We start from the raw sequence: 115,343 nt of genomic DNA, 5'->3' as shown, positions 1-115,343 counted from the left end.
GGATGAAGATGACAGTTCAATTATAAAAGAAAGCGTAACTGAAGATGAAATAGCAGAAGTTGTGAGCAAGTGGACTTCAATTCCTGTGACAAAATTAGTGGAAACAGAACGTGACAAGATTTTGAATATGGACAAGTTGTTGCACAAGAGAGTTGTGGGACAAGATGAAGCTGTAACTGCTGTGACTGATGCAATCATCAGAGCTAGAAGTGGTTTGAAATCGCTCAACAGACCAATCGGTTCATTTATATTCCTTGGACCAACTGGTGTTGGTAAGACAGAACTTGCAAAAGCTTTGACTGAAAATATGTTTGATGATGAAAAGAATTTGATTCGTATCGATATGTCAGAATATATGGAAAAACACGCAGTAAGTAGACTTGTCGGAGCTCCTCCAGGATATGTTGGATATGATGAAGGTGGTCAACTAACTGAAGCTGTCAGAAGAAAACCATACTCAGTGATTTTGTTCGACGAAATCGAAAAAGCACATCCAGATGTGTTCAACATTTTGTTGCAAGTTTTGGATGACGGACGTTTGACTGACAACAAAGGTAGAACTGTCGATTTCAAAAACACGATCATCATAATGACAAGTAACATTGGATCAATGGATTTGATTGAAGGAATTGACGACAGCGGAAATATTTCTGATGAAAGCAGAAATTCTGTGATGGACGAATTGAAAGCACGATTCAAACCAGAATTTTTGAACAGAATTGACGATATCGTAATGTTCAAACCATTGACAAAAGATGACATCTACAAGATTATCGAAAAACAAGTTTCATTGTTACAAAAACAATTGGAAGACAGACAAATCACCATCGAAATCGACGAATCTGCAGAAGATTTGATTATCGACAAAGCATACGATGTATTGTACGGTGCAAGACCGGTTAAGAGATTTATCGAATCCAACGTTGAAACAAAACTTGGACGTGAATTGATAAAAGGCACTGTAACTGACAAAGACACTGTCGTTATTACAAATGTAGATGGCGAATTGGGAATTAGAAAGAAATAGATTTTAGAGAATAGGTAAGAACACAGGTCTTGCCTATTTTTTTATTGTGGAAAAGAATAAAAATCTCTGCACAAGCATACGGAAATAAAAGTCGTAACACGCATCGTCTGACTTACGAAAATTGGCAAATTCTAATCTCGAAATTCTAAAATCTCAAACTCGTGCTAAGCACTCAGACAATGAGATTTTTAACGAATTTCTTCGATTGAATTTGATACAATTTTCTCCAGATGACTCGCTTAGTTACGAGCTTTTATTATAGTGCTACAACGATTCTTAGCAAATGCAGTAATCTGATTTTGTATATCCACAGGGATAAAAAGAGTAATATAAAAAATATCATTTAAAAATAGGCAAGTTTTATAACGGGGGAGAAGGAGATGAAATAAATTCTGTGTCGCGTAAAAAGTGGATTACCGATTTTGCTAAGAATATCATCTGGAGAAAATAACTAAAAATCCAAGCGAAGTGACCCGTAGAAAATCTCACTCGTGCCAGCCGGAGGCGCACTTGAGATTTTAGGATCACGAGCGTGAGGATTTTTTTATTTTCGTAAGTCAGATATTCGTGCAAATCGGTTTTGCACTTTTTGTAAGCATTTACGAAGTCTCAATCTTGCGACCTACACTCCCCTTATAGCAAAAATCAACATTTCTTGTTACAATATTAATAGAGACAAATGATTTATGGCGTAAAATTATAACACGAGGAGTGACAATGAAGGTAAGAAAAGCGGTTATTCCTGCGGCGGGTTTTGGTACGAGGATGCTTCCTGCATCGAAATCTGTTCCGAAGGAGATGCTTCCAATCTACGACAAACCAACTTTGCATCATATTGTAAAGGAGGTTGTGGATTCTGGAATTACGGATATTTTGATTATTATAAGCAAGGATAAGGGATCTATCGAGGATTATTTTGATGTGAATTTCGAATTGGAATACGAATTGAATAAGAAGTCTTCGGAGATATCACGAGAAATTCACGAGCTTTCGAAGATGGCGAACATTTACACTATTAGACAGAAGAAGAAAAACGGTCTTGGCGATGCGATAAAATACGCAGAAAGTTTTGTTGGTGGTGAGCCTTTTGCGATTTTGTTGGGCGATGATATTATCTACAATACTTCTGATGAACTTCCTTGTATCAAACAAATGGCTGATATTTACGAAAAGGAAGAGGCGCCGGTTTTGGGTGTGCAAGAAGTTTCGTGGGATGATGTCGATAAGTACGGGATTGTGAATGGTGTGAAGACTTCGGATAGAATTACTGAGGTTGAGTCGTTGGTTGAAAAACCAAGTCGTGAAGAGGCCACAACTAACTTGGCAATTCTTGGAAGATACATTGTAACGCCAGATATTTTTCCGATTCTTCACGAAACAAAACCTGGCAAGAATAACGAAATTCAATTGACTGATGCTTTGAACAAGTTAGCCGAAAAACGCAAGATGATTGCGTATGATTTTATAGGCAAAAGATATGATGTCGGTAACAAGCTTGGTTTTGTGAAGGCTACGGTTGATTTTGCACTTCATGATGAGAAAATAAAGGATGAATTGTTAGAGTTTTTACGAGAAAAATAATTATTAGCTATTGGCACAAGGTGTCAGTAGCTTTTTTTTATTGGAAAATAATTTGTTGTGATAAAATAAGACAGAGGTGTGTTATGAATATTGCAATCGTTGATGACGAAGAAAATATAAGAAATTTGTATAAGAAATATTGTGAAGAATGGGCAGATATCAACAAAATTGATTTGAAGGCTGAGCTTTTTTCATCTGGTGAGAATTTTATATTCAATTACGATGAAAATGATTATATAGATATTTTATTGTTGGATGTTGAGATGAAAAAAATTAATGGCGTGGAATTATCCAAGAGAATTCGTGAGAAAAATTCCGATATTCAGATTATTTTCATCAGCGGTTATCCAGAATATATCGGATACGGATATGATGTTAATGCTTTGAATTTTTTGATTAAGCCTATAAAAAAGGAGAAACTTTTCGAACTTTTGGACAAGGCGACTAATCAAATGAACAACAAGGAAAAGTTCATTATAGTCAAGGACAACGGGATTAATACGAAGATTTCGTTGAAGGATATCTTCAGTTGTATTTCGGACAAAAATTACGTGGATATTTTCGCACAAAATAAAAGTTACAGAATTAGGATGACGTTGACACAACTATTGGATATGCTGGATGACAGATTTTTCAGGGTGAGTCGTTCGGAGATTATTAATATTGAAAAAATCGCAGAAACAAAGAAGGATTATGTTTTGTTGGAGGATGATAGCAAATTTTTGTTGTCAAATGCGAAGTTCAACGAGCTTAACAGAAAAATTATTGAGTTTTATTAGGTGAGATATGAGATTTTTGAGTAAAATTAGGATTTTGTTTTCTAAAAAAGATATTTTTGAATATCAACAGCAACTGTTGAACACTCATTATCAAGAAGTGGAGAATATGTACCGCGATATCAGAAAATTTCGCCACAATTACAGAAATCACTTGCAAACTTTGCGCTCTTTTGTTGCTGAAAATGATATGGAATCTATCAAGAACTACTTGGATAATTTGGATGAGAATTTGCATTCAATAGCACCTGTGATTAGGACTGGGAATAGGATGGCGGATGCTATCTTGAATTCCAAGATAACTATGGCGACTAATGAAAACATAAAATGCATCGCCGACTGCAAGATTTCAAATATTTTGGATATAAAAGATATCGATTTGGCGACGATTATCGGAAATTTGTTCGATAATGCGATTGAATCGGTGAGAAATTTGCCAGAAGAGGACAGATTTATCAGGATTTATATGGATATGAAGGGCAATAAATTGTACATTTCATTTACTAACAAGACAAGTAGCAAAAAACAGGAGAAGTTTGGCAGAATTTTCAAATCGACAAAGGGCGAGAACAGAGGCCTGGGACTTATCAGTATCGACGAAATCGTCGACAAATACGATGGTTACATCAACAGAAATTCAGAGGACAATGCTTTTACGACGGAGATTTTGATATAGTCATCCCTGTTTTTGATGTGCTTATCCCTAAAACGTAAATACGATAGTATTTCGTTTAATATATTATTGGGAGGTAGTTATGAAGAAAAAATATTCTACAAATGATAATATAAAATTTATGTTCAATCTTGCGTGGAACAACCAAAAAAGTTTGATTTTCATGCTGATAATTATGGCTATCACAACTGCTGGAATTGATATTTTACAGTTGTACTTTACTCCACAAATTATCAAAATGGTTGAAAACTCACAAGATTTCACAACGATTATGCTTACAGTTGTCGTGTTTGCGGTTTTGATTTTCGTATGTTCAGCGACAAAAGAGTCGTTGGATTTGAGGATCTTGCCGAAAAAAATCTACATTCGAACTTTGATGTTAAATCAATGTATCGAAAAATTCTTGTCGATGGATTATGAGATGACTTTGGACAAGAATGTGTTGGATTTATCCGAAAAGGCGAACGTAAACTTAGAAGGAAATGATAAAGCTACAGAACATATCTGGATTACGATGAAAGACGTTTTGTATTTACTAATCAGCACGAGTGTGTATTTGATTTTACTTGCAAGGCTTCCTATTTTCATAATTTTGGTGTCGATTATCGCAAGTTTGATTAGTTTTCTGTATTCAAAAAAACTTAAACAATGGAAGTACGATAACAGGAAAACTCAGGCTAAGTTTGAGAAGGAATTCAACTACATTAATTCAGTTAGTAGCCACAAACACGCAAAAGATATCAGGATGTTCGGGCTTGGAAATTGGCTGGAAGATATTTACGACAGCGTTTTTGTAATGTACGATGATTTCTTGAACAAGATGGGCAACAAAATGTTGATGGCAGATTTCTTGGATTGCGTGTTCAACCTTTTGAGAAATTCCGTTACATATTATTATTTAATAAATTTTGCAGTCAATGGCAAAATTGATGCAAGTATGTTCTTGTTGGCTTTTTCCGCACAAACAAAATTCGGCTACGATATTCAAAGATTGTTCAATTTTCTGAGTGTGCTTTTTATGGAAGCGAAGGATATCGCAACTGTAAGAGAGTTTGTAGATTTGGAAGAAAAGTTCAAAAAAGACGGAGGAATCGAATTAAATCCTGACGAGGATATTACGATAAAATTCGAAAATGTGGGATATAAATATCCTGGTAGTGATGAATTTGTATTGAAGAATGTGAACTTCCAAGTCAACCCACAAGAAAAGGTAGCTGTAGTTGGACTCAATGGATCGGGGAAAACTACGTTGATCAAACTTTTGATAGGATTTTTGGATCCAACAGAAGGTCGTGTGCTTGTCAATGGGATTGATTTGAGAGAACTCAACAGAAGAAAATATTACGAGATTTTCTCTGCGGTATTCCAAGATTATTCGATATTGCCGGAAACAATTTACATGAATGTAACTCAATCAAAATCCACAGATGATGTGGAAGGCGTGGAAGAAGTGTTGAAATTAGCAGGCCTATATGAAAAGGTTAAGGAATTTCCAAAAGGAGTATTCAACACGATTGAAAAATATATCTACCAAGATTCACCGGTTTTATCAGGAGGGGAAACACAAAAACTACTTCTTGCGAGAGCTTTGTACAGAAGTTCGAAGTTTTTGATATTAGATGAGCCAACAGCAGCGCTTGACCCATTGGCAGAGAGGGATTTGTACAACAAATACAATGAACTAACGAAAAACCATACATCGATTTTTATTTCTCATAGAATGGCTTCGACGAGATTTTGCGATTACATTTTGTTGATTGGAAATAAGGGGATTGAAGAACGTGGAACTCACGAAGAATTGATGGAAAAAGGCGGAACGTACAAGTATTTGTTCGACACTCAAGCGAAATATTACAGGGAGGACTACAATGCAAAAGAATCTTAAATTATTCAAAGATACTTGGAGTGTTTTGTGGAAAAATTACAAAAAGCTTATTATCAGCTACACTCTTAACTGTTTATTCTCTGCGATTTTTCCTTTAATTAGTATTTACGCATCTGCAAGAATGATAGATGCAATTGTCAATAAGATGCCTGTACAATTTGTAGGTAAATGGGCAGTAATTGCGTTGTTGTCAGTGTTTTTCATTCAAATAATTCTGGCTTTGACGAATAAAATCCAAAACACATACAAGGACAAGAAATACGAGATATTTTTTCATATTTTATCCGAAAAATTCAATGAATTGGATTACAAACAATCCCAAGACACAGACATTATTGGGGAAAAATCGAATATAGAACAAAACATAAACATCGGTGAATTCGGAATTATAAGAGTTCTTTACGCATACGATATGATATTGGAGTCTTTATTGGCGATGATAGGTAGTTTGGTGTTGTCGTATCAATTTTTAGCTACGAAATGGAACGCACCAGAAAGTTTTTCGTTTCTAAATAGCGTCTGGATAAATATTTTACTGATTGTAGTGGTTGTATTTTTATCATGGATTTCACAGAAATTCAACGCAAAACAGTTTGAAATTTGGAACAAAATAGCTGAACAAGGAAAATTCGGAAACAGAGTGTTCTCATTTTATTGTTGGCAAATGAAAGATAAAAGTAGAATGCTGGATACGAGAATGTATCGTCAATATAATCTCGCGAGCAGAATGCTTAATGAATGTGGGATTTTTAATCCTGGTGGATTTTTCGATAGAATTATGTCGACAGAAGGTGTCACTTACAAAATACTCAGCGAATTTTTCTCGAAATTACAAGTTTTGTTGATTTATCTTGTCGTAGTATCCAAATCATTGCTCGGAGCTATTTCAATAGGAATGCTCAGCCAATATCTTGGAAGTTTGATAAATTTTACGAGCAATTTGTCGAAATTCTTGGAAGGCGTTGCATTGTACAAGACAAACACTCCGTACGCAGAACTTATGATGGATTATTTGCACAAAAAATCGGAGTTTTACAATGGAAGTTTGACTACGGAGAAAAGATCGGACAAAAAATACGAAGTCGAATTCAAAAATGTCAGCTTCAAATATCCTGGAACTGACAATTGGGTATTGAAAAATATCAATTTGAAATTCGACCTTGGGAAAAAATTGGCGATTGTAGGGCAAAACGGTTGTGGCAAGACTACTTTTGTGAAGTTGTTGATTAGATTTTACGATGTTACTGAAGGGGAAATCTTGTTGAATGGAATTAACATCAAAAAATACAGATACGATGAATATTTGAAAATATTCTCAGTTGTATTCCAAGATTTTAATTTGTTCGCATATCCATTGGCACAAAATGTCGCTTCGGGAATGGATTACGACGAAGAAAAAGTAATTCAATCACTTAAAGATGTTGGAATGTACGATGATGTTCAAAAATGGGACAAGGGGATCCAAACTTATCTGTACAAAGATATCGACGAAAATGGAATCAGCGTTTCCAAAGGTCAAGAACAAAAAATCGCCATTGCAAGAGCGTTGTACCAAGACAGTCCGTTTTTGATTTTGGATGAACCGACTGCGAGCCTTGACCCTATAAGTGAAGCTGAAATTTACGAGAAATTGGGCGAAATAATCAAAGACAGAACGGCGATTTTTATCTCACATAGGTTGTCTAGTTGCAAATTCTCCGACAAAATTATCGTATTCGACAAGGGAGAAATTGCTGAAACAGGAGATCACGACAGTTTGATTGGTAAGAACGGAATGTACAAGAAATTGTGGGATGCACAGGCGGAGTTTTACGTATAAAAATGATATTATTTCCTCGATATGTGGTATAATTTTTGTTAAGGAGGAAGGTATGAATAAAAAGAAGTTATTGATAGCTTTTCTACTAGCATTTTCAATGACAACAGGAATTAGTTACGCCGAAGAAGAAAATATTATTTCACCAAAAGTTGAAATAAATGACGAACAATTAAATCCCGAAAATAGTTCAAAACAAGAAAATCCTACAGAAAAAGCTGACCAAACAGAAAAAAAGGACGAAGAACAACCAAATGAACAACCAAAAAAGGAAGAACACAAGGAAGTTCTTACGGACAAAAATGTAGCTGAAAGAGTCGAAGGACATGACAGATTTGAATCTGCAAATAAGATTCACGATGAGTTTTTCGACAAGGCAGAAGAAGTTGTACTTACATCCAGCGAAGTGTTTGCAGATGCTATAAGCTCTGGCAACATCACTGACGGTAAGATGCCGATTTTGTACACTGAAGGTTCAAAGCTAAACGAAAAGACTAGAGAACAACTTAAGAACAGAAACATCAAAAAAGTTCACATCATCGGTGGCGAAAAGACAATCAGCAAAGATGTTGCAGAATTTTTGAAAAAAATGGGAATCGAAGTTGAAAGAATCGACGGACATGACAGATACGCTGTCAACGCAAAATTAGCAAAGAACAAGAAAAATGCGGACACATTGGTGTTTGCAAGTGGAGAAAATTATGCAGATAGTTTGAGTTCTGTTGGACTTGCAAACAAAACAAAATCTCCAATTCTTCTAGTACAAAAAAATGTACTACCTACATCAATCAAAGAGTATTTATCATCAATCGATAAGACAAAGATTTTAAAAAGTTATATTGTAGGTGGAACTAACAGCATTAGCGATTCTGTAAAAGCAGAAATCGACAGCATTCTTAATTTGAAATCCACAAGAATTGCAGGTCATGACAGATACAAAACAAGCGTTGAAGTATCCAAAATCGCTTATCCAAACGCCAAAAAAGCTATATTTACAACAGGAGAAGTGTATGCAGATGCATTAGCAGCAGCACCAGTTAGTCAAAAAATCGACGCGCCAATTGTTTTGGTTCCAAGAAATAACATTCAATTGGAACAAGAAGCAAATTCTTCTACCAAATCACAAACACACGAAAATTATTTGAAGAATTTGAATGTAGAAGAAAAATCTTACGTATTTGGCGGCAGAAAGTCTATATCAGATGATTGCTTCACAAATATTAAAAACGCTTTATTAAAGAAAGATTTAATCAAAGTTTACAACACAGATAGAAATTTATTCAGATTAAAAGATTACGTTGTTAATAACAAAGCTATCACTTTGTTAACTGAAATGAAAGACACAGCGAAAAAAGTAATCGATGTTGCAGTTAACAAGATTTTGAAGGTTGTTAAGGTCGAAGATAAATGGGTTAATTTGTCATTCAATGGGATTAACGGCTGGATTAGACCGGAAGGATTCAAATACTACAATCCACAAGATTTCGGAATATCACACATAACAGTTCCAAATATAATGAACCAAATGAACCCAAAATCACAACGTGGAATTAAACAAAAAGCGGCTCCAATTGGTTGCGAACCAACTGCAATGTATCATGCATTACAAGCAAAAGGTTATGCGTTGGAGTACACTTACAACGAATTTTTGAATCAACTTCCTATGAACACTAACAATAATAACACTGGTTTCTCAAAGAATCCTTACGTTTGGGATGAATATTATCACACAAGAGTTATGGCGACATATATGAACCCAGAACCAATGACTAAGTTTGCGAACAGATTTGCAAATGGTAAAGCAGAAAATATTTCTGGTTCAAATATGAGAGATATTTTGGCTGAACTTCAAAATGGAAACACAATCATGTACTACGGAACGTTGAGATGGGAAAAACCAAGATGGTCAACAAATGTTTACGGAAAGAGATTTTTCGCAAACAACCACGGAATTTGTATCAATGGATACGATCAAAAAACAAACAGATTCTATTTGGCAGATCCTTGGTACTCAAACGAAATCACAAAATCATATAGCGAAGTATCGGAAAATTATTTGTCGAGAAGAATGGCAGTAGTAGTAAGATAGATGAATGGTCTCTTTTATAGGGACCATTTTTTATTTATTTTTGTATAAAATAATTATCACAAACTTCATATGTGATAATAAAACAAATAAAAAAATTATGGAATAAAAATGCTATAGGTTTGATCCAGCAGGATTCCATAAATAAAATTTTATGTAGGGAGGCTTTTAGCCTCTCTATTTTTTGCGAAAAAATAAACAAATTTTCCTTTATTCACTTAGTTTGTTATGATATAATTGTTAAGGAAATTAATTAGGGGGGTTTTATGGGAGAATATAATATATTTGATATTTTGGGGCCTGTAATGATTGGACCTTCTAGCTCTCACACTGCAGGTGCTTGTAGAATTGCAAAGACTGCTCTTATGATTGCTGGAAATGAGTTTACAAAAGTTGAGTTTGATCTTCACGGATCATTTGCGAAAACTTACAAAGGTCACGGTACAGACAGAGCTTTGTTAGCTGGTGTATTGGGAATTGAACCAGACGACATTAGACTTAGAGATTCATTTGCAATCGCTGATCAAAGAGGAATCGACTATGTTTTTAGAGAAGCTGACTTAGGGGATGTGCATCCAAATACTGCGAAGATTACATTTACATACGAAGATGGAACTACTATGTACATCGTTGGCTCATCAATCGGTGGTGGAAACATTGAAATCATCGACATCAACGGAATAGCTGTTCAATTTACAGGAAGCTATCCTACAATTTTATTGAAATACGTGGATGTAAGAGGAATTATTGCGGACATTTCTTCAGAACTTGCCAGAAATGGTTACAACATCGAAGGAATGAAGACGTTGAAACATGACGGAATCGTAACTTTGATTGTTGAATTAGATAAAAATATCGGCGAAGATTTGACAGAAAATTTATTAAAAGACGATAGATTTCTTTTCACAAAATATATTCAACGAAATTAAGGAGAGTTTATGTTTGATACATCATTAGAAATAATCAATACAGTTAAGAAGGAAAACAGATCTTTTTACGAATACGTTATAGAAATAGAAAACGAAAGAACTGGCAAATCTGAAGAATTCATCAGAAGTGAATTGTCACATATGCTAGATGTTATGGAAAAATCTGCGACAGATTTCTTGGAAACACCTTCAGTGACTAATCAAAAAATGATAGACGGATTTGCACATAAAATGCACGTTTATGCAAATGAAAATGAACCAATAGTAGGACAATTTACAGCAGAAGCAATGGCGATGGCTTTTTCAACATTGGAAATCAGTGCGGCTATGGGAAAAATCGTAGCATCACCTACTGCAGGTTCATCGGGAATTTTGCCAGCAGCTCTTATGAGTTTTAAACAAAGATACAACTGCTCACATGAAGAACTTATAGATGCAATGTTAGTAGCTATCGGTGTTGGACAATTGTTAGGAAAATACGCAACATTTTCTGGCGCTGACGGAGGCTGCCAAGCGGAAACAGGATCTGCAGCAGCAATGGCAGCAGGTGCGTTGATATTTTTAAGAGGAGGCTCTATTGAGCAAATATTCCACGGAGCATCATTTGCAATCCTACATGTATTGGGACTTGTATGCGACCCAATCGCAGGACTTGTAGAATATCCTTGCACATTCAGAAATGCAATGGGCGTTACCAACGCAATGATTAGCGCTGATATGGCATTGGCAGGAATCACAAGTATAGTTCCATTCGAAGAAGTGTGCCAAGCGATGAGAAAAGTCGGCAAAACTCTTCCACCATCATTGAGAGAAACAGGAATGGGTGGAGTTGCAGGAACAAAAACTGGTCAAGATATCAGAAGAAGATTTTTGGGATCTTGTAACATCAGTGATGACGACGAAGATTAAAACAAAAAATTATCCACAAGATTTTCAAAATCTTGTGGATTTTTTTATTGAACTATTTGTTTTTGTTTACACTTTTTGCAATCAAAATCGCCAACACGAATGATATCACGATTTCAAAAGGCATATTCGTAGCGACAATTCCTCCAAGAAAATATTGCGCTTTGACATGCATAACGCTTTCGATTTGCTTTGAATGACAAATAAACGCCATTCCTAAGACACCAACTGTGTTCATAACACTTCCGCAAATTGCAGGAATTCCGTAGCGGATCACATCGTTTTTGTCTCTTAATTTGTTGTAAATTTGATAAGTCACAACAGCTATCAAAACTCTTGGAAGCACAGAAACCAACGGATTGTAGAACATAAATGAAAGAATTGTCGGTGCAATAATATTATTTACCAATGAAAACAAACCGAACAATAATCCCACGAATAAACTAACCCAAGGTCCTGCAACCAAAGCAGCAACAATAGTTGGAATATGTAGTGTAGTCACTCTAACTGGTCCAATCGGAATCATTCCCAAAGGGGTAAGCCCAAGTACAATAGTCAAAGCGCCAAACACACCGATTTTTGTCAAATCTTTTGTAGTTAATTTCATTTTTTCCTCCTCAAATCATTTACACAATTATACCACTTATACATAAAAATAAGAAGAATAATCTATTTATAAAAAATTTCAATAAGTAATAGCTGGTCAATATTGATTTAGGAATATATAATAAAATGTAGATTTTAAATCAGGAGGTTATATGAAGAAATTTTTAGGAGTAATTCTTACTGCTAGTATGGTAATGAGCTCATTCACACCGGTACTTGCAGAAGAACAAAACAAAATCACAGTAGACAGAATAAGTGGATCTGATCGTTATGAAACATCAGCAAAAATCAGCCGCAGAACATTCCCACACAAAATCGAAAAAATCGTACTTGCTAGTGGCGAAAATTTTGCAGATAGTTTGGTTGCAGGAAGCCTTGCAAACAAGGAAAATGCACCAGTATTATTAACACAAAAAGACAACCTACCACAAGTCATCAAAGACGAAATCAACAGACTCAGTCCAAGTCAAATAATCATAGTAGGTGGAGAAAAATCTGTAAATGTAAAAGGGCTTAAAAACGTTAAAAGATTAGCAGGAAAAGACAGATACGAAACATCAGTTGAAGTGTACAAACAAATTAATCCTAATGGAAAAGTTGCACTTGCAAGTGGACTAAACTTTGCAGATGCATTGTGTGCAACACCACTTTCCACAAAAGAAAACTTGCCGATTATTTTGACAGATGGACACAATTTGCCAGAAGGAATCACAAATGACAAAGTTGCCTTAATCTACGGTGGAGAAAAATCCGTTAATATAAAAGGATTAGAAAACACAAGAAGATTAGCAGGAGTTGACCGTTATGAAACAGCGTTGATTATCGCAAAAGAATATGGAAATCTTGAAAAATTCGTGTTGGCAGATGGAAGAAACTATCCAGATGCATTGTCAGTAGCTCCATTTGCGCACAAGAATAATCAACCAATATTATTGACAAATCCTGACAAAACAGAATTTATCAAACAAATAGTTAAAGAAAACAACACAAAAGAAATCACAGTAGTAGGTGGAGAGTTATCAGTATCTTCAAAACAAATTGAGCAAATTGCAAGTGTTGGAATAACTGAAGATAAAAAACCAGACACACCTTCAGTAACACCAACACCAGATGATCTTTCAATACCAGACAAGCCGGAAGAACAACCAGAAGAAAAACCGGAAGAAAAGCCAGAAGACAGTGCTAAAGAAAAAGTTCTAAAAGAAGCCAAAGAAAAAGCAATTGAAGAATTGAAGAACAATGGAATAACATCAGAAAAATACATCGACCAAATCAACGAAGCCAAAACAGTAGAAGGCGTTAATGCACTAAAAGATGAAATCATCAAAGCACACAAGAAAGGCGAAGAAGAAAAGCCTGAATACGTAGATATTGAAGATGCGAAGTTATTGAAAGTATTAAACAAAAACTTGGATATAAACAGAGCAGATGATCAACGTATTACTAAAAAAGAAATGGAATCTTTGAAAGAAGTATCCATATTCTTAGACGAGAAGACTAACAAGCCAATATTTACAGAAGAATCCAAAGACACATTTTCAATCCTAGGAAAAGCCCAAGATTTATCCAATACAAAAGATTTCAAATTCATGGTAACAAGAGGAATGAAGAGCTTAAAAGGAATTGAATACGCCACTAATTTGGAAAAATTAAAAGTAAATGAAAACGAGATTTCTGATATTAGTCCATTAAAAGATTTGAAAAACTTGAAATATTTGGAACTTCAAAGAAATAGGATTACGGACGTATCACCATTAGCAAACCTTAAAAACTTAGAGTTCTTGAAATTATACAACAACATAATTGAAAATGTTAAACCACTTAAAGATTTGACAAATCTAACAGGATTGGATCTTCACAATAATGTTAAAGTTAGAAAAGAAGGACAAAAGAGAATAAATTATGACGGAATCACGGATATTTCTTCTCTTAAGAACTTAACTAAGTTGACATTTTTTGACGTGTCTGCAAACAAAATCGAAAATGTAGACATAATACTTGGAATGGAAAAAATAAATCAACTAGATTTTTCGGATAATAAAATCAAGGATTATTCTAAATTAGCTAACTACATTTTGCCAAGATTTATTAAACAACAAGAAGGAGACGGAAGCGTAGGATTCCATGGCCAAAATGTAACTCAAACTCAATCAGTTACAGTTGATAACAACGAAGTTTCATTTATACCAGAATATAAGGGACTAGGAAATTTATTCAATGAATTTGCTAAAGCTTTTGAAATGGAAGATGCATCTGCACTTGTAAATGTAACAACTAATGTAGAAGGAGTTTCAGCGACTTTTGATGTAAAAAAAGACAAAATAAATCTAGAAGTTACAGATGAATTCTTAAAAGCAAATGACGGGAAAATAGTAAGCGCTAATTTACAAATTGTATTTGCAGAAGCTTACGGATGGAACTTGAATGACGTAAAATTACAAGTGGAAAAACCAGCGGAAGACCCAACGCCAGAAACACCTGAAGAAGAAAAAATCGCGATGATTCAACAAGTCACAACATCGAATCTTCCAGCAAAAGATGCTATTGCTAAAATTAAGGTTGCTGGTCAAATCAACAATATTCCTAGTGACAAATTCATAGTAAAATTGGTCGATGAAGAAGGAAAAGAAACTTATCCTGTAATTGAAGTTACTGGAGAGGCATCAAAAGCTTTCAGAGTTATAAATATAAAAGTTCCAGAAAATACTACTGATAAGGGAAAAACATACGAAATTTATGTTTCATCAACAGGTAAGAAGGAAAATTTCAAGAAAGCGGAATTTACTTTAACTCAAGAAAAATCTTCGGGAACACAAGAAGTTGAAAAAACGTTCAAGATTATTTCAAGCAATAAGGACGTTGTAATAACAGTAAATGGCGAAGAAAAATCACTAGCTAAAAAAGGCGACACTGTTGTAGTAAAAGCAAAGCCTGGAAAAGAAATATCGATGTTTTATGTAAGTGGATTGAATGAAGAAGGTGACCCAATGAAAGTCAACTTCAAACAAATCGGAGATTTTTATCAATTCAAAATGCCTGCAAGCGACTGTACTTTGAATATCACAACAAAGGATAAAGAAGTTGTGGAGGAAAATATTCAAGTACTCATATTGCAAACTTCAGACAAAGCATCAAAAGATTCGTCAACTGCGACAGTTCAAGTAAGGGGTATATTGAAAGGAATTACAAATGACAAATTTGTCGTAAAACTTGTTGATAACGAAGGCAACGAAACATTCCCTAGGGTAGATGTATCAGGCGATGTAAATAAAAATATGAGAACTGTTTCATTTGAAATTCCTAAAAATACTACAACAAAAGAAAAAGAATACACAGTTTATGTGTCATCAACAGGTTCTAAAGCTGATTTTGCAACTGAAACTGTAAAAATAACACAAGAAAAATCAGATACAGAAGAACAAATTTCTGAAGGAATAATGGATTTATCACTAGAAACAACAGGAAATCTAGATGCAGCAGGTGGAAAAGTTACATTAACAGCAATGGGTAATTTTAAGAATGTTTCTGATGACAGATTCGTTGTTAAATTGGTTGACGATAAAGGAAACGAAACTATCCAACAAGCTAAAGTTAGTGGAAAAGGTGCAAAAAGAACTTTAGAATTTAAAGTTCCTAAAAATGAAGAACCAACAGAAAAAACATATAAAATTTATGCCACTTCAACTGGATCGCGCACTAAATTCTACGAAAAATCAGTAGAATTAAAACAAAATCCATCTAAAAACGCAAAAACAACTATTGAAAAAATCAACGTTCTTACACCAATACTAAAAAATGAAGGAAAATTAAGAGCAAATATAGTTGGTAAAAATATAAATCCTGATAATTTGACAGTTTCATTCTACAGACTTGTGAACGGAAAATTTGTAAAAGACACATCTATAAGACCAAGGTTTGAAAAGTCGGGCAAATTCGAGCAAATTGTTGCAGATAGCATAGCCTTAACAAAAGGCAACGAACAAGATGTATACAAAATTTTGGTGAGAGATAACGATGATTTGGAGAAATCTTATGAAGCATATTTCAGAGTAAAATATACTGAAGATATAGTGATGTATGAAGAAATTCTACCAAGTTATGTTCACGCGTCAAAAGACGGCAAGATAATCGAAGTTGGTTTTAATGAAGAAATCGAAGAAATATTTGATGGAAGCTTAAAAGCTGGAATTAGCATCGATAAAAATGCTGACGGAAATTATGAAAGATTAGGAAACCAAGATATTGTTGAGTTGTCAGATAAGAAATTCGTAATTACACTTGAAAAGGCACTAGATGTAAAAGGTCTTGGTTTTAAAAAAGCAAAAATCAATATAAATCAAGGCATATTTAAGAAAAAAGGCACTGAAAGCTTGAACAAAGATATTGACTATAGTATCAATATTGGAAAGCCAATCGTTCGTCAAGCTACAATTGAAGGTGAAAAGGTCATCACTAACAAAAACAGAACAGTCACTATCAAAGTGAATGGATTGAATTTGTCACAAGATGCAAAAGTAAAAGCTGTTATGCAAACAAAACTTGCGACAGAAGATACAGATGTTGCAGGCAAAGGAAAACAACCAGAAGTTGTCGGAACAATTTCTGGAACTGGAGATGAACAAACAATAACATTCGAGCTTCCAGAAAACAAAACAGATAGAACAGTGTCTTACGAAATCTTGTACCAACCAGAAAAGAATGGAAAATTCGAAAAATTACCTGGAAATAATCCAAGATCCAGAGCGAATTCAATTGTAATTTCATTGGTCGCAGAAGGCGGGGATGTTAATGCCGCTACGTTAGCATTTATGAAGATTCAAACTTATGGGGCAACTTCTACAGAAAAAGAAAAAGTTCCAGATATAACTTACGGTGAAACACCAACAAATCAAGAATCCAAGAAGACATTCACTCACGTTTACGGAACAAACTTAGAAGCTAAGAAAACTAGAGTTAGAATTTTCGACGATAGAGGAGTTGAATGGTACATCGTAAACCAACCTTCACTAGGAGCTGCGGCATTTAAGATGGTAGTTCCTGAACTAATCGGAATTGATGGCGATGGAAATTATCAAACAATGGAAATAATTGGACCGGGAAATTTGATTGGAGATCACACATTCACATACAAAGTTGCAGTTGATGGCAAAAACTACGATGAAAATGTAGTAGTTCGTGCAAAAATATTGGCTTCTGGAAAAACTAATAATGGAAAATATGATTTGGATAATCAAGAAACAACATTGAAACTAAACTACGTCGATGTGAATGGTAATCCAATCAAAGATTCTGTAGAAAAAAGATCGTACAGCTTCTTTGAAGAATGTGCAGCGGGAATTTATCCAGATGAAATCGAAAATTACAAACCAGTTAAAATAGTTCGTAATTCAGATAAAACAGAAATAAAATTAACTGACGGTGTGGACTATACAGATTACAGAAATCTTCAGACAATACTAGGAGTAAATAAAATTGGAGACAATCCTGAATACACTATAGTTTACGAAAAAACTAAATAAATTTCACAAAAGCTTCCTTAACCAAAGGAGGCTTTTGTTTTGTAAAAAAATTGTAAAAATCGCTTAAAATTAGTCAACGCTAAATTGATATGATATAATATTTTATATATAAACAAGAAAAACGAATGACTGATGGAGGTTATTTTGGAAGTTATACAAGTAAAAAAAAGTTTAAATTTGAAGGGCGAGGTCAAGATTGACGGCGCCAAAAACTCAGCGCTTCCTATTATAGCAGCATCTCTTTTAGGAACTGAGCCGATAATTTTAGAAGATGTTCCAAAGTTAAAGGATGTTTCAATTATATTGAAAGTTTTAGAAGAATTGGGATCAAAAGTAACTTATTTGGATAAGAATAAGGTTGAGATAGATAGTAGCAATGTGAATAATTCTGTGACTCCACATGAATTGATGAACAAGATGAGAGCATCATTTTTGGTGATGGGACCTTTGTTGACAAGACTTGGTGAAACTAAGACGTATTTGCCAGGTGGATGTGCGATTGGTTCGAGACCTGTGGATTTGCATTTAAAAGGATTTAAGGCATTGGGTGCTGAGATTGAATCGACTGACGAAAAGATAGAAGCTATTGCAAAAGATGGTTTGATTGGCGGGGAAATTTATTTGGATTTTCCGAGCGTTGGTGCGACTCAAAATATAATGATGGCAGCGACGATGGCAAAGGGAGAAACTGTTATCGAAAATGCTGCTAAGGAACCAGAAATCGTAGATTTGGCAAGTTTCTTGAACAAATTGGGAGCGAAGGTTCGTGGAGCTGGTACTTCTACAATTAGAATAGTCGGCGTTGACAAGTTATACGGTGCAAAACACACAATTATTCCAGATAGAATAGAAGCTGCGACTTTTATGGTGGCAAGTGCGATTACACGTGGAGATGTTACTGTGAAAAATTGTATTTCATCTCATATTATGCCAATTATCGCAAAACTTCGTGAAGTTGGTTGTGAAGTTATCGAAAACGAGGACGAAGATTCTATCAGAGTTATTTCCACTGGTAGATTAAAAGGAACGAAGATTAAAACTTTGCCATATCCTGGTTTTCCTACAGATGTGCAAGCGCAATTCATGGCGTTGATGACTGTATGCAAGGGTCAAAGCAGTGTTGAAGAAACTGTTTTTGAAAATAGATTTATGCATGTGGAACAACTTCAAAAAATGGGCGCTGCTATTGCGACTGAAGGAAATGAAGCGAGTATTGCAGGGGTAGATTCTCTTCAAGGAGCTACTGTGAAATCCACCGATTTAAGAGCCGGAGCGGCTTTGATTTTGGCGGGACTTGTAGCAGATGGAACTACAAATGTTACAGATATTTATCACATTGACAGAGGATACGACGATATTGTTTCCAAATTCAAAAAGTTGGGCGCAAATATCGAAAGAATTGAAATCGAAGATTAATAAATTGTATAAACAGAGGGATTGTTATTTGATTGAACAACCCTCTTTTTTGTAGGTGAGTGTATGAAATTTAGCGCGACTGTCAAAAATATAATATTCGAAAACGAGTCCAATGGTTTTAGGATTTTTTCTGTGGATAAGGACGGAGAAGAGAGAATTATCAAAGGAAATAGTTTCAAAATTATGCCGGGAGATTTCTTGGATATTGAGGCAAACAAAGTCCAAGATCCAAAATACGGAGAACAATACAACATAATTTCCGTTGAAAGATCCACTAAGCCTAGCATGTACAATATTATCAATTATCTTCAAAGCGGTTTGATTAAAGGAATTGGAGAGACAACTGCAAGAAGAATCGTCGAAGAATTTGGCGAAGATACGATGGAAATTTTGAAAAATTCTCCATCCAAATTACTCCAGGTCAAAGGAATCGGCAAGAAAAATTACAAAAAAATCAAAGAATCACTCGATGAGAAAAAAGAATACGCTGAGATTTTCTTGTATTTGCAATCATTGGGGCTAAGTCTTCATCAAGCCAATATTATTTCTGATTTTTACAAGGAAGACACGAAGAAAATTATCATGCAAAACCCATATACTTTGATTGACGATATTAGGGGAATTGGGTTCAGAACGGCAGACATTATTGCGCAGAGAATCGACATCGAACCGGATTCTCCATTTAGAATCAAAGCTGCGTTCAAATATTTTATGGAGAAGGAAGCAAATTCTAATGGAAATTGCTACGTTTTGGAAGATGATTTGATAGCTGGAGTGGAGAATCTTATCGACATTGAAATCAAAAACAGACAAGAGACGTTGGAGTCTTTGATTGTCAGTGGAATTATTGCGATTGATGACACAGACGATGAGCACAGAGTCTACCTTCCACAAATCGAAAAAGCTGAGATGAGATGCGCGATTAATATTGCGAATATTTTGAAAAGCGAAATCGAAGACGAGTTTGACGTGGAGGCTGAGCTTTCCAAGCTTGAATCTGAACACTTGGATGATTTGCAAATCGAAGCCATCAAGAAATCTATGACTGAAAAAATGCTGATAATTACAGGTGGGCCTGGTACGGGAAAAACTACGATTATCAACAATATTACGAAAATTTTCAAAAATAATGACAAGGAGATAATTCTTGCGGCGCCTACAGGACGTGCGGCTAAAAGATTGTCGGAAAGTTGCAACGAAGAAGCGAAGACAATTCACAGAATTCTGGGATACATTCCAGTTGAAAACGGAACGATTTTCGACCACGACGAGGACAATCCGATTGATTGCGATTTGATAATCATAGATGAAGCCAGTATGATGGATATTTTCATCGCGGATAGTTTGTTGAGAGCGTTGGATCCTAATACGAGGGTTGTTTTTGTTGGAGACTGTGACCAGCTTCCAAGTGTACAAGCGGGAAATGTGCTCAACGATTTGATAGAATGTGGAGAAATCACTACGATAAAGTTGACGAAGATTTTCCGTCAAGCGCAAAACTCCAACATAATTGTGAATGCGCACAGGATTAACAACGGAGAGTTTCCTATTTTGAATGAAAAGGGCAAGGATTTTTTCTTTATTGAAGAAAACGACCCAGAACGTGCCAAGCAGACGATTCTCGATTTGTGCGCACAAAGACTTCCCAATTTCTATAAAAAAGATGAGTTTGACGATATAATCGTGCTAACTCCGATGAAAAAATCAAGCTGTGGAACAAAGGAATTGAACACAGCTTTGCAAGAAGTTTTGAATCCGAAAACACCAATGACAGAAGAAATCGAGCAACGAGACAGGATTTTTAGGCTCAACGACAAAGTTATGCAAATTAAAAATGATTACACGAAAGAATTCATTGACGATGATGCGATGGGGGTTTTCAACGGAGATATTGGAAGAGTTACATACGTCGATCCGATTGATGAGACGATTGATGTGTTGTTTGACGACAAAACTGCTAGTTTCACGAAAAAAGAATGCGACGGTTTGACGTTATCTTATGCGATTACGATTCACAAATCACAAGGAAGTGAGTTTCCAATCGTTGTAATTCCAGTGACACAGGCTCCGTTTATGTTGTTGACGAGAAATTTGCTCTACACTGCAATCACACGAGCGAGAGAAATCGTAGTTTTGGTTGGAAGCTTGAAGATTTTACGCCAAATGATATCCAACAATAAAATAATGAAGAGAAATTCGGGCTTGGACAGAAGAATCAAACAATACACGGATTTTGATATCGACGATGACGAACAAGAAATGATGAGAGAGATGTTCGAAGATGAGGGATTTTAGTTTTTTATTTCAAAAACGTTGCATAATTTGTCACGAGAAAAAACAGTACAAATATTTGTTGTGCGAAGATTGCTTGGACAAGTTGGTTTTCGTGGACAGTTACAGGGATATCGACGGTACGGATTGCTATTTTCCATTACTTCACCAAGGTTTGACGAAAAAACTCATCTACGATTACAAGCTCAGCCGCAAACAAGTTGTTAGATATTTCTTGGCAGATGTGGTTACAGATAAAATCAAACAGAAAAACTTACAAGACTACACGCTTTTAAAAGTTCCTTCGACAAAATCTACGATAAACAAACGTGGTTTCGATCACATTCACGAGATTGCAAGGGAAGTGGCAAAGAATTTGGACATGGAATATTTGCCAGATGCGATTGTAAAAGTGAAGGAAACGAAAATTCAGCATAATTTATCGCAACTTCAAAGAATTGAAAATCTACAAGGTGCGTTTGAATTGAACGCTGATTTGTCGGATAAAAAAATTCTCGTTTTGGATGATATTGTGACGACGAAGAATACTTTAAGAGAAATCAAAAAAACTTTGAATGAAAATTATGAGGATTTGAAATTTGTCGCAGTGTCTAGCAGGTCTAATGAAAAATATTAAAATTGGGTATAAATAATTTAACGGAAAATTAATATATTGGGGGCAAAATATGAAATGGCAAGGTAGAGAAGGAAGTTCAAATGTAAGCAGAGGTTCATCCGGTGGAGGACCGGTTAAAATCGGCGGAGTCGGACTGCTTTTGCTTGTGATTGTGTATTCTTTGTTTGGAGGAAATCCACGCGATATTATCAATGAACAAAACAGAACACAACAAGAACAACAAGTAAATAAATCTGAAAAAGCGAGTAGCAAGGAAGTTGAAGAAGCTGAAAAGATGCTAAGCGTTGTGTTGAAAGACACAGAAGATGTGTGGCACGAAAAATTTTCTGAAATAAACAAATCATACAACGAACCAAAGCTTCATTTCTTTGAGGGAGCAGTGTCAACGGGTTGCGGAAATGCTGACAAAAACGTCGGACCGTTTTATTGTTCGTTGGATCAGACAGTCTACATGGATGTAACTTTCTACAATATGTTGACGAAAAAACTTGGAGCTGACGGTGGAGACTATGCGATGGCTTATGTATTGGCGCACGAAGTTGGCCACCACGTCCAAAAAGAACTGGGAATTTTGGATAGAGTTCACAATATTCAACGTAGATTGAACGAAAAAGACGCCAACAAATATTCTGTAGCATTGGAAATTCAGGCAGATTATTTTGCGGGAGTGTTCAGTTATTATATTAAAGAAAAAGGATATTTGGAAGAAGGAGACATTGAGGAAGCGATAAGTGCAGTCCAAAGTGTCGGCGATGATCACATTCAAAAAATGGGACAAGGATACGTCCAACCGGAAAAATTTACACACGGTTCATCTGAACTAAGAAACGAATGGTTCCAACGAGGATTTAAATACCACGATTTTGAACACGCAGATTCATTCGGTGAAATGGGACTTAGAATTCAATAAACGAAACGCCAGAATTAATTTTCTGGCGTTTTTTTAGATTCGTTGTATTCTTTTTCGTGTTTGTCGATATCATTCAAAAGCATTTTGAAAATCTGATTAAATGATTGGTTGTATTTTTGTAAAGTGGATTTTTGCAAAACTTCACGTGCTTTTTGGAATTGATGATCTTCCACATAGGCTATCGCCAAGTTAAAATAATACAAGCTTTTTGCATAATCTGTTTTTGGTTTGTCTTTTATCTTTTTGAAATTTTGAAATAATTTGTCCAAATTTCCATTTTGTTCGTAATCCAGCATGTATTTTCTGATTTCACCGGCGATTTTTCTATCCATTATCATATTGTGAAGCACTTGAATCAAGATATAACTTAGAAAAAGTGCGAACGTTGTGATTAAAGTAAATGAAATTATAATGAAAATTCTATTAATTCCTGTGAGATTTTGTGTGCAGGCAACGGCGATTGTCTCTATCACAAATGTTAGAATTGCAAGAATTATTAGTTTACTGTTAGATATTTTTATTCTCATAAAACCCTCCGTATTTAAAATATATCCTATTTTTTACTTATTTACAAGCAATATTGAAATATTGTAAGATTTCTATGATAAAAATTATCACGGAGTGATTATAATCACAGTATTTAAAATTGCCTTAACATATACTTAATATAACGTTAAAAATAAGAAAAGGAGATATGTATGAGCAATTTATTCGATAATGAACAATTCAAAAAAGCTTGGGAAGGTTTCAATGATGGAGACTGGGCAGATGAAATCAATGTGAGAGATTTTATTCAACAAAACTACACTCCATACGAAGGGGACGATTCTTTCCTAGTAGGTCCAACACAAAAAACTAAAACTTTGTGGAACGAAGTAAACGATATGATCGTTGAAGAAGTAAAATCTAAGAAAATCAAGGTAGACCTTGAAAGATTCAGCGGAATTAATAATTTCGATGCAGGATATATCGATAAGGACAATGAAGTTGTTTTTGGATTACAAACAGATGAACCTATGAAAAGAATTATGAATCCATATGGTGGTTTCAGAATGGTTGAAAATTCTTTGGAGGCTTATGATTTGGAAATGGATCCAGTTATAAAAGAAAAATTCAACGAATACAGAAAAACACACAACCAAGGAACTTTTGACGCTTACACAAAAGAAATGAGAACTTTCAGATCAGTTGGTTTGTTGACAGGACTTCCTGATGCGTACGGAAGAGGAAGAATTATCGGCGATTACAGAAGAATTGCTTTGTACGGTATCGATTATTTGAAAGCTATGAGAATCAGAGACAAGGAAAACTTGACAGGAGATGCTACTGAAGAAATCATTCGTAGACGTGAAGAATTTTCTGAACAAATCAGAGCTTTCGATGAAATAAAAGACATGGCAATGAGTTACGGATTTGATATTTCAAGACCAGCAATGAATGCGACTGAAGCTGTTCAATGGTTGTATTTTGGATATTTGGCAGCTGTAAAAGAAAACAACGGAGCTGCGATGTCAATCGGAAGAAACACAGCATTCTTAGATATTTATATCAAAAGAGATATGGACAAGGGGATTTTGGATGAAGACCACGCACAAGAATTGGTGGATCAATTAGTTATCAAACTTAGAATGGTTAGACATCTTCGTACTCCTGAATACGATGAATTATTCGCTGGAGATCCTACTTGGGTTACAGAATCAATCGGTGGAATGGGCGTTGATGGAAGAACTTTGGTTACAAAAACTTCATTCAGATTTTTGCACACTTTAATCAATATCGACACATCACCAGAACCAAACATGACAGTATTGTGGTCAGATAATTTGCCACGCGCTTTCAAGGATTTCTGTTCAATGATGAGTATCAAAACAGCTTCCATTCAATACGAAAACGACGATGTAATGCGTGATGTTTACGGAGACGACTACGCAATAGCATGTTGTGTATCTGCAATGCAAGTTGGAAAACAAATGCAATATTTCGGAGCGAGAGCAAACCTTGCAAAAGCACTTTTGTATTCAATCAACGGTGGTGTAGACGAAGTTTACAGAGACAAGAAAACAGGCGATATCGTAACTGTTATCGATGGAATTGAAAGAGACGATTCAGAAATTTTGGATTACGATAAAGTTCTTGAAAATTACAAAAAAGTAATCGATAAACTTGCGAAAGTTTATGTGAATACAATGAACACAATTCACTTCATGCACGACAAATACGCTTATGAAAAAGGACAAATGGCTCTTCACGATCCAGAAGTTCACAGATTCATAGCATTTGGTATCGCAGGAATTGCCATTGCAGCAGATTCATTGTCAGCTATAAAATATGCTAAAGTAAAACCAATCAGAGACGAAAACGGATTGGCTGTCGATTTTGAAGTTGAAGGAGATTTCCCAAGATACGGAAATGACGATGACAGAGCAGATGATTTGGCAATCGCTATAAGCAAATACTTCATAGAATCTTTGAGAAAAACAAAAGCTTACAGAAACGCAGAGCACACTTTGAGTTTGTTGACAATCACATCAAATGTAACTTACGGTAAGAAAACTGGAAGCACACCAGACGGACGTAAAAAAGGCGAACCATTTGCACCAGGAGCAAACCCAATGAATGGAGCAGACAAATCAGGAGCACTTGCTTCATTGAACTCTGTAGCAAAAATGCCTTACAAGAACGTAAATCAAGACGGCATTTCAAATACATTCTCAATCATTCCAAATGCGCTTGGCAAAAACGAAGAAGAAAGAATAACAAACTTGACAAACATCATGAATGGATATTTCAACCAAGACGCTTTCCATTTGAACGTTAACGTAATGGATCGTGAATTGTTGGAAGACGCGATGGAAAATCCAGAAAAATATCCAAACTTAACTATAAGAGTTTCGGGATATGCTGTAAGATTTAACCAATTGGACCGCGAACATCAACTAGATGTAATCAACAGAACATTCCATGAGTTTGTATAAATAAATTTTATTAAGGGCATATTTGTATGCCCTTTTTGACGATGGGAGAAAATTATGGACAATGAAATAAAAGGTTACGTGCATTCTATAGAAACTATGGGACTTGTCGATGGACCGGGAAACAGAACTATATTTTTCTTGCAAGGTTGTCCATTGAAATGCGTTTACTGTCACAATCCAGATTCTAAAAACATACATGGTGGAAAAGAATACACTGTAGATGAAATTATAAAAATAGCGAAAAGATACAAGTCGTATCACGGACAAGAAGGTGGAGTCACGATTTCTGGAGGAGAACCTCTGTTACAGGGAGAATTCTTAAAAGAATTGGTGAAAAGACTCAAACAAGAAGGCTTTAACACTTGCTTGGATACATCAGGTGTTGGCGATAAAAGATACTACTCAGAAATTCTTCCTTATATCGACACAATGCTACTTGATTTCAAAGCTTTCGACTCTAAATTGTACAAACAAATTACATTTATGGAAGACAAAAATTTCCTAGAATTTGTAAATGATTTAGAATCTAATGGATTTTGTGGAAATATTTGGGCTAGACATGTCATGGTTCCTGGATTTACTGATAACTACGAAGAAATGGATAAGTTTGTAGAATCTTTAGATAAAATAAAAAATATGGTTGAAAGAATTGAAATTTTACCATATCATTTAGGTGGAGTATACAAATACGAAAATTTGGGTAGAAAATACTTCCTTGAAAATGTCGAAGCAATGGATAAAAAAACTGCCGAAAAATTTGAAAAATACGTTAATGCACAATTTGCAAAGACTGTAAGCGACAGCAGACGTGATGAGGCTTTGAATTTTCAAGCTAAGAAAATAACAGAGGAGCAATTTGATATGGAAGATGATAAAAAATACTTGTTGGAAGCTATAAAAGATGTGGAGCTTTTCAAAGGAATTGACAATGTCGATTACGATGAAGCTATTAGAAAAATGAAATTTCTTAAACTAAAAGCAGAAGACTACATCTTTAAACCGGGAGATTCTGCCGAAAATATGTATGTAATCCACAAAGGTACGATAAAAGTTTTTCACAATACGATTGATGGAAGAGAACAAATTTTGTATTTGTATCACGAAAATGATTTTGTGGGTGGACATAATATTTTGGAAGATGTGGAATACATCTACATGGGTCAAGCGTTGACAGACTGTGAAGTTATTATGATTCCTAGGGATATTTTCAATAAATATTTGATAAATTCGCCACTTGCTCTCACTAAAATTTTGAAAAAAAGTTTCGAAAGAATTAGACTTGCAGAAGATTTGGTGCAAAGATTATCCACCAGCAATGCAACTATGAAAACTGCGGCGCTTTTATTACGATTAAAAGATACAATGGGCGTGGAAACTAAGGACGGAATAAGACTAGACCTTGCGATGAACAGAGAAGAACTTGGGAATTATTCTGGACTTACAAGAGAAACTATTACTAGAAAATTAGGCGAATTCAAAAAGCTTGGATATATCGATTTGATTGGAACCAAGGTTATTGTGATTAAAAATGTCAAAATATTAGAAGAATTGGTGTTGTAGTTTATTGTAAAAAATTTGGCGTTGTGGTATATTATTATCAGAAATTTTGAAATATATGGAGGATTTTTTATTATGGATTTACCCGGTGAGCCGAGCACGTTAATTATTTTTTCGGTAATTGCAATTGTTGCAGTAGTATACTTTATGTATATGAATGGAGTTGGATATTTTAGGAGCATGTCTGCCTTGTGGTTTTATCAAACACAAGGAATTTTGGAGGACAATATCCACGCAAGTTTGAAAAAAACTAGCGGAAAAGCTACAAAAGTATTCAAAGTCAAAAAAAGTGGATTTTATGATTTTAAGTTGGACAATGAATTGGAAAGCGGCAACGTTACAGTGAGCCTCATAGATTCATTGGGAAACACAGTGTTCGAATTGAACAAGATGAATGGATACTCGTCTGATTATTTGAACGAATCTGAGAAATACCGCTTGGTTTTTAACTACAACAAAGCATGTGGTAAGTTTGAACTTTCATGGAAATAAATGTGGGGAATGAAGTACTCCCTTGTTAATAACTAAAACGCAAAAAATTTGCTGATGACTTCTGTTTTTTACAGATATCATCAGCTTTTTTATTATATAAAGGAGAAATTTTATGTTAAAAAGTATAGCAATTATAATTATTTTGTCCTTGTTGTTAGGAAAATTTTTCAAAAAAATAAAATTGCCACCGATATTGGCATTTTTAATCGTGGGAATAACTCTTGGACCATTCGCGATGAATCTTATCGACAAAAAAATACTGGATATTTCATCTGAAATTAGAACAATCGCACTAGTAATAATCTTGACTCGTGCAGGATTGTCACTGGACATCGATGATTTGAAAAAAATCGGACGACCGGCAGTGTTAATGTGTTTCGTTCCGGCAGTTTTTGAAATGTGCGCTGTGGGAATTTTGGCACCGATATTTTTGAAGGTGGATGTGTTGGACGCATTCATAATCGGATCGATAATCGCTGCAGTGTCTCCTGCAGTTGTCGTTCCACGAATGATACGACTTATAGAAGAAGGATACGGAGATGAGCACAAAATCCCACAACTTATCTTGGCTGGAAGTAGCTGCGACGATGTTTTCTGCATCGTTGTGTTTACATCTTTGACATCTCTCGCGCAAACAGGAGACATCAATGTGTTCAAATTCATCGCCATTCCTTTTTCTATTTTGATTGGAAGTGTCGTGGGAGCTGGAATAGGATTTTTGTTGGTGAAATTTTTCAAAAGATTTCACATGCGTGACACTGTGAAAGTTTTGATTGTGTTGAGTATTTCGTTCTTGCTTTTAGAATTGGAGAAAATCACGCCAATTCCATTTTCGGGACTCATCGCAATAATGGCGATGTCTATGGTTGTGAAGAAGATTTACGAAGATTTGGCGGAAAGATTATCAGAAAAGTACAATAAATTGTGGGTTGGCGCAGAAATATTCTTGTTCGTATTAGTAGGTGCGACTGTGAATGTAAAATACGCGATAAATTCAGGGATTATGGTGGTCGTTTTGGTGATTTGTGCATTGATGATCAGAATGGTGGGCGTGTATGCATCTGTTTTGAAAACAAAACTAACTCCAAAAGAAAGATTATTCTGCATGATAGCCTACACCCCAAAGGCGACAGTTCAAGCAGCCATCGGTGCGATTCCTCTATCAATGGGATTGAAAGTGGGGGACATGGCATTGACTGTAGCTGTTATTTCTATCTTGATTACTGCACCATTTGGAGCGATAATGGTGGATAATTTGTATAAGAAATTGTTGACACGATAAAAATGTTAAGATTTGTCAAATGAGATTTATTTGCAAGGATTAGTGGTATAATTGAAATGAACAAACGGGGTGAATTATGAAAAAGAAACTTGAGATAGCGGGAGTTACGCTGTTGATTGTGGTTGGATTGTGTTTCATTTTCAAGGTTGCGAATGCGAATAAATTTGACAAGCTTAGCTTTAACGCAGATTGCATTTACGTTTACTCAATTGACGATGAAAAGGAAATTTTCTCCAAAAATCCAGACAAGAAAGTGTATCCTGCTTCTTTGACCAAGATGATGACAGTGCATACAGCTATAGGAAAAATTGAAGATTTTGATAAAAAAGCTCCGATAGATAAGAAAAGCTATCAAAAACTTGTCGCACAAAACGCTTCAATGGCAGGTTTTTATGGTAACGAGCCCACTACTTTTGAGGATTTGTTGTATGGAACGATGCTTGCCTCTGCCGGAGAATGTGCAGACAGCTTGGCGATTAATGTAAGTGGTTCCAAGGAAAAATTTGTGGATTTGATGAACGAAAACGCGAAGAGTATGGGCTTGAATAATACGAATTTCAAAAATTCTGAGGGAATGGATGAGGACGATCATTATTCAAGCGCAAAAGACATGGCGTTTTTGTTGAAAAATTCATTGAAAAATGAAAAATTTTACAAGATTTTCACGACCGATAAGTACACTTCCACGAAAACTTTGGATCATCCAAAAGGAATTGAAATCGAAAGTACAGTTCTTGGAAGACTGAAAGATTACGATCAAGATGGTTTCAAAATTATCGGTGGCAAAAGTGGTACCACTGAAAAAGCAGGGCTTTGCTGGGCGACTTTGTCTGAAAAAAATGGCAAGAAATACATCATTATTGTGATGGGTGTTGATTTTGATGATATTAAACATCCTGGAGATGGACAAATCCAAGATACGATTAAGATTTTGAAGAATTTATAAAAATTTATAAGGAGATTACAATGGCTATTTTAGAATTAACATTAGTTCCAATTGGAACACAAACTACAAGTTTATCACAATACGTTGCTAAGGCGTACGACAATGTGAGAAATAAAGAAAATATAAAAGTTGAATTGAATCCAATGGGAACTGTGATGCAAGGAGACATCGACGAATTGTTGAAAGCTGTTCGCAATATGCAAGAATCTGTGTTCAACGAAGGCGTTGACAGAGTGTATTCTGTGATTAAAATTGACGACAGAAGAGACAAGGATGCTTCGTTTGAGCAAAAACTGGATTCTGTAAATAGAAAGTTAAAATAATGAACAAAAAATCTATAAAACTGTATAATTTGATATTTCCAGTCTGGATTGTGTGGCTTTATCCAGTAACTTGGGTTGCGATTGTACCGTTGAATATTTTGGTGGATTTCTTGGTAACTTTGTTGGCTTTGAAATTAATTAAAATCGAAAACCCGATGTCTGTCATCAAAAAATCACTCGCAAAGACTGTGGCACTGGGATTTGTAGCAGATATAATCGCTACGGCTGTTTTGATGATTTTATCATTCGGGATTAATGGAAAGGGAAATAATATTGCAAAATGGTTCTACGATAATATTTCAATTCCGATATTGAACGATTATTACGAAACACCTTGGGGAATTTTAGTCATGATTTTAGCAGTAGTGTTCGCGGGATATTTGGTGTATATATTCAACCGCAAATTTTCATTCAGACACACCGATTTGTCAGAATCTCAAATCAAAAAAGTATCCATGACTTTGTCAATAATAACAGCACCGTATCTGTTTTTGATACCGACGAATGTGTTTTATAATTTGTTTAGCTGATAATTAAAAATTTCAATTAAAAAAACTGTGTGAATTTGACTTCACACAGTTTTGTTTTTATAGATTATTTTTGTGTTCCAGTTTCAACAGGAGTTGTTGCAGTTGGTTTGTCAGTAGAATTGTTTTTAACTTTTTCTACGATGATTGTACCACCGTCGATAACTTTTTCTCCATTTTCACCTACTGTATAATAAGAGTTTTCCAAATCTTTGAATACTTTTGATCCAATAGCGTTAACTCCACCAAATACTTTGATGTTTGCTAATTCTTTGTTGTCTCTTAAGTAAGAAACGATAGAACTTTCGATTGAATTCTTGGATGCAAGTAAGATTGGAGCGTCCAATTTTTGACTTACTGGTGCAGCTACTAATGCGTCTGCGAAGTTTTCTCCACTAGCTACTAATGCAGTTTGAAGTTTGTCTCCGTAAACTTCCTTAGCTACCTTCAATGAACCTTCGTATCTGTTTGATCCAGCGATTCTGTCTACAACAGCTATTTCTGATAATTCTTTTTCTAATTTAGGAGTTATAGTTTTTTCTCCACCGATGATTGTAATTCTAGTTACATTCATTGATTTTAAAACTTTCAAAGTTTCTGCTGGAATGTTGTTCTTTTGAACTAACATAACTGGAGCGTTAACTTTGTTTGCATAGCTTACTCCGTATAATGCGTCAACGTAGATTTCGCCACTTGCGATTACAACTTCTGAAGTTTGTTTTACATTGTCTTTGATTGTTTGAGCGTTTGTTTTGTATCTGTCAGCTCCGTTAATTCTAACAACTTTTGCGTTAGTAGCTGATTTTACAGAATTTACAACTGCGCTTGATACGGATTTTTCTCCACCCAAAACATAAACATTTTCAACGCCCATTGATTTTAATTGGTTTAATGTATCAGCGCTGATGTTGTTTGATTCTGAGAATAATACTGGCATAGTTCCTTTGCTTAGAACTGTTGCACTCAAAGCATCAGGGAATGCTAATTGGTTAACCAAGATAGCTGATTTTGCTGATGAGAATTGATCCTTACTAACGTTAACTGCAGTTTCAACACGGCTACTTCCAGAGTATCTTTGAACGTTTAATTTTGAAGCCATAGATACTGTAGGCAAAACCATAGATGTAGCAAGAGCTGCTACTAATAATTTCTTTTTTAAATTCATAACAAATCTCCTTTATTTATTCTATATCTCAATTATATCATACTTTTATTTTGAAAGAACGCAAGTTGAAAAATTGTAGAAATTCAAATTTGCAATTAAAAAATGCGTATATTATGCGTTATTTTTTATTGATTCTTCGATTTTTTCTGTTATTTCATCTACGTTCTCGTCGTTGTAGCCGTAAAATTTCGCATCGATTTTTTTCTTTTTGAATAATTTTTCCAATTCTTCCATGAAAACGCCCTTGTCATCTGTCATTTCTACGGAATTTACACAGTGAGCAATGTCTTTTATAGCGGAGATTTCTCCTTTGAATTCTTCTGATTTGCAAGTAAGTCCAATTCCACAACTTGGAGAGCCATCAATTCCTATAACTCCCAAAAAGTTTACGCCGTCTTTGATGTAATCGAAGATTTCGTCGACAATTGGATTTAACAATTCACGGCTTGTATTTCTGTAAAAATTATTGTCGAATTGTTCATACACGCTTCCCCAGCGATTGGGCCCGTACATTCTGTTTTCTGGACAAGGAAGTTGAAAAATTCCCACGTTCATTTTCATTAAATTTTTGATCAAACTCAAATTATCTTTTCTGCCAGCATCGTTTTTGACAACCGCAAGTTCGTTCAATAAACAATGTGACACCAAAATTATATTCTTATATTCTTGCATACGCACCTCTGTAAAATAATTATAGCATATTTTTCAGACATTACAATGTATGGTATAATTAATACATTAGTAAACAGGAGGACGTTTATGAAATTAGTAATCAAAAATTTGACTAAAAAATACGACGATAAATTGGTGCTAGACGAAGTAAATTACGAATTCAAAGAAGGAGTCATCACTTCTGTTTTGGGTAGAAATGGAGCCGGAAAGACAACTTTGTTCAACGTCTTATACGATGAGATAGATTTTGATTCGGGAGAATTCTACTTGGAAAACGAAGGTGTAACTGAGAAACTTAAAAAAGAAGATATAGGAATGCTTTTTTCTGAAAATTTCTTGCCGGAATTTCTGACAGGATATGAATACATCAAATTCTATCGTGACATAAATTCTCCAAACGATATAAAAACTGTGGAAGATTACATGGATATGATGGAATTTTCGAAAAAAGATCAAAATAGATTAATCAAAGATTATTCGCACGGAATGAAAAGCAAAATATCTTTGATAACACTTTTCATATCAAGACCGAAAGTTTTGCTATTGGACGAACCATTGACAAGCTTGGACGTTGTAATCAGCACACAAATCAAAAAATTATTGATGGAACTGAAATCACAAGGGCGAATCATTGTGTTGTCGACACACATGTTGGATTTGGCAAAACAAATGAGCGAAGAAATCGTGCTGCTTCATCACAAAAAGTTACAAAAATTGGATTTGGACAAAAACGATGAGAAATTTGACGCAGAACTTTACGACATTTTAAAGGATGATTCAGATGAGTAATTATCTTAAAACTTATTTGAAACTGATTATGAAGATGAAGCTCAATCAGACAGTGTATCAGCTTCGTAAACTCAAAATTTTCAAGAAAATCATACCTGCGGATATTTACGGAAATGACGTACTGAGCTTTGGCTATTCTGCGATTTTCTACATTTCATTTGTACTTAAAACATTATTTTACAAAATTTTGTACTGCGCAGCAGTTTACGGAATAGCAACTATAGCAGCTGCGAAGATTTTCAAAGGAACGATTCAAGAAAATATACTTATATCGCTGTTTTATTTGTCTGTTGTAATCGGAAGTATGATTTCTCAATTTATGTACGTAAGTTTCGATAATAGCGATTCGATTTGTGTCAAAGCATTGAAGCTTGACGCTAAGAAATATACGATTTTACAGGATTATTTGTCAGATATTAGCTTAGTTGTAACAGGAATAATCGTAGCGATATTTTTCGCTATCTTCGATATCAATCCAATGTATGCGCTTAATGTGTGCGCGTTTTGCCTTGGATTTAGAAAATTAATCAAATACATCAATATCTTGGTGTATTCTACAAAAAGCAAAAAACATTTAACCGAAAACTACTTCTGCATGTGTGCAATTTTGCTATTGGGAATGGGGATTTTGGTATTGCATAGCACGAAATCCAAAACCTTTGTAGAAATATTCTACTCAACTTATGCGCTAATTTTCGGGATTGTTGCATACATTATCGGAGCTGTTCTGATTTCAAAAACTGACAAAATCAGAGGCATTGCAAGAATTGAAATCACGAATAAATCCATAATCGACCGCGACAACACATTCAAAGACATCAACACAGTCGGATACCAAATCGACGACGAAAAAATAGCGCAAGAAAACGGGAAAATTTACGATAATTACAACGGAATAGAATACATCAACAAATTATTCCGCTATAGATTCAAACACAAATACAAAAAAATGATTCTAATTCGTTCGGGAATTATTTTAGCAATTGGTGTAATTGGGTTTTTCGTATTAAAAGGACTCACAATCAATCCCAAACCAAGTGATTTGAAGATATTGGTCTCAACATTTCCAATAATCTTGTTGTATTTCGGAATTCAAATAGCAGTGCCAGAATCATTTAACAGATTTATGTTTTTGAATATGGACAGATACTTGATGAAACAAATGATCTACACACACAAACAAAACATCAAGGACACACTAAATTTCAGAATAAAACAAAATTTAAAAGACAACGCACTACAATTTTCGCTATTGTTATTATTGATATTAAGCTGGATGTTTGCAGCCAAAATATTGACAACAAATTTGTTAGTGAATGCTGTAGTTGCAGTCATCATAATATACTTGTATCAATCAGTCAAACAACTCTACATGTATATGCTGCTTCAACCGTTCACAGTCGGACTCAAAAGCAAAAACATAGTCTACTCAATACTCAACACCGTTGAATCACTACTTTTCTGGGCAATAATGTTCCTTCAAATAAAACTAAAATGGAACATCGGATTAGTAGCCTTGGCAATCTGCGTGATTTATACAGTTGTAGGATATTTCTTGGTGTTGGCTAAAGGTGATAAAACATTTAACTTGAAGAAAAGTTAGAAATGAAAATACAATATTAAATTAAAAAACAAGCCGGAAGGCTTGTTTTTTTCATTTTGGTTAGATTTTATTGTGAATTAATAATTACAAATACATTTACATTTCAGTATGAGTATATTTTGATAAAAATATTCTATCATAAAATTTTTTTAAAAACCAGTTGACTTTTTAATTTTTCGGTGATAGTATTACTAATACAGGGACGATATAAAAAGGAGGCGAAACAAAATGCGATTTAAAATAAGTATTGATTTAAATACTTCAAATATCCCAATAGATAAAAACAGGATGATATTATCATTTTTAAAACATTATCTAGAACGAAGCAATAAAGAATTCTATGAAAAAATGTACAAAAAAGGAAATGTAGACAGAAAAAAATCAACTTTCTCGCTTTATTTAAAAAACGCAAAGTTTGAAAATGATTTCATCAATATTCCAGATAAAACCATAATTTTGTATTTTTCAACATCTGATATGATTTTTGGCATTGAATTTTACAATGCTATGGTTGAAGGAAAATCACATCCTTATTTGTACAAAAATATTGAATTAAGTATTAAACAAATTGAAATGATTAAGGAAAAAAATATTATAGACAATGAGGTAGTTTTTAAAACTATGTCACCTTTAGTGATTAGAGATCACGAAGACAACTCAAATACCTGGTACTATGATATTTGCGACCAAAAAGGGAAGGAAATTTTCATAAGAAATTTAAAAAATCAACTTTTAGAAGAGTTACCAGAATCTAAGTATGATGTTGATAATATTGATGTGAGAATTATTTCTAATAAGAAAACAGTAATAAAATACTATGACATTTGGATTCAATCAAATCTTTGCATATTTGATATTAAAGCAAAACCATATATTCTTAATCATTTGCATAAAAGCGGAATAGGATCTTTAAAATCAGCAGGTTTTGGGATGTTGAATTTAATGTAGGAGGTTAGTTTGGGAGAAATAATAACAATAAGATCTGATGATTGGCTAAAAAATGCTGGTATTTGTGGTTTATACAATATATTGGAAAAAGCTGGATATAAAGATCAGATAGAAGTGAGCTCGGATGAAATAAAATTTCCTGTCGAATTGCTAAAAGGATTCTCAGATATGTTTTTTAATTATTTGATAGAAACCTACAAGGATACTTTCTCATTATTCAGAATTATAAACGCAGAAAAATTATTAGACAACTGGATTGAAAATGACTACGGAAAATTTGAGAAAAAGGAACTTGATTTACTTAATTTGCACATTGAAAATTTCAAGAAGTATATAAAAAGTAATAGCTACAAAAGTGCTTATAAATTGATAGGGGGAAATGTAGATCCTGAATTATTAGAAAAAAATCTTCAAAAAATCAAACTAAAGAAAAAAGAAAAGATTTTAGATAGAATAGAAGATATAAAGAGTCAGATAGCTACAATGAAAGAAATAATTAGCTATTTTAAAAGCGATGATGCAATTAAATACATTGGAGCGAAAAATGCGATTTATAACATAATTAGAAATGCATGGGACGGAGTCAGCTTTTTAAATCGTCAATGCAAAAATCCAGAAATGTATGATGAATACCAAGATTATTTTGTTAATCCAGCAATAGAATATATAGAAGACATAGACGAAAATAAAACAAAGTATAAGTATCAATGTTTGGCTTGTTCTTCTAAAATAAAAGACTTGAATTCAGATATTGGTTTCATACGAGAAATGGGATTTGATACAAATAGAAAGACATCTCATGTATGGGATTTTAATAATTATGTAGCTATTTGTCCGATATGTAGATTGGTGTATTCATGTGTACCAGCTGGTATTAATTATGCATTCAATAAAGGAATTTTTATTAACTATTCAATGGACTTGAACGATTTAATTAAAATTAACAAGAAGATAAATTTTGAGATACATGAAAATAGTTACTCAGGAATATCTATTTATAAATCAATACAAGATAACATGAATGAGAATTTAAATGAGAACTCTCAGTATGAACTATCAGATGTTCAAGTGGTTAGGTTTTATAGAGATGTAGATAAAGACTCTATAAAATATTACTTCAGCATAATTAACAAAGTTGTAGTGGAGACGATATCCAGTTGCAAAACTGAATTGAACACGATAAAACAAGGGAAATATAGCGAAAATTCTAATGATAAGTATATCTACAATGATGTAATGGAAAAGTTATTAAATAATCAAAATCAATTCCTGTTAGTACAAAAATTACTTCATTACAAGCTATCAATGCCTGATAGCACATATTATAAGGCGGGTATTGTTTCAAGTATATTAAAAATTAATATTAAATATTTAGAGGAGGCAGGTTACGTGAAAAAACTAGAAAATAATTTAGTTGACGAAGCTAGAATTGCTGGGCACTATCTTCAAAAAGCATACAATATTTCAGGAAAAGGTAAAGTGGAAATTGACGAAGTATTACAACAAGAATCTAGTGAAAATGAAGATAATAAAAAGAATAATAATTTAGCATATAATAAAAAGCTTAACGGCATAGCTTACAGAATGTTAAATGCACTTAAAACTAATAACAAGCATTCTTTTATGGATACGTTGATTAATGCTTATATGTATGTTGGTAAAAGTATCCCAAAAATATTTGCTGAAAATTTGGAAGATGATTTAGTATTTAAAAATATTGGATATGCTTTTATTACTGGAATGATAGGCTATATAAAAGAAGAAAGCAAAGATAAAGAAGAAAATAAATAGGAGGATACAAATGAGTAAATTAAAACCAAAAGGATTAACACTAACAATAATATTTGAGGCTGAAAGTGCTAATTATGGAGAATCAATTGGAAATGTGGCATCATTAAAGAAAGTTGCGAGAAATAACGGGGAACAATATTCATACATTTCTAGACAAGCCATTAGATATAATATTGTTGAGCAATTAGGAGAAGACTTAGCCCCAGTAAGTGCTGAAGGAAAAGGTGAAAAAAAGGTTGTACAATTTAGTAAGGATGCAACTATTGAGAAATATCCTGAAATAGACTTTTTTGGATATTTAAAAACAGAAAAAAATACTGGCGGTAAAAAGAGAAGCGCTAAAGTTAGGTTATCAAATGCAACATCATTAGAAACATACAAGGGAGATTTGGATTTTCTAACTAACAAGGGTTTAGCAGATAGATTATCTGAAAACATGAATTTAGCGCAATCTGAAATCCATAAATCATTATATAAATATACTATCACTTGTGATTTGGACCAAATTGGGATAGATGAAGTCTATGATATTAATCTTCCAAAAGAAGAAAAAGCACGAAGAGTAAATAAACTATTGGATACAGTATCTATGCTTTACAGAGATATAAGGGGAAGAAGGGAAGACTTAAAACCATTATTCGTTATTGGTGGTGTTTATAATACTAAAAATCCATTTTTCCATAATTTGGTAGATGTAAAAGATAAAAACATTGATGTTGAAGCAATAAGAGAAGCAATGCCAGAAAGCGTAGAAAAAGAAACTTATTGTGCGGTTTTATCAAAGAAATTCGAAAATGATTCACAAATAAAAAACGAATTGAATACTATATCAATGTCTGAATTCTTTAAGGTTATTAAAGATAAGGTTAATGAATATTATGAAGGCTGTTAAACTACATTTATCTCAAGATTTAGTAAATTATAGAAAACCAATGAGTTTTCAAATAAAAGAAACTTATCCTCTTCCGCCTTATTCTACGATAATTGGAATGGTTCATAATATGTGCAGATACTCTCAATACCAACATATGAATATAAGTGTTCAAGGTAAGTATGTTTCTAAGGTTAATGACTTGTACACAAGATATGAGTTCAAAAATGGATACAAATTTGAAGCGTCAAGACACCAAATAAACGTTGATGGATTTGGTGTAGGAAGAGGTATATCTACAACTGAGTTGCTTTCACAAGTAGAACTAGTTATTCACGTAATGCCAAAAAATCAAGATCAAGTAACAGAAATTTATGAAGCATTTAAAAGACCATGGGAGTATCCATCTTTAGGAAGAAGAGAGGACTTAGTAATAATAGATGATGTAAAAATTGTTGAAGTCAAAGAATGCGATGTAGAGAGAAGTGTGTATTTGGATAAAGATATGTATGCATATATTCCTTTAAAATTTTCTGAAAGCAGTAAAGATTTTGATTCGGATAAGTATAACTATTTGAATAATTCGATCTACAGATCAAAAGCAAAATCAGGAGTTCCTCATAGAGGTACAAAATATATCTTGAACAAAGATTACGAGAGCGTAGATTACGGAAACAAAAAGAATCCTAAAAAATTTAGAATATGGAATAAAATAGAAGTGCTGTACACATCCCATATTTATGCAGATTCTGATTTTGAGATTTTAATGGATGATACGGGAGATTTGGTGTTTTTTGCATAAAAGGAGAATTGAATGCATCATAACAGATATTTGGCAAAATCAAATCCAGAAGAAACCATACAACAACATACAGATAATCTTTTAAAACAATTGGAAATTTTAAAATCGATATATCCTAATATAAATGTTAATTTTGATTTGTTGTATTACGCTTGTTTATATCATGACTTGGGTAAAATTTCTATAAGCTTCCAGAAAAAAGTAGACAAAAATTTATCTGATAGTATAACGAATAATGAAGAATTTCCACACGGAGTACTAAGTACATTATTTATTGATACTAAAAAACTCAGAAAACTAGGTTTTTCTTCGGAAGAAGTTTCATTGCTTTATCAAAGTGTATATTATCATCACCATCGAAAATCTTTGGATAATGTAAATAAAAGTAAAGTTACAAATCAAATTGATAGTTTAAAATTAGAACTAGAAAATTTCCGTTACGATAAACTTGACGATATTAAATTAGTGGAATTTAAGGAAAGATTATTAGATAATAGCACAATTGAAGATCAGACAAAGTTTCTGAAAAAGTATATTATCCTTAAAGGGTTACTAAATCGATTAGATTATGCAGCAAGTGCACACATAAAAGTTGAAAATAAAAATGATTTTTTGGAAGAATATCTTGAACTTTTTATGGAAAAATTAAAGAAAAAAGAAATTGAAAAAGGAAATCCAGAACCCAAATGGAATGATTTGCAACTTTTTATGAAAGAGAATAGCAATGAAAACTTAGTGATAATAGCACAAACAGGAATGGGAAAAACAGAAGGTTCATTGTTATGGATTGGTAATAATAAGGGTTTTTTTACATTACCGATAAGAACAGCAAACAATGCTATATATAATCGTCTTAAATTCGATATATTAAATGGAGAAAAAATTAATGAAAGGATAGCGCTGCTTCATGGAGATACCAAATCTTTTTATTACAATAACTCTTCAGAAAACGAGACAACCGCAGATATAGAAGGTTACTTTACAAAAACTAGGCAGCTGTCATTGCCAATAACTGTAAGTACTTTGGATCAATTATTCACGATAGTATTTAAATATAGAAATTACGAAAGTGTACTTGCGACATTGTCCTATTCAAAAGTTGTAATCGATGAAATACAAATGTATGGACCTGAGTTGATAGGTTATTTAATTGCAGGGCTTATGATGATTCAAAATATCGGGGGAAAGTTTGCTATAGTAACGGCAACTTTTCCTGGATTTTTGAAGCAATTAATGAATGAATATGGATTGAAATACAAAATGAGTCCGGCTCCATTTGTTGATAAAGGTAAAATTAGACACAGCGTTAAATGGATTGAAGAGAAAATAAACTCTGATTTTATTGAACAAAAATATTATGATAATAGAATTTTGGTAATTTGTAATACGGTAAAAGAATGTCAAAGCTTGTATACAGAATTGAAGGATAGAGAAATTCCTGTAAATATGTTTCATTCGAAATTTATCAAAAAAGACAGAGAGAAAAAAGAAGCAGACATATTAGAATTTGGTAAGCTATTTAAAAACGGAAAAAGAAATACTGATGTAGGGATATGGATAACAACATCGGTAGCAGAAGCATCATTGGATATTGATTTTGACATCTTAATAACTGAATTATCCGATGTTAATAGCCTGTTTCAAAGGTTTGGAAGGTGTTACAGAAAACGAGAATGGTCAGATGAAGGATATAATTGCTACGTGTTTGATGGAGGAGAAAAGAAATGTTCAGGAGTCTCAAGTGTTATAGATGAGGAAATTTTTAACATTTCTAAGCAAAATCTAAGACGATTTTTTGCTTCTCATTCTTCTAAAATCACTGAAGAAGAAAAAATGAAATTGGTAGAATCTATCTATTCTTATAAAAATATTAAGAATACAAAATATTATAAAACAATAACTCATTTTATTGACAAACCAGAACTATATCTTCCAGCTGAAACAGACAAAAAAGAAGCTCAACAAAATTTTAGAGAAATAGCATCTGTAACTGTAATGCCTAAAACAGTATATGACGAAAACAAAGAAGAGATTCTCAACTGTTTAGAGGAATTAAATGATTTCAAGAATAATATTTCAAAGAGAGTTATCGCACGACAAAATATTTACAAATACACATTAACATTAGGTTATGAAGAATTTGCTAATGTTTATAAGCATAGTATCACAAATATTATTGAATTAAGTAGTTATGAAAAAATTCAAGTTGTAGATTGTAATTATAGTTATGATTTTGGAATTTCGGCAGCACAACCTAATTCAGGAGGAATATTTATATGACAGAAGATAAGGTTACTGGGCTCATGATTTACTATTATTTTGTTTGCAAAAGGAAGTTGTGGTATTCTTGCCAAAACATATCTATGGAATCGGAGAACGAGAATGTTTCTGTTGGTAAATTTGTAGATGAATCTTCTTATATAAAAAACAGAAAACACATTATGATTAATAACGAGATTAACTTGGATTTTATCGAGAATTCAAATACTATTCACGAGATTAAGAAAAGTAGAAAGATTGAGAAGGCTTCGATTTGGCAAGTCAAATATTATTTGTATTATTTGAAAAAACGTAATATCGATAATTTGAATGCGAAAATAGATTATCCTCTTTTGAGGAAAACGGTGGAAGTTGAATTATCCAAAGAGGATGAGATTATTTTAGATAAATCTATCGAGGAAATAAAAAGGATAGTTTCGTGTGAATTTCCGCCTGAATTTGAAGTTAAGAATATTTGTAAGAGTTGCGCATTTGAAGATTTGTGCAAAATATAGGAGATTTTATGAAGAATAGTTTGTATGTTTATCAAAATGGGGAACTGAAAAGAAAAGATAATACTCTTCAATTTTGCACGGTTGATGGCGAGAAGAGGGACATTCCAGTCAATATGGTATCAGAGATTTATCTTTTTGGAGAGGTTAGTATTAATTCTAAATTAATAGATTTTCTGTCTCATAATGATATAATCGTTCATTTTTTTAACTACTATGATTTCTACAGTGCAAGTTTGATGCCCAAAAAATCAAAAGTTTCTGGGAAAGTAACAGTTAAACAAGCCCAATTTTATTTGGACGATGAAAAAAGACTACGACTAGCGATGAAATTTGTGGAGGGTGCAGGTAAAAATATATACAGAAATCTTAGATATTATAACAGCAGAGGCAAAGATCTTGAAGAGTATATGAATGAGATTAATTATTACTTAAAAAACTTAGACAAAGCAAGAGATGTGCAAGAACTTATGGGTATGGAGGGTAATATTCACAAAACATATTACAAATCGTGGAGCACAATTATTAATCAAGAGATTGATTTTGAAAAAAGAGTCAAAAGACCACCAGATAATATCGTGAATACTTTGATTTCGTATTTGAACTCATTGGTCTACACAACTGTTTTGGGCGAAATTTACAAAACTCAACTTGATCCTACGATTAGTTTTCTCCATGAACCTGGCGATAGAAGATATTCACTGAGTTTGGATATTGCGGAAATATTTAAACCGTTGATAGCTGACAGATTAATATTTTCGTTATTAAACAAAAATCAGATACAAGACAAACATTTTAGTCAAGAATTAAACTATTTGTACATGAAAGAATCAGGGTCTAAGGTAATATTGCAAGAATACAATAAAACTTTGCAAAGGACGATAAAGCACAAAGATTTATCTAGAAATGTAAGCTACAGATATCTAATCAGATTAGAATGTTATAAATTGGTGAAGCATTTTATTGGTGAAAAAGGATATGAACCGTTTATAATTTGGTGGTAAAAATGTATATAATTTTGGTGTATGACATCTCAAATGAAAATAATGGACAACGAAGGTGGAACAGAGTATTCAAAATATGCAAACAATACTTAAACCATATCCAAAACTCCGTGTTCGAAGGAGAAATCTTGGAATCGGATTTGTTTAAGTTGAAGAAGAAAATCCAAAAAGAAATCGATGAGAAAATAGATTCAGTAATAATATTCAAAAGTCGAAACGAAAGATGGCTTGAAAAAGATATATTGGGAACAGAAATTGACGATCCGCAATTTATCTAAGACAATTGTCGATCACCGGTATAGACAAAATACACGTAGATCGACAACGCCTAAAATCACACATTTTTTTGTGTTGAATTGAATTATTTTCAAAAAAATCGTAAATTTGATATACTTAAAAATAACATAGACAGAAACACCGTCTGTAAGCATTGAAAATGCTGCCATAGACGGACACCTATTAAAATTTAACCAGAGTGGAATGTAAATAAAACAGTTGTTGATACAGTAGAAGAAAGTACAACATTAAAATTTAACCAGAGTGGAATGTAAATGTTTTCCAAAATAAAGAAATCAAGGGTAATATAAATATTAAAATTTAACCAGAGTGGAATGTAAATAATTATTCAGTTGGAGGACACACGAAACATTGGGATTAAAATTTAACCAGAGTGGAATGTAAATAAAACAGTTGTTGATACAGTAGAAGAAAGTACAACATTAAAATTTAACCAGAGTGGAATGTAAATGACAGTATAGACCCAATCTACTTGGAGAAAATGTTATTAAAATTTAACCAGAGTGGAATGTAAATGAATTTATGTGGGATGATTTTCTTGCAGTTGTTAAAACTGAATTAAAATTTAACCAGAGTGGAATGTAAATAAAACTTTCTTCGTAAAGTTGAGCAATTGCAAATGAATTAAAATTTAACCAGAGTGGAATGTAAATTGTTGCTAGAGGAAGTATTTCTGATAATAACCAAGATTAAAATTTAACCAGAGTGGAATGTAAATAATAGAAGTAGAACTCTACAGAGATGGAAAAGCTACATTAAAATTTAACCAGAGTGGAATGTAAATAACGAAGTTGACCTATTATTTCAATTTATGAGTTCAGATTAAAATTTAACCAGAGTGGAATGTAAATTTACATAACAAGAAATAGACATTGCATATAATGAGATTAAAATTTAACCAGAGTGGAATGTAAATTCTCTTGAGGCATCAAAGACCTAAAAGAATGGCTTAATTAAAATTTAACCAGAGTGGAATGTAAATTATGAAAATTTAAGTAAAAAACTTGTTATAAATAAATTAAAATTTAACCAGAGTGGAATGTAAATATCATTGATAAAATGCAAGGTGAAATTAATAACAATATTAAAATTTAACCAGAGTGGAATGTAAATTTAGTAAACGAAATATCACATATAGACAATTTTATTGATTAAAATTTAACCAGAGTGGAATGTAAATGCTATTATGTTAAATTATAAACTACCAACTGGAAAATTAAAATTTAACCAGAGTGGAATGTAAATGTAAATGTTCCGTCAAATTTTCTACTGCCAATTTTTGTTCCAATTAAAATTTAACCAGAGTGGAATGTAAATTTACTAAAAGGAAATAGGCAATGAAAAAACTTGATAATTAAAATTTAACCAGAGTGGAATGTAAATAAGAATAGATGATTTAAATAACATTTTTTAGGTGAATTAAAATTTAACCAGAGTGGAATGTAAATTAATAACTGGATTTAATGAAATAATAAAACAATTTAATTAAAATTTAACCAGAGTGGAATGTAAATTTAGTTAATGATTATGCACAAATTTATCAAGACACATTAAAATTTAACCAGAGTGGAATGTAAATATGGCAATACGAAAAGGTCAAATTTTTAAAAGTTTGATTAAAATTTAACCAGAGTGGAATGTAAATGTCAAACCACCTTGACCGTCTTCTTTATATAAAAAATTAAAATTTAACCAGAGTGGAATGTAAATGTTGAAATTAACAAAGTAACAAGTTATGATTATATTATTAAAATTTAACCAGAGTGGAATGTAAATCCTGGTGCTGATGGTGAAAATGGTATGCCAGGTAAAGAATTAAAATTTAACCAGAGTGGAATGTAAATGTTATTTTGGCTGTTATTGCTCCGCTTTTAGCTTTATTAAAATTTAACCAGAGTGGAATGTAAATCTCTTGTAATGTTAGCAATGCTTTTACCTTCCAAATTAAAATTTAACCAGAGTGGAATGTAAATGCGACTTGATAACGTCTAGGATTTTGTTTTTTCATTATTAAAATTTAACCAGAGTGGAATGTAAATCTTCCTTGGGATAATGGCGAAGGGGACAGAATATGGATTAAAATTTAACCAGAGTGGAATGTAAATTTCACTCTAAGCTGTGCGGGTACGTCACGATTGTTATTAAAATTTAACCAGAGTGGAATGTAAATAATATCAATACTAAATTCGACATTACCTTATCCTCAATTAAAATTTAACCAGAGTGGAATGTAAATACCACCAGAGCCACCGTCATCTTTTTCAATAACCATATTAAAATTTAACCAGAGTGGAATGTAAATCACAAGAGCAAATATATAAAGAGGTTTTAAATGTAGAATTAAAATTTAACCAGAGTGGAATGTAAATATCTATAATCAAACTTATGTAAATTATGGTGGTAAATATATTAAAATTTAACCAGAGTGGAATGTAAATTACAGTTATTTTATTTACCCTATCACAGATGAGGGATTAAAATTTAACCAGAGTGGAATGTAAATTAATGATTATATAAATATTGGTAAATTCTTTATGAATTAAAATTTAACCAGAATGGAATGTGAATTTTGAACTTTTAAAGTATTTACTTGGCAAGAATATAATTAAAATTTAACCAAAGTGGAATGTAAATGTGATAGCTAATAGATTTAAAAGTATACAATACTTCAATTAAAATCTAACCAGAGTGGAATGTAAATGATATTATGTGGAATGTAAATATACGATAGCAGAGTTCTATGGACTTAAAAAGACAATTAAAACCTACTCATAATGAAATTTAAATCTTCATAGAAAAGTAACTAACAACGCAACTTACTGATCAAAATCAAACCAAAATGGAATGTAAATTGAGGATCTCTTGCCTCTTGCCATTGTCTATTTTTTAATTAAAATCAAACCAGAATGGAATGTAAATATATCATTATTGTATAAAAAGTACTGAAAATTTCTATACAATATAAAAGCGAAAAGGTGTTTAATAGAGATTTTACAAATCATCATCATAATATTTGATCTCTAGGAGATACAAGATATAATATAAATATATTTCAATTTATCGAATATTTACATAAAAGTTGGTACATGGTTTGTAAAAGAAAGGGAACATAAAAAAGAAAGGATCAATGATTATGAAGTTTAAAACTCCAACTGTATATTATTATTGTCCAGATTATAAAAAGTATGTAAAATGTGAAGGTGGCATGTATTACTGCATAAAAGATGGTAAGGAAGTATTTAATGATTTCTATTCTAAGATTGATTTGGAGTCGATATATACCGAAGATATAACAAAGGAAGAATACTATGCTCAACTATATTAAAGCTTTTTTTATTATGCTAAATGCGCGCATAAAGGACAAAAAGATAAAGGCGGACACGCATACTTTTTACATCCACTAAGAGTTTCTAAGAGAATAAGTGACAGACGATACAAGATAGTTGCATTGTTGCACGATGTTTTAGAAGATTCTGACAAATACACAATTAATGATTTTGGCTTTCTTGACTCTGAACAAAAGGATGCCTTGATTAAACTTACGCATCCAGAAAATGTAGCATACATGGATTATGTAAAAAATATAAAAAGTAATAGCATTGCAAGAAAAGTAAAATTAATGGATTTGGAAGATAATATGAATCTAGGCAGACTGGAATGTATTTCAGAAAAAGACTTTAAAAGAGTTGAAAAATACAAGAAAGCTAAAGATTATCTTTTAGCATAAAATTAATAAAACCCCAAATATTAATAATCTAAGATGTTGAAAGTTAAAGAAATAGAATTGTTGGAGGAATAATATGCTCAACACACATGAAAACAATCTAAAGGCAAAAAAATGCTAGAAGAAGGGTATAAAAAATATCTAGAAGAAGAAAAGAAGAAAAAAATCGAAAAAGCAAGACAAAAAAGACAAAATAATTAATTTGTTAAAGGCAATTTCCTAGCAGATGTTCTTAATAAAACACCCTTTTTTGAATAGTCAAACCAACAAAAAGGCTATGAGTTCACGCTCACAGCCTTTATTTTTCGTGTTGTTTTATTATATTTTCCAATCTTTTGTATTCTTTTTTGAATCTAGGGTTTGTGGATTTGCTTTTCAAAGCGTTTAAGTTTTTTCTTGCCAACGCAAAATCATCGTCGAATATGTTTTTCATTATATACAATTGTTTGATGTTTTCGCCGTAATTTGGACTGTTTTCAAATTGTTTTAAAAGTTTTTCGTGTGTTGCGAACAGCTCATTAAACTTTTCTTCATCGTTTAATTTGAAGTGGACGATCATTGTGTTAAGCCAATATATCAACTGAAGATCTTGGTTTTTCAATTGATCTGTTGCGATTGTTTCATAAACTGACAGTGTTTTATTTGGTTCATTTAACTCCAAATATCCTGCTCCCAAATTCATTTTCATCACTGTTTGGATGTGTTTGTTTTTGATTTTGGAAATTTTTGGTTCTAATTCATTGACGAAATCTTTGTATTTCATTTCTTCAAAAAGTTTCATTGAATGTTTCAAATCATTTGTTTTATAGAAGAAATAAATTGTGTTGAATATAAGAATAATTGCCAAGACTGCTGCTCCAATTATCCAATAATATTAAGCATGACTTTGTCGTCGATTTTGAATACGATGCTAATTATCAGCATTGTTATCCCGATTGCAAATGCTATGCCAAATAATTTTAGAAATTTTTTCATGTGTACCTCTGTTTTACGTTAAATTACTTGAAAATATCAAATATACTTTTTGTAGTTTTGTTATAAATCTTGTTATAAAGTGCTTTTTTGGGGTTTTTAAACCAGCCAACTCCTTTTTTGCCGTAAGTTGAGTCAATTGCAGACTTTAGTTTTCTTTTGTACTTTGAAGTTGTTCTTGCTTTGAATGATTTCTTCAAGCTTGGTGTTCTAAATCCTATTTTCATAAATGCCTTCCTTAATATATTATTATATATTAATTATAATTCATTGGTGCAGATTTTCAATTGGGTTTTGTATTTGAAAATTTTGTGAGATAATAAAAATGGTGATATTATGTTGGAGTTTATGAGTTTGAAAGATAAAAACATGATAGCGATTCAAGGTGCTGGTGGGAAAACTTCGAGCGTTTTTTTGCTTGCAAATGAGTTCAAATCAATGAATGAAGCATCCATTGTGAGTACGACGACGAAGATGGGGATTGTGAGTGAAGATAAATTTGATTATTTGTACAAATTCGATGATAATGCGAAAATTGTGGACGGGAAAATATATTTTGCATCAAAATCACGTACAGACACAAAAGAAATAGGATTTGAGCCGGAATTTTTCGACAAAATTTTTGATGAAGGATTGTTTTCCAATATAATTTTGGAAACGGATGGGGCAAAGACAAGATCAATCAAAGCTCCACGTGAAGATGAGCCTGTAAATCCTAGAAATATCACGCATTGCGTTGGTGTGATGGGACTTGATAGTGTGGACAAGCCTTTTGATGAGAGATTTTGTCACAGAAAAGAATATATGGAGAAAATTATTGGAAATCCCAATACTTTGACGACAGAAAGCTACGCAGAAATCATCAATTCTAATTGTGGTCTGTTCAAAAATTCGTACGATGCGAAAAAATTTTTGATTTTGAATAAGGCAGACACAAAACAAGACATTGAAAATGCGATGGATATTATTGAGAGAATTGATGTGGATGTGAAGATTTTTGTGATGAGTTTTGGGGAAATTATTAAGATATATTAGGAGAATTTTATGAATTTACTAGAAGATTTGAATTTTGATGAAAATCATATTATTAAGGATACAATTGTTAGAAATGAAAAGTTTGATATTCACAGAATACAATCAAAAAACGAAACATCTGGGCCGTACAATCAGGATTTTGACGAATTTGTTGTCGTGATTAAGGGGGATGCGATGTTAAATGTAGAAGGAAAAGATGTGAGACTTAAGGAAATGGATACGTATTTTATTCCGAAAAATGTCGTTCACGAAGTGAAAAGCACAAGCGATGAATGTGTGTGGTTGTGTTTTACAATAAAATAGTTGACAATTATATCAAGAGAGTATATAATATTTTGGTATGTAAAAGGAGTCATTTCCTTTTATGCAATACAGAAAGTCGCCGATGGCCGGGTGTGCGACGTGTCTAAATTCCCGGTGAGAAAACAATCGCTTTTTGGCAGCGATGTCCAAGTAGCCAAATATTGTAAATAAAGGAAAGGATGAATTGAATGAAAACTTATATACCTAAGAAAGATGACATCCAAAGAAAATGGTATGTAGTAGACGCAACAGATGTTGTTTTAGGTAGATTATCTACTGAAGTTGCTTCTATTTTAAGAGGAAAAAACAAACCAATGTTTACTCCTAATGCGGATGTTGGAGATTACGTAATCGTAATTAATGCAGAAAAAGTTAAATTAACAGGTAAAAAATTAGAACAAAAAGAATTAAGACATTACACAGGATATGCTGGTGGTCTTAAATCAATTACCTACAAAGACTTAATGAAGAAAGATCCAGAAAGAGCTGTAACTCATGCTATCGTTGGTATGCTTCCTCACAACTCTTTAGGTCGTCAAATGGCTAAAAAATTAAGAGTTTACAGAGGCGCTGATCACGATCACATCGCTCAAAACCCTGAAGTTTTGGAAATTAAGTAGGAGGTAATTAAATGGCTAATAATAGATATCAAGGAACTGGTAGAAGAAAAACTTCTGTTGCTAGAGTTACTTTAGTACCAGGAAGTGGAAAATTCACAATTAACAAAAAAGATATAAGTGAATACTTTAACTTCGATACATTAAGAGTTATAGCTAAAGAAGCTTTGGAATTAACTAACAATGCTGAAAGCTATGATGTTACTGTTAATGTAAAAGGTGGCGGATACACTGGTCAAGCAGGTGCTATTAGACATGGTGTTGCTCGTGCTTTATTAGAAGTTGACCCAGACTACAGAGCTGAATTAAAAAGAGCAGGTTTCTTAACTAGAGACCCTCGTAAAAAGGAAAGAAAGAAGTACGGCTTGAAAAAAGCGCGTAAATCTCCACAATTCAGTAAGAGATAGAAAACAATTATATATCAATGGAAAAGCACTTTTTGGTTCACACCATCAAGTGCTTTTTTTATGCTTATTTATCAAAATTCACACCAAAGTTCACACCATCATTATTAATAAGCTTATGATATACTAGTTCTCCAGGGGAAATGTTTACAAAATTATTCCGATAGATTTTTGTCTGTGAATAGTTGTATTATAAAAGGATTAAAAACTCGAATAAAGATTTTTTATTTTGCATTTATCATTTTACCGGTTATTTTGGTTTTTTAATTTATCATCGCAACATCTAAGTCCATCTATGTGTTCAAATAAATCATCTTTTATTTTTCTTCCAAGAGAGTCAAGTACAAAATCAATACCTTCTCTTCTAGCTAATTTTGCAGCTGGTACAAAATCAGAATCACCCGCAAGTAAAACTATCTTATCAACTTGCTTTTTATACGCTAAAGAAGCGATATCAACACCTATTTTCATATCAACACCTTTTTGAGTTGATGTTATCTGAAAATCTTGAGGGGTTAGCTCCTCTAGAGTTAAAGATTTATTTAATAATTTTTTTACTGATTCATATTTTAAAGTATATCTTGTTTCATTTTCTGACAGTCTTCCTAATCGCAATGCTACTTTTCTGGTTTTCTTTAATTCTTTTAGAAACGTATTCATCCAAGTATAGTGATGCTCTTTTTTCATATTAATTACCTTATTAGATAATGGATGAAAAACACTGTTATCTAAAGGTGGGCAATCGTAATAAAAAATTCGATATAAATCATAAAATGTTTCGTCTTTACCTCTTCGTTCTTTTAAGTGTCTCATGCAATATTTTATTAAAGTTTTGGCATCATCTTCAGGAGAGTTGTTTTTTCTTAAAGTTTTTAATGCTACTTTTCTATAGTAACCACCATCGATTAAAATTGCTGCTTTCATATTTCCTCCAAACTAAAAAATCCTTGGTTTCGAAAGTTCCCATATGGTGGGACATCTACTACCAAGGATGTATTTGATAAATATAACATTTGTTATACTATAATAATAAATCACAAGGCTAGTTCTGTCAATACCAAATTAATAATTAAAAATTTATCATTCTAAGATAAAAAAATAATTTTGAGTTTGATCTTCTTATAAATAATAATACTATTATTGTGTAAGAAAAGCAACTATTAATAATTTAACTATAAACATAATGATATCTTTTGAATTTTATGAATTGACAAATAACATTTGAGTTTTTGTGAATTTCCACAAAAATTTTAATTAAATATATGATATACTTATTAAAGTAAAAAGGTTGTGATTATTTTGAATATCGATATTATTTCGGTGGGTAAGGTTAAGGAAAAATACATAAAACTTGGTATTGCAGAATTTTCGAAGAGGTTATCTGCGCATTGCAAACTAAATATAATTGAGGTTGATGATTTGAGTGCTGCGGAGAATTTGTCAGATAGTGAAAAGGAGATCGTAAAAGACAAGGAAGCGGAGAAAATCATGTCCAAGATCAAGGATAATCATTATGTGATAACGCTAGAGATTTTGGGAAATCAACTTACTAGTGAAAAATTAGCCGCCAAGATTGAAAACTTAACCGTACAAGGTCATTCCAATATTTGTTTCGTAATCGGTGGATCGTTGGGTCTCGGACAAAGTGTGCTTGACAGGAGCGATTATGCGCTTTCTTTTTCGAAGTTTACATTTCCACATCAACTGATGAGGCTGATTTTGTTGGAACAAATTTACCGAAGTTTCAGAATAATCAACAATTTACCATATCATAAGTGAGGATAAAATGAAGGGAAAAAAGACGACCGTTGCATTGGCTTTTCTTATAGTGATTTTAGTTGGTGTGATTGGCTTTAGATATTCAGAAATTTCTGGGAAATCTCCAATTCAAGCATCACACAAAAATTCTCAAGTGAAAAATGCTGCACAATCAAAATCTCAATCAAAAGTAAAAGCTAGTGACAAATCAGAAAAAGAGAATAAAAATCTGGAAAAGAAAGAGATAACTATAACTTGTTGGGGCGATTATATGAACCACATCACGCAAATACGCCAAGCGAAAGCGACAAATTATGATTTCACGGATTCTTTTGCAGTTATAAAAGATATTGTACAAAAAAGTGATTTGTCCATAGTCAACTTGGAGACGACTATTGCGAAGGATGCATCAGATATGAGTGGTTATCCAGAATTTGCAACGCACGAGAATGTTATAAAAGCTTTAAAAGATACGGGATTTGATGTGGTGAGTACTGCAAACAATCACTCTTATGACAGAAGATTGAAAGGGATTGACCGCACGATTGAAGCTATTGAAAAGTACGGTTTGAAAAGAACTGGAACTTTCAAGGAGAACGAATCGACGAATCCACTTATTATCGATGTGAAAGGGATAAAGGTTGGATTTTTCTCATATACACAAATGCTAAATGGATTTGAAAATTCAATGCTTAATTCCGGACGAGATACTGCGGTGAATTTGATTAATATGGAACAAATCCGAAAAGATGTGGATTATTTGAAGCAAAATCACGCCGATGTTATAATGTGCTACATGCATTGGGGAGAGGAATATTCCGATTATCCCAATTCATATCAGAAAAATACGTTCAAGAAACTTTCGGACATGGGAGTGGACTTGGTGATAGGATCTCATCCACACACAATACAAAAGTCTGATGTGATTGAAAACGACGGCAAGAAATCCTACTGCGTATATTCAATGGGAAATCTAGTATCAGATCAAAGAGAATCTTACGGACAATATTACGGCGTAGAAATCGGAGTGTACTCAGACATTAAAATAGAAAAAATTGGCGACAAGACAACTGTAAAAAGTTTTGAAAATAAGCCATACTATGTGGACAAATACACTGATAGCGTGACTACAAGATATGTCGTAGTTCCAGTAAAACAAGTCCTCAATTCAGAGATAAATTACCAAAGAAAAGACAAAATAATATCTAAATTAAACAGAGCAAATCAACATTACGAGAAAATTTTTAACAAGGAGTAAAAATGGGAAATATAATACTTACAGGTGACAGACCAACAGGAAAATTACATTTGGGTCATTACGTAGGCTCATTAAAAAACAGAGTTATCATGCAAAACAAAGGGGATTTCGACAAGATGTATGTCATGATTGCCGATGCACAAGCTTTGACTGACAATTTTAACAATCCAGACAAAGTCCGTGACAATATCATTGAAGTTGCGCTTGATTATTTAAGTTGCGGAATCGATCCAAATAAAGTTACGATTTTTGTACAATCACACGTTGAACAACTAACAGAATTGATGTTTTATTATATGAACTTGGTTACACTTTCAAGACTCGAAAGAAATCCTACAGTTAAAGCTGAAATCAAACAAAAAGAATTTGGAGCGAGCATTCCTGTTGGATTCTTGACTTATCCAATCAGCCAAGCGGCAGACATCACGCTTTTCAACGCAAACATAGTTCCGGTCGGAGAAGATCAGCTTCCAATGTTGGAACAAACGCGTGAAATAGTCAGAACATTCAACAACTATTATTCAGAAGTTTTGGTTGAGCCAAAAGCTGTAATTCCTGACAACAAAATCTGTTCCAGACTTCCAGGATTAGACGGCAAAGCTAAGATGAGTAAATCATTGGGTAACTGTATTTATTTGTCGGATTCACAAAAAGATGTCAAATCAAAAGTAATGAGCATGTTCACAGACCCTAACCACATTCAAATCTCAGACCCTGGAAAAGTTGAAGGAAACACTGTGTTCACTTATTTAGATGCTTTCTGTACAGACGATGATTTCTCAGAATTTCTTTCAGATTACAAAAACTTAGACGAATTAAAAGACCATTACAGACGTGGTGGACTTGGCGATGTGAAAATCAAAAAATTCTTGAACAATATTTTGCAAAAAGAATTATCACCAATCAGAGAAAAAAGAAAACACTACGAACAAAACATTCCAGAAATTTTCGACATGTTGTTAAAAGGATCAGAAGATGCCAGAGAAGTTGGAGCAGAAACTTTGAAGAAAGTAAAAGCTGCAATGGGAATCAACTACTTTGAAGATGTGGAATTGATTAATAAACAACAACAAAAATACAAATAAAGTAAAATCAATCACTAGAGTGGTTGATTTTTTATTGCAATAAAGTGTATTGAGATAGAATCAAAAAGATAAACAAGATTATAAACGTTAAAAATTTATTGTAAATAATCATGATTAGTATTACAATGAATTTAACAAGATAAAGAATCTTGGAAATCAGTGCACAGATTAAAAAATGAAAAGGTGGTTAGATTATGAAATTTGAAATTGGTAATTTCAATGTCAAGGATGTAGTTTTCGGAGATAAGACAAAATTCGAGAATAACATTTTGACAATTAACAAACAAGAGGCAATCGAATTCATAAAAAGAGATGAACATATTACAGAATGTGATATTGAGATTGCAAAACCAGGCGATGAAGTTCGTATAGTTCCTATTAAGGAAGCTGTTGAACCTAGAATTAGACCAGATAAGAGAGCGGTATTTCCATCTGTAACTGGAGAATTAGTTCCAACTGGTGAAGGTAGAGTTCATGCTTTGAAGGGGATAAGCGTTTTAGGTGTTGGAATGCATTGGGGAAGTTTTGGCGATGGGCTTTTAGATATGTCAGGTGAAGGCGCCAACTATTCTTACTTTTCACAATTAATAAACGTTTGCTTAGTTATTGATACTGACGAAGAATTTGAAAGACACGAACAACAAAAGAAAAATCATGCAATCAGATGGGCTTGCCATTTATTTGCTGAATATCTAGGACAAACTGTTATAGATCAACAACCAGAAGAAATAGAAAAATATGAATTTACTCCTGTTACAAAAAGAAGTGACGAGGTAAACAAACTTCCTTCAGTCGTTTTGGTTATGCAGCCACAATCACAAATGGAAGAATTAGGATATAATGATTTGATTTATGGTTGGGATATGAACAAATATCTTCCAACATTTATGAGTCCAACAGAAGTTTTGGATGGTTGTATTATTGGCGGAAGCTTCATGCCATGCTCTTCAAAATGGGCGACATATGATTTACAAAACTTCCCAACAATAAAAGAATTGTTCAAAGAACATGGAAAATCTATTAACTTCTTGGGAGTTATAATGTCCAACTTAAACGTTTCTTTGGAACAAAAAGAAAGAGCGGCTATTTTTGTATCAAATATGGCGAAATCATTGGGAGCAGATGGTGCTATTGTAACTGAAGAAGGATATGGTAACCCAGATGCAGACTATGTAAGATGCATTTGCGCATTGGAAGATGTTGGAGTAAAAGTTGTCGGTATCAGCAACGAATGTACAGGACGTGACGGTAAATCACAACCATTAGTAGTTATGAATGAAAAAACTGATGCGCTTGTATCTACAGGAAATGTTTCTCAATTGATTAGATTAAAACCAATGAAGAAAGTAATTGGTGAATTAGAAGCATTGGCAAGAGACGGATTGTCTGGCGGATGGGCAGGCGATGAAATATTAGGACCATCTGTAAAAGAAGACGGATCTGTAATTATGGAAAACAATGCTATGTTCTGTGGAGATCAAATAGCAGGTTGGTCAAGAAAAACTATGAAAGAATATTAGGAGTGAAGCTATGAAAAAAGCTATTGTATATATAAATCAATTCTTCGCAGGTATTGGTGGAGAAGATAAGGCAGATTATAAGCCGGAAATAAGAAATGAATTAGTAGGTCCAGCAACAGCATTTAATTCTATGCTTGATGCAGAAGTTACACATACAATTATATGTGGAGATAACTACATTGGTTCTAACCCAGAAGAAGCTACAGAAGAAATATTAGGATTTTTAGAAGAATTAGACTTTGATTTGTTCGTAGCTGGTCCAGCATTCCAAGCTGGTCGTTACGGTGTTGCTTGCGGTAGAATTTGTAAAGCTGTTAAAGAAAAATTCGGCGCAAAAGTAATCACATCTATGCATCCAGAGAATCCTGGTGTTGAAATGTATAGAAAAGACATGGTTATTTTCAAAGGTGGTAAGTCTGCCAGAGAAATGAAAGTAGATGTAAAAGCTATTTCAAACTATGCAAATAAATATTTGAATGGAGAAGAACTAGGCTCTGCAGCGGAAGAAGGATATTTCTCTCAAGGAATAAGAAATCAATATTTCAATTCAGCAATGAAACCAGCAGCTCAAAGAGGAGTTGAGATGCTTATTAAAAAATTAAACGGGGAAGAATTTGTAACTGAGCTTCCAATTCCTGTTAAAGATGTAGTAGAGCCAGCAGAACCAATCAAAGATTTGAAACATGCGAAAATAGCTTTGATGACAACAGGTGGTATTGTTCCTGTAGATAACCCAGATAGAATTCAATCTGCATCTGCTACTAGATGGGGAAAATACGATGTAACTGGAATGGACAGGTTAAAATCAGGCGAATTCAAAACAATTCACGCAGGATTTGACCCTGCTGCAGCAAATGCCGATCCTAACGTAATCATGCCAATCGACGTTTTAAGAGATATGGAAGGAAATGTTTACGGAGAACTTCACAAATATTTCTACTCAACAGTAGGAACTGGAACTACTCAAGCAGAAGCAGAAAGAATGTCATCTGAAATTCTAAAAGAATTGCAAGAAGCTAATGTTGATGGAGTTATAATGACTAGTACCTGAGGTACATGTACTCGCTGCGGTGCAGCGATGGTAAATGTGATTGAAAAAGCTGGTATTCCAATTGTTCAAATGTGTAACTTGGTTCCAGTAGCTCAATCAGTTGGTGTAAACAAAATTGTACCAACAATTTCAATTCCTTATCCATTAGGAGATCCAGCTACAGGAAAAGATGTTCAATGGAATTTGAGACATCACAGAGTAGAAGTAGCATTAAATGCTTTGACAGAAAAAATAGAAGAACCAAAAGTTTATACGGTTTAAGAAAATGAAGGGGGATTAATTTCCCCCTCCTATATAATGGAGAATTGATATGAATAATAAAAAAAGAAATTCAGTATATATTATATCTATAATTATTAGTGTTGCTATAGCTGCATGGGGGATTTTAGGATCAAAAAGTTTTGAAAATGCTGCAAACGCTTTGATGAAGGCAGTAACAATTAATATGGGATGGCTATACTTAATAGCAATGCTTACATTTGTAGTTTTTGCACTAATAGTAGCATTTTCAAAATATGGTAATATAAAATTGGGAGCTGATGATTCAAAACCAGAATATTCTACGCTTTCTTGGTTTGGAATGTTGTTTGGTGCTGGAATGGGAATAGGACTTGTATTTTATGGAGTTGCAGAGCCAATGGCACACTTCGTTGCTCCGATTGAATCGATAAAAGCAGGGAGTGCAGAAGCTGCGAACTTCGCAATGAGAGCATCTTTCATGCATTGGGGGATTCATCCATGGGCCAACTATTCCATAATAGGACTTGGACTTGCATATTTCCAATTTAGAAAAAACAAACCTGGTTTGATTTCAACGCTTTTCATTCCTTTGATTGGTGAGGAAAAAGTCAATGGACCTATAGGGAAAATTATTGATATTTTTGCAATTATTGCAACTATTGCGGGAGTTGCAACATCTCTAGGAATGGGAACTTTACAAATCAATTCAGGATTAACTCACTTGTTTAATATTCCAAATAATCAAATGACTTGGTTGATTATTATAATAATAATTGCGGTTATATATATCTGGACTGCTGTATCAGGAATTGACAAGGGAATTAACTTGATTTCTAATATCAATTTAGTACTTGCAGGGACTGTTCTTTTGGTATCATTTATTGTAGGACCTAAAATTTTGATGCTAAATTCATTTACAAGTGGTATTGGAGCTTATCTGAACAATTTTTTCACAGATTCACTTGCTATTAATCCATTTGGTAAAAATGATTGGATTCTAGGATGGAGAATATTCTACTGGGCATGGTGGCTTGCATGGGCTCCATTTGTTGGTACTTTTATAGCGAGAATTTCCAAAGGAAGGACTGTTCGAGAGTTCATACTTGGGGTTTCAGTTGCACCAGCATTTGCATCAATAGTTTGGTTTTCAGTTTTTGGACCATTGGGATTGAACTTAGCCCAAAAGATGCCGTTTGATAAGGTAAAAGAGTTGGCAGCAAATTCAGAACTAGCTTTGTTTAAAGTATTTGCAGAATATCCATTAGGAACTTTCCTTTCAATTGTAACAGTGGTTTTGTTGTGCACATTCTTTATCACATCAGCAAACTCAGCAACTTTCGTATTAAGTATGCTTAGCCAAGATGGTGATCTGAATCCGGCCAGCAGCAAAAAATTAGTATGGGGAATTTTACAAGCGGTTATTGCTTACGCATTACTACTTTCAGGAGGGCTTAAAGCATTGCAAACAGCGTCCGTTGCAGCGGCGTTTCCATTTAATATTTATAATGCTTTTGATTTGCGTTGCAATAATAAAAGCATTCAAAACGGAAAAATTATAGTTTTAAATTTCAAAAAGAGCTTGTCGTAATGGCAAGCTTTTTTGTTTGACACTTAATAAACAACTACATAAATGATATAATTATATTTATAAATTAACGGGAGGATACTGATGCTTGATACGAAGAAAAAACTAACAAAACACAAAAAAAATATGATAAATGGATTCATGAATTGTACGAAAAAAATTATTCGTGAACAAGGAATAGATGCTGTTACAATAAGAAAAGTAGCTGAATGCAGTATGATGAATAGCGCTACAATCTATAATTATTTTGAAAACTTGGATCATCTTATAATATTTTCAATAATGGACCAATTAGAAGATTACATTAAAGCATTACCAGATGCTATCAAAGATTGTGATAATTCATTAGATAAGTTTTACGCTATATGGGATTGTTTTGTAAAATATTCCTTTAATAGTTCCGATGCGTATATGAGATTGTTTTTTTCAAATTTGGAAAATCAAATAGAGTATTACATTGAGCAATATTACAAGATTTTTCCAATGGAATTGAACACTGAAGATTATCCTGACGATGTTATTGATATGTTGAATTCAAGTGCAATTTTCACAAGAAATATATATATAATGAAAGATTTTGTTGCTGAAGGAATAATTGAAGAAAAAGACTTATATGATATTAATAATATACTAATTTTTACCTATGAAGGATTACTCAGAAGAGTTAATTCTGGAGTTTTAGATGTTGACAAAGGAATTTCGATGTTTAATGATTATATCAGAAAGATAATAGATTTATTTAAAAAATAAGATTGTATAAAACAAAATTCAAAGCGTATCACTTGCTTAAAAATATTATTTAAGGGTATAAATAATTAAGGAAAGGAAGATTTTTATGTTAAGAGCAAAAGTAGGATCTAGATTATATAATGTAAATGAAGCTATTAAGCTTGGAGAAATCGCGATAGCTAGCTTGAATGAGGTGCAATCTTATTTGGGCACAGCTTCAGGTTGGGGAATTTTCGATATTTTCAAGGGTAAGACTATTACCACTATGATTAAAAGATCGAATTTGAAAAAAGCGAAGAATCAAGCGAAGAAGGCTGATTTGGCGATTAGAAAGTTCAACAATATTATGATTGATTTGGACAAGAAACCAAGCGTTGGTTTCAGATATAAAAAGCCATTTTTCTTGGCGGATTATTTTGATAACAAAGTTTTCGACTCTGTTATTCAAATGCAAATTTTATCTAACAAGAAGAACTGCGAAAATGCAATTAAACAATTGAAAAAAGAAGTGTACAATTTACAAAAGGAAAAAATGTATTTAATGAATGAATAATTTTACAAGGGGGATTTATGTTAAAAGAATTTAAGAAATTCATTACTGAAGGTAATGTAATGGATTTGGCAGTTGCCGTTATCATGGGCGCTGCAGTTAAGGAAATGGTGGATGGACTTATCAACGGTCTTATCGCACCTTTGATTGGAGCAGCGACAGCTGGTATAGATATGAAAGAAATGGCTGTAACAGTTGCAGGAGTTAAGCTACAATACGGCTTGTTCTTAGATGCTTTGGTTAAATTTATTATTATAGCATTCGTTGTTTTCTTGATGGTTAAGGCTATCAACAAGGGACGTGATGCTTTGCACAAAGAACCAGCAGCAGATCCAACTACAAAAACTTGCCCATACTGCAAGAGCGAAATCGACATTACTGCTACTAGATGTCCACACTGTACATCTGAATTAACAGAATAATTTGACTGAAAAGGGGATTGTATCCTCTTTTTTTGTTGGTTTTGTGTTATACTGAAAACGTAATAATTTATAATAAGGAGATACAGATGAGATACGATTTTGAAACGATTAGTGACAGAAACGAAATGGGCTCTAGAAAATGGGCTGTAAGAAGCGAACAATTTCCAAACATGAAAAAAGATGTTGTTCCATTCAGCGTTGCGGATATGGAATTCAAAAATGCGCCGGAAATTATCGATGGATTGAAAAAACGCTTAGATAATTTGGTTTTGGGATATTGTGCCCCTACAGACAGATTTTACAATAGTATCATAAATTGGGACAAGAAACACCATAATGCTGATATCAAAAAAGAATGGATTGTCGAAGTTCCAACTGTTGTAGATGGATTCTTTGCTGCAGTAAGTGCTTTTACGAAAAAAGGTGATTCTGTAATGATTATGAGACCAGTGTATGGTCCATTCAGATTTGCGATTGAATTTAACGACAGAGTTATGGCTGATGTTCCTTTGATTTCTGACGAACGCAACAATTACTCAATTGATTTTGAAAAATTCGAATCAGAATGTAAAAAAGCTGAAAACAAGATGGTCATTCTTTGCAACCCTCACAATCCAGGCGGAATTTTGTGGAGCAAGGATGATTTGGAAAAAGTAATCACGATTGCAAATGCAAATGATGTTATTGTTGTGGTTGATGAGATTTGGCAAGATATTGTTATGCCGGGAAATACACACACATCTGTGCTTTCATTGGATAGAAAATTAATCGAAAAAGCTGTTGTTTGCCAATCTGCTACAAAAGCTTTTAACTTGGCTGGACTTTGCTGTGGATATACGATTATTTCGGATCCTGAAATGATGGCTCAATACAAGAAAACTTTGGATGTAATGAGAAGCAACACTGTCAATGTTATGGGACTTGAAGCTACACAATTAGCTTTTGATGAAGCTGAAGACTGGCTTAAAGAAATGATTCAAGTTATCGACAACAACCAAAAAATCGTGTACGATTTCTTCCAAGAAAAATATCCTAAAATTATCGTAAATCATCTTCAAGCGACTTATGTTATGTGGATGGATTTCAGATGTTTGGGATTAAATAGCGATGAGTTGCTTAAAACTTTGGGCGAAAAAGCTGATTTGGTTTTTACTGACGGAAGATTCTTCGGTGAATGCGATGGATTCGTAAGATTTAACGTTGCAGCTCCAACACAAGTTGTAAAAGACGCGTTAGTTAGATTGGATAATTTGCTACAAGAAATATACAAATAGACAAAAAATTTCCCGAAACTCAATTGAGCTTCGGGATTTTTTATTTTAAGTTCAATTATTTTATATTTAAAAATTGTTGCATAAATTCGAAAGGACCATTATCCACTTGTGCTTTTGGGTTGTTGATAGATGTGTCTTCTTTTGAATTTAATGAAATATTCAAGCTTTCAGCATCCTTTGATTTAGGAGTGGACTTCAAATGAACATCGTATGATTTGTCTTTGAATTCGAATGTTAAATTAAACATATCGTCTTTGTTAGTTGTCTTCAAAGTGTTGATTTTGTCTTCGAATTCTTTTTGTGATTGTTCTGATTTTAGGTTTTCTTCAACTTGTTGAAGTTTTTGTTGTTCGGATTCTGTAAGATCACTTCCCTTGGCAAGTTTGGCGTATTCTTTGAAGTTTTTCAATAAAGTTTTTCTTGAATATTCCATAACTTTTGCCCATTGTTCACCAGTCAAATTCACAGAATATTTGTGGTTGCCATCATCTGTAACCTTCAATTCCTGGTTGTCAATTACAAAGTCTTTTGCAATTCTAACTTGGAATTTCGCATTTGATGACAAAAGTGGCATGAAAACTGTGAAATCTCTTACAGTTGTAGCTTGGAAGTTTTGTTCAGTTAATTTTTGCAAAATTTGTGTAACATTGAAGTACAAATTCTTTTGAATCAAAGCTTCCTTCATTTTTGGTGGAAGATTGTTAGCGAATGCATCGTAATTCAAATACGCTTTTCCATCTTGGATTGCGAAGTGAAGCTCTCCCAAATTATTGCCTTGACCAGCTAATTGTGCGATATCGCTTGTTACAGTTGCCATTGCAACGCCTGTCGTTTTGTCTTGTGTTGCAGTGACCTTCATTTCCTTTAGCTTGGAAGTTTCGTTCTTAAATTCGTAAGATTGGTTCTTCCATTCAGTTGTTTTTCTAAAATCGTTTAATAGGCTCACTTTTTCTTTTGTTTGAGAGCAAGCGCTTAAAGTTATTATCATAAGCAGTGATAATAACACTAATGTAAATTTCTTTTTCATAAATTCCCCCTGACTCTAATATTATAACAGATTTGGGCAAATGTTTTTAAAAATTTCACAATTGTAGACTTATTGTAACATGAGATTGAATTTTTGATGATATAATATTAATATAGATAAAAATGTGGTGTTTCAACACATACATAAGTTAGAATGAATGTTTCACTATCAAAATTAGGAATGTATATTAGGGGGAAATATGGTAATCGATAAATTAAGAAAAACAATTACTCTTGTTATTATTATGGTTTTACTTTTATCTTCATGTCAAAAACAAGAAATTAGAAACGACAAGCGTGTAGAGACTCCAAAAGAAACGGTAAAAGTTTCTGTTGATGAAAAAGAAAAAGCTAATATAAACGAAACTGTAAAAATGTTTTTTACGCAAAAATACTACAAGCTAGAAAAAGATACAAATAAAATTAGATTGAGTGAAAGTCTTGAAAAATTTTTAGCCAAAAAACCAGATTATAAGTATTATGAATTATCCGAGTTGAAAATATTGGATAAGTATGAAAGTAAAGACAAAATTTTAGTTTTAGTGAAGACATGGATTTCTACTAGGGATAAGAAATCTGGAGAAGGCGCAATTGTAAGAATTTTATTGCATAAGGATAATAAAGGCTATATTGTAGAAAAAGAAGTTGCTGAAGATATGATAGAATCAGCAAATTATAAAACTAAACTATCCCAAAAAGATATAAAAAATTATCTTAAAAAATCATTGGTAATGAATGGAGAAAATTTATCGGATTCAGAGATAGATAAGGATATAAAAGATATGTATTCGCTCGATTTTTATTCATATATGGGAATGTTTGAAGTTCAAAAAAGTAAAGAAACTAATGAAGATTTAATCCATGTTTTAGAAAATCACGAATACAAATAATTTAAAAAGGAAAGTTCATAAAAAAGAACTTTCCTTAATTTTTTTGTTATTTTAATTTTTCTAATAATTTTAATGTGTAATCGTACATTCTTTGTGTAGATTCAATTCCCAAATGTTCCAATGGAGTGTGAGCTCCGAAAATATCTGGACCGAAACTAATCATATCGCAGTCTGGAAGTACGCCTTTCAACAAACCGCATTCCAAACCTGCGTGGATTGCAGTAACATTAGCTTTCTTGCCAGTCATTTCTTCGTACAATGCTGGAGCAACTTTTGCCAATTCTCCATCAGTGTTGAATTCCCAAGCTGGGTATTCTTTTTCGATAACAGTAGTTCCGTGAGTCAAATAAGCTAATGATTTGATCTTGTCGAACATATTGTGAAGTTCGCTTTCTACAGAACTTCTTACGCAGCAAGTAACCTTGATTTTTTCGTCGTCTGCTTCAACAATACCAACGTTAGAACTTGTTTGAACCAAACCTTCGATGTCTTGTGAAGTTGAGATAACATCGTTGATTAACAAATACAAGAATTTAACGATTGATTGGGAAGTTTCTTTTGAATAAGAAAATTCTGTTTTTTCTGTTTCTTTAATATCCAAAACCAAGTTAGGATCTGTTTTTCTACCTTCGTGACGAACGTATTCTCCAATTTCGTTTAAAATATCCATCGCTTTATCCAAATCATCTACAGTGATGACTGCGTGAGCGTTCTTAGCAATGGCGTTGTGTTTTGAACCACCGGAGATTTCTTGCAATCTAAAATCCATTTCCAAAGCAACTTTGTTCAAAAGTCTTGCCATTACTTTGATGGCATTTTTGTTTTGTTTTTGGATTTCAAGACCAGAGTGACCACCATTTAATCCAGAAAGAGAAATTTCAATAGCCTTTGACAAACCATCTGATTTTTCGCTCTTGAAAGTAGTTATAGCATTTGCTCCACCAGAACAGCTTACTATGAAGTCTCCTTCAGTTTCAGTGTCGATGTTTAACAAACGAGTTCCACTCAAATGTTCAGCAGTCACGCCATTTGCTCCGTCCATTCCACGTTCTTCGTCAATAGTTACAAGAACTTCCAATTTTGGATGAGCCACATCATCAGAATCCAAAATAGCTAAGCAAAAAGCAACAGCGATTCCGTCATCTGCTCCTAAAGTTGTGTTATCTGCATAAACATATCCGTCCTTAACGTGCATTGAAATAGGATCTTTCAAGAAATCGTGGTCTGAATCATCAGTTTTTTCGCAAACCATATCCATGTGTCCTTGCAAAATAACAGGTTCTGAATTTTCGTAACCTTCTGTAGCATCTTTTTTGATAATAACATTGTTAAGAGAATCTTGGTACACTTCCAATCCTCTTTCCTTTGCGAAGCTAACCAAAAAATCTGATACAGCTTTTTCATTTCCTGAACCACGAGGAATATCGTTTAATTGTTTGAACCAATGGAACACTTTCTTTGGTTCTAAATCTTCATATTTTTGCATGAGTAACCTCCTATATATATTCTTACTTTATTATAACTCTTTTACATTATTTTGTAATCTAATTGACAAGATTATTTACAACATTTACGATAATATCCATACCATTAGAGATATCATCGTAGCTCATCTTCGCAAACCCAATCAAAAACACATTAGTGTTCATATTTTTATCCAAATAAAAATCATCGATAGGAATCACATACACGGAATTTTCTTTCAAAGTTTTCAACAAAACATCACTGTCAATTCTCTTATCGACCTTGATTACTACAGAAGTGCCACAATCAGTTTTCTCAAAATCAATGAATTTACAGCCATTAATTTTTGAAAAAATAATTTCGTATTTTTTTGCGTACACCTTCTTCATCTGATTGACCTGCTTTTCAAAATCTCCACTGTCTATGAACTTGGACAGTGCAGATTGAACGAAAATCGACACAGGGCACCTCTCAGATTTTAGTACAGAATAAAATTTCTTCATCAAATTTTTAGGCAAAACCATAAAACTCACACGCATCGCTGGAGTCACCGTACGCGAAAAATTCCCGATGTAAATCACCTTATCATTAACATCCAAAGTCTTCAGTGGAGCGATAGGACGAAGCTTGTATTTGAATTCTGCATCGTAGTCATCCTCAATTATGTAGCGATTATCATCAGCGTATGCCCAATTCAACAGATCAATCCTTTTATTAATCGGCATAATCGCAGAAGTAGGAAACTGGTGAGAAGGAGTCACGCTTACAACATTTGCATCTGTTTGTTTCAAAAAATCTATATCAATCCCATCTTCATTCACATCAATCGCCCTGCTGTCAAAATTATTGTAAAAACCAATTCCGTGATAAGCATATCCTGGATTTTCAAAACCAAATACGGGATTGTTGAGAAGATTTTTAATCAAAATCAACAACTCGTTGCTGCCAGAACTCACGACGATTTGGTTGGGATTCACGATAATCTCTCTAAAATCTTTCAAATAATTTGAAATAGAACACCTCAACGAAAAAAGTCCAAGTCCATCGACCTTTCCCAAAATAGCATCATCATATTCGTTAATTGAATCCCTGAAAGCTTTTCTGATCTGCTTGTATTTAAAACACGATTTATCCACACCTGAAAATGAAAAATCATACTTGAAAGTATTCTTTTCTTCTACAATCATATCCTCATCATCAAAGTTTGCATCGTTTTGCAAAATATGACCAGATTTTTCCACAAAAAATCCACTTCTCTCACTGGAACGAATGTATCCTTCCTTTTCCAATTGATAATACGCATTTGAAACAGTGTTTATCGAAATATTTAGCTCATTCGATAATTTTCTAATAGAAGGAAGCTTGTCATTAGTCTTCAATTGTTTCGTGTTAATCTTTTCTTTTATAGAATCGTAAATTTGATTATATAAATAATCTTTGTCGTTTAAATTTATGAACATAAAATCCTCCGTTGGATTAAGTATAACACAAGAAAAAGAAATAATTACTTAAATTGCAATGTTCAAAACGAGAATACAACCATATTTATGATAATAAGAATTGAAATTTGAAAACATTTATCTTTTTTTAGTGGTATAATAATTTTAAAGCAAATATTACAAGAATATTTGAATTTTAATAATGAAAGGAGATTTATTTAAATGTATGAATTTAAGCTTGTAAAATCGTATAAAAAAGAATTTGTGCTTGTTGTCTTAGCCTCTATCGTAAGTTTGATTTGTAACTTGGCTTCAGCTTATATATCAAAGGAGCTAATAAATGCAGCGGTTGGGAAAACGAATTTTAATTTATGGGTTATAGTTGTGACAATTATTATTATTTCCGTGACCAAACCTTTTGGAACGTATCTTGTCAATAAATCGTCATATAACTTTGCAAAAAGCTTTATGATAGATTACAGAAAATCTATAATTGATAGTTATGTTTTGAATGAAGGAGAAATGTTATCGTCTGATTTTTTGAATACTGTTAATCAGACGACTACCAAGTTAAAAGATATGTTTGTAATGCCTTTTTTGAAAAACATTAGGTACGCAATTTTATTTATAGGAGCAAGTATCTATTTATTGTACATAAACAAAATAATTTTCTTGCTTATTGTTGTTTGTTCTGTGTTGCCACTTATAATTCCGCAGATTTTTAATAAGAAAAATCAAACATTAAGGATGGATTCCATAGGAGAAAATGAACAATTCATAGCTAAATCAAAAGAAATTACAGATGGTTTTGAAACAATAAAATCGTTTGGAATTGAGGATAAAATTATAAATCTATTTGAAAAGTTAAATAAAAAAATCAAAAAAAATTATTTCTTGCCAACAGATTCAATGTTTTTCAAATGGTATTTTCATTCTTTATATCAATGTTTGGGATTGTATCTGCACTTGTAACAGCTACATATTTGTCAAGCAAAGGTCTGATAACAGCAGGGGAAATAGGAGCAATTATTCAATTATCTAATTATATTGTTGATCCTGTTACAACAATTCCAGCTAATGTTATTAGTATAAAGTCTGTTGAAATGGAAATGAAGAGAATAGATAAAATGATTGCTAAAAAGAATACTAATTCAAAAGAGCATGAAAAATTCAAATTAAACAATCAAATATCTATCAAAAATTTATCGTTTAAATATGGAGATAATGAGGTTTTAAAAGGTATTTCACTTGATCTTGAAAAGGGTAAAAAATATGCTGTTGTAGGAGAAAGCGGAAGTGGTAAGAGTACATTAGCTAATATTTTATTGAGAAGACTTGATTATGAAAATGGATCTGTGAAGTTTGATGATACAGAATTAAAATGCATAGATGAAGATGATTTTTATAGCAATATTTCATTGGTGAGTCAAAATGTGTTTTTATTTAATGATACTTTAAAAAATAATGTTTGTTTATACAATGATTACAGTAAGTCGGATTTTGAGAGATCTATTGAAAAATCAAAATTAAATAGTGTTATAGAGGATCTAGAAGAAAAAGAGAATACAGTTCTTGGAGAATATGGCATATCACTTTCGGGTGGAGAAAAGCAAAGAGTTAGTATATCTAGGGCACTTATTAAAAATTCATCATTTGTTATTATGGATGAAGCAACTTCATCATTGGATATCAAAACAGCGAGGGCTATTGAGAATACTTTATTATCTTTAAATCAAACTATTTTGGTGATAACACATAGAATTGACGAGAGCATTCTGAAAAAATACGATAAAATATTCTTGTTAGAAGACGGAAGAATTACACAAAGTGGAGATTATTCAGATATAAGTTATTTTAATGAGGTGTTATCATAATGAAAAACATTAGAGATTTATTAATTAAACAAAATTTAGGACAATTTATAGTATTCATTATAACCGCTGTCATAGAAATTCTAGCAGAGTTGTCATTTGCGTTTGCATTTAAGGTTATATTTGATTTGGCTACTGGAAGTACAGTTTATAGTGTGAAGGAAGTAGCGGCTATAATCATTCTTTCATTGTTGTTCAAGATATTAGCAACATATTTTATTGAAGTTCAAACAGAGAGATTGAGCATTAAAGCTATGGAAGATTTTAAGTTAAATATGATGAGTTCATACTTAACCAAAGATAACGAAATGAACACATCAAATATTTTAAATGTAGTAACTGATTTATCTGAACAAATTTCTGAGATGTACGTTAAACCTTTTTTGACTATTGTTAGAATGATTATAATGTTCATTGGAGCTGCATTTGCGATATTTATGAATCAAAAAGCCGTTTTACTGATAGTGTTCTTGGTAGGTTGGATTCCATTGATTTATTCTAAGCTTTCATCTTCTAAAACACAAAAATCTAGAGGAGAATATATTCAAACCAATGAACAATTTATTTCAAAATCAAAAGAAATAGTAGATGGATATGATTTAATAAAATCTTTTAAGATTGAAAATAGAATTTTAAATATTTTTAAGAATCTAAATATAAAAAATGAAAATGCGCGATATACTGCTGACAAAGATAGATCATTTTATTCAAGCGTTTCAATTTCTATAAGTTCAATTGTGTATGTAGCGAGTCAATTAGCTGCATTTTCATTTGTAATATTCAAAGTTATAAGCGTTGGACAATTCATGATGGTGATACAATTATCTAACTTTGTTCAACAACCACTATCTGTGATTCCTGAAATGTATAGTGTTATGAAAAGTATGGAAGATCAAGTGTCTTCTAAATTAAAAATGATTAATGAAACGAATAAAGATACGAGAAATGCTAAGTTTAACTATAATGACACAATTTCAGTAAATAACTTAGAATACTCATATGGAGATAACTTAGTATTAAGTGATATAAGTTTTGACTTAGAAAAAGGTAAGAAATATGCAATAATTGGAGAAAGCGGAAGCGGAAAGTCTACATTAGCTAAGATTTTACTTGGAAGATTAGAAGATTACAAAGGAAGTGTAAAAATAGGACAAGACGAAATTAAAGATATCAATAGAAAATCTCTATACTCAAGTATAGTTCCAGTTAATCAAGAAGTCTTTATGTTCAATGATACGATAAAAGAAAATATTTGTTTATATAATGAATTTTCTGATGATAGAGTTGAATATGCAATACAAAAGTCAGAATTATCCAAATTAATTGATTCGTTGCCTAATAAACTTAATACTATTTACGGAGAAAATATGAGGGATTTTTCAGGTGGTGAAAAGCAAAGAATCAGCATTGCTAGATGTTTGATAAGAGACTGCGATATGATAATTCTAGATGAAGCCACATCAGCACTAGATTTTAAGAACTCAAGATTAATAGAAAATACTATTCTTTCATTGAAGCAAACAGCACTTGTTATAACTCATAAATTGGACGAAAAGATTTTAAAAAAATATGATGAAGTATTTGTCCTTGTTGGAGGAAAAATTGTTGAACGAGGAAAATATGAAGATTTAACTTATTTCAAGTAACATATCTGTACCCATAAAATTATTTTATTTTGCTACTATAATTAGATGCAATTTGCGTATATTATAGAAGCGAGGTGATTTGAATGGATTTAAATGAAAAATTAAAGGGCGGAGTAATAATGGATGTAATCAATCCTGAACAAGCGAGGATTGCAGAAGCGGCTGGAGCTGTAAGCGTAATGGCACTTGAAAGAGTTCCTGCAGATATTAGAGCTGCTGGTGGGGTTAGCAGAATGAGCGATCCTAAAATGATTGAGGAAATCATGAAAGCTGTCAAAATTCCAGTGATGGCAAAAGTTAGAATTGGTCATTTTGTTGAGGCACAAATCTTGGAATCGTTGGGAATTGATTACATTGACGAATCAGAAGTTTTGTCTCCAGCAGATGACAAATATCACATCGACAAATCAAAATTTAACACTCCTTTTGTTTGTGGAGCGAGAAATTTATCGGAAGCTTTACGAAGAATCAAAGAGGGCGCCAAGATGATTAGAACAAAAGGTGAAGCTGGAACTGGAGATGTTGTCCAAGCTGTTACACATATGAGACAAATCATGGGCGAAATTTCATTGGTGAAGTCTTTGAAGGAAGATGAATTGTACGACAAAGCAAAAGAAATGGGAGTTTGCTTTGAATTATTGAAATACGTGCACGAAAATGGTAAATTACCTGTACTTAATTTTTCTGCAGGTGGAGTAGCTACTCCTGCTGATGCTGCGTTGATGAGACAATTGGGAGCTGAAGGTGTTTTTGTTGGTAGTGGAATTTTCAAAAGTGGAAATCCAGAAAAACGCGCCAAAGCTATCGTAAAAGCTGTGGAAAACTACAACAATCCAGATGTTTTGCTTGAAGTGAGCAAAGATTTGGGAGAAGCAATGGTTGGAATTAATCCAGATGAGATAAAAGTAATCATGGCTAATAGATAAAACGAAATAAACTAAACAATGGCTACCTGAAAATTGGTAGCCATTTTTTATGATATCATTTTCTTAAAATTCATTGTAATAGATACCGGTATTTACTATAATTATTAATGAAAGGGGTAGAACATGAAAAAACTAACTACATCAAAATTTTTATTAGATAATAAATCTAAATTACAAGAAATTATAAAAAAATTGGAAACTGATTTCAAATACGTTTCTATTTTGGGTTGCGATGTTGATGGTGCAAGTTATTCTGTGACGACATCTGCAATTTCATTGAATCCTTCTCCTGATTACCAACGTGGATTTGTAATCAGAGTGTACACTGATTTGGGATTTAGTGAGTATTCATTTAACGAAGTAGACGTTGAAAAAGTGTGCGAAAATGTCCGCAAAATCGCACTTGAAGATCGTAAAAAAATCGTCGAAGGCTTGGATAGAGTAACATACGACAGACTTCCAAATGATGACGAAATCACAAAAGAAAAAATCACTGAAGTTGAAAACTTGCCAGAAGAAGATAATCCAGAAAAAATCATCACTACTTTGCAAAAAGTTCACGATGAAGTTAAAGCAAAATACGAAAAGATCGTTCAACTTTCTTTGAGATTGAATATTACGCAAGTTAATAAAATTTTCTTATCGAAGAATAAAGATTTGTACCAATCTTACGCTTATTCAACAGGATTTGCAATGGCAGCAGCAACTGATGGGAACAATACTAAAATAGATTTCATTTCTAATTCTGGATTGTGTGGAAGTGAATTGATTTCTGAATTCGAACAAGCGGCAGAAGATGCTTGTAGAAGAACTGAAGAATTACTTACAGCAGACAGAGTTGTTCCTGGAGAATACGACATAATTTGCGACCCTGATTTTACAGGATTAATCGCTCACGAAGCTTTCGGTCACGGTGCTGAAATGGATATGTATGTAAAAGAACGTGCAAAAGGAAAAGAATACCAAGACAAGAGAGTTGCAAGTGACAAGATAATCATGCACGATGGTGCGACAGCTTTCGATGAAGTGTCGAGCTATTTGTTTGATGACGAAGGAAACTTGGGAAGAGATACTGTGATTATCGACAAGGGAATTTTGCGTCATGGAATGTGCGACGAATTGTCTGCGATTTTGTTGGGACAAGAATCCACAGGAAATGGCAAGAGAGAATCTTTCAAGAGAAAAGCATACACTCGTATGACGAACACTTTCTTCGAAGAAGGAGAAGATTCTGTTGAAGATATGATTAAATCAGTCGACAAAGGATATTTGTTGGAAGGTTTCTCATCTGGAATGGAAGATCCAAAAAACTGGGGAATTCAATGCGTTGCAATGAAAGGACGTGAAATCATAGACGGCAAATTAACTGGCAAAATTGTAAGCCCTGTTTATTTGACAGGATATGTGCCTGATTTGTTGCAATCAATCACACAAGTTTCCAACGGACTTGTGCTTTCTGGCGGAGGATATTGTGGAAAAGGCTGGAAAGAATGGGTTAAGACATCAACTGGTGGATCATACATTAAGGCAAAGGGGATTTTAAGTTAATGGAAAGATTAATTAATATATTAAAACAAAACGAAAAAATTACCGACTGGATAGTTGTCAACACTGTGTCCAAATCTAACGAAGTATTTTTGATCAAAGACAAAGTGGACATGAATAGAAGTTGCGTGACTAATGAAACATCTGTAAGAGTGTTCGTTGATTTTGAAGAAAACGGAGACAAATTCAAAGGTGACAGCACAGTAGTGTTGAATTTGAATGACAGTGACGATGAAATCAAAGAAAAAATCGACAGGACTGCTTTTGCAGCGAAATTTGTCAAGAACAAATACTACGAACTTCCAGAAAAAGAAGAAGGTTATTCCACTCTTAAAGACATCAAAGTGTGCGAAGATTTGACAGACAATTTCAAAAAAGTTCACGATGTAATCTACAAAGATTACGGCTACCAATCAAAGGTGAATTCTTGTGAGATTTTCGCCTATGAAAACCACAAGCATGTCGTTACATCAAAGGGAGTGGATGTAGAATATCCATCTAACAAGTTTACATTCGAAATAGTAACTGATTGTAACGTTGGAGATGAACCTGTCGAAATATTCAACGGATATGATTTGACAAGTATCGATTATTCGAAAATCGAAGAAATCGTCGACAAACAACTTTTAGAAACTGAAAAAAGATCCAGCGCCGTTAGAAATGAAAAAATGGAAAATATGAGAGTACTTTTATCAAACGAAGCTGTGGAAGAATTCTTGTATTACTATTACGACCAAGCAAGAGATGCCATGATTTATCAACAAATCAGCTCTGCAAAATTAGGCGACAGATTCTTCGGAGACAATCCAAAAGTAAACTTCAACATGAAAATCAATCCAACATTGGAGACATCAATCAACAAAAGACCTGTCGATTCAGAAGGTAAAAAACTTGTGGAATATGATTTGTACAAGAATGGTGTCGTAGAAAACTTGGTTACTAACGCAAAGTACAGTTACTATCTGAACGTTAAAAATATGGGACAATCGCCAGTTTTCGAGGTGTGTGGTGGAGATATTTCTGTCGAAGAATTAAAATCACAAGACTACATTGAAGTGTTGGCGTTCTCATCATTTTTGATGGACAGCGCTACAGGAGATTTCGGTGGAGAATTCAGACTTGCAAGACTTGTAAAAGATGGCGTGGAATCATTCATAACAGGTGGATCAATTTCATTAAATGTAAAAGACATACAAGATTCTATGATTTTCTCAAAAGAATTGAAATCTCGAAAGAACAGCTTAGCTCCAGCAGTCATTGCATTCGATAATGTGACTATTGCAGGAAAATAAGGAGGTAAAATTGAAACAAAAAGATAGATTTGGAGTGTTGGAATTATATGCGTATTGTATTGGATACATTTTATTGATATCAATCTACAGATTTTTCAGGACAAATGAGTTTGATGCTGTAGGATTTTTGAAAATAGCAGCTACAATATTTGTAGTAGCATCGGCTACGTTTGCTATTTTCAATAAAGGATCATTCAAAAAAGCATCTTCTGATTACAAGTTAGCTATGATAATGATAACAGCTGTAGTGTCTATTCTAGTTTCGGTATTTATATTCTAAAAAAATAAAGGTTTGAACATTGGAAATCCAATATTCAAACCTTTTTTAAATTCCGAGAACAAATTCGTCGTCGTTGTGAATTGTTTTAACCAAAAATCCTGATTTAACCAAGAAATACGTCGTAGTGATTGTCGACAAAACATCAGACACCGGCATAGCTGACCACACGCCTGTAAGTCCGAAAAGTTTTGGAAAAATCAACATCAACGGCAACAAATAAATAAGTTGTCTTGTCATTGTCAATATGAAACCAATTTTTGGTTTGCCGATTGCTTGGAACAATGACGATCCAATTATGGAATATCCAAGCATGAAAATCATCGAATTGTATATTCTAAGTCCAGGAATTGCGATGTCTTTGATGACTGCATAATCTTCTGGTCTTGAAATAAAAATCTTCACCAACAAATCCGGTCTAAGCATAGTGAATGCCCAGTTTAAAACCATATACACAGTTCCAGCTACAATTGCAATTCTAAGAGTGTGTTGAACACGTCTGTATTTGTGCGCTCCGAAATTAAATCCTAAAATTGGTTGGATACCTTGGTTGATACCAAAAATCGGCATGAATGCAATTTGTGAAACACTATAGATAACACTCATTGATGATGTCGCCAAGTCGCCACCGTAAATTTTAAGGAAATTGTTGAAAATAATATTAATACCACTAGCTACAAGTTGCATTGCAAATGGAGCAGAGCCCAGTGCAAAAATTTGTTTGCAGTAGTGCAAATCAAGCTTGAATGTTTCTTTTTTAAGTCTCAACAGTGCACGATCTGAAAGGAAATATCTAACAACCCAAATACAAGACAAAATTTGACCGATAATAGTCGCCCAAGCAGCGCCTTGTACTCCCATTTTCATAGGGAAAATGAACACATAATCCAAAATAATATTGCTGATCGCGCCGATGAACATCGTCACCATCGCAGCTCTAGGATTACCCTCGCCACGAATGAAGTTGTTCATTGCAAAACCAACCATCTGAAAAGGTGCACCATACAAAATAATTTTTCCATATCCATAAGCGTAAGGCATCAAAGTGTCACTTGCGCCGAAAATTTTCAAAAACCATTTTAAATTTAAAAGAAAAATCGCTGATATCAAAACCCCGAAAATAATAGATAGAACCATAGATGTGCCAAGAATGATTTCTGATTCTTTTTTCTTACCTTCACCGAATTTGATTGAAGAAAGGGAATTGCCACCCACTCCAATCAACATTCCGAATGCCATCAAAAATAAAAAAATCGGGAAAATCAAATAAACGCCACCAATGGACATTTGATTTACACCGGCACCAAGGAAAATTCTATCTATAACATTGTACAAAGCTTGAATTAACATTCCAACAGTCGCTGGAACTGAAAACTTCCAGATTAATTTTGGAATGGATTCATTGCCGAGAAGATTTGATCGTTGTTCGTTTAAATTTTCTATAATAATCGCCCCCTAATCAAAATAATACAAGCTATTATACATTAAATACCAAACATAATCAATGATTTATAAAAACTTTCAATAAATAACTAAAGCAATTAAAATCTTATTATGATAATATAGAAGTAAGAATAATAATAAAAAGGATGATAACATGAAAATATTACACGTAATCGCACAACTTCCGAAACAAACAGGAAGCGGCGTTTATTTTACAAACGTAATTCAATTTATGCGACAAAATCATGAAAATGCTGCTATATATGGAATACAAGATAATATACAATTAAATTTGGACGACAATATAATCAAATATCCAGTGGAATTTAAAAGCGAAAAGTTGAACTTCCCAATAGTTGGAATGAGCGATGAAATGCCGTACGATTCCACAAAATACAGCGATATGACACACGATATGATTGAAGATTGGACAAGTGAATTCACAAAACAATTGAAAAAAGCAAAACAAGAATTCAAGCCAGATGTCATCGTATCTCATCATTGTTGGATGCTAAGCAGTCTCGTGTTAGATATTTTCGATGAAACTCCTGTTTTATTACTAAATCATGGAACCGACATCAGACAAACAAACCTCAACCCAGAATTGTTTATGACTTGTGTGGATAATCTAAACCGCGCACAAAAAGTCCTAGCACTAAGCAAAAAAGACGTAGAACCAATCTCTGGTATATTTGGAATCGACAAAGAAAAAATCGTTGTAACGGGTGGAGGCTACAACAGCGGCATATTTTACAGAAGAAAAGAAGACCCACAAAACGACAGAATAAGGCTTTTGTTTGCAGGGAAATTATCGCACGCAAAAGGAGTGTACGAACTTTGCAAAGCTTTTAAAAAACTAGAAGAAAAATACGATAATTTGGAACTCACATTAGTTGGAGATGTGGATATAGAAACAAAAGTTGAGTTGTGGGATAACACAGGAAATTCACTTCACTTTGATTTGCACAACACATCTTGTCAGAAAAAACTCTCCAATAAAATGAGAGAATCTGACATCTACATTTTGCCAAGCTATTATGAAGGATTGGGACTCATTGCAATCGAAGCATTGGGTTGTGGAATGAGAGTCGTAGTCACAGAAATAGAAGGACTCATAGAAACATTAGGCGATGATATAAATGAAAGTAGCGCAATTGAATTTGTCGAAATGCCACGACTCAAATCAATCGATGAACCTTATGATTCAGAAATCGAACCATTTGTTGATAGATTAGCAAAAGGAATTGAAAAACAAATAATCAGAGTACAAAACAAAGAACCAATACCAGAAAAAATTCACGAATTAGTATTAAAACATTCTTGGGATCACATAATGCTTGAAATCGAGAATGAGTTAATGGAGATTGCAAATTTACAATAGAATATAAAATTTACTGAATGCAGCTTTTAATTTATTAAGAGCTGTTTTTGTGTATATAAGATTGCTAAAAGTAACGTATAAAATTTTAGCTAGCTCAATATTATGTGTTTGAAGATATTGATAAGCACGAAACTTTTTTTAAAATTAATTTGATAACAAATATCATTGAAAAGGAATTGAGATTATAGTAAAATAAAAAAAGTTCTTTAGATGATAAAGAATATCATTATTAACTTAATAGGAGGTTCGTATGAACAAAAAGAAGATCATTTTTTCTTTAGTTTTTGTATTTGCTTTGCTTTTTGGATTAAATATTAATTCTAAAGCAGTTGATGACAAATATACAGCGGATGATTTTGAAATTGTGGGAGATACTGTATACGGTTTTTCGAAAAGCGGAGTGCAAAAGCTAAAAAGAAATCGAAATGTTGTGCTACCAACAAAAAGCAAAGAAAATGTAGATTTGAAAAAAATAGCAAGTTTTGCTTTTGTCTACAACAAGAGTAGTGCGATAGATGAGTATACTCAAAGAGAAGGCGAAAATGGAGAGGTTAACAACTTAGATGTTGATGGAAACGAAATTAAAAAGCTAGGAGAGGATTTCCATCAATTAGACATAGAATCTGTAGAGATTCCAGAAGGATATACTTATATTGGGCAAGATGCTTTTGAAGAAAATAGTAATATTAAAAGCGTTAATTTACCAAAGACCATCACTAAAATTAGTGATTATGCATTTGCACATCTAAGTTTAAAGACTATAAAATTACCAGATAATTTGAAATTTTTGGGGGATCAAGTATTTTTTGATAATCAAATAGAAGGCAAACTTATTTTACCTAAAAATTTAACAAATTTAGGAGAAAGATCTTTTAAATCTAATCAAATTACAGAATTAGAATTTAATTGTGAAAAATTGGAAATTATAAAAGAACAAGCTTTTCAAGATAATAAAATTAAGCAAGTGAGACTTACAGATAGTGTGAAAAAAATTGAGGTTGGTGCATTTAGTGGAAATCCTGGTGATGAAAATTATGCATTGAAAGTTGTGCTTTTGTCAAAATGTAATGTTGACAACAAAGATTCTTCTTCCATTGTTAATCCGACAGAAGAAGACAAGACAACTTCTGTGGATGTGGATAGTTCAAAATGGGATGAAAAAGATTTTGTATTTGATAAGGGTAAGGTTCTAGGATTTTCTAGTATCGGGAAATTAAAAGTTCGTGAAAACAAAAATCTTGTGATTCCTGAAAAGAATGGGAAATATGTTGTTGATGAAATTGGCGATGATGCTTTCAGAAATGTGAATTTTGAAAATAGTAGTTTAAATAAATACGATTTAAAAAGCGTAAAACTTCCGAAAACGGTGAAAAAAATCGGAAAATTTGCATTTCAATCTAATTATTTGACAGAATTTGAAGCACCAGAGGCTCTAAAAATCATTGGAGATGGAGCTTTTATGAATAACAAAATAGAAATGCTTGAATTAGGTGAAAATACTGAAATAATTGGAAGTAGCGCTTTTCATATTAATAAATTATTTGCAATTGTGATTTATCCAAATGTTAGAGAAATTGGGATTTCAGCTTTTAGAAATAACGATGCACAAAAAGTAATGTTTATGGGCGATAAAGTTGAGAAAATAGGAGAAATGGCTTTTTGTAATAATAAAATATCTGAGTTAGATTTGAGCTTATTAACAAAATTAAAAGAAATATCTGTTCAAACTTTTTACAAGAATAGCATTACAAAGGTTACATTGCCAGAAAATTTAGAAAGTGTAAGAGAAGAAGCGTTCAGATACAATAATTTAAAAGAGGTTGTTTTTTCAAATAAAATCAAAGAAATAAGATTTAATGCGTTTGACGATAACAAAGTTGAGGATAACTACAAAAAAGTATTAGTTAGAATAAAAGGAAAGACACTAGCTGATGGAAATAATTTTGTTGTTAATCCTGAAGAAATTACGAAAAACAAAGATGATTTGAAAAAATTGTTGGATGAATTAAATAAGTTAGATTTAACCGCACTTAGAGATGATACTCAAAAGCAATTCAAAGATATGAAGACTGAAGGCGAAAAGCTGTTAAAGCAAGACAAATTATCTGAGGGAGCGAAGCTAAAATACATCTATGATACTCAATTTTTTGTAAATCGATATAAGTTAGACTCATTAATAAAAAAAGGAGAACTAACTATTAAAAATCATCCACAAAATTCTGAGATTTTGAAAGATAAACTTGAATATGCTAAAAAATCTTATAATAATTCGGCTGTAGCGGACAATAAATTAACTCGTTTAACAAAAGAATTACAAAGTCTTATTAATGTTGTTGAAAACAAAGAGAATATGGCAAATTCAATTATGAAACAAGGCCATTTTGAACTTAAAACTCCACTTCCGATTCCATCCTATCATATTGGAATGAATGTGTATTTTGACAAAAACGGCAAAATCTTGTATGTGTTAGATATGTCTTATACTATTGGAAAAGGACAAAAAGACGAGTACGGAAATGAGATTTTGAATGTTGATGAAGATAATGAAGGTTATCATATGTTGGCTTTGGAAACTTTGGATGATTATGAAGGGTTAAATTATTCAGATATTTTGAAATCAAATGTGGATAGTCTTGGAAAAATTAGAAAAATTGATGATAGAGCAAAATATCACAGAGAAGGGATTTTTAAAGCAATAAAAGATGCTTGCAAAGATTTTGAAAAGGATAAGCCAGAAAAGCCTGGTACAGTGACACCAACACCAAGTGTACCTGGAACAGTAATACCAACACCAAGCGTACCTGGAACAACAACACCAAGCACACCAGCTCAAACAACAAAAGCTACAACAAGAGTTGCAGGAGCTGACAGAATACAAACAGCAGTAGAAGTATCCAAGAAATACTACGAATCTGCTGACACAGTAATCGTAGCAAACTACGAAAAATTCGCAGACAGCTTATCAGCATCAGCATTATCAAAAGCATTAAAAGCACCAATATTGTTAGTACAAAAAGATCAATTAGATTCAGTAGTAGCACAAGAAATCAAGAGATTAGGCGCTAAGAATGTAATCGTAATAGGTGGAGAACAATCAATCGACAAAACAAAAGACAGCCTATCACAATACAACGTTCAAACAATAGCTGGTTCTGACAGATACGAAACAAGTGCTAAGATTGCACAAGAAATCATCAAACGTACAGGAACTAAACAAGCAGTCATCGCAAGTGGTGAAACATTCGCTGACGCATTAACAGTAGCACCACTCGCAAACAAACACAACATGCCAATACTACTTGTACAACAAAACAACATACCAAAAGCAACACAAGAAGTATTGAAACAAATCGACAAAGTAATAATTGTAGGAGGAGAAAAAACAATCTCCAAAGAAGTAGAAAACAAACTTCCAAACCCTACAAGAATTGCAGGAGCAAACCGTTACGAAACAGCAAAGAAAATCTACGAATACGACTTCAAAGACAGAAAAGAAGTTAACATCGCAAACGGAACAAACTTTGCAGACAGCTTAGTAATAGGCTTCATTAATTGCCCAATATTATTAACAGAAGCAAATGAAATTCCAGAAGCTACAAAACAAGCTTTTGAAGAAGCTAAATTTGAAAAAGTTAATGTATTTGGTGGAGAAAACTCAATAAGTGAATCAGTTGTAAAAAAATTGATTAAATAAATTTAAAACGCAGCACATCAAAAATATTGTGCTGCGTTTTTACACTAAAACATAATCTCTACTAATTTGAACATAATTAGTACACATTCATAGTCTATTATATAAGCATAAACAAAGTAAGTTTAATCTCAAGAAACAATCTCCTCCCTTAATATTGTTTTAACCTTAGATTAAACTGGAGACCACTCAGATGGTCTCTTTTTTATATTAAAATTTTAACCTAAAAAGCTAACTCATTTTTGAGTTAGCTTTTCTTCTATAATTTTATTGCTCAAATGATTTGGATAAGAATTTGAATCTTTTTTCTATTACTTTGATGTTTGATGGTGTTTTTTGGTACAATTCGCCGTCTGTATCTGCGACCAATCCTTCAGGTGAGATGAACTTTATTTCTTTTGCTTTGAATGTTTTGACGCCTTCGTTTTGTTCGTTAAAATCAAAGCTGTTTGATTGTCCGAACATTGCTTTGAATGCTCCGATGTTTGATTGTTCAACTACAAATACGTTCAACACTCCATCGCTTGGGCTGATGTCTGAGATTGGAGCTTCAACTCCTCCTGAGTACAATCCGTTAGCGACAAATACCATAACTGCATTTCCTTTTACTGTTTCGCCGTCGATTTCCATTTCGTAATCAAAGGAATTATCTTGTGTCAATGTTTCAAAAACTTTTGGTATATATGTCAACACACCGAATGTTGATTTGTCAGCGTCTTGCATTTTTTGTGCGTTTTCTGATGCCATTCCTACTGTCCAGAAATTCAGAGCGATTTTGTCGTCATTTAATATGCAGTCGTATTCTTTGACTTCTGCATCTAACAAATTTTCACTTGCTTGGACAGGATTTGCACCGATGTTAACAGTTCTTGAGAAATCGTTGAACGATCCTCCAGGAATAATTCCTATAACAGGATCCATATCGTAATCGTACAATCCGTTGATGACTTCGTTTATCGTTCCGTCTCCTCCGACTACGATTACCAAATCAAAATCTTTTAATTCTTCACATTTTTTGTAGAAATCACCTTGTTCTTGGCTTTGGAAAAACACTGTTTCATTTGATAATTTTAATATATTAGGACTACATTTGGATAATACTTCAAATATGTCTTGTTGTCCTGAATTATCGTGATACATCACGATTGATTTTTTGAATTTATTCATTAAATCCTCCTAAAAATTTTACGATTTGTACGATTATAATTATGATAGGTTGGTGAATTAAATAAATCATCAAACTTTTTTTGCCCATTTTAGATAATACATTCTCTCTTACATTTAATTGTATATCTAAAAAGTCACCTGCGCAATATCCAACTAAATACATAAAATACCAAGGTAGTAATGGAAAATAATCACCGCTGTTAAACTTATTGTTGTAGAATCCAACGAAACTAAACAGATTGGTACTTATATCCATTGGGTGAGAGCTTAGTTTGTAAGTTAGTATGAACATTACAAATGATAGGGCACACAATATTTTTTTGTTAAGGGTTAATTTGTCGACAAATATCGTTATGAATGATGCCAAGCACAACAGATGAATTATTCCAAAAACTATGAAAAACTCATTTGCGAAGAAATACGTCACAACGCTCAAAATCATAGCTACGATAAAAAGCGTTATGGTGTGTTTCCTGTGATTGTGAGATAGGTTGAAGCAGTAGCCTGAAATCAGAATGAAGCTAATGCAGATGAATCTCTCCCAAATCATGCCTGGCGTGTTTTCAAACCATTCGATTCTGAAATTTTCCAGGTAGACCAAATCGAACAGTAAATGGTAGATTACCATGTTGACAATTGCAAATCCCCTTAACGTATCGATCAAATTATTTCTTTTCATCATATCATTGGCGAAAATACTTTCAGAATTACGGATAGTATTTTTCTAAATACGCTTTGGTTTTCCAATTGTCTTGAAAATATTTCTTGTGATTGTGATTGCATTTCCAAGAAGTCTTCCTTTAAATCATCGACTATGTGTGAATCGTAGTACATCGCTCCGTTTTCGAAATGCAGATACAATGATCTAAAATCCAAATTGATTGAGCCGATGACGCAGTGTTTGTCATCTGAAACACAACTTTTTGCGTGTAAAAATCCCGGAGTATATTCGAAAATTCTAACACCCGCTTCCAAAAGCGTTTTGTAGTAAGTTCTTGTAACCATATACACCAATTTTTTGTCTGGAATTCCAGGCGTTATGATTCTGACATCGACACCACTTAAAGCAGCATCTCTAAGCGAATCTATCATATCATCCGAAGGAATTAAGTACGGTGTTGTAATGTAGAAATATTTTCTGGAACGTGATAATAATTGCATATACGTACCTTTTCCAACGGGTATATTATCCAGTGGGGAATCAGTGTAAGGTTGGCAGTAGCCTTCGTTTTCAGAAACATCACGAACAGTTTTTTCGAAATAATATTTGTAGTCAAGCTCATTATCGTCGTACAATTCCCAAATTGACAAGAACATTATCGTAAATGACCACACGCTATCACCAGTGACTCTGATACCAGTGTCTTTCCAATATCCAAATCTTTGGATTTTGTTCATGTACTCATCTGCCAAGTTAAATCCGCCAGTGTAAGCAACTTTTCCGTCGATAACGACGATTTTTCTATGGTCTCTATTGTTGTGACGGGGCATCGGTAGAACTCTGATTTTATTAAAAACTTGAACCTTGATGCCTTTTTCTTCTAGTTTTTGTAATATCTACGAGAAAGTTTGGTGATGCAGCCGAAATCGTCGTACAAAATCCTGACGTCGACTCCTTCTTTTACTTTTTGTTCCAAAACGTCCAGAATATTATTGAACATATAACCTTCTTCGATAATGAAAAACTCCAAGAAAATATAATCTTTTGCGTTTCTCAAATCTTCCATCAAATATTCAAAGAAAACCTCGCCGTTTTTCAAATATTTCGAACTTGTTTTTGAAAATACAGGAGCGTGAGCTGTCGTGTTTATGTAAGTTGCGATTGACTTGGAGTCACCCTCCAGTTCGTCAATTACATTACCATTCGACAATATATGGTTGTTAAACGATGAACTAATCTTATCCATTCGTCTTTGTTGTGCACGAACGAATCTGTTTCTTCTGAAAAACAAATAGAACACCGCTCCAAACAACGGGAATATCCATATAGGAATTAGCCATCCTAGTTTGAAACTCGGGTTTACATCGGTGTTGACCACCATTATAGTAAAAGCGAAGGATATTATAATATTTAATGTGTATACATACACAAAATTTCTTTGGAAACTTAAAATCAAATAAACTAATAGGGAAATTTGAATTATAAATACAATTGCCAAAAGCATTATTCTACTAGTTAAAAATTTGAATAATTTTTTCATTTGCACCTCCACAAATATTTTTAAATTTACTTAATTATAACACAAAAACCCCGACAAACTTTGAAAATCAATTCAAAATCGCCGAGGTCTATTTTTAAAAATATTATACTAATTTTACTCTGTGATATACTTTTTTACCTTTTTTTATAATAAGTTCATCGTCGTTAAAATCGTGAATTGTTACAATTCTTTTTGGATCAGCTTCCTTCTTGTCATTAACAGAAATTCCGTTTTGAGTTACAAGTCTACGCGCTTCACTGTTTGATTGAGTAAGTCCTGTCATTGTCAACAAATTCAATAAACCAATTCCATTTTCAAAATCCAAAGCTTTCATTTCAGTTGTTGGCATATTTTCGTCAACAGCATTTGAATTGAACAATGCATTTGCTGTTTGACGAGCTTCTTCTGCTTTTTCTTCTCCGTGAACTAATTTGCACACTTCAAATGCCAAAACTTCCTTAGCTTTATTGATGTCACTTCCCTCTAAGCTTCCAAGTCTTTTACATTCTTCAGTTGGCAAGAATGTCAACATCAATAAGAATTTTTCCACATCTCTGTCGTCTACATTTCTCATGTATTGGAATAAATCGTAAGGAGTTGTTTTGTTTTCGTCCAACCACACGGCGCCTTTTTGTGATTTACCCATTTTAACTCCGTCAGCAGTAGTTAAAAGTTTGAAAGTCATAGCGTAAACTTTGTCGTTTTCCAATTTTCTAACCAAATCGTATCCGCCCAAAATATTAGACCATTGATCAGAACCGCCCATTTGTAATTTACAACCGTATTTTCTGTACAATACCAAATAGTCGTATGATTGCATCAACATATAACTAAATTCAAAAAATGTTAGACCTTTTTTCATTCTGTTCTTGTAACTTTCCAAAGTCAACATTTGATTTACAGAAAAATGAACGCCAATTTCCCTCATGAAATCCAAGAAATTCAAATTCAACAACCAATTTTTGTTGTTTTCAATATAAGCCTTGTCTTCACCAAAATCGATAAATCTAGTCATTTGAGAATAAAATCTTCTGGCGTTTTCGTCGATAACTTCCTTAGTCATAATACTTCTCATATCGTTACGACCAGAAGGATCACCAATCATTGTAGTCCCGCCACCTAAAAGGCAAATAGGAATGTGACCGTGAGCTTGCATTCTCATCATAACCATAAGTTGAATAAAATGGCCAATAGTCAAACTATCTGCAGTCGCATCAAATCCAATGTAAAATGGAACTCTTTCTTTTCCGAGTAAATCCTTCAATTCATCTTCGTATGTAGCTTGTTCAAAATATCCACGCGCTACCAATTCGTCATACACATTTTCATGTTCAAATTCGTAATTAATCATAAACTCCTCCTATAAAATAAAAAAACTCTTGACACGAAAGGGCGAATCTACGCGGTACCACCTTTCTAATCAAAAGCTTATGTTCCATGCAAAGTATGAAACTACCTTGAAAACTCATGTGTTGTAATTCCCGAATAATCGGTACTGGTCACAATCATAATTTTCTATTGAGTTATTAAAATTTTATACTAGAATCTAATTCTAGTCAATAGCAAAATGGTTTTTTTATAATTTCGTAGCCAAATGATTGATAAGCACATCAATAGCAACCTTGTTCTTGCCACCTTTTGGCACAATCAAATCGGCAAATTTCTTACTAGGTTCCACGAAAAGCTCGTGCATAGGCTTTACAGTTTCCATATATTGAGTCAAAATCGATTCAATAGTTCTTTCACGTTCCACAACATCTCTTGTAATTCTTCTTTTGAGTCTGACATCTCCGTCGCAGTCGACGAAAACTTTCATATCCATCAAATTGCGAAGCTCTTCATTTTCCAAAACCAAAATTCCTTCTACAATCACAATTGGCTTTGGGAATTTTTTCAAAGTATCAGAACTTCTAGTGTGAATTGTAAAATCGTAAGTTGGAATGTCGATTTCTTCATTATTTATAATTTTTTTAACGTGATCAATCAACAAATTTGTTTCAAAAGCTTGAGGATGATCGTAATTCAAACACGCACGTTCTTCCATTGTCAAATCATCATGAGCAAAGTAATAATTGTCGTGTTCAATAATTTCTATTTTATCTTCAAAATGTTTTTTCAAAGTCTTCACGATTTCAGTCTTACCTGAAGCACTTCCACCTGCGACTCCCACAATATACGGTTTCATATTAGCCTCCTAGTTATTAGTTAATTTTAATATAAATTTTACAATTTTTCAAGGCTGTGAATTAGGATAACCTTTTAATGATTTGTAGAATAAAATTATAAATTGTGCTAAAATAATATTGATATGTTTTATTTTGTAAATTTTATTGCAAACTTTACAAAAAATTCAAGCAAATCACAATTACGGAAAATGTTTTAACAAAAGGAGATTTGAAATGTCAAAAAACACCAAACTTATTATTTACTCGTTGATTTACATATTGTTCATGATAATCATCAGATACACATTGTCTCATGCGCATGGATTTTTGATTGACCATTGCTTGATGATATTCTTGGCTATCGCAGCATTACTTGGATATTTTCATGGATTTATTTTCAAATTCAATTTCACAATTGTATTCGTAGCGATATTCATGATGCTTTTCATAGGGCAAATGACACCTCCATCAAGAGGATTCATCGAATACTCATTTATCGACTTTTATTACGTGTCGGCGTCGACGATTTTTATGTTAGTAGCAGACATTGCAGGTTCCATCAGAAAAACTCACTTGATTCAAAAAGAGATTTTCTTGGAACAATTAGAAAAAGAAAAAAAGGCGAAATTATTTAAATCGTAATCAATTAAACCATCAAGTGTTTTGCTTGATGGTTTTTGAAATTTTGGTGCAAATTGCTTTAATGTGGAAAAATAAATAAAATAATGTTAAAATATAGATTATAGTTTATTAAAAGAGAAGGAAGAGAATGAATATACTACAAAAATTATCAGAAGAATTAGACATAAAATATGATAACGTTGTTAAGACGGTTGAATTATTAGATGAGGGAAACACAATTCCTTTTATAGCCAGATACAGAAAAGAAATCACTGGGAATTTGACTGACGAAACGTTGAGACAATTAAACGATAGGCTTACATATTTGAGAAACTTGCAAGAAAGAAAAGACGACATCACACGTCTTATCGATGAACAAGGAAAACTCACAGAAGATTTGAAAAAACAAATCGACGAAGCGACTATTTTGACAGAATTAGAAGATATTTATCTTCCATTTAAGCCTAAGAAGAGAACTCGTGGATCAATCGCTGTGGAATTGGGACTTCAACCAGTAGCAGATATGATAATGGAGAAAACTCACTCTTTATCTGAGATTGAGAAAAAAGCCTCAGAATTTATCAACGGAGAAGAAATCAAAACAGTTGATGATGCTATCGCGAAAAGTTTGGACATCATAGCTGAGTTCGTATCTGAACAAAAAGTGTTCAGGGATATCGTTCGTAATTCGTTCATTATAGACGGCATTATGAAAACTGAAGAAAAAAACGAAGACGAATCCGGCACATACAAGATGTACTACGATTATTCAGAAAAAGTAAAAGATGTCAAAGCGCATAGAATTCTTGCAGTTTTCAGAGGAGAAAAGGAAGGATTCTTGAAAGTTTCATTCGTATTAAATGACGATTACAATATTTTCAAAATTATGAGAAAAATCGCCAGACAAAATGATTTTGAAACTTATGATTTGATTGAAAAAGCAGTCAAAGATAGTTACAAGAGATTGATCGTTCCATCAATCGAAACAGAAGTGCGCCAAAGTATGAAAGAAATGGCAGACGACGAATCAATCGGCGTATTCAAAAGCAATTTGAAACCGTATTTGATGCAACCACCTATAAAAGAAACTGCGATTATTGGACTTGACCCTGGATTTAGAACTGGTTGCAAAGTGGCTGTAATATCTGAATATGGTGATTTCTTGGACAGCGCAGTAATTTATGTGACTGATGCGAGAAAACAAATCCAAAGAGCAGACGAAACTTTGAAGGATTTTATCGACAGATACAACGTAAAGCTAATTGCAATCGGTAACGGAACAGCTTCTCGTGAAACAGAAAAATACGTATCTGATTTGTTAGCGCAAATCGACGATGAAATCTTCTACGCAATCGTAAACGAAGCGGGAGCTAGTATTTACTCTGCATCAAAACTTGCAATCGAAGAATTCCCTGATTTAGATGTAACTATCAGAGGTGCCATCTCAATCGCACGTCGTATCCAAGATCCATTGGCAGAATTGGTAAAAATCTCTCCACAATCTATCGGAGTCGGACAATATCAACACGACGTCAACCAAAAGAAATTAAAATCATCACTTGAAGAAGTAGTGGAAGATTGCGTTAACACAGTTGGTGTCAACATCAACACAGCAAGCTCTGCGCTTTTGAATTACGTATCTGGAATTACAAAAACAACTGCGAAAAACATCGTGGATTACAAAATAGAAAACGGACCATTCACTAATCGTCAAGAAATTTTGAAAGTAAAAGGAATTGGACCAAAAGCATTCGTACAATGTGCAGGATTTTTGAGAATTCCTGAAAGCGAAGAAATATTGGACAACACAGAAGTTCACCCAGAAAGCTATGAAATCGCAAAACAAATCATGAAATACGATTTGAACGATATCGATGTGAAAAAACTTTCCGAAGAATTGGAAGTAGGAGAACCTACTTTGCGTGATATAATCGAAGAACTAAAAAAACCAGGCAGAGACCCACGTGACGAAATGCCAAAACCAGTTCTAAGACAAGACGTATTGTCAATCGACGATTTGGAAGAAGGAATGATAGTCACAGGAACAGTCAGAAACGTCGTGGACTTCGGTGCCTTCATAGACATCGGAATAAAAGAAGATGGACTTTGCCACATATCTAAAATGAGCGATTCGTACATCAAAAACCCAAGAGAAGTGTGCGAAGTAAGTGACACCGTAAAAGTAAAAATAATTGGAATAGATAAAGAAAGAGGATTAGTTTCTTTGTCGATGAAGTTATAAAATGAGCGCTATTGTAGCGCTTATTTTTGTGAGGTGAATTATGAATACAAAATACGTTATAAAAAATGCAGCTGTTAGTCCAGATGATTACAACGATTTGCGTGAAAAATCTGGCATTGGAAATAGAAAATCTAAGGAGAATGCGAAGGTTGCAATTGAAAATTCCCTTTTCATTACATCGATTTACGATGGAGAGAAGTTGATTGCGATGGCAAGAGTTGTCGGGGATGGGGCAATTAGTCTTGTGGTTACTGATGTTATGGTGGATTCAAGCTATCAGAAAAATGGTTTGGGAAGGGTTTTGATGAATGAGGTTAGCAACTACTTGGACGAAAATTACGATGAAGATGCGTATATTATTTTGTTGGCGAACACTCCTTACGACAAATTTTACGAAAAATTTCATTTCCAACAATTTCCTAACAAGAAGGGTATGCTGAGAGTTTTGTAGATTTTGAATTAAATATTTTAGTAACACAAAATCTTTGTTAATATTTTTAACGAAAAATGATTTATTAATTAGTCGTATTATGATAAAATTTATTCAACGCGAAAAGTTTTTTCGTAAAATTTATAGGAGGAATTTATGAAATCTAAATCTAAGATGAGCTATAACTTGTCGGTAATTTTACTAATTCCACTTGGTATAGCTATCAATTTTGTTGGTGCAAATTTGACTGCAGCATTAAAATTGCCCGTTTATTTGGATGTTATAGGAACTGTGTTCACAGGTGTGTTGTGCGGTCCATGGATTGGTTTTCTTACAGGTGTTGTTACAAATATAGTGACATCTGTTACTAATCCAACACAACTTCCTTATTTGGTTGTAAGTGGTGCGATTGGTTTGGTTGCAGGGATTTGCGGCAAGAAGGGAATGTTTAAAACTCCAGCAAAGACATTCGTAGTAGGAATTATTATTTGGCTTGTGGCGATGATTACGTCTGCGCCAATTACTGTTTTGGTTTTTGGTGGTGTTACTGGAGCGAGTGGTTCAAGCGCAATCACGACATTTTTGGTTGCAACAGGAAAAGGATTATGGGAATCTGTTATTGGTTCGACTGTTCTTACAGAAACTTTGGACAAGTTTTTGACTTCATTTGCAGTTTATTTCCTTATAAAATCCATCCCTAACAGAAATTTGTTGAGATATCCTAATGGAATTCAATACATAAAAGAAAAGAAGAACAAATACGTGAGAGGTGCAAAATGATATCTAAAATTTTCCCAACAACAAAACTTTTTATGGTCATAGTTACAGTTATTATTTCGTTAGTTTTGCCATGGCAATTCGCGTATCTTTTCGTACTTCCATTAAGTTTGATTTTGGCTTTAGTGGACAATAAATTCAAACAATACGTAAAAAAATTGTGGATAGTTTTGTTATTAGTATTATTAATAATGTTTTTGTTCCAATTATTCTTGGACAAATCAACAGAAAACGTGTATTTGAATTTAGGATTTATGAGAGTGACACTTAACGGAATATTGAATGGTTTGGAACAAACAAAGTTCATTCTTACACTTATAACTTTGTTTTTGTTGTTCTTCGAAACAACTGATATTGAAGATTTGATGATAGCTCTTCAACAAAAAAGAGTAAGTCACGTTACAAGTTACGTTATTATGGCGACAATGACTATGATTCCAGAAATGATTAAGAAAAGTTCCAAAATCATCAAAGCACAAGAAGCGCGTGGAATTGAAACTACAGGCTCCATTAAAAACAGAGCGAAGGCGTTCTTTCCGTCACTTGGACCTTTGATTATATCTTCACTTTCAGAAATCGACGAAAAGACAATTACACTTGAAGCGCGTGGATTTGCATCTGAAAACGAAAAAACATGCCTCAAGGAAATCAAGAAAACAACTACGGACAGAATAATTTTTTATGTTTTCATTGCTTTGGTTGTGTTGGCATTGGTGTGGAGGTTTAAATAATGACAGAACTTAAAAATGTTTCGTTCAAATATGAACTTCAAGAAGAAAAGACGATAAAAAACTTGGATTTGCACGTACAACAAGGAGAATTTGTGGGAATTATTGGGAAAAATGGTTCCGGCAAGACGACTTTGTGCAATATTATAAGAGGAATAATTCCGGATTTCGTTCAAGGAGAAATCACAGGTGACATAATCATTGACAATAAAAATATCAACGATATTGAACGTGGAGAAATGGCGGAATTAGTTGGATTTGTATTCCAAAACCCATTCAGCCAAATCTCTGGAATAAAGAAAACTGTATTCGAAGAAATAGCCTATGGACTGGAAAACCTTGGAGTTCCAAGAGAAGAAATCAGACAAAGAGTAACTGATGTCATTAAATTACTTAAAATAGAAGATTTGCAAGATAAAAACCCTAACGAATTATCAGGTGGACAATCGCAAAGAGTAGCGATAGCTTCAATCATCGTAATGAATCCAAAAGTGTTGATATTCGATGAGCCGACAAGTCAGCTTGACCCACTTGGAACGGAAGAAATTTTCGATATTTTGAAACTTTTGAAATCACAAAACAAAACGATAATATTGGTTGAACACAAAATTGATTTGATAGCAGAGTATGCCGATAGAGTTGTGGTGATGGATGATGGAGAAATCATCTTCAACGATGAGACTCACGAAGTTTTATCCAACGATAAAATCGAACAGCACAACGGATCCATGCCGATAGTTTCAAAACTTGCCTACAAGATGAATGCAGAAAAGCCAAGATTTTTCAAAAATATTCCTATAACTTTGGATGAATGCAAGAAAGAATTGGAGGAAAATTAATGAGCAAATTAGAATTTAAAAATGTAAGCTTTACTTATCCCAACGGATTCAAAGCGATTAACGATTTGAATTTGGTCGTGAATTCTTCAGAAAAAGTTGCAATTGTAGGACAAAACGGAGCCGGTAAATCAACTTGTGCAAAACTAATGAACGGATTATTGAGACCAAGCTCTGGGGAGATTTTGCTAGACGGGAAAAACACGAAAGATATGACAACAGCGCAAATCTCCAGAAAAATTGGCTACGTCTTCCAAAATCCAAACGATCAAATCTTCAACTCCACAGTTTACGATGAAGTCGCTTTTTCGTTGAGAGCATTAAAAGTCGACGAAGATGAAATGGACAAACGTGTCAGACAAGCTTGTGAAATCTGTGAACTTTCAGAATATTTGGACGACCATCCTTATGATTTACCATTTAGTACGAGAAAATTCATCACGATAGCAATTACAATTGCAAATGACTGCGACATTTTCATATTTGATGAACCGACAGCAGGACAAGATGCATATTCTATGAGTTGCTTAAAAAGAGTCATCGATCATTTGCACGATTTGAACAAAACAATCATAACGATAACTCACGATATGGAATTCGTCGTTGAAAACTTCGACAGAGTTGTCGTGATGTCCAACAAAGAAATCATTAAAGATGCTGATAAGAAGGAAGTTTTTGATGAAGATGAAATCTTACAAAAAGCATACATCCAACCACCTGTTGTCAAAAGACTTTGCAACTCAATTAATTTGAACGAAAAATTATTGTCGGTGGATGATTTTGTAGATTACATCAAAAATTTTGGAGGTGCTAATGATTAATTGTATATTGGATTTTGATCCGGGAGTTGATGATGCAGCAGCTTTATTTGCAATTAAAAATTCGAAAAATTTAAAGCTGTTGGCACTTTCTTCAGTAAACGGTAACGTATCAATCGAACACACAACAAGAAACATGCAATGCTTGGCAAAACTTTTGGACATAAATGTTGCGATGGGAAAAGGACAAGAAGTACCACTTGTAAGAGAGCCTTTCTTTGCAACGGTTCACGGAGATGATGGAATTGCAGGATTCAGAGATATGATCGAATCAGAAGATGTGAATGAACTTACAAGCGAAAATTCCGTTACAATGATGCACGAAATTATCCAAAACTCAACTGAAAAAATCACGATAATCGCAGTTGGCCCACTTACAAACATTGCACTACTGTTAAGAACTTTTCCGGAAGACAAGAAAAAAATCGAACAAATCAGCATCATGGGTGGCTCCATCACAAGAGGTAACGTCACAAGTCTCAGTGAATTTAATTTTTTCGTCGATCCAGAAGCAGCGAAAATCGTATTTGAAAGCGGAGTTAAAATCATAATGGCAGGACTAAACGTAACACAAAAAGCCAGCATAACTGATGAGCAAATCCAATTCTTGGACACAATTGAAACGAAAAGAACGAAATTTGCACACAGAATTTTGAAATACTACGCATCAAACGATGCAGGAATTCACGACCCTTGCTCAGTAATCGTATTGGATAACCCAGAAGTTTTTGAAACGGAAGATATGTACATCAAAATTGATGTGCAAAACGACGAAACAAGAGGAATGAGCTACAGAGATTTAATCAAAGAAGAAAATGGTGAATTCAACTGCAAAGTGATTACTAAAATCGACATAGATAAATTCAGAGAAATATTGATGCAAGCTCTAACAGAATGAAATTTACTCCGGGAAATATCTCGGAGTTTTTTGCTTATGGAAGAAAATTTCCTGAGAAATTATTGATTTGTAAAATAAGAGTAAAATTTACATTTTTATTGTTTACAAAAAAAAAGCATATGATATAAAATTATATAGATGTTAATAAAATTATTACAAATAAATCTTCGGAGGAGTTTATGGAAGAGATTAGTTTACTAGAACTTATAGAAGGAATAAAAAGAAGAATAAAGTGGATTATTTTATTCATGATTCTCGGAGGGCTTTTAGCTTTTGGTGTTAGCAAATTTTTGATAAGGCCACAATACGAAGCTTCTACAACTATGATAATAGGAAAACCAAAAGAATACGACATTAAGGATGAAAGATCGCAATACAATCAAGTAATGCTAAACCAAAAATTAGTATCTACATACAGCGAAATAATTAAATCAAGAGGTATTGCAGAACAAGTAATCAAAAACCTACAACTTGATTTTGACATTGAAAAATATCAAAGAAAGGTTGAAGTAGAACCAGTAAAAGACACAGAGTTAATATCAGTTAAAGTAAGAGACAACATTCCTCAAAGAGCGATGGATATAGCAAATGAAACAGCAGAGATTTTCCAAAAAGATATCAAAACAATAATGCAAATAGATAATGTAAAGATTTTGGATGAAGCCGTGCTTCCACAAAAGCCATCTTCTCCTAAAATAAAGAGAAATACAGCACTGGGAGCTTTGCTAGGATTATTTATTTCATCATTTATGGCAGTATTCATAGAAATCAATGACACAAGGATAAAATCTGCAGAAGAATTACAAGAAAAATTCAACATACCAGTACTTGGTGTAATACCAGAAATTAAGGAGAAATAGTATGGCGAAAAAACACGCTTATTATAGCAATACATCTATGATTGACGAAGCAATCAGAACATTAAGAACAAATTTGTCATTTTCATCTATAGATAAACAATTACAAAAAATAGTAATAACATCCTCACACCCTAGTGAAGGAAAATCAACAATAGCGTTAAGATTAGCAAGATCAATGGCGAAAAATCACCAAAAAGTATTGTTGATTGATTGCGACCTTAGAAACCCATCAATTGGGAAAATTATGGGAACTCAATTTAATTTGGGATTAACTAATCTTCTAGTAAAAGGATTAGAATTTGATCAAGTGAAGATGAAAGATAGCGAAGAAAGTGACCTAGACATATTAATAACAGGACCGACGCCTCCAAATCCATCAGAGTTACTTGGATCTGAAAGAATGAAGAGAATGCTTGAAAAGTTAGAAACAATATACGATGTCATCATATTAGACACACCTCCTGCAGGAATACTTACAGATGCACAAGTGTTATCGACAATGGCAGATGGAGTTTTACTTGTAGTAGCGCAAGGTGAAACAAAATACGAAGAAATAGACGTAACTCTTCAAAATCTTAAACATGTTGGAGCCAATGTGTTGGGAACAGTGTTGAATAAAGTAGAAGTTAAAAACAAACACAAGTACGGATATGGATACGGCTACGGATACAAATACGGAAGCAGCCAATCCTAATATATAATATAGAAAAAATTGGAGAAGATTATGATAGATATTCACACACATGTATTGTTTGGATTAGATGATGGAGCTCAAAGCCTTGAAGAATCCATGGCAATCATCCACAAATATATAGAAAATGGATATCATGGTGTAGTAGCTACGCCCCATCACTATAATGGTAAGTACTTACCATCAAAAAAAGAAATCGTTGAAAGCAGACAAACTATCTTAAACGAACTCAAAAATCGAAACATAAATTTCGATATTTATCTTGGCAATGAAATATTTCTTGATGAAAACACAATACATGAATTGGAAAATCATGAAGTATTCACATTAGCAGATTCAAAGTATGTTTTAATAGAATTTCCATTCTTGGGGAAAGTTAACTATGCTCCTTCTCTCATATATCAAATTCAATTATCAGGATACATACCTGTACTTGCGCATGTCGAACGATACCAGGTTACAAAAGAAGAATTTGATTTTATTGAAAAAATTTACAAAGCAGGAGCATTGTTTCAAATAAATTTGAGTTCGTTAAAAAACGAAAACAGCCAAGAATATGAAATGGCAAACAAATTGCTTGACAAAAATATGGTCCAAATAGTTGGAACGGATACCCACTCTCCAGAAAGAAGAAACCCAGATGTTAAGAAACAATTGGACTATTTAAAAAACAAAATGGGACAAAACTGGTATAATGAAGTTGTAATAGGAAATCCACAAAAGATAATACACGATGAATTTATTAGAAGAACTGAACTAGTTGATGAAATTCCTAAAATAAAAAAAGAATCATTCTGGAAAAAAATATTAAGAAGGAATAAAAATGAAAAATAAAGTTAAATTTTTGATCATTCTTATGAGCCTAGTTGTAGTTACAACTGGCTGTTACGAACAAGAAACTTACGTTTCTGTGAGAACCCAAAAATCCAAAGATAAAAAAGAGGCTGAGAAAACAGAAAAAGAAGTAGCAGAAAGAATCGAAAAAAATAACGAAGAAAAAACCGAAAATACAGAAAAAACACCAGCTAAGAAAATGGCCACAGTAAACGTGGAATCATTGAATTTAAGAGAACAAGCTGGAGCTGATCAAAGACTATTGGCATCTATTCCTCAAAACACAGAATTAGAAGTATTAGAAGAAAAAGATGTTGATGGAGTCAAGTGGACAAAAGTAAAATACAATGATATGGAAGGATTCGTCCTATCAGAATACATCAATGTAAAAACAGAGGAATAGCATGAAAAACAAAGTATTAGCATCAGTATTAGGAATAATTTCGTTAATAGCAGCAGCACTTTTTTCTTACAACTTATTATCAAACAAATTATTGCCTAGTAAGTATCAAATAATTATAATAGCCGGGTTTGTGTTATTAACATTGTTAGTAGTACTATTAGTATCTAGAAAAAGTATAGTTGCCAAAACTATTGGGATAATACTTTTTTCAATAATCATCGCTACAACAATTACAGGGACTTTTTATATAACAAAATCAATGAAAGCACTTGAAAAAGTTTCCAATACTGAAAGTATTAAACAAACAAAAGTCAAACTATCATTAGTAAAGTTAAAATCATCTAACCTAGAAGAGCTAATCAAAAAAGATGACTTGGTGACACAGGTATATGAAAAAGAAAACAAAACAGATATTAATACATTTGTTGATGAAATAAATGGGAAAATTAATAAAAGTCTAAAAACAACGGAAGTTAATTCATATATGTTAGCAGCAAAAAATCTCATAACAAAAAAAACGGATTTTATCGTTTTAAATGAAGCATATAGGTCTGTAATTAAAGACTTCATACCAGAATTTGATGAATTAACAGAAGTAGTAGGGGATAAAGAATTTACTAGAATTAACAAGCTTTCAAATCAAGCTGAAGACAAAAATTCGTTTAACCTATATATTTCTGGTATAGACACATATGGTCCTATTGAAACAGTATCAAGATCAGATGTTAATTTAATAGTATCAGTAAATCAAAAAACAAGAAAAATTTTGATAACAACTATTCCTAGAGATACTTATGTTCCAATAGCTGGTGGAGGCAACAATCAAAAAGATAAACTAACACACGCTGGAATATATGGTATTGATTCGTCAATCAAAACACTAGAAAATTTCTTGGACACAAAAATTAATTACTACGCAAAAGTTAACTTCAATACATTAATAGAAGTAGTTGATGTGCTAGGCGGTGTAGATGTTGACAACGTGCAAACATTCAGTGCATTTGGATATAATTTTCCAAAAGGAAAAGTTCACTTAGATGGGAAAAAAGCATTAGTATTCTCTAGAGAAAGATATCATTTAGCTGATGGTGACCATGATAGAGGAAGAAATCAAGAAAGAGTATTAAAAGCCATAATAGAAAAAGCTTCCAGACCGGAAAGCTTACTCAAAACATCACTAATACTATCAATAGCTGAAAAATCAGCACAAACCAACATGTCCAAAGATTTTATGGTTCAAATGATAAACAAAGAAATAGATGCACCAAAAGGATATAACATTGAATCACAAGATCTAAAAGGTATAGGCAAAATTGGACTTCCATCTTATGCCATGCCAGGATATAGACTATATATGATGGTAGCAGATGATAGTAGTTTGAAAGAAGTAAAAGACAAGATAGAAAACATATTAAAAAATTAAGTCGGATGGACTAGGGTAAGTCAATAAGACTAAAACCAGAATAATAAAAGGAGAGACATGAAAATTGAATTCTCACCACCAGATATAAGTAATGAAGAAATTAATGAAGTGATAGATGCTTTAAAATCAGGTTGGATTACAACAGGACCAAAAACAAAAAAATTAGAAAAACAAGTTGCAAGTTTTTGCGAAGCAGATGGCGCAGTTTGTTTAAATTCACAAACCGCATGCGCGGAACTAACTTTACGATTGCTAGGCATTGGTGAAGGCGATGAAGTTATTGTTCCGGCATACACATATACTGCTACAGCGTCAGTAGTATGTCACGTAGGTGCTAAGTTAGTTCTTGTTGACTCATATCCAAATAAAACAGAAATGGATTATGATAAATTAGAGAACGCAATAACTGAGAAAACAAAAGCGATAATCCCAGTAGATGTTGCTGGAATACCATGTGATTATGATAGAATCCATCAAATAGTGGAGAAAAAGAGAACTATTTTTAAACCTTGCAATAAGATACAAGAAGCGATTGGAAGAATAGTAATATGCGAAGATGCTGCACATGCATTTGGAGCAAGTTATAAAGACAAGAAGATAGGAAGTGTGTCTGACTTTACATGTTTTAGCTTTCATGCAGTTAAAAATTTTACTACAGCAGAAGGTGGAGCAGTGACTTGGAAATCGATAAATGGAATTAGTGATGAAGACATTTATAAGCAGTATCAATTATTTTCGCTTCATGGACAATCAAAAGATGCGTTATCTAAAATGCAAGTTGGCGCCTGGGAGTATGACGTAATAGGACCGTGGTATAAGTGTAATATGACAGATGTTCTGGCATCAATAGGGATAGCTCAGATGAAGAGGTATCATGATATGTTGTTAAAAAGAGAAGGTCTGATAAAGCTATATAACAATTACCTAAATCAATTAGGAATATTTTACTTAGATCATTATACTGACGACTATCGTTCATCAGGACATTTATATATAACAAGATTGATGAAAGATGATGAAAATAAGAGAAATATAATTATTAAAAAAATGGGAGAACAAGGTATTGCATGTAATGTTCATTATAAACCATTGCCGATGCTAACGGCTTATAAGAAATTAGGTTTTAAAATAGAGGATTATAACAATGCTTATGATTTTTATAAAAACGAGATAACTTTACCTTTACACACTCTTCTTTCTGAAAAAGACGTAGAATATATTATAAATAGTTTAAGAAAATTGTTGTAGGGGGAAATTTTGTTTTATCAAAAAATATTAAAAAGAGTTATTGATTTTTTTGTATCTTTAATTATTTCGCCGATAGTATTAATTGTATGTATTATTTTTGGAATACTTATATATATGGAAGATAAAGGAGATATATTTTACATATCAGAACGACGAGGAATAAATGGAACTGTATTTAAAATGTACAAATTGAGATCAATGAAAATAAATTCACCTGACTTGAGAAATCCTGACGGATCAACCTATAACAGCAAAAAAGATGAAAGATTAACGAAAATAGGGAAAATAATAAGAAAACTATCAATAGATGAGTTGCCTCAAATTTTCAACGTGTTAAAGGGTGAAATGTCTTTCATAGGTCCAAGACCAAGTTTGGTAAGTATGAGATATGATGAATTAGATGAATATAGAAAAAAAAGATTAAATGTTTTGCCTGGAATAACAGGGTACAGTCAAGCGTATTATAGAAATACAATATCGCAATCAGAAAAAATAATAAAAGATTGCTGGTATGTAGATAATATTTCACTCAGTACTGATTTAAAAATTTTAATCAAAACAATTAAAATTGTTCTGTTCAAAACAGGTATTTATAATAGCTAGAGGTTTACTATAAGTATGAAAAAAAAGAGAGTATTAGTATTGGGAGCTTCAATTTTGCAAAAACCTTTAATTGACAAGGTTATTGAAGACGGATATTATTTAGGAATAGTTGATTATAATGAAAATGCAGTCTGTGTTGAACAAGCGGACGAGTTTTTTTGTGTTAGCACGACTGATGAAAAAGGTGTATATGAAGTTGCGAAAAAATTCAAGGCTGATGCAATTGTAACAACCGCTACAGATATGCCGGTTAGATCAATAGCTTATTCATCTGAAAAACTAGGTTTAACTTCAATAAGTTATGAATCCTCTCTTAAGGCTACCGACAAGGCGCTTATGATTCAGTCCTTTGAAAAAGACGGCGTACCACATCCGTGGTACTTTGTTTTAGAAAAGGAGAATAATTATGATTATAATCAATATTCTATAAAGTTTCCATGTGTTATTAAGCCAACAGATAGCTCTGGGAGTAGGGGCGTAAAGCTAGTAGATTCAGTAGACAAACTAAACGATGCTATTATATACAGTAAGGGTTTTAGCAGAAACGGATCAGTAATTGTTGAAGAGTATTTAGTAGGACAAGAAATCAGTATAGAAGTTATGTGTATTGATGGAGTTTCAAATATATTAGCAGTTACCAAAAAGGAAACAACGGGTAGTCCGTATTTTGTTGAGCTTGGACATAGTCAACCAGCAAATATTGAACAGAAATTAATGGATGAGTTGAGCTGCTTAGTAAGTGCTACCTGTGAGTCTATAGGTGTAAAAAACGGTCCGGCTCATATAGAAGTCATGCTTACCAAAGAAGGACCTAAAGTTATAGAAATGGGAGCTAGGATGGGAGGAGACTTCATCACGAGCAATTTAGTACCACTAAGTACAGGAATAGATATGATAGAATTAATGTTAGAAATATCACTGAATGAAAAAGTAGTTTTACCAATTAAAAAACAAAAAGGTTCTGCTATTCGTTATTTTAAAATAAATCCAGGAAAGATAAAAAGTATTACAAGGTTAGACGATGCAAAAAAGCTACCAGGGATAGTAGAAATTGAAATATGTGTAAAAGAAGGAGACAATATTTCAGAAATAAAAAATAGTAGGGACAGAATTGGTCATGTAATAGCAGAGGGAGATAACGAAATTGAAGCTATTGCAAATGCTGAAAGAGCAATTAAGATGATTAAGATAGAGGTTGAAAATGAACAATAAAACTATACTTTTTTTAGGTGCTTCTAATTATTTTCTTGATGCAGCGAAATACGTAAAAGAAAAAGGATATAAATTAATAGCTGTAGACAATCAAGAATTGCCAAAAGCTGTAGTGAAATCAATCGCAGATGAATCTTATTCAATTAGCACAATAGACATCGAAAGAGTTTACGAACTGTGCATTAATAAGAATGTAGATGGTATATATGCTGGAGCAAGCGAAGTTAACATACCAGTAGCAATAGAATTATGTGAAAGATTAGGACTGCCATACTACACAAATAAGAAACAGTGGGAAATGTCTACAAATAAAAGAATATTCAAAGATAAATGTATAGAACATGGAATTAATGTAACAGAGACATTTGATATCGGGGACGATAAGCTAGATGATATGAAGTACTATCCTTTAGTTACCAAACCTGTGGATAACAACGGATCAACAGGAATAAGTATTTGTAAAAACAAGGAACAACTAAAGATAGGCATTGAAAAAGCACTAGATAATTCAAAATCAAAGAACATCTTGATAGAACGATATATTCCATCAGATAGCATAATCATACAATATACAATTCAAGATGGAATAGTGAAATATTGTGGTATGAGTGATAAGAAATCAAAAAAAATAAAAGAAAACGCGGCGCCTGTTATGGCACTACAAGTATTTCCATCCATCTATGAGGCAGAATATTTAGAGAGCACAAATGCGAAAGCTATAAAAATGATAAAAGATCAGGAAATCGAATACGGTGCTATATGGATTGAATCTTTTTATTATGAAAATAAATTTATTTTTAATGAGATAGGATTTAGATATGGAGGATCATTGACTTACTATCCAGTAGAGTATTTTTATGGTATAAATCAGATGAAAATACTTATTAATCATTCGTTATATGGAAATGGACTATATAAGAATTTTGATGATATTACTGAAGTAAATCACGATAAGAACAAATTATATTCAATTTTACCTATACAAATTAAACCTTGTACTATAAAACAAATAAGAGGCATAGATAGATTGCGACAAATACAAGGAGTTCATGAATTTGTTCAATCACACTCAATAGAAGATACTATACCAGCCTCAGGTACTACACTACAGGTGTTTGGATATTTGCATGTTACAGGAAATACAATTGAGGAAATTAATGATACATTTAAAAAGTCGAAAGATGTACTAGATGTAAGAGATGAAAATGATGTAAATATGTTGTTTACAATTTGGGAGATATAATGAAAGATAAATTCCTGTATATATCATCTGAAGATATAAATTCGTTGATAAACAAAAATTATGATTATATATTATCTACCGTTCAAGAAGCGTTATTGTTAACTCAATCTGAAACAGTAATGCAACCGGATAAAACATCTTTAATAATAGATGAAAGAACTCAGAATAGAATTAACTGTCTTCCAGCTACTATTTTAGATAAAAACATTTCAGGGATAAAATGGATATCAGTATTTCCATCTAATAAGAAAAAAGAAATAGATAATGTTGAAGGATTTACTTTGTTGTCTGAAACAGAAACAGGAAAGCTTAAATCAATATTAAACTCAACATTAGTAACTAGTCTAAGAACAGCAGCAGTTGGAGCTATTGCTGCAAAGTATTTAGCAAGAACAAATTCAAAAGTTATAGGATTTATTGGTGCAGGTGAAGAAGCTAAAGCTCACTTTAAATTAATAAAATGTGTCCTTCCAGAGTTAGATACATGCTATTTTTCTTCAAGAACAAAAGCTAAAATTGCAGATCTAATTAATGAATTAGAGAAACTTTATCCAGATGTAAAATTTATTAATTCATCGAATGATTACGAAGAAGCTGCTAGTAACAGCGACATAATAGTTACAGCCATTAGTTCCCAAGAGAATGTCTTGAAGAAAAAATGGATAAAAGAAGGAAGCTTGTACATTCATGTTGCAGGTCTTGAAGATGAGTTTGATGTAGCATTAAGTGCAAATAAGATTATTTGTGATAGTTGGGAATGTGTAAAACATAGGACTCAGACAATTTCACAAATGTATAAACAAGGATTATTACAAGATATCGATATATATGCTGACCTTGTTGACATAATAAATGGAAGGAAAAAAGGTAGAGAAAGCGATAATGAATTTATTTACTTCAATTCTGTAGGCTTAGCTCTTATAGATGTGTATCTAGCAAATAGTTTATATGAATTGGCAGTTGAAAACGATAAAGGAAATTGGATTGTAAAATGAAAAGAAATGATAAAACCGACAATCATACTCAGAAAATTACAGGATATAATAGTTCAAGAGGACTTGAATATATAACTGTTCATTTTAAAAAATATAATTTATTGCAAAAGTATTTTATAGAAGAAAATGTCGGTTTTTTTAAAAAAACTTATATTATTTTAGATTTTATATGGTGTATACTACGATACGGATGTGGAATAAATGATTATTTCCAATATAAATTTTTCTATAGAAGATCATTTGATAGAAAAAAATTTATTGTAGCTCGTAAATGGAAAAAAATTGTGACTGTTTGTAATGGGAAATTAAAAACTAAAGAGTTTGACGATAAGAGCATATTTTATCAAAATTACAGTAAATTTCTTGGAAGAGATTGGATAGATTTAAGCAATGCAACATATGATGAGTTTCATGAGTTTGTAGTTAAATTCCCAGTTTCTATGTATAAAATAAAAGATGGTAGCGGTGGAAATGGAATAGGAATACTAGATTATAACGCAATATTAGATTTGGAGCAAAAGTATTCGGAATTACGTGCCATGAATGTAATTTTAGAAGAATTAATTATACAGAACCAAGAAATGTCAGATTTCAATCCGTCATCAGTAAATACATTAAGAGTTGTTACTATAAATACAGGTAAAACTATTGAAATAATGAACGCTGTATTTAGATGTGGGAATGGAAAAGGATGCACAGATAATTTTCATCATCTAGGACTTGCTGCACTAATAGATATAGATACTGGAATAGTATATACACAAGCAATAGATAAAAAAAATAATAGATATATAATCCATCCTATTTCAAACAAACAAATAGTAGGATTTAAAATCCCATACTGGGAAAATGTGCTTGAAACAGTAAAGTGTGCAGCTGATGTTAATAAAAATATAAGATATGTAGGTTGGGATATAGCTATAAAAAATGATGGAACTATTTGTATCATTGAAGGTAATAGCGCGTCAGATCCAGATGTTGTTCAAATACCTGATCAAATAGGGAAATGGATTAAATACAAAGAAATAATCAATAAAATATAGGAGGTAATTTTATATGAGGATTAGTTTTACTGGTGATATAATGTGTGAGTTGACAACATTAAGAAAGATTAAAAAAAATAACTTTAATTTTAATGGAATGTTTTCAGAAACAAACATCTTTTCAAAAACAGATTACCTTATTGGAAATTTAGAGACAGTCCTTGCTGGTAAAAAACTAAAATATTCTCGTGATATTTACTCGTATAATACTCCTGATACAATAGTAAATGAATTAAAAAAATCCGGATTTAATATGCTTTCAACTGCTAATAATCACTGTTTAGATAGAGGAGCAGAAGGATTAACACGTACTATAGATATACTAAAAAATAATGATATTGAATATATCGGGACAAATAAGTACAATACGGATATGAGATATAGAATAATAGAATTAGAAGGGTTAAAAATAGGATTATTAGCATACACATATGGATCAAATTACAGTATCAATAAACAAAAATTATCAAAAAATGATGAATATATGGTTAATTTCTTTGAAGAACAAGACTGGATAGATGAAAGCAGAAAAGATTTTTACTCAATAGTTAAAGAAAAACTTATTTCAGCAGAAAACAGAGTAAAAATATTAAAGAAATTAAAGAAAACATATAATAGACCAAGAGTGGACAACAAGAAGCTAAAACCATTAGATAATAAATTATTAGAAGATGTGAAATTTCTCAAGAAAAATTCTGATTTTGTAATATTAATGATGCATTCTGGAGGTCAGTTTAATCGAAATCCCGGAATGTATACGTTAGAATTAGTTAAACAACTACAACGAATAGGTGTAGACTTTGTTATTGGTCATCATCCACACGTTGTTCAAAAATGTGAATTTAATAAGAATAAATTTGTAGCATATTCATTAGGAAACTTCTTTTTATCACCAGATACTGTATATTTAATTGATGAAAATTTACCATTATATTCAATCGTTTTACACATAGATATAAATAATAAGACCGACTATGAAATTTCATTTTCTATATCAAAAACAATAAAAGAAAAATCGTTCGAGAAAGTCGCAGATACTTATGATCTTTTCAATTGTGAAAAATCAGATAGAATAAAATTGTTGAATGATTGCAAACAAATATATAGGACATTCACAGGTAAGGATAACTTTCAAATGCAAAAAGAATATAAATTATTAAGGAGTACTAATGATTAAATTAAGCGTCATAGTTGCAGTTTATAATGTTGATAAGTATATTGAAAAGTGCATAAATTCTTTGCTAAGCAGCATGAATGAATTTTCTGAATTAATTCTTGTAGATGATGGAAGCACCGATGAATCATCTGAAATATGTGACAATTATTCAAAATATGAGAATATTAAGGTGATTCATCAGAAGAATTCGGGGGTTTCTGTGGCTAGAAACACAGGTATTGAGAACTCAACAGGAAATTGGATAACTTTTGTAGATGGTGATGATTTTGTTGAAGCAAATTTTATTGAAAAGATAATAGATTGCATAAACGAAAAAGATACAGATATGCTTGTATTCAACTATCGTGCATATATAGATTCTGATAATAATTATGAATGCAGAACCGTTCCTTTTTCAGACAGTAAATATATTACTGAAGAAAAAAATTTGTTTCAGAAGAGAATGATTTCGCAGTACTATAGTGGTGGAGATAATAAAACAATCGTTTCATCAGGAACAACTTGGTGTAAGGTTATAAAAAAGAAGGCTTTACTTGATAATAAAATAAGATTCAAACCAGGTTTAATAAAAGCGCAGGATACTATTTTTTGGCTAAATGCTACAGAAAACATAGAATCAATTTACTATCTAGATATGTGTCTGTATAATTATAGAATATCCATTAATTCAATAAGTTCTGGGAAAAGATTTTTAAGAAATAGTGTAATGGAGTTCAACAATCTTATATCAGAATATTTAAAATTTATAACAGTGATGAATAAAGATAATAGTTTTTATGAAGCATTATATCTTAGATATATACAAGTTATAATGTGGAATATAGATCACAATTTTTTTAATAAAAATAATAGTGCTCAATTGGAAGTCAAAGTAGATTTATTAAAAGATTTAATTAATGTAGAAGAATATGAAACGGCGATAAATAAAGTTGAAGAGAAATTTCTTCCATTTAGACTGAAAATAATGATATATTTCTTAAAAAAGAAAAAATTAAAAACATATTATTATGTTTATAATCTATATAATTATTTATCAAAAATAAAAAATAGGAGAAAATAATACGAATCTCTTGTAAATATCGATAGGAGCTGCCATGAATTTATTAGACATAAGAATCAACAGAAATAAAGTAAAATATTATATATACTATTTCTTTATGTTTTTGATATTTTTAATTCCACCAGCATTTAATGAATTATACCCTGGAACATTATTGGATTCTATAAAGATAGTCTCATATAGCCTATTGGTAATTAATCCAATAATAAGTAAGAAAATTTATAATAAATCATTAAACTTAATTATAGCCTTCAATATTTCGTTAATTGTTGCGACTATAATAAATAAGGGAAATATTAGAGATGGAATCATACATGCATTTATAATTATCTTAATCTGCTATAATATGACGATTATCTTAAAAGATGAACTTAAAAGAGAAGCGTTTTTATATGTTATAAGAGATATTACATTGGTGTTTTTTGTTATAAATATAATTGTTTTATTCATATATCCAAATGGAATACCATCTTTAACATATGATCCATTATTTCCAAATTTTTTATATGGAAATGTAAATTCAACTGTCAAGCACATTGTTGCAGGAATGTGCTGTTCCACAATTATCGACGCAAAAAAACATAAGAACGTCTCCCTTGCATCATTAATTTTCTTATTTGGTATATTTTATCAGGCATTTAAAATATATTTTACAGCAACATCAGTAATAGCTACCATATTTCTAATATTATGGATATACATGATAAAGAAGAATAAAATTAAACTAAAAGAAGTATTTTTACTATTAGTATTCGTAATTTTTATCATGGAAATTCTATTTGTTTTTAGCCCAAGTTTTTCAGAATTAATTTCAAGATTATTTAGGAAAAGTACCAACTTATCAAATAGAACTTTATTATGGGAAAATATAAAGCTATTAATACTGGATAAAATTTTCTTAGGATATGGGGCGTTGGATGACTACACAATAGTAAGGTTAATTGGTAATTTTTATGGTGCTCATAATTATTTTTTGGATATCCAATTTCAGAGAGGGCTAGTAGGATTGTCTATATTGATAATGATAATACTATATCCTATTTTTTCATACAAAGGAAAAAGGAACGTAGTAATAGATATGTTGCTAGGATATAGTATATTTTGCCAACTTATATTCTTATCTGAGCCTATTTATAATAAAGAACAATTCATAATCCCTATTTTTTTCTCATTAATATATTTTATTAATGAGAAAAATAATGATGAGATAATTTTAAATAAAAGATATAGTCGTTAAAAAAGGAAGAATAATGAGAAGCAAGAAAGCATTTTACAATGTTATTTCAAATTTAATATTGCAATTTTTTATATTTGCCTATGGTTTTATATTACCTAAAATTATAATGTCAAACTATGGATCAAATGTTAATGGACTTATTTCATCTATTACACAGTTTTTAGCTTATATTAGTTTACTTGAATCTGGAGTGGGACCAGTGGTAAAGTCTAGATTATATAAACCAATAGCGGATAAAAATACAAAAGAAATTAGAAATATATTGTACGCCACTGAAAAGTTTTTTAAAAAGATAGCATTTATATTTATTGCATATATATTAATACTTTTGCTTTTTTACCCAAAAATGATTAGTCTGAATAATAGTACATTATATGTATCGTCACTGATAATAATAATTTCAGTAAGTATATTCTGTGAGTATTTTTTTGGAATGGTATATTCTATATTTTTACAGGCCAATCAGGAAACATATGTGATTTCGGTTATTCAGATAGGAACATACTTTTTAGCAATAATTATAGCTCTATTTATGGCAAATAAAGAGGTATCGGTGCATATGTTGAAACTTGGAACAAGTCTAATATTTGTTCTAAGACCAATAATCCAAAATTTATATGTAAAGAAAAAATACAATATTAAATTAGCAGATGCTAATAAAGATTATGTATTAAAGGACAAATGGGATGGCCTAGCACAACATATTGCCTATGTAATTCACTCTAATACAGATATAACAATTTTATCTATATTCTCAACTCTTTCAGAAGTTTCTGTATATTCTGTATATATGTTAATAGTAAAAGGTGTTAAAGCTTTAATCTCATCATTCTCATCAGGTCTTGATGCAGCATTTGGAGATATGATAAGCAAAAAAGAAATTGAGAATTTACGAATAAAATTTGAAATGTATGAAATTGTATATTTTATTATATGTTCAATATTATTTTCTTGCTCACTTGTCTTAATTGTACCATTTGTAAAAATATATACTCAAAACATACACGATGCAAATTATATTAGGCCAACATTTGCAATTTTATTAGTAATAAGTGAATTAATATGGTCTGTCAGACTTCCTTATCTTACTTTGGCTTATGCAAATGGAGATTTTCGACAAACTAGAGTGGGAGCTTGGGTTGAGTGTTTGTCAAATATAATTATTTCTTTAATATTAGTTAAAAGATTTGGTATTGTTGGTGTGGCAATTGGAACCATAATTGCAATGGTAATAAGAACAATAGAGTTTATTTATCATTCAAATAGGAGAATTCTAAAGGTTGATTCTTTTAATAGCATGAAAAAAATAATGTTAATGTCATTTATCATTTTAATGGTTTCATTACTGTCTAATTATTTTAATCTTTTTTCTGCTGATAACTATTTAAATTGGATAATAAAAGCCATCGTTGTATTTACGCTAACAACGATAATAACAATAATATTAAACATTATTGCATATAATGAAAAAGCAATAAAAATATTTAAATTAGCTTCATCTATAATATTAAGAAAGCTAAAGTAATAATTGTAGTAAAGGATATAATATCATCGGAGGTAAAATGAAACTATTTAAAGTCAAGTATTATATTAAAAGGCTAGGAATTATTGGAGTTTTAAAAAGAATTTTAAATAAATTAGGAATAATTGAATTTGATATATATGAATATATATATCAAAGGTATTATTCTAAGCTAAAAAAACAAGACTATGAAGATGAGCTAATAGAATGGTATAAGTTCAATACAGAAGAGAATAAGAATCCATTGGTTAATCCACAGACTTTTAATGAAAAAATTCAATGGTTAAAAATATTTGATAATTCATCATTAAAGACAAAATGTGCAGATAAATATACTGTAAGAGAATATATAATTAAAAAAATTGGAAAAGAGTACCTTGTACCTCTATATGGATATTGGAATACATTTGACGAAATTGAATTTTGTAATCTTCCAGATAGAATGATATTTAAGTCTACGACAGGATCAGCAAGATATAAAATAATACACAATAAAGAAGATATAAATTATCCAGAATTAAAAAAATCTATGGATACTTGGAGAAGATTGCCTTTTGGATATGCTGGAATGGAAATTCATTATATCGATATTGAAAGAAAAATAATATGTGAGAAACTTCTAGATATGGATGGACCAAGCTTAGCAGATTATAAAATCCATTGTTTCAATGGTAAACCGCTAATCATTGAATATTTATCAGATAGAATTGGACATAATGTTTTAGAGTCATGGTACAATACAAGTTGGAGTAGATTGAATATTACAATGGATTCATCTACATATAGAAATCATCCAAATGAAATTGAAAGACCGAAACAACTTGATAAGATGTTGGAAATAGCAGAAATATTAGCAGAAGACTTTATATATGTTAGAGTAGATTTATATCAAATTAATGGAAAGATATTTTTTGGAGAACTAACATTTACGCCATGTAATGGCATAGATAAGTGGAAAGGTAACGAATCTCAAATTTATGTAGGTGATCTATTAAGATTACCATACGAGGAATACTTGGATGATGAAAGAATAAATAAAATAATAGAGGGACTAAAGGAATAGTGAATTTTTAGATCATATCAGAATATTACAAGAAGACTTAGTTAACTGTGTAATTTTGGCAAAAGATTATAATTTTGAGGAACATAGAGAATTAGTAGGTATGCAACAGGGTGATGTTCCTATAACATATGCTGATTGTAGTGAATTAGAAAATGAATTTAATTTTAGACCAACGACAAATATCAGAGAAGGTCTAAGAAATTTCGCGGTATGGTATAAGGAATTTTATAGAAAATAAAAATATAAATATAAATTTGAAAGGGTGATATTATGAAAATTACAGTAGCGGGTGTAGGTTATGTAGGGTTATCATTATCGGTTCTGCTAGCACAAAATCATGAAATAACAGCAATTACGACAACAGAATCAAAGGCAGAAAAGTTAAATAAATTTATAAGTCCTATTCAAGACGATGAGATTGAACGTTTTTTTAAAGAGGTGAAAGAAGGCAGCCGTAATTTAAATCTGAGGACAACTACAGATAAAAAAGAAGCATATTCTTCAGCAGAGTTAGTTATTATAGCAACACCAACAAACTATGATGATAAAGGTAATTTTTTTGACACATCTGCTGTAGAAGATGCAATTGAACAAACATTAAAATATAATCCAGATGTTTTAATGGTAATAAAATCCACAATTCCAGTTGGATATACGGAAACGATAAAAAAGAAATATAATACTTCAAATATAATATTTAGTCCAGAATTTTTGAGGGAATCAAAAGCTCTTTATGACAATCTTCACCCAAGTAGAATTGTAGTTGGTGCTGAAGAAAATCAAACTGATCAAGCTAGGACATTTGCTAATTTATTATTAGAAGGAGCTCGTACTGAAGAAAAGCGCAGAGGAGTAAAAGAACAAGAAATACCTATTCTTATTGCACCTCCAACTGAATCCGAAGCTATAAAACTATTTGCTAACACTTATCTAGCAGTTAGAGTTGCGTACTTTAATGAGTTAGATACGTATGCACAAGTTAAAGTATTAGATACAGATAAGATTATTAAAGGAGTTTGTATGGATCCTAGAATAGGATCGCATTATAATAATCCTAGTTTTGGATATGGTGGATACTGTCTTCCTAAAGATACAAAACAGCTTTTAGCAAATTATAAAGATGTTCCTCAAAACATGATAGAAGCAGTAGTAAAATCAAATACAACAAGAAAAGATTTTATAGCTGATCATATAATTGAAAAGGAACCTAATGTTGTTGGAGTTTATAGATTAACGATGAAGTCAAATTCAGATAATTTTAGAGCTTCAGCGATTCAAGATATAATAAAACGAATTAAAGCAAAAGGAATACCAGTGATAATTTATGAACCTACACTTGATGATGGTGATGAATTTTTTAATAGTTTAGTAGTAAATGATATCGACAAATTTAAGAAAGAATCAGATGTAATATTAGCTAATAGATTTGACGAAGAACTTCTTGAAGATGTAAGAGATAAAGTGTATACGAGAGATCTGTATAGAAGAGATTAATATAAAGTCATAAAACATTCGAGTGTATCTTACCAGAGATTAGAACATAGGTAAAAAATATATAAGGCTAGTAACATATATTGGATTTAGAGCATTTAACATTGTATGCCTTGTATTCATATTGATAAAATGTCAATAAAAATAATATATACTAGTTAATAGGGAGAATACCCTTCATTTGTCTTTTGGTTAATTACGCTTATAGGGTATTCTCTTTTATTATTTTCAACGTTACAAGGGAAAATATATTTCAACAAAGCAATAAAACCAGTAAATCGGATTTAAGGGGGCTGTACTGCCCTCTTAAATCCGATTTTTAAATGTCCAATTTTGAGGTGTAGTCATCAATTAACAGTCGTGACAGTTTTGCTTTTTGAATTTTGTCTTCAATATTTTTCTTGGATTCCGAGATTGTAATGCTTTTGAAATTGGTAAGTATAATTTTCCCTGTTTGGATTTCTTGGATGGAATCTATGTTGAATATTCCATAGCTTCCGTCATTTTTCAATATTGTTTTTCTTACTTTGATTATGCAGTATGTTACGTTTTTTAAGCATATAGGAGGATTTTTTGTTATATTCAATGTTTTCTTGATTATTTTTCTTGTTTCTGTCAAATCAATTAGTTCGCTTTTTGCAATTTTTTGATGCAACAGTCCAATGAATAATACTTAGTAGTGGTGATATCATTAAAATAAAGTTTTACTGCATTGCCGATATTGTCTACGTATATCGGAATTATCGCGTGTATTATATTCATGTGTGCTGCTTTTATTTTATGATAATTTTATCATAACAGAACGTACGTTCTATTTCGAGCGTATTAAAATTTTATTTATATTGAATTAGTTAAAATTCAAATGAATTTAGGTACATTTCCATCAAAATTATAACCAATTCATATTTACTACAGGTAAATTCTGGGTTTTTACTCTTATTCTCGATTAATAAATTCATTCATACGAATGTAGAATTGAGAAAAAGGAGCTGAGAATTATGAACTACGAAATGATAGATTATATTGTAAATAATAAAATCACAGATGATGTTAGAATCTATAAGGCATTTGAACCTTTGATTATATCAAGCATTAAGAACTACTATGATAGGGCCGATATATTTAATGAGTTGATTGACGAAGGAAAAACTGAAATAATGTATGCGATAATGGAATATAATTAGAATAAGAAAGTTCCATTCAACGCTTATCTGAAATCAAGACTTAGGTTTTATTATTTGAAGAAGAATCCCAGAAAAAGTATTGAATCACTGAATTATCAAAAAGAAGATGGGGAAGAAATTATGAATCTTATTGAATCTGGAGAGAATATCGAACAGGACTTTGAGGATAGATTAGAAATCAAAAACTTGTACGAAAAAGTCAGGAAATTGCCAGAGAAACAACAGAAGATTATATATGAAAATTATCTCAGAGAAAAACCAGCCAAGCAAATATGCAAGGAGTTGAATATGAAGCAATCTACATTCTATAATACTAGAAGTAAAGCTTTGAAGAATTTGCGAAAAATGTATTTATATTATGGTATGAAATAGATTGTATAAATCCTATTGCTAGAAAACATACTACAGAAATTTCAAGATAGAGGGAAATTATGAAATAGTGTCGAGAAAGGAGAAAAACTCACAGATTGTAGGGAAAATAGAAATTACACTGCCTAAAGAACTAAACCAAGAAAAACATATATAACTTGTAAAGGATTCTATGTAAAAGAAAATTTTGTGAAAGTCGTATGTGTGGATATTGCTTTACATGATAAAAATAACAGAACCTTTACACGCACATATTTTACTTACTATATGATAATTAAATGAAGATACAACATGGATGGGAGTAAAACTGAAAAATAATATATCCTTGGCAAAAATGCCTAGAAATTAAAATTAAAAACAGCAATTACAAAATACGAAAAAATAATATCACAGCTGGAATAAATAAGACAAAGCAGGGCGTTGGTGAAAATATGAACAGATATACAAGCAAATATCTTGAAGAAGGCGGCATAAAGGGAAAAGTTGATCATCGATACTATTAGAGACTGGTAATAGAATAAGTACTACTTATTCATTTAGGAATATCGGTAACACAAATGTAGAAGAGAAATATTGTAAAGGTAATGTAGATGTAAATCGTGAAATCAAATATCAAAATGTAGATCAGAAGTAACAGTCTTTAAAAAAGAGGGAAATAGGATTTACAATTAAATATTAAATATACGAGAAAAAATGGAATAAACTGAAACTATTAGAAATTATAGTATGAAAACAGAGAACTAAAACAGATAAAAAATAAGAGTTAGCCCTGTGAAATTGTGCTAAAATATGGTATAATACAAAAAATATTGATTAAAACAAATCGAATTTGTGGAGAAAGATAAAGATGGGTATTTTTATTGAAAAAGGTATAAATGAAACTAATGGTAATTTATTATTATCGTGGTCAAACGAAAAAGGTGAAAAATTTCAAGAACAATGGATGGGACCACAAATATCATATCCATTAAGCTTAAAAAAATTAAAAGATTTAGAGAACTTATTTTCAATAATGAATGAAGAAGAATTCATAGGTGTTATACAGCAAGTAAAAAAAGAAGATAATAATATCCATATTGGGAGGTTTATAATTGCTCCAACTAAAGTAGGCCTAGGATTAGGGAAAGAGTCACTAAATAAATTTATTGATTATTGTTTTACAATTGAAAATGCTAGCAGTGTTTCTCTAACTGTGTATGATTCTAATAAAAACGCTAAAGCACTATATGAAAAGTTAGGTTTTGAAATAATAGAAACAATACAGCATCCAAGATTAAAATATGTAATGAAGAAATATAAACATGCTTAATAGCATAAATCCAAGTTTGTAAGGCTCAAAATTAAATAAACAGCTATAACATAGCAATTCGAGAAACAGTAAATCAAAAAGGTTTACTGTTTTTATTGTACACTTAAGTGTGTTGAGCGAACGAAGTGAGCGAAATAAAAAACCACCTGCTATGCAGGTGGAAGACATTAGCTTTAGCTTCAAGCAAAATACAACCTCCTATGATAAAATAGTTACGCCTGA

The 115,343-nt window shown here is 32.5% G+C and carries 102 protein-coding genes, 1 pseudogene, 1 CRISPR repeat array and 1 riboswitch (1 of these 105 running past the window's edge); of the genes and pseudogenes, 85 read left to right on the top strand and 18 right to left on the bottom strand.

The genetic code is table 11. The annotated features are described in order from the left end of the window. From clpB to sdaAA, 9 genes are all read left to right on the top strand, one after another. Positions 1-1,027 carry the 3' portion of an ATP-dependent chaperone ClpB gene (clpB, locus tag B9N53_RS07770; RefSeq protein ID WP_094204427.1) on the top strand. Its footprint begins 1,559 nt before the window's first position, so only the last 1,027 of its 2,586 coding nucleotides appear in the window; its start codon lies off the left edge, out of view; its stop codon occupies positions 1,025-1,027. Positions 1,028-1,744: 717 nt separating this feature from the next. Then, the gene (galU, locus tag B9N53_RS07765) at positions 1,745-2,608 is read left to right on the top strand and encodes a UTP--glucose-1-phosphate uridylyltransferase GalU (RefSeq protein ID WP_094204426.1); all 864 of its coding nucleotides are present in this window, start codon (positions 1,745-1,747) and stop codon (positions 2,606-2,608) included. 83 nt (positions 2,609-2,691) lie between these two features. Further along, positions 2,692-3,387 (top strand): LytR/AlgR family response regulator transcription factor, encoded by a 696-nt coding sequence (locus B9N53_RS07760; RefSeq protein ID WP_094204425.1) that lies wholly within the window; start codon positions 2,692-2,694, stop codon positions 3,385-3,387. Between the two features lie 7 nt (positions 3,388-3,394). Further along, the gene (locus B9N53_RS07755; protein ID WP_094204424.1) at positions 3,395-4,060 is read left to right on the top strand and encodes a sensor histidine kinase; all 666 of its coding nucleotides are present in this window, start codon (positions 3,395-3,397) and stop codon (positions 4,058-4,060) included. Positions 4,061-4,139: 79 nt separating this feature from the next. Next, on the top strand, positions 4,140-5,942 hold the full coding sequence (locus B9N53_RS07750; RefSeq protein WP_094204423.1) for an ABC transporter ATP-binding protein: 1,803 nt from the start codon (positions 4,140-4,142) through the stop codon (positions 5,940-5,942). Continuing rightward, the gene (locus B9N53_RS07745) at positions 5,926-7,761 is read left to right on the top strand and encodes an ABC transporter ATP-binding protein (protein WP_094204422.1); all 1,836 of its coding nucleotides are present in this window, start codon (positions 5,926-5,928) and stop codon (positions 7,759-7,761) included. The genes B9N53_RS07750 and B9N53_RS07745 overlap by 17 nt, the downstream gene beginning before the upstream one ends. Positions 7,762-7,813: 52 nt before the next feature. After that, on the top strand, positions 7,814-9,847 hold the full coding sequence (locus B9N53_RS07740) for a cell wall-binding repeat-containing protein (protein ID WP_094204421.1): 2,034 nt from the start codon (positions 7,814-7,816) through the stop codon (positions 9,845-9,847). 263 nt (positions 9,848-10,110) lie between these two features. Beyond that, positions 10,111-10,773: an L-serine ammonia-lyase, iron-sulfur-dependent subunit beta gene (gene sdaAB, locus B9N53_RS07735; RefSeq protein ID WP_094204420.1), complete on the top strand. Its 663-nt coding sequence runs from the start codon at positions 10,111-10,113 to the stop codon at positions 10,771-10,773. Positions 10,774-10,782: 9 nt separating this feature from the next. After that, positions 10,783-11,682 carry an L-serine ammonia-lyase, iron-sulfur-dependent, subunit alpha gene (gene sdaAA / locus B9N53_RS07730; RefSeq protein ID WP_094204419.1) on the top strand — a complete coding sequence of 300 codons (900 nt, stop codon included), beginning with the start codon at positions 10,783-10,785 and terminating at the stop codon, positions 11,680-11,682. A 52-nt stretch (positions 11,683-11,734) separates the two neighbouring features. Here the strand turns inward: sdaAA and B9N53_RS07725 are convergent, their stop codons facing one another. Next, a complete protein-coding gene (locus tag B9N53_RS07725; RefSeq protein WP_094204418.1) occupies positions 11,735-12,286 on the bottom strand; it encodes an ECF transporter S component in 552 nt (183 codons plus the stop codon). Between the two features lie 151 nt (positions 12,287-12,437). Between B9N53_RS07725 and B9N53_RS07720 the strand changes: the two genes are divergently transcribed. The 5 genes from B9N53_RS07720 to B9N53_RS07700 all read left to right on the top strand — a co-directional run bounded on the left by B9N53_RS07720 (position 12,438) and on the right by B9N53_RS07700 (position 23,038). Continuing rightward, positions 12,438-17,804, top strand: a complete 5,367-nt coding sequence (locus B9N53_RS07720) for a cell wall-binding repeat-containing protein (RefSeq protein WP_094204417.1) — start codon at positions 12,438-12,440, stop codon at positions 17,802-17,804. A gap of 132 nt (positions 17,805-17,936) precedes the next feature. After that, a complete protein-coding gene (gene murA / locus B9N53_RS07715) occupies positions 17,937-19,220 on the top strand; it encodes a UDP-N-acetylglucosamine 1-carboxyvinyltransferase (RefSeq protein WP_192867311.1) in 1,284 nt (427 codons plus the stop codon). A 63-nt stretch (positions 19,221-19,283) separates the two neighbouring features. Then, a complete protein-coding gene (locus B9N53_RS07710) occupies positions 19,284-21,515 on the top strand; it encodes an ATP-dependent RecD-like DNA helicase (RefSeq protein ID WP_094204415.1) in 2,232 nt (743 codons plus the stop codon). Beyond that, positions 21,502-22,128, top strand: a complete 627-nt coding sequence (locus B9N53_RS07705; protein WP_094204414.1) for a ComF family protein — start codon at positions 21,502-21,504, stop codon at positions 22,126-22,128. Before B9N53_RS07710 ends, B9N53_RS07705 begins: the two co-directional genes overlap by 14 nt. Positions 22,129-22,177: 49 nt before the next feature. After that, the gene (locus B9N53_RS07700; RefSeq protein ID WP_094204413.1) at positions 22,178-23,038 is read left to right on the top strand and encodes a neutral zinc metallopeptidase; all 861 of its coding nucleotides are present in this window, start codon (positions 22,178-22,180) and stop codon (positions 23,036-23,038) included. 14 nt (positions 23,039-23,052) lie between these two features. On the opposite strand, the gene B9N53_RS07695 is transcribed toward B9N53_RS07700, so the two are convergent. Beyond that, entirely contained in the window at positions 23,053-23,565 is a 513-nt protein-coding gene (locus tag B9N53_RS07695) for a hypothetical protein (protein ID WP_094204412.1), read from the bottom strand. Positions 23,566-23,736: 171 nt separating this feature from the next. Here B9N53_RS07695 and pflB point away from each other — a divergent pair, with 171 nt between their 5' ends. The 7 genes from pflB to B9N53_RS07660 all read left to right on the top strand — a co-directional run bounded on the left by pflB (position 23,737) and on the right by B9N53_RS07660 (position 31,143). Further along, complete coding sequence (gene pflB, locus B9N53_RS07690) at positions 23,737-26,013, top strand: formate C-acetyltransferase (RefSeq protein ID WP_094204411.1); 2,277 nt, start codon at positions 23,737-23,739, stop codon at positions 26,011-26,013. Between the two features lie 54 nt (positions 26,014-26,067). Continuing rightward, the gene (gene pflA / locus B9N53_RS07685; protein ID WP_094204410.1) at positions 26,068-27,573 is read left to right on the top strand and encodes a pyruvate formate-lyase-activating protein; all 1,506 of its coding nucleotides are present in this window, start codon (positions 26,068-26,070) and stop codon (positions 27,571-27,573) included. Positions 27,574-27,645: 72 nt separating this feature from the next. Further along, positions 27,646-28,062, top strand: a complete 417-nt coding sequence (locus B9N53_RS07680; protein WP_094204409.1) for a hypothetical protein — start codon at positions 27,646-27,648, stop codon at positions 28,060-28,062. Next, positions 28,059-28,133, top strand: a riboswitch (Fluoride riboswitch). Its footprint overlaps the gene before it by 4 nt. A 41-nt stretch (positions 28,134-28,174) precedes the next feature. After that, positions 28,175-29,344 carry a cation:proton antiporter gene (locus tag B9N53_RS07675; RefSeq protein ID WP_094204408.1) on the top strand — a complete coding sequence of 390 codons (1,170 nt, stop codon included), beginning with the start codon at positions 28,175-28,177 and terminating at the stop codon, positions 29,342-29,344. A 76-nt stretch (positions 29,345-29,420) separates the two neighbouring features. After that, on the top strand, positions 29,421-30,290 hold the full coding sequence (locus B9N53_RS07670; protein WP_094204407.1) for a D-alanyl-D-alanine carboxypeptidase family protein: 870 nt from the start codon (positions 29,421-29,423) through the stop codon (positions 30,288-30,290). 20 nt (positions 30,291-30,310) lie between these two features. After that, positions 30,311-30,613: an MTH1187 family thiamine-binding protein gene (locus tag B9N53_RS07665; protein WP_094204406.1), complete on the top strand. Its 303-nt coding sequence runs from the start codon at positions 30,311-30,313 to the stop codon at positions 30,611-30,613. Further along, positions 30,613-31,143 carry a hypothetical protein gene (locus B9N53_RS07660; protein ID WP_094204405.1) on the top strand — a complete coding sequence of 177 codons (531 nt, stop codon included), beginning with the start codon at positions 30,613-30,615 and terminating at the stop codon, positions 31,141-31,143. The genes B9N53_RS07665 and B9N53_RS07660 overlap by 1 nt, the downstream gene beginning before the upstream one ends. A gap of 64 nt (positions 31,144-31,207) precedes the next feature. On the opposite strand, the gene B9N53_RS07655 is transcribed toward B9N53_RS07660, so the two are convergent. Further along, entirely contained in the window at positions 31,208-32,305 is a 1,098-nt protein-coding gene (locus B9N53_RS07655) for a cell wall-binding repeat-containing protein (protein ID WP_094204404.1), read from the bottom strand. Positions 32,306-32,416: 111 nt separating this feature from the next. Next, the gene (locus B9N53_RS07650; protein ID WP_094204403.1) at positions 32,417-32,977 is read right to left on the bottom strand and encodes a CD3072 family TudS-related putative desulfidase; all 561 of its coding nucleotides are present in this window, start codon (positions 32,975-32,977) and stop codon (positions 32,417-32,419) included. 87 nt (positions 32,978-33,064) lie between these two features. On the opposite strand from B9N53_RS07650, the gene B9N53_RS07645 reads away from it, so the two are divergent. From B9N53_RS07645 to B9N53_RS07590, 12 genes are all read left to right on the top strand, one after another. Continuing rightward, positions 33,065-33,766 (top strand): ATP-binding cassette domain-containing protein, encoded by a 702-nt coding sequence (locus B9N53_RS07645; protein WP_094204402.1) that lies wholly within the window; start codon positions 33,065-33,067, stop codon positions 33,764-33,766. Then, a complete protein-coding gene (locus tag B9N53_RS07640) occupies positions 33,759-35,369 on the top strand; it encodes a hypothetical protein (RefSeq protein ID WP_094204401.1) in 1,611 nt (536 codons plus the stop codon). Before B9N53_RS07645 ends, B9N53_RS07640 begins: the two co-directional genes overlap by 8 nt. Positions 35,370-35,597: 228 nt before the next feature. Beyond that, positions 35,598-36,317 (top strand): CRISPR-associated endoribonuclease Cas6, encoded by a 720-nt coding sequence (gene cas6, locus B9N53_RS07635; RefSeq protein WP_094204400.1) that lies wholly within the window; start codon positions 35,598-35,600, stop codon positions 36,315-36,317. A 9-nt stretch (positions 36,318-36,326) separates the two neighbouring features. Beyond that, positions 36,327-38,108 (top strand): type I-B CRISPR-associated protein Cas8b1/Cst1, encoded by a 1,782-nt coding sequence (gene cas8a1, locus B9N53_RS07630; protein ID WP_094204399.1) that lies wholly within the window; start codon positions 36,327-36,329, stop codon positions 38,106-38,108. A gap of 10 nt (positions 38,109-38,118) precedes the next feature. After that, the gene (gene cas7i, locus B9N53_RS07625; protein WP_094204398.1) at positions 38,119-39,000 is read left to right on the top strand and encodes a type I-B CRISPR-associated protein Cas7/Cst2/DevR; all 882 of its coding nucleotides are present in this window, start codon (positions 38,119-38,121) and stop codon (positions 38,998-39,000) included. Next, positions 38,978-39,781, top strand: a complete 804-nt coding sequence (gene cas5 / locus B9N53_RS07620) for a CRISPR-associated protein Cas5 (protein WP_242432451.1) — start codon at positions 38,978-38,980, stop codon at positions 39,779-39,781. Before cas7i ends, cas5 begins: the two co-directional genes overlap by 23 nt. A gap of 12 nt (positions 39,782-39,793) precedes the next feature. Continuing rightward, entirely contained in the window at positions 39,794-42,061 is a 2,268-nt protein-coding gene (locus B9N53_RS07615) for a CRISPR-associated helicase/endonuclease Cas3 (RefSeq protein WP_094204397.1), read from the top strand. After that, a complete protein-coding gene (locus B9N53_RS07610; protein WP_094204396.1) occupies positions 42,058-42,555 on the top strand; it encodes a CRISPR-associated protein Cas4 in 498 nt (165 codons plus the stop codon). The genes B9N53_RS07615 and B9N53_RS07610 overlap by 4 nt, the downstream gene beginning before the upstream one ends. Positions 42,556-42,563: 8 nt before the next feature. Next, positions 42,564-43,556 (top strand): type I-B CRISPR-associated endonuclease Cas1b, encoded by a 993-nt coding sequence (cas1b, locus tag B9N53_RS07605; protein ID WP_094204395.1) that lies wholly within the window; start codon positions 42,564-42,566, stop codon positions 43,554-43,556. A 2-nt stretch (positions 43,557-43,558) separates the two neighbouring features. Next, positions 43,559-43,834 carry a CRISPR-associated endonuclease Cas2 gene (cas2, locus tag B9N53_RS07600; protein ID WP_035109318.1) on the top strand — a complete coding sequence of 92 codons (276 nt, stop codon included), beginning with the start codon at positions 43,559-43,561 and terminating at the stop codon, positions 43,832-43,834. Between the two features lie 180 nt (positions 43,835-44,014). Next, positions 44,015-46,554: direct repeats of the CRISPR family, unit length 30 nt; unit sequence ATTAAAATTTAACCAGAGTGGAATGTAAAT. Positions 46,555-46,986: 432 nt separating this feature from the next. Continuing rightward, positions 46,987-47,178 (top strand): hypothetical protein, encoded by a 192-nt coding sequence (locus B9N53_RS07595; RefSeq protein ID WP_094204496.1) that lies wholly within the window; start codon positions 46,987-46,989, stop codon positions 47,176-47,178. Between the two features lie 123 nt (positions 47,179-47,301). Beyond that, positions 47,302-47,580, top strand: coding sequence for a hypothetical protein (locus tag B9N53_RS07590; RefSeq protein WP_206780429.1), 279 nt, complete (start codon positions 47,302-47,304; stop codon positions 47,578-47,580). A 295-nt stretch (positions 47,581-47,875) separates the two neighbouring features. On the opposite strand, the gene B9N53_RS07585 is transcribed toward B9N53_RS07590, so the two are convergent. Together B9N53_RS07585 and B9N53_RS07580 are read right to left on the bottom strand one after the other, a co-directional pair. Further along, positions 47,876-48,424: a hypothetical protein gene (locus B9N53_RS07585; RefSeq protein ID WP_242432450.1), complete on the bottom strand. Its 549-nt coding sequence runs from the start codon at positions 48,422-48,424 to the stop codon at positions 47,876-47,878. A gap of 151 nt (positions 48,425-48,575) precedes the next feature. Continuing rightward, on the bottom strand, positions 48,576-48,776 hold the full coding sequence (locus B9N53_RS07580) for a hypothetical protein (RefSeq protein WP_094204394.1): 201 nt from the start codon (positions 48,774-48,776) through the stop codon (positions 48,576-48,578). Between the two features lie 121 nt (positions 48,777-48,897). Between B9N53_RS07580 and yqeC the strand changes: the two genes are divergently transcribed. The 4 genes from yqeC to rpsI all read left to right on the top strand — a co-directional run bounded on the left by yqeC (position 48,898) and on the right by rpsI (position 50,911). Then, entirely contained in the window at positions 48,898-49,584 is a 687-nt protein-coding gene (gene yqeC / locus B9N53_RS07575; protein ID WP_242432458.1) for a selenium cofactor biosynthesis protein YqeC, read from the top strand. Positions 49,585-49,593: 9 nt separating this feature from the next. Further along, complete coding sequence (locus B9N53_RS07570) at positions 49,594-49,887, top strand: cupin domain-containing protein (protein WP_002835729.1); 294 nt, start codon at positions 49,594-49,596, stop codon at positions 49,885-49,887. 188 nt (positions 49,888-50,075) lie between these two features. After that, complete coding sequence (rplM, locus tag B9N53_RS07565; protein WP_094204392.1) at positions 50,076-50,507, top strand: 50S ribosomal protein L13; 432 nt, start codon at positions 50,076-50,078, stop codon at positions 50,505-50,507. Between the two features lie 11 nt (positions 50,508-50,518). Further along, entirely contained in the window at positions 50,519-50,911 is a 393-nt protein-coding gene (gene rpsI / locus B9N53_RS07560; protein ID WP_002838975.1) for a 30S ribosomal protein S9, read from the top strand. A gap of 240 nt (positions 50,912-51,151) precedes the next feature. Here rpsI and B9N53_RS07555 read toward each other — a convergent pair whose 3' ends face one another. Continuing rightward, positions 51,152-51,832: an NYN domain-containing protein gene (locus tag B9N53_RS07555; protein ID WP_094204391.1), complete on the bottom strand. Its 681-nt coding sequence runs from the start codon at positions 51,830-51,832 to the stop codon at positions 51,152-51,154. A gap of 375 nt (positions 51,833-52,207) precedes the next feature. On the opposite strand from B9N53_RS07555, the gene rlmH reads away from it, so the two are divergent. The 10 genes from rlmH to B9N53_RS07505 all read left to right on the top strand — a co-directional run bounded on the left by rlmH (position 52,208) and on the right by B9N53_RS07505 (position 62,380). Further along, complete coding sequence (gene rlmH / locus B9N53_RS07550; RefSeq protein ID WP_094204390.1) at positions 52,208-52,687, top strand: 23S rRNA (pseudouridine(1915)-N(3))-methyltransferase RlmH; 480 nt, start codon at positions 52,208-52,210, stop codon at positions 52,685-52,687. Between the two features lie 7 nt (positions 52,688-52,694). Further along, complete coding sequence (locus B9N53_RS07545; protein ID WP_094204389.1) at positions 52,695-53,924, top strand: CapA family protein; 1,230 nt, start codon at positions 52,695-52,697, stop codon at positions 53,922-53,924. 2 nt (positions 53,925-53,926) lie between these two features. Then, on the top strand, positions 53,927-55,009 hold the full coding sequence (trpS, locus tag B9N53_RS07540) for a tryptophan--tRNA ligase (RefSeq protein WP_094204388.1): 1,083 nt from the start codon (positions 53,927-53,929) through the stop codon (positions 55,007-55,009). Positions 55,010-55,203: 194 nt separating this feature from the next. Then, positions 55,204-56,529 carry a glycine/sarcosine/betaine reductase component B subunit gene (locus B9N53_RS07535; RefSeq protein ID WP_094204387.1) on the top strand — a complete coding sequence of 442 codons (1,326 nt, stop codon included), beginning with the start codon at positions 55,204-55,206 and terminating at the stop codon, positions 56,527-56,529. A 10-nt stretch (positions 56,530-56,539) separates the two neighbouring features. Further along, complete coding sequence (locus B9N53_RS07530) at positions 56,540-57,841, top strand: glycine/betaine/sarcosine/D-proline family reductase selenoprotein B (protein ID WP_094204386.1); 1,302 nt, start codon at positions 56,540-56,542, stop codon at positions 57,839-57,841. Positions 57,842-57,890: 49 nt separating this feature from the next. After that, positions 57,891-59,408 carry a BCCT family transporter gene (locus tag B9N53_RS07525; protein ID WP_242432449.1) on the top strand — a complete coding sequence of 506 codons (1,518 nt, stop codon included), beginning with the start codon at positions 57,891-57,893 and terminating at the stop codon, positions 59,406-59,408. Positions 59,409-59,489: 81 nt separating this feature from the next. Continuing rightward, a complete protein-coding gene (locus B9N53_RS07520) occupies positions 59,490-60,155 on the top strand; it encodes a TetR/AcrR family transcriptional regulator (protein WP_094204385.1) in 666 nt (221 codons plus the stop codon). Positions 60,156-60,240: 85 nt separating this feature from the next. Then, positions 60,241-60,687, top strand: a complete 447-nt coding sequence (locus tag B9N53_RS07515; RefSeq protein ID WP_094204384.1) for a hypothetical protein — start codon at positions 60,241-60,243, stop codon at positions 60,685-60,687. A 17-nt stretch (positions 60,688-60,704) separates the two neighbouring features. Then, positions 60,705-61,106, top strand: a complete 402-nt coding sequence (mscL, locus tag B9N53_RS07510; protein WP_094204383.1) for a large conductance mechanosensitive channel protein MscL — start codon at positions 60,705-60,707, stop codon at positions 61,104-61,106. An 86-nt stretch (positions 61,107-61,192) separates the two neighbouring features. Further along, positions 61,193-62,380, top strand: a complete 1,188-nt coding sequence (locus B9N53_RS07505; RefSeq protein ID WP_094204382.1) for a MalY/PatB family protein — start codon at positions 61,193-61,195, stop codon at positions 62,378-62,380. Between the two features lie 55 nt (positions 62,381-62,435). On the opposite strand, the gene B9N53_RS07500 is transcribed toward B9N53_RS07505, so the two are convergent. Beyond that, positions 62,436-63,407 (bottom strand): hypothetical protein, encoded by a 972-nt coding sequence (locus tag B9N53_RS07500; RefSeq protein WP_094204381.1) that lies wholly within the window; start codon positions 63,405-63,407, stop codon positions 62,436-62,438. A 199-nt stretch (positions 63,408-63,606) separates the two neighbouring features. Between B9N53_RS07500 and B9N53_RS07495 the strand changes: the two genes are divergently transcribed. Beyond that, complete coding sequence (locus B9N53_RS07495; protein ID WP_094204380.1) at positions 63,607-64,296, top strand: hypothetical protein; 690 nt, start codon at positions 63,607-63,609, stop codon at positions 64,294-64,296. Between the two features lie 46 nt (positions 64,297-64,342). Here the strand turns inward: B9N53_RS07495 and B9N53_RS07490 are convergent, their stop codons facing one another. Both B9N53_RS07490 and B9N53_RS07485 read right to left on the bottom strand, forming a co-directional pair. Next, complete coding sequence (locus tag B9N53_RS07490) at positions 64,343-65,782, bottom strand: aminoacyl-histidine dipeptidase (RefSeq protein ID WP_094204379.1); 1,440 nt, start codon at positions 65,780-65,782, stop codon at positions 64,343-64,345. A 58-nt stretch (positions 65,783-65,840) separates the two neighbouring features. Further along, entirely contained in the window at positions 65,841-67,220 is a 1,380-nt protein-coding gene (locus tag B9N53_RS07485; protein ID WP_094204378.1) for a PLP-dependent aminotransferase family protein, read from the bottom strand. 201 nt (positions 67,221-67,421) lie between these two features. Here B9N53_RS07485 and B9N53_RS07480 point away from each other — a divergent pair, with 201 nt between their 5' ends. The 7 genes from B9N53_RS07480 (at position 67,422) to B9N53_RS07450 (ending at position 74,759) form a co-directional block, all read left to right on the top strand. After that, positions 67,422-68,171 (top strand): ABC transporter transmembrane domain-containing protein, encoded by a 750-nt coding sequence (locus B9N53_RS07480; RefSeq protein ID WP_094204377.1) that lies wholly within the window; start codon positions 67,422-67,424, stop codon positions 68,169-68,171. Further along, positions 68,120-69,073 (top strand): ATP-binding cassette domain-containing protein, encoded by a 954-nt coding sequence (locus tag B9N53_RS07475; protein ID WP_094204376.1) that lies wholly within the window; start codon positions 68,120-68,122, stop codon positions 69,071-69,073. Before B9N53_RS07480 ends, B9N53_RS07475 begins: the two co-directional genes overlap by 52 nt. Then, positions 69,073-70,716, top strand: coding sequence for an ABC transporter ATP-binding protein (locus B9N53_RS07470; RefSeq protein ID WP_094204375.1), 1,644 nt, complete (start codon positions 69,073-69,075; stop codon positions 70,714-70,716). Before B9N53_RS07475 ends, B9N53_RS07470 begins: the two co-directional genes overlap by 1 nt. A gap of 83 nt (positions 70,717-70,799) precedes the next feature. Beyond that, positions 70,800-71,642 carry a pyridoxal 5'-phosphate synthase lyase subunit PdxS gene (gene pdxS / locus B9N53_RS07465; protein WP_094204374.1) on the top strand — a complete coding sequence of 281 codons (843 nt, stop codon included), beginning with the start codon at positions 70,800-70,802 and terminating at the stop codon, positions 71,640-71,642. Positions 71,643-71,765: 123 nt separating this feature from the next. Then, positions 71,766-73,190 (top strand): TldD/PmbA family protein, encoded by a 1,425-nt coding sequence (locus B9N53_RS07460; RefSeq protein WP_094204373.1) that lies wholly within the window; start codon positions 71,766-71,768, stop codon positions 73,188-73,190. Continuing rightward, entirely contained in the window at positions 73,190-74,479 is a 1,290-nt protein-coding gene (locus B9N53_RS07455) for a metallopeptidase TldD-related protein (protein WP_094204372.1), read from the top strand. The genes B9N53_RS07460 and B9N53_RS07455 overlap by 1 nt, the downstream gene beginning before the upstream one ends. A gap of 10 nt (positions 74,480-74,489) precedes the next feature. Beyond that, entirely contained in the window at positions 74,490-74,759 is a 270-nt protein-coding gene (locus B9N53_RS07450; protein ID WP_094204371.1) for a hypothetical protein, read from the top strand. Between the two features lie 45 nt (positions 74,760-74,804). On the opposite strand, the gene B9N53_RS07445 is transcribed toward B9N53_RS07450, so the two are convergent. Continuing rightward, positions 74,805-76,139, bottom strand: a complete 1,335-nt coding sequence (locus B9N53_RS07445; RefSeq protein ID WP_275542216.1) for an MATE family efflux transporter — start codon at positions 76,137-76,139, stop codon at positions 74,805-74,807. A 214-nt stretch (positions 76,140-76,353) separates the two neighbouring features. Between B9N53_RS07445 and B9N53_RS07440 the strand changes: the two genes are divergently transcribed. Beyond that, positions 76,354-77,580, top strand: coding sequence for a glycosyltransferase family 4 protein (locus B9N53_RS07440; RefSeq protein WP_094204369.1), 1,227 nt, complete (start codon positions 76,354-76,356; stop codon positions 77,578-77,580). Between the two features lie 250 nt (positions 77,581-77,830). Further along, entirely contained in the window at positions 77,831-81,274 is a 3,444-nt protein-coding gene (locus tag B9N53_RS07435) for a leucine-rich repeat protein (protein ID WP_094204368.1), read from the top strand. A 264-nt stretch (positions 81,275-81,538) separates the two neighbouring features. On the opposite strand, the gene B9N53_RS07430 is transcribed toward B9N53_RS07435, so the two are convergent. From B9N53_RS07430 to udk, 6 genes are all read right to left on the bottom strand, one after another. Then, positions 81,539-82,438 (bottom strand): diacylglycerol/lipid kinase family protein, encoded by a 900-nt coding sequence (locus B9N53_RS07430; protein WP_094204367.1) that lies wholly within the window; start codon positions 82,436-82,438, stop codon positions 81,539-81,541. Beyond that, the gene (locus B9N53_RS07425) at positions 82,431-83,117 is read right to left on the bottom strand and encodes a heparan-alpha-glucosaminide N-acetyltransferase (protein ID WP_242432448.1); all 687 of its coding nucleotides are present in this window, start codon (positions 83,115-83,117) and stop codon (positions 82,431-82,433) included. Before B9N53_RS07425 ends, B9N53_RS07430 begins: the two co-directional genes overlap by 8 nt. Next, positions 83,117-83,929 (bottom strand): phospholipase D-like domain-containing protein, encoded by an 813-nt coding sequence (locus B9N53_RS09435; RefSeq protein WP_242432447.1) that lies wholly within the window; start codon positions 83,927-83,929, stop codon positions 83,117-83,119. The genes B9N53_RS07425 and B9N53_RS09435 overlap by 1 nt, the downstream gene beginning before the upstream one ends. 50 nt (positions 83,930-83,979) lie before the next feature. Further along, a complete protein-coding gene (locus tag B9N53_RS09430) occupies positions 83,980-84,639 on the bottom strand; it encodes a PLDc N-terminal domain-containing protein (protein ID WP_242432446.1) in 660 nt (219 codons plus the stop codon). 103 nt (positions 84,640-84,742) lie between these two features. Then, on the bottom strand, positions 84,743-85,990 hold the full coding sequence (gene tyrS, locus B9N53_RS07415) for a tyrosine--tRNA ligase (protein WP_094204365.1): 1,248 nt from the start codon (positions 85,988-85,990) through the stop codon (positions 84,743-84,745). 225 nt (positions 85,991-86,215) lie between these two features. Then, complete coding sequence (gene udk / locus B9N53_RS07410) at positions 86,216-86,824, bottom strand: uridine kinase (protein WP_094204364.1); 609 nt, start codon at positions 86,822-86,824, stop codon at positions 86,216-86,218. 214 nt (positions 86,825-87,038) lie between these two features. Between udk and B9N53_RS07405 the strand changes: the two genes are divergently transcribed. From B9N53_RS07405 to B9N53_RS07280, 25 genes are all read left to right on the top strand, one after another. Continuing rightward, positions 87,039-87,446: a hypothetical protein gene (locus B9N53_RS07405; RefSeq protein WP_094204363.1), complete on the top strand. Its 408-nt coding sequence runs from the start codon at positions 87,039-87,041 to the stop codon at positions 87,444-87,446. A gap of 127 nt (positions 87,447-87,573) precedes the next feature. After that, complete coding sequence (locus B9N53_RS07400) at positions 87,574-89,667, top strand: Tex family protein (RefSeq protein ID WP_094204362.1); 2,094 nt, start codon at positions 87,574-87,576, stop codon at positions 89,665-89,667. A 40-nt stretch (positions 89,668-89,707) separates the two neighbouring features. Beyond that, on the top strand, positions 89,708-90,118 hold the full coding sequence (locus tag B9N53_RS07395; protein WP_094204361.1) for a GNAT family N-acetyltransferase: 411 nt from the start codon (positions 89,708-89,710) through the stop codon (positions 90,116-90,118). 135 nt (positions 90,119-90,253) lie between these two features. Continuing rightward, entirely contained in the window at positions 90,254-90,877 is a 624-nt protein-coding gene (locus tag B9N53_RS07390; RefSeq protein ID WP_094204360.1) for an ECF transporter S component, read from the top strand. Next, complete coding sequence (locus B9N53_RS07385) at positions 90,874-91,605, top strand: energy-coupling factor transporter transmembrane component T family protein (RefSeq protein WP_094204359.1); 732 nt, start codon at positions 90,874-90,876, stop codon at positions 91,603-91,605. Before B9N53_RS07390 ends, B9N53_RS07385 begins: the two co-directional genes overlap by 4 nt. Next, positions 91,605-92,441, top strand: a complete 837-nt coding sequence (locus B9N53_RS07380) for an energy-coupling factor ABC transporter ATP-binding protein (RefSeq protein WP_094204358.1) — start codon at positions 91,605-91,607, stop codon at positions 92,439-92,441. The genes B9N53_RS07385 and B9N53_RS07380 overlap by 1 nt, the downstream gene beginning before the upstream one ends. Next, entirely contained in the window at positions 92,441-93,259 is an 819-nt protein-coding gene (locus B9N53_RS07375; RefSeq protein WP_094204357.1) for an energy-coupling factor ABC transporter ATP-binding protein, read from the top strand. Before B9N53_RS07380 ends, B9N53_RS07375 begins: the two co-directional genes overlap by 1 nt. Next, the gene (locus B9N53_RS07370) at positions 93,252-94,154 is read left to right on the top strand and encodes a nucleoside hydrolase (protein ID WP_094204356.1); all 903 of its coding nucleotides are present in this window, start codon (positions 93,252-93,254) and stop codon (positions 94,152-94,154) included. The genes B9N53_RS07375 and B9N53_RS07370 overlap by 8 nt, the downstream gene beginning before the upstream one ends. A 179-nt stretch (positions 94,155-94,333) precedes the next feature. Next, the gene (locus B9N53_RS07365) at positions 94,334-95,014 is read left to right on the top strand and encodes a YveK family protein (protein ID WP_094204355.1); all 681 of its coding nucleotides are present in this window, start codon (positions 94,334-94,336) and stop codon (positions 95,012-95,014) included. A 1-nt stretch (position 95,015) separates the two neighbouring features. Next, positions 95,016-95,708 (top strand): CpsD/CapB family tyrosine-protein kinase, encoded by a 693-nt coding sequence (locus B9N53_RS07360; protein WP_094204354.1) that lies wholly within the window; start codon positions 95,016-95,018, stop codon positions 95,706-95,708. A 30-nt stretch (positions 95,709-95,738) separates the two neighbouring features. Next, the gene (locus B9N53_RS07355; RefSeq protein WP_094204353.1) at positions 95,739-96,539 is read left to right on the top strand and encodes a tyrosine-protein phosphatase; all 801 of its coding nucleotides are present in this window, start codon (positions 95,739-95,741) and stop codon (positions 96,537-96,539) included. Then, the gene (locus B9N53_RS07350) at positions 96,529-96,942 is read left to right on the top strand and encodes an SH3 domain-containing protein (protein WP_094204352.1); all 414 of its coding nucleotides are present in this window, start codon (positions 96,529-96,531) and stop codon (positions 96,940-96,942) included. The genes B9N53_RS07355 and B9N53_RS07350 overlap by 11 nt, the downstream gene beginning before the upstream one ends. Before the next feature lies 1 nt (position 96,943). Continuing rightward, positions 96,944-98,365, top strand: a complete 1,422-nt coding sequence (locus tag B9N53_RS07345) for an LCP family protein (RefSeq protein WP_094204351.1) — start codon at positions 96,944-96,946, stop codon at positions 98,363-98,365. A 57-nt stretch (positions 98,366-98,422) separates the two neighbouring features. After that, on the top strand, positions 98,423-99,613 hold the full coding sequence (locus B9N53_RS07340; RefSeq protein WP_094204350.1) for a DegT/DnrJ/EryC1/StrS family aminotransferase: 1,191 nt from the start codon (positions 98,423-98,425) through the stop codon (positions 99,611-99,613). A 9-nt stretch (positions 99,614-99,622) separates the two neighbouring features. Further along, positions 99,623-100,216 (top strand): sugar transferase, encoded by a 594-nt coding sequence (locus tag B9N53_RS07335; RefSeq protein ID WP_094204349.1) that lies wholly within the window; start codon positions 99,623-99,625, stop codon positions 100,214-100,216. A gap of 15 nt (positions 100,217-100,231) precedes the next feature. Next, on the top strand, positions 100,232-101,428 hold the full coding sequence (locus B9N53_RS07330; protein WP_094204348.1) for an ATP-grasp domain-containing protein: 1,197 nt from the start codon (positions 100,232-100,234) through the stop codon (positions 101,426-101,428). Then, positions 101,418-102,671: an ATP-grasp domain-containing protein gene (locus tag B9N53_RS07325; protein WP_094204347.1), complete on the top strand. Its 1,254-nt coding sequence runs from the start codon at positions 101,418-101,420 to the stop codon at positions 102,669-102,671. The genes B9N53_RS07330 and B9N53_RS07325 overlap by 11 nt, the downstream gene beginning before the upstream one ends. Further along, a complete protein-coding gene (locus tag B9N53_RS07320) occupies positions 102,671-103,666 on the top strand; it encodes an ornithine cyclodeaminase family protein (protein WP_094204346.1) in 996 nt (331 codons plus the stop codon). Before B9N53_RS07325 ends, B9N53_RS07320 begins: the two co-directional genes overlap by 1 nt. Beyond that, positions 103,663-104,709: a sugar-transfer associated ATP-grasp domain-containing protein gene (locus B9N53_RS07315; protein ID WP_094204345.1), complete on the top strand. Its 1,047-nt coding sequence runs from the start codon at positions 103,663-103,665 to the stop codon at positions 104,707-104,709. Before B9N53_RS07320 ends, B9N53_RS07315 begins: the two co-directional genes overlap by 4 nt. A gap of 13 nt (positions 104,710-104,722) precedes the next feature. Next, entirely contained in the window at positions 104,723-105,886 is a 1,164-nt protein-coding gene (locus tag B9N53_RS07310; protein WP_094204344.1) for a CapA family protein, read from the top strand. Further along, positions 105,879-106,946: a glycosyltransferase gene (locus B9N53_RS07305; protein ID WP_094204343.1), complete on the top strand. Its 1,068-nt coding sequence runs from the start codon at positions 105,879-105,881 to the stop codon at positions 106,944-106,946. Before B9N53_RS07310 ends, B9N53_RS07305 begins: the two co-directional genes overlap by 8 nt. A 34-nt stretch (positions 106,947-106,980) precedes the next feature. Next, a complete protein-coding gene (locus B9N53_RS07300) occupies positions 106,981-108,183 on the top strand; it encodes an O-antigen ligase family protein (RefSeq protein WP_094204342.1) in 1,203 nt (400 codons plus the stop codon). A gap of 13 nt (positions 108,184-108,196) precedes the next feature. Then, complete coding sequence (locus tag B9N53_RS07295; protein ID WP_094204341.1) at positions 108,197-109,708, top strand: lipopolysaccharide biosynthesis protein; 1,512 nt, start codon at positions 108,197-108,199, stop codon at positions 109,706-109,708. Between the two features lie 37 nt (positions 109,709-109,745). Then, positions 109,746-110,768: an ATP-grasp fold amidoligase family protein gene (locus tag B9N53_RS07290; protein ID WP_094204340.1), complete on the top strand. Its 1,023-nt coding sequence runs from the start codon at positions 109,746-109,748 to the stop codon at positions 110,766-110,768. A 270-nt stretch (positions 110,769-111,038) separates the two neighbouring features. Beyond that, on the top strand, positions 111,039-112,262 hold the full coding sequence (locus B9N53_RS07280; protein ID WP_094204338.1) for a nucleotide sugar dehydrogenase: 1,224 nt from the start codon (positions 111,039-111,041) through the stop codon (positions 112,260-112,262). A 316-nt stretch (positions 112,263-112,578) separates the two neighbouring features. Here the strand turns inward: B9N53_RS07280 and B9N53_RS07275 are convergent, their stop codons facing one another. Beyond that, entirely contained in the window at positions 112,579-112,914 is a 336-nt protein-coding gene (locus B9N53_RS07275; protein WP_242432445.1) for a hypothetical protein, read from the bottom strand. Between the two features lie 343 nt (positions 112,915-113,257). Here B9N53_RS07275 and B9N53_RS09425 point away from each other — a divergent pair, with 343 nt between their 5' ends. The 3 genes and pseudogenes from B9N53_RS09425 (at position 113,258) to B9N53_RS07265 (ending at position 115,121) form a co-directional block, all read left to right on the top strand. Beyond that, complete coding sequence (locus B9N53_RS09425) at positions 113,258-113,443, top strand: hypothetical protein (protein WP_242432444.1); 186 nt, start codon at positions 113,258-113,260, stop codon at positions 113,441-113,443. Between the two features lie 24 nt (positions 113,444-113,467). Continuing rightward, positions 113,468-113,815, top strand: a pseudogene (locus B9N53_RS09420) (sigma-70 family RNA polymerase sigma factor); the annotation flags it as partial. A gap of 844 nt (positions 113,816-114,659) precedes the next feature. Continuing rightward, complete coding sequence (locus B9N53_RS07265) at positions 114,660-115,121, top strand: GNAT family N-acetyltransferase (protein ID WP_094204337.1); 462 nt, start codon at positions 114,660-114,662, stop codon at positions 115,119-115,121. Positions 115,122-115,343 lie beyond the last annotated feature (222 nt).

The organism is Finegoldia magna (assembly GCF_002243175.1).
In the GTDB taxonomy this organism is placed as follows: Bacteria; Bacillota; Clostridia; order Tissierellales; family Peptoniphilaceae; genus Finegoldia; species Finegoldia magna_J.
Note: the sequence above shows the minus strand (reverse complement) of the source record. Positions and strands in the feature narration are given on the sequence as shown.

Bases quoted from the DNA above. Each gene is read 5' to 3' on its own strand.
- galU (WP_094204426.1), top strand. From the start codon at position 1,745: ATGAAGGTAAGAAAAGCGGTTATTCCTGCGGCGGGTTTTGGTACGAGG.
- B9N53_RS07760 (WP_094204425.1), top strand. From the start codon at position 2,692: ATGAATATTGCAATCGTTGATGACGAAGAAAATATAAGAAATTTGTAT.
- B9N53_RS07755 (WP_094204424.1), top strand. From the start codon at position 3,395: ATGAGATTTTTGAGTAAAATTAGGATTTTGTTTTCTAAAAAAGATATT.
- B9N53_RS07750 (WP_094204423.1), top strand. From the start codon at position 4,140: ATGAAGAAAAAATATTCTACAAATGATAATATAAAATTTATGTTCAAT.
- B9N53_RS07745 (WP_094204422.1), top strand. From the start codon at position 5,926: ATGCAAAAGAATCTTAAATTATTCAAAGATACTTGGAGTGTTTTGTGG.
- B9N53_RS07740 (WP_094204421.1), top strand. From the start codon at position 7,814: ATGAATAAAAAGAAGTTATTGATAGCTTTTCTACTAGCATTTTCAATG.
- sdaAB (WP_094204420.1), top strand. From the start codon at position 10,111: ATGGGAGAATATAATATATTTGATATTTTGGGGCCTGTAATGATTGGA.
- sdaAA (WP_094204419.1), top strand. From the start codon at position 10,783: ATGTTTGATACATCATTAGAAATAATCAATACAGTTAAGAAGGAAAAC.
- B9N53_RS07725 (WP_094204418.1), bottom strand. From the start codon at position 12,286: ATGAAATTAACTACAAAAGATTTGACAAAAATCGGTGTGTTTGGCGCT.
- B9N53_RS07720 (WP_094204417.1), top strand. From the start codon at position 12,438: ATGAAGAAATTTTTAGGAGTAATTCTTACTGCTAGTATGGTAATGAGC.
- murA (WP_192867311.1), top strand. From the start codon at position 17,937: ATGGAGGTTATTTTGGAAGTTATACAAGTAAAAAAAAGTTTAAATTTG.
- B9N53_RS07710 (WP_094204415.1), top strand. From the start codon at position 19,284: ATGAAATTTAGCGCGACTGTCAAAAATATAATATTCGAAAACGAGTCC.
- B9N53_RS07705 (WP_094204414.1), top strand. From the start codon at position 21,502: ATGAGGGATTTTAGTTTTTTATTTCAAAAACGTTGCATAATTTGTCAC.
- B9N53_RS07700 (WP_094204413.1), top strand. From the start codon at position 22,178: ATGAAATGGCAAGGTAGAGAAGGAAGTTCAAATGTAAGCAGAGGTTCA.
- B9N53_RS07695 (WP_094204412.1), bottom strand. From the start codon at position 23,565: ATGAGAATAAAAATATCTAACAGTAAACTAATAATTCTTGCAATTCTA.
- pflB (WP_094204411.1), top strand. From the start codon at position 23,737: ATGAGCAATTTATTCGATAATGAACAATTCAAAAAAGCTTGGGAAGGT.
- pflA (WP_094204410.1), top strand. From the start codon at position 26,068: ATGGACAATGAAATAAAAGGTTACGTGCATTCTATAGAAACTATGGGA.
- B9N53_RS07680 (WP_094204409.1), top strand. From the start codon at position 27,646: ATGGATTTACCCGGTGAGCCGAGCACGTTAATTATTTTTTCGGTAATT.
- B9N53_RS07675 (WP_094204408.1), top strand. From the start codon at position 28,175: ATGTTAAAAAGTATAGCAATTATAATTATTTTGTCCTTGTTGTTAGGA.
- B9N53_RS07670 (WP_094204407.1), top strand. From the start codon at position 29,421: ATGAAAAAGAAACTTGAGATAGCGGGAGTTACGCTGTTGATTGTGGTT.
- B9N53_RS07665 (WP_094204406.1), top strand. From the start codon at position 30,311: ATGGCTATTTTAGAATTAACATTAGTTCCAATTGGAACACAAACTACA.
- B9N53_RS07660 (WP_094204405.1), top strand. From the start codon at position 30,613: ATGAACAAAAAATCTATAAAACTGTATAATTTGATATTTCCAGTCTGG.
- B9N53_RS07655 (WP_094204404.1), bottom strand. From the start codon at position 32,305: ATGAATTTAAAAAAGAAATTATTAGTAGCAGCTCTTGCTACATCTATG.
- B9N53_RS07650 (WP_094204403.1), bottom strand. From the start codon at position 32,977: ATGCAAGAATATAAGAATATAATTTTGGTGTCACATTGTTTATTGAAC.
- B9N53_RS07645 (WP_094204402.1), top strand. From the start codon at position 33,065: ATGAAATTAGTAATCAAAAATTTGACTAAAAAATACGACGATAAATTG.
- B9N53_RS07640 (WP_094204401.1), top strand. From the start codon at position 33,759: ATGAGTAATTATCTTAAAACTTATTTGAAACTGATTATGAAGATGAAG.
- cas6 (WP_094204400.1), top strand. From the start codon at position 35,598: ATGCGATTTAAAATAAGTATTGATTTAAATACTTCAAATATCCCAATA.
- cas7i (WP_094204398.1), top strand. From the start codon at position 38,119: ATGAGTAAATTAAAACCAAAAGGATTAACACTAACAATAATATTTGAG.
- cas5 (WP_242432451.1), top strand. From the start codon at position 38,978: ATGAATATTATGAAGGCTGTTAAACTACATTTATCTCAAGATTTAGTA.
- B9N53_RS07615 (WP_094204397.1), top strand. From the start codon at position 39,794: ATGCATCATAACAGATATTTGGCAAAATCAAATCCAGAAGAAACCATA.
- B9N53_RS07610 (WP_094204396.1), top strand. From the start codon at position 42,058: ATGACAGAAGATAAGGTTACTGGGCTCATGATTTACTATTATTTTGTT.
- cas1b (WP_094204395.1), top strand. From the start codon at position 42,564: ATGAAGAATAGTTTGTATGTTTATCAAAATGGGGAACTGAAAAGAAAA.
- cas2 (WP_035109318.1), top strand. From the start codon at position 43,559: ATGTATATAATTTTGGTGTATGACATCTCAAATGAAAATAATGGACAA.
- B9N53_RS07595 (WP_094204496.1), top strand. From the start codon at position 46,987: ATGAAGTTTAAAACTCCAACTGTATATTATTATTGTCCAGATTATAAA.
- B9N53_RS07580 (WP_094204394.1), bottom strand. From the start codon at position 48,776: ATGAAAATAGGATTTAGAACACCAAGCTTGAAGAAATCATTCAAAGCA.
- yqeC (WP_242432458.1), top strand. From the start codon at position 48,898: ATGAGTTTGAAAGATAAAAACATGATAGCGATTCAAGGTGCTGGTGGG.
- B9N53_RS07570 (WP_002835729.1), top strand. From the start codon at position 49,594: ATGAATTTACTAGAAGATTTGAATTTTGATGAAAATCATATTATTAAG.
- rplM (WP_094204392.1), top strand. From the start codon at position 50,076: ATGAAAACTTATATACCTAAGAAAGATGACATCCAAAGAAAATGGTAT.
- rpsI (WP_002838975.1), top strand. From the start codon at position 50,519: ATGGCTAATAATAGATATCAAGGAACTGGTAGAAGAAAAACTTCTGTT.
- B9N53_RS07555 (WP_094204391.1), bottom strand. From the start codon at position 51,832: ATGAAAGCAGCAATTTTAATCGATGGTGGTTACTATAGAAAAGTAGCA.
- B9N53_RS07545 (WP_094204389.1), top strand. From the start codon at position 52,695: ATGAAGGGAAAAAAGACGACCGTTGCATTGGCTTTTCTTATAGTGATT.
- trpS (WP_094204388.1), top strand. From the start codon at position 53,927: ATGGGAAATATAATACTTACAGGTGACAGACCAACAGGAAAATTACAT.
- B9N53_RS07535 (WP_094204387.1), top strand. From the start codon at position 55,204: ATGAAATTTGAAATTGGTAATTTCAATGTCAAGGATGTAGTTTTCGGA.
- B9N53_RS07525 (WP_242432449.1), top strand. From the start codon at position 57,891: ATGAATAATAAAAAAAGAAATTCAGTATATATTATATCTATAATTATT.
- B9N53_RS07520 (WP_094204385.1), top strand. From the start codon at position 59,490: ATGCTTGATACGAAGAAAAAACTAACAAAACACAAAAAAAATATGATA.
- B9N53_RS07515 (WP_094204384.1), top strand. From the start codon at position 60,241: ATGTTAAGAGCAAAAGTAGGATCTAGATTATATAATGTAAATGAAGCT.
- mscL (WP_094204383.1), top strand. From the start codon at position 60,705: ATGTTAAAAGAATTTAAGAAATTCATTACTGAAGGTAATGTAATGGAT.
- B9N53_RS07505 (WP_094204382.1), top strand. From the start codon at position 61,193: ATGAGATACGATTTTGAAACGATTAGTGACAGAAACGAAATGGGCTCT.
- B9N53_RS07500 (WP_094204381.1), bottom strand. From the start codon at position 63,407: ATGAAAAAGAAATTTACATTAGTGTTATTATCACTGCTTATGATAATA.
- B9N53_RS07495 (WP_094204380.1), top strand. From the start codon at position 63,607: ATGGTAATCGATAAATTAAGAAAAACAATTACTCTTGTTATTATTATG.
- B9N53_RS07490 (WP_094204379.1), bottom strand. From the start codon at position 65,782: ATGCAAAAATATGAAGATTTAGAACCAAAGAAAGTGTTCCATTGGTTC.
- B9N53_RS07485 (WP_094204378.1), bottom strand. From the start codon at position 67,220: ATGTTCATAAATTTAAACGACAAAGATTATTTATATAATCAAATTTAC.
- B9N53_RS07480 (WP_094204377.1), top strand. From the start codon at position 67,422: ATGTATGAATTTAAGCTTGTAAAATCGTATAAAAAAGAATTTGTGCTT.
- B9N53_RS07475 (WP_094204376.1), top strand. From the start codon at position 68,120: ATGGTATTTTCATTCTTTATATCAATGTTTGGGATTGTATCTGCACTT.
- B9N53_RS07470 (WP_094204375.1), top strand. From the start codon at position 69,073: ATGAAAAACATTAGAGATTTATTAATTAAACAAAATTTAGGACAATTT.
- pdxS (WP_094204374.1), top strand. From the start codon at position 70,800: ATGGATTTAAATGAAAAATTAAAGGGCGGAGTAATAATGGATGTAATC.
- B9N53_RS07460 (WP_094204373.1), top strand. From the start codon at position 71,766: ATGAAAAAACTAACTACATCAAAATTTTTATTAGATAATAAATCTAAA.
- B9N53_RS07455 (WP_094204372.1), top strand. From the start codon at position 73,190: ATGGAAAGATTAATTAATATATTAAAACAAAACGAAAAAATTACCGAC.
- B9N53_RS07440 (WP_094204369.1), top strand. From the start codon at position 76,354: ATGAAAATATTACACGTAATCGCACAACTTCCGAAACAAACAGGAAGC.
- B9N53_RS07435 (WP_094204368.1), top strand. From the start codon at position 77,831: ATGAACAAAAAGAAGATCATTTTTTCTTTAGTTTTTGTATTTGCTTTG.
- B9N53_RS07430 (WP_094204367.1), bottom strand. From the start codon at position 82,438: ATGAATAAATTCAAAAAATCAATCGTGATGTATCACGATAATTCAGGA.
- B9N53_RS07425 (WP_242432448.1), bottom strand. From the start codon at position 83,117: ATGAAAAGAAATAATTTGATCGATACGTTAAGGGGATTTGCAATTGTC.
- B9N53_RS09435 (WP_242432447.1), bottom strand. From the start codon at position 83,929: ATGCCCCGTCACAACAATAGAGACCATAGAAAAATCGTCGTTATCGAC.
- B9N53_RS09430 (WP_242432446.1), bottom strand. From the start codon at position 84,639: ATGAAAAAATTATTCAAATTTTTAACTAGTAGAATAATGCTTTTGGCA.
- tyrS (WP_094204365.1), bottom strand. From the start codon at position 85,990: ATGATTAATTACGAATTTGAACATGAAAATGTGTATGACGAATTGGTA.
- udk (WP_094204364.1), bottom strand. From the start codon at position 86,824: ATGAAACCGTATATTGTGGGAGTCGCAGGTGGAAGTGCTTCAGGTAAG.
- B9N53_RS07405 (WP_094204363.1), top strand. From the start codon at position 87,039: ATGTCAAAAAACACCAAACTTATTATTTACTCGTTGATTTACATATTG.
- B9N53_RS07400 (WP_094204362.1), top strand. From the start codon at position 87,574: ATGAATATACTACAAAAATTATCAGAAGAATTAGACATAAAATATGAT.
- B9N53_RS07395 (WP_094204361.1), top strand. From the start codon at position 89,708: ATGAATACAAAATACGTTATAAAAAATGCAGCTGTTAGTCCAGATGAT.
- B9N53_RS07390 (WP_094204360.1), top strand. From the start codon at position 90,254: ATGAAATCTAAATCTAAGATGAGCTATAACTTGTCGGTAATTTTACTA.
- B9N53_RS07385 (WP_094204359.1), top strand. From the start codon at position 90,874: ATGATATCTAAAATTTTCCCAACAACAAAACTTTTTATGGTCATAGTT.
- B9N53_RS07380 (WP_094204358.1), top strand. From the start codon at position 91,605: ATGACAGAACTTAAAAATGTTTCGTTCAAATATGAACTTCAAGAAGAA.
- B9N53_RS07375 (WP_094204357.1), top strand. From the start codon at position 92,441: ATGAGCAAATTAGAATTTAAAAATGTAAGCTTTACTTATCCCAACGGA.
- B9N53_RS07370 (WP_094204356.1), top strand. From the start codon at position 93,252: ATGATTAATTGTATATTGGATTTTGATCCGGGAGTTGATGATGCAGCA.
- B9N53_RS07365 (WP_094204355.1), top strand. From the start codon at position 94,334: ATGGAAGAGATTAGTTTACTAGAACTTATAGAAGGAATAAAAAGAAGA.
- B9N53_RS07360 (WP_094204354.1), top strand. From the start codon at position 95,016: ATGGCGAAAAAACACGCTTATTATAGCAATACATCTATGATTGACGAA.
- B9N53_RS07355 (WP_094204353.1), top strand. From the start codon at position 95,739: ATGATAGATATTCACACACATGTATTGTTTGGATTAGATGATGGAGCT.
- B9N53_RS07350 (WP_094204352.1), top strand. From the start codon at position 96,529: ATGAAAAATAAAGTTAAATTTTTGATCATTCTTATGAGCCTAGTTGTA.
- B9N53_RS07345 (WP_094204351.1), top strand. From the start codon at position 96,944: ATGAAAAACAAAGTATTAGCATCAGTATTAGGAATAATTTCGTTAATA.
- B9N53_RS07340 (WP_094204350.1), top strand. From the start codon at position 98,423: ATGAAAATTGAATTCTCACCACCAGATATAAGTAATGAAGAAATTAAT.
- B9N53_RS07330 (WP_094204348.1), top strand. From the start codon at position 100,232: ATGAAAAAAAAGAGAGTATTAGTATTGGGAGCTTCAATTTTGCAAAAA.
- B9N53_RS07325 (WP_094204347.1), top strand. From the start codon at position 101,418: ATGAACAATAAAACTATACTTTTTTTAGGTGCTTCTAATTATTTTCTT.
- B9N53_RS07320 (WP_094204346.1), top strand. From the start codon at position 102,671: ATGAAAGATAAATTCCTGTATATATCATCTGAAGATATAAATTCGTTG.
- B9N53_RS07315 (WP_094204345.1), top strand. From the start codon at position 103,663: ATGAAAAGAAATGATAAAACCGACAATCATACTCAGAAAATTACAGGA.
- B9N53_RS07310 (WP_094204344.1), top strand. From the start codon at position 104,723: ATGAGGATTAGTTTTACTGGTGATATAATGTGTGAGTTGACAACATTA.
- B9N53_RS07305 (WP_094204343.1), top strand. From the start codon at position 105,879: ATGATTAAATTAAGCGTCATAGTTGCAGTTTATAATGTTGATAAGTAT.
- B9N53_RS07300 (WP_094204342.1), top strand. From the start codon at position 106,981: ATGAATTTATTAGACATAAGAATCAACAGAAATAAAGTAAAATATTAT.
- B9N53_RS07295 (WP_094204341.1), top strand. From the start codon at position 108,197: ATGAGAAGCAAGAAAGCATTTTACAATGTTATTTCAAATTTAATATTG.
- B9N53_RS07290 (WP_094204340.1), top strand. From the start codon at position 109,746: ATGAAACTATTTAAAGTCAAGTATTATATTAAAAGGCTAGGAATTATT.
- B9N53_RS07280 (WP_094204338.1), top strand. From the start codon at position 111,039: ATGAAAATTACAGTAGCGGGTGTAGGTTATGTAGGGTTATCATTATCG.
- B9N53_RS09425 (WP_242432444.1), top strand. From the start codon at position 113,258: ATGAACTACGAAATGATAGATTATATTGTAAATAATAAAATCACAGAT.
- B9N53_RS07265 (WP_094204337.1), top strand. From the start codon at position 114,660: ATGGGTATTTTTATTGAAAAAGGTATAAATGAAACTAATGGTAATTTA.